The sequence below is a fragment of the Lentzea kristufekii genome (assembly GCF_033949925.1).
Taxonomy (GTDB): Bacteria; Actinomycetota; Actinomycetes; order Mycobacteriales; family Pseudonocardiaceae; genus Lentzea; species Lentzea kristufekii.
This window is the reverse complement of record NZ_JAXAVV010000015.1, coordinates 55,899-169,470: the sequence shown is the minus strand read 5'-3', so window position 1 is coordinate 169,470 and position 113,572 is coordinate 55,899. Positions and strand designations below refer to the sequence as shown.

The following is a 113,572-nucleotide window of genomic DNA, read 5'->3' as shown; positions in this document are numbered from 1 at the left end:
GAGGACCTGATCCAGCGAGTGGTCGGCGCCCGCCACGCGGTCGTGCTGTCGGCGGACGGACTCCTGCTCGGCCGGTCGGCCGGGCTGTCCCGCGACGACTCGGAGCACCTGTCCGCGATGGCGTCGGCGTTCCAGTCGCTCGCCCGCGGCACCGGACGGCACTTCGGCGGTGGCGCCGTCCGGCAGACCATCGTGGAGATGGAACACGCGTACCTGTTCGTGACCGCCGCCGGTCATGGGGCTTGCCTGGCCGTGCTGGGCGAGGAAGATGCAGACATGGGCATGATTGCGTACGAGATGAACATGCTGGTGAAGCGTGTCGGCACGTACCTCTCGTCGGCTCCGCGCGCGGAGACCGCGACTGTGCCCTCGGCGCGTGAGTCGCGCTGATGACCTCGCGCGAGGACTGGTGGTACGACGAGGCCGCGGGGCCGCTGGTGCGGCCCTACGCGATGGTGCGCGGCCGCACCCGGCCGAACGCGCCTGACCTACACCTCGTGACGCAGGTCCGAGCCTCCTCGTTCATGTCCGACCAGACGTCGCTGACCGTCGAACATCGCGAGATCATGGCCCTGTGCGCACGCCCGCTCTCGGTCGCCGAGGTCGCCGCCTACCTCGACGTGCCGCTCATCGTGGTGAAGGTCCTGCTGTCGGACCTCATCGAGCGTGGTGACGTGCTCGTGCAGAACTCGTCCCCCAAGATTCCGGACAGGAATCTCCTGCAGGCCGTACTGGATGGTGTTCGTGGGATCTGATGGCCAGCTGACCGTGCCGACCGCGGTCAAGATCGTCATCGCGGGCGGGTTCGGCACCGGCAAGACCACGATGGTCGCGTCGGTGTCCGAGATCCCGCCGCTCCGGACCGAGGAACTGCTCACCGAGGCCGGTGTGCACGTCGACGACCTCGCCGGCATCGAGGGCAAGGACACGACCACCGTCGCCCTCGACTTCGGTCGCATCACCATCAACACGAAGGTGGTGCTGTACCTGTTCGGCACGCCCGGCCAGAACCGGTTCTGGTTCATGTGGGACGAACTGGCGACCGGCGCGATCGGCGCAGTGGTCCTGGTGGACACGCGCCGGCTCGACTCGTCGTTCCCCTCGATCGACTTCTTCGAGCACCGGGCGATCCCGTTCATCGTCGCCGTGAACTGCTTCGACGGGTCGCAGCTGTACACGGTGGACGAGGTGCGGCACGCGCTCGACCTGGACGAGGCGATCCCGGTGGTGCTGTGCGACGCGCGGGACCGGGAGTCGTCGAAGGCGGTGCTGGTCGAGCTGATCCAGCACTCGATGAACCGGCTGGCCGCGGTCTAGCGATCGCTCACGTGGTGCGCGTCCGCGGGCCAGGAGGCTTCGCGGACGATGTGCTCGCCGGGGTCGCCCTCTTCGTCGAGCAGCATCACCATGGCGCGTTCGGTGTTCGTGACGAACGAGAGCAGCCGACCGGACGTGCTGGTCGGCCAGCCGGTCGTAGTCGTTCCTCACCCCAGGCATGTGATCAATACGAGCAGAAGGCCCGCTCGTGGGAGCGGGCCTTCGCGTCAGATCACTTGGCGTAGTTGTGGAAACCGCGGCCCGACTTCTTGCCCAGCAGGCCCGCGTCCACCATGCGCAGCAGCAACGGCGGCGGCGAGTACAGCGGCTCCTTGAACTCGTCGTACATCGACTCGGCGATGGCCTTCGTGGTGTCGAGGCCGATCAGGTCGGTGAGGCGCAGCGGGCCCATCGGGTGCGCGCAGCCGAGCACCATGCCGTTGTCGATGTCGTCGGCCGAGGCGAAGCCGGACTCCAGCATGCGGATCGACGAGAGCAGGTAGGGGATCAGCAGCGCGTTGACCACGAAGCCGGCGCGGTCCTGGGAGCGGATGACCTCCTTGTGCAGGGTCTCGCGCACGAACTGCTCCGCGCGGTCCTGCGTGGCGGCGCCGGTCAGCAGTGACGGCACGATCTCCACGAGCTTGAGCACCGGCACCGGGTTGAAGAAGTGCACGCCGATGACCTGCTCCGGGCGACCGGTGGCCATGCCGAGCTTCATGATCGGGATGGACGACGTGTTGGACGCGAAGATGGCGTCGTCGTCCTTCACGACCTTGTCGAGCGCGGTGAAGACGTCGGTTTTGATCTGCTCGTTCTCGGCGACTGCCTCGACCACGAACTGCCGGTCGGCGAACTCGCCGATGTCGGTGGTGAACCGGATGCGCTGCAGAGCGGCGTCCCGGTCCTCCTCGCTGAGCTTGCCGGACTTGACGCCCCTGGCGAGCGAGGTGGCGATCCGCCCCTGCGCTGCCTCGGTCGCGGCCGCGTTGACTTCGACGACGATGACGTCGAGGCCGGCGCGGGCGCTCACTTCGGCGATTCCGGAGCCCATGAGGCCGGAACCGACGACTCCCACACGTTGAATGTCACTCACGTGACCGATCCTGCCACGAGCTGCTCGAAACGAGGTCGCGGAGCGTCTCCTGCACGGTGAGGGCGTAGTCGCCTACCGGGCGGTAGCCGAGTGCGAGTGCCGCCGAGGTGTCCAGGACGAAGCCCCGGCGCCACGGGTGGCGGCCCGCCTCGTCGTGGTCCAGCAGGATCTCGTGCCAGCGGTGCCCGAGCGAGCCCGCGATGATCCGGGAGATCTGCAGGCCGTTCGGGGCGTCCGGGTCGGCGGCGTTCAGCACACGCGCGCCGGGGTGCTCCCCAGCGGTCTCGATCAGCGCGGCCAGGTTCGCGGCGGCGGTCGGGTGGTCGACGCCCTCGCCGCGCGACGCGAGCAGGACGATCCGGTGTCCGGCGAGGATCCGGTCGACGAAGTAGGACTCCGGTGGTCGCCTGTTGCCGGGACCGTGCACTTTGGACGGTCGCAGCACGGTGACCGGCAGACCGCTGTCGAGCAGCGTCCGCTCCGCCGCCACCTTGTTCGGCCCGTACCCCTCGCGGGTGAACGGGTCCGAGTCGAGCGGCGCGAGCGTCGGCTGGTCCTCGGTGACCGGGCCGTCGAAGCGGGGAGGCTCGTCCGAGTTGACGTGGCGCCCGAGAGAGTCCGCGTAGACCGCCTTGGCCGAGATCATCACGACCGACCGGGCCTTGCGCGCCGGCGGGAGCAACGTCCTCGCGTCCGCGGCGGAGTAGCAGAGGCAGTCGACCAGCAGGTCGGCACCGTCGCCCATCGCGGAAGCCAGCGCGCGGGGGTCGGAACGGTCCACCTCGCTGCCGACCGCGTCCACGGTCCAGCCCGACGCCCGCAGACGCCGAGCGGCGGCACGGCCGATGAGGCCCGTGCCGCCGAGGATCAACGCTCGTCTGCTCACCCGGGCAATCAGATCAGAGGCCGAGGCCTTCGGTCAGGCCGCCGACGCCGTCGAGCAGGTCGAGGTCGGTGACCCCGCCGAGCACGTCGCCACCGAGCACGTTGCCGACGGTGCCGTCGACGGCGCCGTGGACGGTGTCGTGCACGCCGCTGACCGGCGCGACGTCCGGGACGACCTCGTGGACGACGTCGGTGACGGTCGTGACGTCGGTGGTGACGGCGCCGAGCACGCCGGGCACGCCGTCGACGGAGACGACGTCGGTCACGCCGGTGACGGTGCCGAGGACGCCGTCGACGTCCGCCACCCCGGTCACCGTGCCGAGGACGTCGCCGGTGCCGGCGAGACCCGTGACACCGGACAGGTCGGTGATGTTGCCGAGGTCCGCGACGCCGCCCAGGCCGGCCACGTCGCCGACGCCGGGGACGACGCCGGTGACGCCGTCGAGGGTGCCCGACACGTCGCAGTGGCCGGACAGGTCGCCGGCGAAGCCGTTGGCGGCGTCGAGGTTCGCGAGGCCCGGGAGGGCGTTGTAGGACGAGAGACCGTCGACGTCCGCGATCGAGGCGGCGTCGAGCACCAGCGGGAGGATCTCCTGGACGTCACCGGGGGTGATGTCGCTCAGACCGCAGGAGCTGAGGACGCCTTCGGGGTCGAGGTCGAACGCAGACAGGGCCGCCGGGTCGTTCAGGAGGCTCAGGGCGAACTCCTGCAGCGTGGCCGGCTGGGCCTCCTGCGGCACGGCCACAGGGGTGGCCGGAGCGGTCGCCTCGGGCGCGGCGGGCTGAACGGGCTGCTGCGGGGTGGCCGGCTGAATGTCCTGCTGCATCATGGAAGTGGAGCTCCTACGGCGGGTCGGGGGATGTCACCAGGAACCGTATTGAGATCAACATCCCCTGGCATCGGGTGTGATCCCCGTACTTCGGGCGGCCGAACTCCTTAGGGGCCGAAGGTCACCCGTTAGGGGGATGCCGCGCCTCGTTAGGGGCCTCGCAGACGGCGAACGGCGGCACGGCCGACGAGGCCCGTGCCGCCGTTCGGTGCTCGCTCGCTCAGTCGAGCTCGGCCTCCGCCTTCGCGATCGCCGCGAACTCCTCCTCCGGAGCGTTCGCGACCAGGTGATGGCGACTGTAGAACCAGTAGTAGGCGACAGCGATCAACACGATTCCCGCTGTCACAGCAGCAGCGATCTCGTCCACGAAGAACGTCGCGATAACGGCTGCGACGGCCAGAACCAGCGCCACGCTCGTGGTCACCACACCACCAGGAGTCCGGTACGGGCGAGGCAGGTCCGGTGCCGTCTTTCGCAGAACGATGTGCGACACCATCATCAGCACGTAGGACAGGGCCGCGCCGAACACCGCGATGTTGATGAGCCGTGCGCCACCCGTCACCGGGTCGACCGACTTCATCACCGTCGCCAGCACGAACCCGATGGTGCCGGGCACGATCAGGGCGAGGTACGGCGTCTTGCGCTTGCCGGTCTTCGACAGCCAGCGCGGCAGGTATCCCGCGCGCGACAACGCGAACAGCTGCCGCGAGTACGCGTAGATGATCGAGAAGAACGACGCGACCAGACCCGCGAGGCCGACGTAGTTGACCAGCTGCGCCAGGAACGTGTCGCCGCCGTAGGCCGCGCGCACCGCCTCGGGCAACGGGTTTCCGGACGCCTCCAGCACCTTCGAGCCCGCACCGCCGGGCGCGACGAGCAGGATCGCCGCCGCGAACACCAGCAGCACCACCATCGCGCCGATGATGCCGCGAGGCATGTCCCGCTTGGGATCCCGCGCTTCCTCGGCGGCCAGCGGCACGCCCTCCACCGCGAGGAAGAACCAGATTGCGAACACGATCGCGCCCCACGCCCCTGTCACGCCCATCGGCAGGAACGAGCCGTCACCGATGTCGAACAGCTTCGCGGAGTCGAACTTCGGGATCATGCCCGCCACGAACGCGACCAGGGCCACGACCGCGACACCGGTGATCACGAACATCACCCGCAGCGCCTCGCCGACGCCGTAGAGGTGGATGCCGACGAACACGATGTAGCACGCCAGGTACACCGGCCAGGTGGCGTCCAGCAGACCGAGCGCCTTGACGTAGTCGCCGATGAACACCGAGATCGCCGCGGGAGCGATGGCGTACTCGATGAGAATGGCGATACCTGTGGCGTACCCGCCCAACGGGCCGAGCGCGCGCCTCGCGAAACCGTAGCCCGCGCCCGCCACAGGGAGCGCTGAGGCCAGTTCGGCGAGACCGAACACCATGCACGTGTACATCGTCGCCATCAGGATCGTGGCGACCAGCATCCCGCCCCAGCCGCCCTGGGCGAGGCCGAAGTTCCACCCGGCGAAGTCGCCGGAGATCACGTACGAGACTCCCAGCCCGGCCAGCAGGACCCACCCCGCCGCGCCTCTTTTGAGCTGTCGGTGCTCCAGGTAGTCGCTGCTCACCTTCTCGTACTCGACGTGCTTGGCCATATGGACTCCTAATAGTCCTTTAAGCGGTGGTTGAGGGTGGCGCCAGTCACCCGGTGGTGTCAAGATGGTGCGGCCAATGGCTCGCAGACATACCTTTGGAGGAACGCGGAGATGCTGACCGTCGAGGAGTTGCGCGATGCCGTGGACGCCGGTGAGATCGACACCGTCCTGGTCGCGATCGTGGACATGCAGGGCCGCCTGCAGGGCAAGCGGTGCGCGGCGCGGTACTTCCTCGACGAGGTTCTCGGGCACTCCGCGGAGGGCTGCAACTACCTGCTCGCCGTCGACGTCGAGATGAACCCGGTCAGCGGGTTCGAGATGTCGAGCTGGGAGCGCGGGTACGGCGACTTCGTGATGAAGCCGGACATCGGGACGCTCCGGCGCGTGCCGTGGCAGGAGGGCACCGCCCTCGTCATGTGCGACGTCGTCTGGGAGAACGGCGACCCCGTCGTCGCGTCGCCGCGGCAGGTCCTGCGCAAGCAGCTCGACCGGCTCGACGCGCTCGGCCTGGACTGCTACGTCGGCACCGAGCTGGAGTTCATCCTCTTCGACGACTCCTACGAGCAGGCGTGGAACGCCGGCTACCGCGACCTCACGCCGTCCAACCAGTACAACGTCGACTACTCGTTGCTCGGCACCGCGCGCGTGGAACCGTTGCTGCGGGCCATCCGCAACGGCATGACGGGCGCCGGCATGGTCGTCGAGTCGGCCAAGGGCGAGTGCAACCCCGGTCAGCACGAGATCGCGTTCAAGTACACGACGGCGCTGCGCACGTGCGACCAGCACGCGATCTACAAGAACGGTTCCAAGGAGATCGCGTCCCAGCAGGGCAAAGCGCTCACGTTCATGGCGAAGTACAACGAACGCGAGGGCAACTCCTGCCACATTCACCTTTCCCTGCGCTCCAAGGACGGTGAGCCGGTCTTCGCCGAGGGCCACGGGATGTCCCCGCTGATGAAGCACTTCCTCGCGGGCCAGCTGGCCGGGCTGCGGGAGCTCACCTACTTCCTCGCCCCGAACATCAACTCCTACAAGCGTTTCGTGAAGGGCTCGTTCGCGCCGACCGCGGTGGCGTGGGGACGCGACAACCGCACGTGCGCGCTGCGGGTCGTCGGCCACGGCCACGGGTTGCGGTTCGAGAACCGGGTTCCCGGCGGTGACGTGAACCCGTACCTCGCGGTGGCGGCGCTCATCGCGGCCGGCCTGCACGGCGTCGAGCAGAAGCTGGAGCTGGAGGACGAGTTCGTGGGCAACGCCTACGCGTCCGACCGGCCGACGGTGCCGACGACGCTCAAGGAGTCGGCGGAACTGCTGGCGGGCAGCACGATCGCGCGCGAGGCGTTCGGCGAGGACGTCGTCGACCACTACCTGAACGCGGCCAAGGTCGAGCTGACCGCGTTCGAGGCGGCGGTCACGGACTGGGAGAAGGTGCGCGGTTTTGAGCGCCTGTAAGCCGCTCATCGGCATCAGCACGTACCTGGAGCGCACGCGCTTCGGGCTGTGGGACGTGGAGGCCGCGGTGCTCTACCGCGGTTACCTCGACTGCGTGGTCGAGGCCGGGGGCAACCCCGTCATGCTGCCACCGGTCGGCACCTGGAACGCCGAGACCATCGGGTTCCTGGACGGCCTGGTGATCGCGGGCGGCGCCGACATCGACCCCGCCGCCTACGGCGCCGAGAGGCACGAGAAGACCGGCGAACCGAGCCGGGCGCGCGACGACGCCGAGTTCGCGCTCGTCGAGGCCGCGCTGAAGCTCGACCTGCCGGTGCTCGGCGTGTGCCGGGGCATGCAGGTGCTCAACGTGGCGCTGGGCGGCACGCTGCACCAGCACGTCGAGGGCCACAACGAGGCGCCCGGCGTGTTCGGGACCACCGAGATCGAGGTCGTGCGGGACACGCACCTCTACACGATCATCGGCCCGGAGACGACCGTGCAGTGCCATCACCACCAGTCGCTCGACCGCGTGGCGGACGGGCTGCGCGTCACCGCGAAGGCGCCCGACGGGACCGTCGAAGCCGTTGAGCTGGAAGGCGCGCGGTTCGTCGTCGGCGTGCAGTCGCACCCGGAGCAGGACATCGAAGACCTGAGGCTTTTCGAAGCTCTCGTGGATGCCGCAAGGAGCAAAGCGTCGTGACCTTTGACGTCATCAACCCCGCCACCGAGAAGATCGTGCGGTCCGTGCCGCACACCACCCTCGGTGACACGGACGCGGCGATCGGCCGGGCGCAGAAGGCGTTCGAGAGCTGGCGCAACGTCGCCCCCGGTGATCGCGCGAGGCTGCTGCGGAAGTTCGCGGAGGTCGTCGACGCGCACGTCGAGGAGCTGGCGCGGCTGGAGGTCGAGAACTCCGGCCACACCATCGGCAACGCGCGGTGGGAGGCCGGCAACGTCCGCGACGTGCTGCAGTACTACTCGGCCGCCCCGGAACGCCTGTTCGGCAAGCAGATCCCGGTCGCGGGCGGGCTCGACGTCACGTTCCACGAACCGCTCGGCGTCGTCGGCGTGATCGTCCCCTGGAACTTCCCGATGCCCATCGCGGGCTGGGGGTTCGCGCCCGCGCTGGCCGCCGGCAACACGGTCGTGCTCAAGCCCGCCGAGGTCACGCCCCTGACCGCGATCCGCCTCGGCGAGCTCGCGCTGGAGGCGGGCCTGCCGGAGGGCGTGTTCCAGGTGCTGCCGGGCAAGGGCAGCGTCGTCGGTAACCGGTTCGTCACGCATCCGTTGGTGCGCAAGGTCGTCTTCACCGGCTCGACCGAGGTCGGCAAGCAGATCATGGCGGGCTGCGCGAACCAGGTGAAGCGGGTGACGCTGGAACTGGGCGGCAAGTCGGCGAACATCGTCTTCGCGGACTCCGACCTGGAGAAGGCGGCCGCCACGGCGCCGTACGGGGTGTTCGACAACGCGGGGCAGGACTGCTGCGCCCGTTCGCGCATCCTCGTGCAGGCCAGCGTCTACGACAGGTTCATGGAACTGCTGGAGCCCGCGGTCCAGGGCGTGAAGGTCGGCGAACCCGGCGACGAGGCGACCGAGATGGGGCCGCTCATCAGCGCGTCGCACCTGAGCAAGGTCGCGTCTTACGTCCCAGACGACGCCTCCGTCGCGTTCCGGGGCAGCGCGCCGGACGGACCCGGTTTCTGGTTCCCGCCGACGGTGCTCACGCCCGCCTACGACCACCCCGCGGTCACCGAGGAGATCTTCGGGCCGGTCGTCGTCGTGCTGCCGTTCACCGACGAGGCCGACGCGATCCGGATCGCGAACGACTCGGAGTACGGCCTGTCCGGGTCGATCTGGACGAACGACGTCGGCCGCGCGATCAGGGTGTCCCGCGCCGTCGAGGCCGGGAACCTCTCGGTGAACTCGCATTCGTCCGTCCGCTACTGGACGCCGTTCGGCGGCGTGAAGCAGTCCGGGCTCGGCCGCGAGCTCGGCCCGGACGCGCTCGACGCCTTCACCGAGCTCAAGAACGTCTTCATCGCTACCTGATTCCGGTCCGACTGATTCCGGTCCAACTGATTCTGGCAACCTGAGGAGAACAAGAGATGGTGCAGCGACTCGAGGGCCGCGTGGCCGTCGTGACGGGTGGCGGCAGCGGGATCGGACTCGCGACCGTGCGCAGGTTCGCGAGCGAGGGCGCGAAGGTCGTCGTCGCCGATCTCGACCCGGCCACCGGCAAGGCCGCCGCGGACGAGGCGGGCGGGCTGTTCGTCCAGGTCGACGTGACCGACGAGGAACAGGTCAAAGCGCTCTTCCAGACCACTGTGGACACTTACGGCAAGCTGGACATCGCGTTCAACAACGCCGGTATTTCCCCACCCGACGACGACTCGATCCTCACCACGGGCATCGAGGCGTGGGAGCGCGTCCAGAAGGTGAACCTCACGTCGGTTTATTTGTGTTGCAAGTACGCCATCCCGCACATGCAGGCAGGCGGCAAGGGTTCGATCATCAACACCGCGTCGTTCGTGGCGACGATGGGCGCGGCGACGTCGCAGATCTCCTACACGGCGTCGAAGGGCGGCGTGCTGGCGATGTCGCGCGAACTCGGTGTGCAGTTCGCGCGCGAGGGCATCCGCGTCAACGCCCTGTCGCCCGGCCCGGTCAACACTCCGCTGCTGCAGGAGCTGTTCGCGAAGGACCCGGAGCGGGCCGCGCGGCGCCTCGTGCACGTACCGCTCGGTCGGTTCGCCGAACCCGAGGAGATCGCCGCGGCCGTCGCGTTCCTGGCGTCCGACGACTCGTCGTTCATGACGGCGTCGAACTTCCTCGTGGACGGCGGCATCGCCGGCGCGTACGTGACACCGCTCTAGTCGTGGTGGAACACGCGCAGGAGGCGTTGTTCCGCCCGGTGCGGGCGGGCAACGCCTTCGAGGAGACCGTCGAACGGCTCATGCAGTCCATCCGGCTCGGCGTCGTCGCGCCGGGTGAGCGGCTGCCGTCCGAACGGGAACTGGCCACCCGGCTCGGCGTGAGCCGGGTGACCGTGCGCGAGGCCATCAGGTCGTTGCAGGAGAACCATTACGTCGAGTCCCGAAGGGGGCGGTACGGCGGCACGTTCGTCAACGACGTGCTGCCGAAGTCCGCCCCCGCCAGGGACTTCGGCGACCTCCACGACGTGCTGACGCTGCGGAAGGTGCTGGAGACCGGCGCGGCCGAGACGGCGGCGGGACGGTCGCTGGGCCCTGCCGAACGACGAGGGCTGCGCGCCCGTCTGGAAGAGGCTTCCACCTCGACGCTCGCGGAATACCGCCGCAAGGACTCGCGGCTGCACCTGGCGATCGCCGAGGCCACCGGATCGGCCGCGCTGACCGCCGCCGTCGCCGAGTCGCGGATGCGCGCCAACGAGCTGCTGGACCACATCCCGCTGCTCGAACCGAACCTCGCGCACTCCAACGCCCAGCACGAGCGCGTCATCACCTCCATTTTGGACGGAGACCCCGTCGCCGCGCGGCAGGCCATGGCCGAACACCTCGACGGCACGGCGTCGTTGCTGCGCGGCTTCCTGGTCTGAGCGGTCAGACCCCTCCGGAGCCGGTGGGGATGGTCACGGTTGGGAAAGCAGGCCGCTGTAAACGTTTGCAGGGTAGAATGTCGTGTTGTCATGCACATTCCGCATGGAACAACCCTTGGCGTGAGCCTTGCGGACAGTTACCGTCCGAACACCTCGGGGACTTGCAGCGCGAGGAGCTGTTGATGCCAGGGTTGCGCAAGGTGTTTCGCGACGCCATGGGCCGGGTGCACTCACTCCGCGTCTTGTCCGCCGCGGGCATGGTGAGTCTCACGAACTTCAAGATGTCCATGCAGGCCCTGCAAGAGGTCAAGGTCTGGGGGCCGAACGTCACGGCGCTGCGCCGTTCCGTCCGGCTGAACCCGGACGGCATCGCCGTCGTCGACGAACGAGGATCCGTCACCTACCGCCAGCTCGACAGGCGTTCCAACGCCATCGCGCAGGGCTTGCGCGCCCTGGGCGTGCAGCACACCCACATCGTCGCGGTGATGTGCCGCAACCACCGCGGCATGGTCGAGTCGCTGCTGGCGTGCGCGAAACTCGGTGTGCGCGTGCTCCTGGTCAACACCGGGTTCGGCGCCCCGGTCGTCCTGGACCTCCTGCAACGTGAACGCGCGTCCCTCGTCATTCACGACGAGGAGTTCACGCCGCTGTTCCACCAGCTGCCCCCGTCGATCCCGCGCTGGCTCGCGTGGTCGCGGGACGGACTGGACCGTCGCACACCGACCCTGGACCAGCTGGTGGCCAAGGCACCGCGCGGCGAGCTCGAACCGCCGCGCGAACCGGGCGTCGTGATCCAGCTGACGTCCGGCACGACCGGGACGCCCAAGGGCACCGCTCGCGAGATCAAGTCGGTGCTCACCGCGTCGGACTTCCTCGACCGCATCCCGATGACCTCGGGCGAGTCGACCTTCATCGCCGCGCCGATCTTCCACTCCGTCGGCTACTCGCACCTGACACTCGCGATGTCGCTGGGTTCGCGCGCGGTGCTGCACCGCCGTTTCGACCCGCGCAAGACGCTCTGGTCGGTGCAGGGCCAGCGCTGCACGACGCTCGTCCTCGTGCCGACGATGTTGCAGCGGATCATGGAACTCGAACGGCACGTGATCGACTCGTACGACCTCTCACACCTGAAGGTCGTGTTCTCCTCAGGCGCGCCGATCACACCGGACCTCGTCGAACGCACCCAGGCCGTGCTGGGTCCGGTGCTCTACAACCTCTACGGCTCAACGGAAGTCGCCGTCGCCACGGTCGCCACCCCCGATGACCTCGCGGCCGCGCCGTCCAGCGTCGGCCTGCCACCGCACAACTGCGTCGTGCGCATCTACGACGCCGAGGGCAACCGAATCACGCGGTCGTTCGTGACGGGCAAGATCTACGTGCGCGGCTCGCTGACCGTCGACCTGTACACGGACGGCACGCAGAAGGAGTCCATCGACGGGCTCGTCGCGACCGGCGACCTCGGCCACTTCGACCCCAGCGGCCGGCTGTACTTCGACGGCCGCGAGGACGACATGATCGTCTCCGGCGGCGAGAACGTGTACCCGGTCGAGGTCGAGAACCTGCTGATGACGCACTACCGCGTACGGGACGCGGCGGTGCTCGGCGTGCCGGATCCCGAGTACGGGCAACGGTTGCGCGCGTTCGTGGTGCCGGTCGCCGGGGCGCGGATCGACGTGCGGGAGCTGCGCGAGTTCGTGCGCACCCGGCTCGCGCGGCACAAGGTCCCGCGCGAGGTCGTCGTGGTGCCGCAGCTGCCGCGCAACGCGACCGGGAAGGTGCTGCGGCGTCAGCTGCTGGCGATCAGGCTCGGGCCGCAGCCCCACTAGTAGAGCGTCGCGGCTAAGTTGTGCTCCGTTGAGCAGGGCAGAGGGCTGCGCGGTGTGGTCGCTCGTTACCGAAAGCCCCGGATGGTCGCGCTCTCACGCACATTTGCCGCCGAGTTGGCGGCAGAAAACTGCCGGCGCAATCGTTTGCTGATCACCTCAAGCACCGCCAACCGTGCAGGTGACAGCCATGAGAGCGCGATCTTCATGATCGAAGCCCGGCCACCTGCCGGCGTCCCTCCCGCTCGTCACTAATCGAAGAGATAGCTGCGACACGCTACTAGGCATGTGGGCGGAACGCACGCCACCGCAGAACGAGGGGACTAATCCGGCGGGGGCGCGCGTTCCTGGTTTTGGGGAGCGCACGCCCAGCGCCGTCGGGGAATCGGTTGTTCGCTGGGCGTGCGCTCGGTCGGTCACCGCTCGAAGCGGTCGCCGGACCGGCCCTCACCGAAGGGGCCGCGCTGGTCGAAGCGGTCTCCGCCGCGGTCGGGCCCGCGCTCTCCGCGCTCGTGCATCCGCACCTTGCCCGGACCGCCGCGGTGGTCGGAGCGCTCGGAGGCGACCGCTCCCACGATGCCGCCGCCGAGGACGAGACCCAGCAGGCCCACGGCGACCAGCTGCGTGGCGCGGTGGCGTACGAAACGCCGTCCCCGGCCAGGGCCCGTGGGCACGGCGGCCACAGGCGGCGCCACCGGAGGGGGAGGCGGTGCTTCCGCTGCCGTGGCCGCGGCCGGTGCGGGTTGCTCAGCCGCGGCCGGTGCGGGTTGCTCTGCCGCCGGCGTGGCGGGCTGCTGGGCCGGCAGTTCGGCGGTCGGGTGCTGACCAGGCGTGGCCGGTGCGTCGGCCGGCAGCGGGGTCGTTGCCTGGTCCGGTGCGGGCCGGCTGGCCTGCGGCTCGTTCTTGGACGGCTCCCGCGGTGGAGGCGTCTGTCCCTGCTCGCTCATGTCCTCAACGATGCGCCGTTCTGCTGAGCTGGGGCTGACAGCCACCTGTTCGTTTCCTGAAGTCCTTCAGGATCGCGCAGCGAGTTCATGACAGGCCTGGAACCAGCGAAAACGTGCCGCTGGTCGGCGTAGGTCGCGCCGAATAGCTCGTCGTCCAGGACGCCGGTCCACAGGAAGTGCAACGTCGTGCGGGTGCCGTTGCGGGCGTCGCGGCGGGCGTAGTGGTCGCGCAGATCGGCGTAGAGCAGGCGCAGTTCGTCCCGGTTGGACTCGGTGAGGCGGACCGGGCATTCGACGACCAGGTCGGACATGATCGATGCTCCATTCGGCGGGCCGGGAGACAACAGCGTGCTCGTCCCGGGTGCTCGGCCGCATCCGAAAAACCACTCAGAAGCGCGTACGTAGGTATCGCGGCCGGAATCCGCTTGCGCGCACCGGCTTCAATCGGTGCATGGAACTCGTACCCCTGCGCAAGGAGTTCGCCGCCGAGATGGCCGCGACCCGGCCGAACGACGACGAGGTCAACCGGCTGACCGGTACTCACGCGACGTTCACGCTGGAGGATTACGAGGCGTACATCGAGCGGACGCTGAACGATCCGGACCGCTACACCCGCGCGATCACCGAGGACGGGAAGTTCCTCGGCGAGGTCGTTCTCACCATCAATCCGCACAACCGCTCGGCGGGCATGCGGATCGCGTTGTGGGACGGCTTCGGCAAGGGGTACGGCTCGATCGCGATCAAGCACGTCCTCGACCACGCGTTTCATGAGCGCGGGCTGCACCGGGTCGATCTGGAGGTGTACGACTTCAACGAGCGGGCCATCCACGTCTACGAGAAGCTCGGCTTCCGCGAGGAGGGCCGGTTGAGGGACGCCCTGCTCTGGGACGGCGTCTTCCACGACGCGATCGTCATGTCCGTCTTGAGCACCGATAACATCTGATCCGAACACCCCATTACATCGAACGTAGGAGTCACCGTGTCCGAGTCGCGCCCAGCAGTCGCCCAGAACCCGCCGCGCGTGGTGGTTCCGGCTGGGACGACGGCGGGCACGGCCGTGCGCGAAGCCGGTCTGCCGGGCAAGGGCTCCGACGCGATCGTCGTCGTGAAGGACGCCGAGGGCCACCTGCGCGACCTGTCGTGGACCCCGCAGGTCGACGTCGAGGTCGAGGCCGTCGCCGCGGACACCGAGGACGGCCGCAGCGTCATCCGCCACTCCGCCGCGCACGTGCTGGCGCAGGCCGTGCAGCAGCAGTTCCCCGAGGCCAAGCTCGGCATCGGCCCGCCCGTGAAGGACGGCTTCTACTACGACTTCCAGGTCGAGAAGCCCTTCACGCCCGAGGACCTGCAGGCGCTCGAGAAGCGCATGAAGCAGATCATCAAGTCCTCGCAGCGGTTCTCGCGCCGCGTCGTCGAGTCGATCGACTCCGCCAAGGCCGAGCTGGCGTCCGAGCCGTTCAAGCTGGAGCTCGTCGACATCAAGAGCGACGTCGACACCAGCGAGATCATGGAGGTCGGCGGCGGCGAGCTGACGATCTACGACAACCTCGACCCGCGCTCCGGTGAGCAGGTCTGGGGCGACCTGTGCCGCGGTCCGCACGTGCCGACCACCAAGCACATCCCGGCGTTCAAGCTGACCCGCGTGGCCGCCGCGTACTGGCGCGGCAACGAGAACAACCCGCAGCTTCAGCGCATCTACGGCACCGCGTGGGAGTCGCAGGAGGCCCAGGACCTCTACCTGGAACGCCTGGCCGAGGCCGAGCGCCGCGACCACCGCAAGCTCGGTGTCGAGCTCGACCTGTTCTCGTTCCCGGACGAGATCGGCTCCGGCCTCGTGGTGTTCCACCCCAAGGGCGGCATCATCCGCAAGGCGATGGAGGATTACTCCCGCCAGCGCCACACCGAGGCGGGCTACGAGTTCGTCTACTCGCCGCACATCACCAAGGGCAAGCTGTTCGAGGTCTCCGGTCACCTGGACTGGTACAAGGACGGCATGTACCCGGCGATGCACCTCGACGCCGAGTTCAACGAGGACGGCACGGTTCGCAAGCCCGGCCAGGACTACTACCTCAAGCCGATGAACTGCCCGTTCCACGACCTGATCTTCAAGGCGCGCGGCCGGTCCTACCGCGAGCTGCCGCTGCGCATGTTCGAGTTCGGCTCGGTCTACCGCTACGAGAAGTCCGGCGTGGTGCACGGCCTGACCAGGGTGCGCGGCATGACGCAGGACGACGCGCACATCTTCTGCTCGCGCGACCAGGTCCGCGACGAGCTGAAGTCGCTGCTGAACTTCGTGCTGGACCTGCTGCGCGACTACGGTCTGGACGACTTCTACCTGGAGCTTTCGACCAAGAACCCGGAGAAGTTCGTCGGCCCGGACGACATCTGGGAGGAGGCGACCGCGACGCTCGCCTCGGTCGCCGAGGAGTCCGGTCTCGAGCTCGTGCCCGACCCCGGTGGCGCCGCGTTCTACGGCCCGAAGATCTCCGTGCAGGCGCGGGACGCGCTCGGCCGCACCTGGCAGATGTCGACCATCCAGCTCGACTTCATGCTGCCCGAGAAGTTCGAACTGGAGTACACCGGCCCGGACGGCTCGCGCCAGCGCCCGGTCATGATCCACCGCGCGCTGTTCGGCTCGGTCGAGCGCTTCTTCGGCGTGCTGACCGAGCACTACGCGGGCGCGTTCCCGGCGTGGCTCGCGCCGGTGCAGGTCATGGGCATCCCGGTGACGTCCGAGAACGCCGACCACCTGTTCGCGGTGCGCGACGTGCTGCGCAAGGCCGGCATCCGGGTCGACGTGGACGCCTCGGACGACCGCATGCAGAAGAAGATCCGCAACCACACCATGCAGAAGGTGCCGTTCATGCTCCTGGCCGGTGCCAAGGACGTGGAGGCGAACGCGGTGTCGTTCCGGTTCCGCGACGGCACGCAGATCAACGGCGTGCCGGTGGAGCGGGCGGTCGAGCAGATCGTCGAGTGGGTCGGCCGTCGCGAGAACGCGTCGCCCACGGCGGAACTGCTCTCGTGACGCCTGAGTTCTCCGAGCAGGCCGGTGTGGGGGTCCACGACGCGTTGCAGCGTCTGTGGACCCCGCACCGCCTGTCGTACGTGCAGGGCGCGGGCAAGGCCGAGGGCGATGAGCCCGCGGGCTGCCCGTTCTGCCGCGTGGTGGAACTGTCCGACGAGGACGGTCTGATCATCGCGCGCGGGGCCGAGGTCTTCGCGTTGCTGAACCTGTACCCGTACAACCCCGGTCACCTGATGGTGCTGCCGTACCGGCACGTGGCGGACTACTCGGAGCTGACGGTCACGGAGACCGCCGAGCTCGCCGCGTTCACGCAGAAGGCCATGACGGTCGCGCGGCACGTGGCGGCGCCGCACGGGTTCAACATCGGCATGAACCAGGGCGTCGTCGCCGGGGCCGGGATCGCCGCCCACCTGCACCAGCACGTGGTGCCGCGGTGGGGCGGGGACGCGAACTTCATGCCGGTCATCGGGCACACCAAGGTGCTCCCGCAGCTGCTGGGGGAGACCCGTCAGCTGCTGGCGGACGGCTGGAAGGCAGTCGACTGATCGTTTCGCGGTGCTTATCTGTTGACTTTCGATAGATCACGCGCGATAGTCGATCTATGCCTCGACTGTTGCTGCCTCTGGTGGGCTGCGTCCTGCTGGTCGCGCTCGGCGTCAGCGCGCTCATGTACGCCCAGTACGACGACGCTCCGGGCCTCGGGCTCATCGCGTTCGTACTGATTTTCGGCGGCATCGGCCTTGGTGTTCGCGCGGTATTGCGGGCTAAACGGGGCGTTTAGTCAGCGTGTCCGTGATTGAAAGCCGTACTAATTCTTGGACAAAAGAGTGACAAAAACCACTCATGTTGTCCGCACTGGACAATCGAAGCTGTTTCCACGCGCAACGGAATAGGTTTCGGTTACAACTTTCGGGTGTTTTTCTCCAGTCGATCGAGACGTAACACCAGCACAAAGCGATTCCAGGTAGGTGAGATCACCCACCTGGAGGTGTCAACTGCGAGTCAAGTCCCCGCCTATGGCCGATCGTCTCACCGTGTGCGAATGGTTACGGTGCGAACATGACCGCACCTGAGCGTTCGCGATTAGCGAGAGAGCGGCTTTCGCGTGAACTACGCCGGTTGCGCACCGAGGCGAAGATGACCGGCACGGCCACCGCCCGTGCCACCGGGATGAGCCAGTCCAAGCTGTCGAAGATCGAGAACGGCATGCTGCTCCCGTCCGTGACGGATGTGGAGCGTCTCGTGGCGGAACTGGCCGCCGCGAGAGAGACGCGCATCGAACTGGTCGAACTCGCCAGGTCGCTGCACGCGGAGGCGGAAACCCGCCGCGTCGTGCTGCACCGAGGAGCGCACCGCCACCAGCAGACGATCAGCCGTGTGGAGGCGCGGGCGGCGACATCGAGGTTCTTCCAGGTCAACCTGGTGCCCTCGCTGCTGCAGTCCGAGTCCTACCTGCGGATCGTGCTGGGGACGATGCCGCATTCGGAACAGGAGGCCGCGGTGGCCGCCCTGCGCACCCGCCGTTCCCGGATGGACGACCTGGCGAAGCAGTTCGTGTTCGTGCTCTCCGAAAGCGCGCTGCGCTGGCGGATGGGCTCGGCGGAGCTGATGGCGGAACAGGTGGAGCACCTGGCCGCGATCCAGCGCCGACCGAACGTCCGGCTCGGCGTCGTGCCGTGGTCCGCGGACGCGAACGTGGTCGCTTTGCACGGTTTCCACATCTACGACGAGCGCGTCGTCACGGTCAGCGTGCTGACCGGCAACGCCACCATCACCGACCCGCTGGACGTGCGCGAGTACCTCGCGTTGTTCGGGCGGCTCGAACGGCTGGCGGTGCGAGGGGAGGAGTTGCAGGGATTGCTGAAGCGCATCGCGGAGGACCACCGCCGGCTCGGCTAGGCCGGCTCGGCTGGAGATTTCTCGCCGGACGATTCCGGCTGGACGGTCTCCGGCCGGAAGGATTTCCACGAGGGGGTCAGGCGGGTTGTTCACGGGTGCTGTCGCTGTGACGGCGGCGCTCGTCGGCCCGCCTCCCGTGTTCGCGGCGAAGGGCGGGGGTCTCGTCCTCACCCGCGAGCGGTGCGTTTCACCAGTCCAGCTAGGCTTCGACCTGCCATGCTGAACATCTTCGCTCGCGCGTCCGTCTCGCGCGTCACCGATCCGATCGGGGCGTGGCTGCTGGCGCGTGGCCTCACGCCCAACGCCGTGACCGTCGTCGGCACGATCGGCGCCGTCGCGAGCGCGCTGTGGTTCATCCCCAGCGGTCAGCTGTTCCTGGGCTGCGCGCTGGTGGCGTTCTTCGTGCTGCTCGACCTGATCGACGGTGCCATGGCCCGCGCGCAGGGGCCCACGAAGTTCGGTGCCGTGCTCGACGCCACCTGTGACCGCATCGCGGACGGGGCGTTGTTCGCGGCGCTCACCTGGTACGCGTTCGACACCGGCGACCGGTGGACGGCCGCGGCCGGGTTCATCTGCCTGGTGGCCTCGCAGGTCATCTCGTACGTCAAGGCGCGCGCCGACGCGACCGGGCTCTCCGCCGACGGCGGGCTCGCCGAGCGGGCCGAGCGGTTCATCATCGCGCTGATCGGCGCCGGGGTGCAGGGGCTGGGCGTGCCGCACCTGATGGCCGTCTCGCTGTGGCTGCTCGCGGCGATGACGGTCGCGACGGTGCTGCAGCGGATCTTCGCGGTCGCGAAGTCGGCGCGGGAGGCCGCGTGAACCTCGCGACCCTCGGGTACACCGCCGGGTGGCGGCTGGTCCGCCTGCTGCCGGAGTCGTGGGCGCGCGGGGTGTTCCGCGCGGGCGCCGACTACGCGGCTCGTCGCGGTGGCGCGAGCGTCGAGCAGCTGCGCCGGAACCTGAGCCGGGTCGTGCCGCAGGCGGGCGAGGACGAGCTCGACGGCCTGGTGCGCGACTCGCTGCGCTCGTACGCGCGCTACTGGTGCGAGGCGTTCCGGCTGCCGTCGATGGACCTGCGCGCCGCCCACGAGAAGCACCGGTTCCAGGTGTCCGGCCAGGAGAACCTCGACGCGGCGCTGGCCAACGGCACCGGTGCGATCGCCGCCCTGCCGCACAGCGGCAACTGGGACATGGCGGGCGTCTGGCTCGTCGGCCACTCCGGCACGTTCACGACGGTGGCCGAACGGCTGAAGCCCGAGTCGCTGTACCGCAAGTTCGTGGAGTTCCGCGAGACGCTGGGCTTCGAGGTGCTGCCGCTGAACGGCGGCGACCGTCCACCCGCGACGGTGCTGGCGGAACGCCTGCGCGCCAACAAGGTCGTGTGCCTGCTGGCGGACCGCGACCTGACGTCGACCGGCGTGCCCGTGACGTTCTTCGGCGAGCAGACCCTGATGCCCGCGGGGCCGGCGCACCTGGCCTCGACGACGGGCGCCGCGCTGCTGCCGGTCGGGTGCTGGTTCACCGAGGACGGCTGGCACTTCCGCATCCACCCGCCGATCAAGGTCAGCACCGTCCAGGCCGCCACGCAGGCCGTCGCGGACGTGTTCGCCGCCGACATCGCCGCGCACCCGGCCGACTGGCACATGCTGCAGCAGCTCTGGCTCGCCGACCTGCCCGAGAAGCGTCGCGCCGCCCTCGCTCGGAGGCTTTCGCGGTGAAGGTCGGCATCGTCTGCCCGTACTCCTTGGACGTGCCCGGAGGAGTGCAGGCGCACGTCGTCGATCTCGCGCGCGCCCTGATCGGCCTCGGGCACGAGGTGAACGTCCTCGCGCCCGCCGACGACGACCAGGCGCTGCCGCCGTTCGTCACGTCCGCCGGCCGCGCGGTCGGCATCCCGTACAACGGTTCCGTGGCACGTCTCAGCTTCGGTCCCGTCTCGTACGCGCGGGTCCGCCGCTGGATCGATGAGCACGAGTTCGACGTCCTGCACCTGCACGAGCCCACCGCGCCGTCGCTGTCGTTCCTGGCGCTGGTGGTCGCGGACGGCCCGATCGTCGCCACCTTCCACACCTCGACGCCGCGCTCCAAGATGCTGTCGGCGTTCCAGGGCGTGCTGCAGCCGTTCCTGGAGAAGGTCACCGCCCGCATCGCCGTCTCGGCGCTGGCCCGCCGCGTGCAGGTCGAGCACCTCGGCGGCGACGCGGTGGAGATCCCGAACGGCGTCGACGTCGACTTCTTCGCCTCCGCGTCCACTTTGGACGGCTATCCGCGCGCCGGTGGCACGCTCGGTTTCGTCGGCCGCTACGACGAACCGCGCAAGGGCATGCAGATCCTGTGGGAGGCGTTCGGCCTGATCGCCGACGAGTTCCCGGACCTGCGCCTGCTCGTCGTGGGCCGCGGCGAGAACCCGTTCGACGGCCCCTTCTCCGACCGGGTCGACCTGCTGGGCCAGGTCAGCGACGAGGACAAGGCCCGGATGCTGCGTTCCGTGGACGTCTACGTCGCCCCGAACACGGGCGGCGAGTCGTTCGGCATCATCCTGACCGAGGCCATGTCGGCCGGCACCGCGGTCGTGGCCTCGGACCTCGACGCGTTCCGGCGCGTGCTGGACGACGGCAAGGCGGGCGTGCTGTTCCCGGTGGGCGACGCGCACGCGCTGGCCGACGCGCTGCGCCCGGTGCTGCGGGACTCGGCACTGCGCGCCGAGTACGTCGACATCGCCTCCCAGCGGGTGCAGGCCTTCGACTGGTCCGTCGTCGCCTCGCAGGTGCTGCGCGTCTACGAGACGGCCATCGCCGCCGACCCGCGCCGGGTGAGCGAGGCATGACCACCGCACTCGTCATCGTCCTGGTGACCCTGCTGCTTGCCGCATGGATCCTCCGCGTCGCGAACCGCCTCGACCGCCTGCACGTCCGCACCGACGCCGCCTGGGCCGCCGTCGACGCCGCCCTGGCCCGCCGGGCGGTCGTGGTGCGCGCGCTGCTGGACCCCGAACTCTCCGCCGCCGCGTCCAGGGCCGAGGCCGCCTCCCGCGCCGACCGCGAACTCCTCGAGAACGAACTCTCCGCCCTGCTGGGCGCCCTGGACCGGTCCGCTCTTCCCGCCGCGCTGGCCGCCGAACTGTCCGACGCCGAGGAACGCGTCATGCTCGCCCGCCGCGTGCACAACGACGCCGTGCGCGACACGTTGTTGCTACGCCGCCGCCGCGTCGTCCGCTGGCTGCGCCTGGCCGGCACGGCGCCGCAGCCGTCGTACTTCGAGATCGCCGAGCCGCCCGCCCCGTCGGACGCCGTGCTGCTCACGCCCCGGCCGTCCGCGCGCGTGGTCCTCACGGACGCCCAAGGCCGTGTGCTGCTCTTCCACGGCTTCGACCCCGGCCGCCCCCAGGAGCTCTTCTGGTTCACCGTCGGCGGTGGTGTCGAGAAGGGCGAGGAACTGCGGGACGCGGCCGTGCGCGAGGCCTTCGAGGAGACGGGCCTCAAGCTCGCGCCGGAGCAGCTGACCGGCCCGATCTGGCGCCGTCGTGCGGTGTTCAGCTTCGACGGCGAGACGTTCGACGCCGAGGAGTGGTTCTTCCACGCCTCCGTCGACGGCGACCTGACCGTCGACACCTCGGGCTTCAACGACGTCGAGGAGACCAGCATCTCCGGCTACCGCTGGTGGAGCGCCGAGGAGCTGGAGTCCACAGAGGACACCGTGTACCCGGTGCAGCTGGCCGAACTGCTGCCCGAGCTCACCCGGGACTGGGACGGCCGTACTCGCCCGGTTCGCTGACTTCGCGCCATTGCTCCAGCTTCTCGCGGGTCGCGCGGAGGTCGGGGTGGTGCTCACCGAGCACCCTGATCTGGTGCTCGAGCAGCTCCTCGAACTCCTCCACCGCGCCGGCCGGATCACCGGTCAGCCCCCGCCACTGGGCGAGGCTCCACCGGGTCGACATCGTGCGCGGGTGGTCCGCGCCCAGTACGCGGAGCTGGTCTTCCAGGAGGTCCTCCAGTTCGTCGGCCGCGTCGTCCAGGTCTCCGGCCTCGGCCAGGGCGGCGGCGAGCCCGGAGCGCGCCTCCAGAGCACGGGGATCGTCCGGGCCCGCGGTGCGCTCCAGATCCCGCACCAGCGACTCGAACGACTCCACCGCGCGGCCGGGGTTCCCTGACTTCGCCTGCGCGAACGCGAGGTTGTGGCGGGTGGTCAACGTCATCGAGTGGTCCGGGCCGAGCACCCGCATCTGGTCGAAGAACAGGTCCCGGAACGCTGTGACCGCTCCGGCCCTGTCGCCCGAGTTGCCGAGCCAGTGGGCGTGGTTGTTGCGGACTCTCAGCGTCTCGACGTGGTCCGGCCCGAACAGCCGTGTCACGTCGGCGAGCAGGTCCCGCAGCCCCTCGACCGCTCCGGCCGCGTCGCCTCCGCTGCCGCGCCACCCGGCGGCGTTGAAGCGGCAGAGCAGGGTGTCGAGGTGATCAGGACCCAGGTACCCGGCGGCGGTGGCTTGGAGATCGTCGAAGTAGCGGACGGCGTCCGCGTGGTACCCGGCCGCCCCGAGGCTCCTGCCCGCGAGGAACAGCAGGAAATGACCTTCGGGGCGCCACAGGTGAACGCCACCCGCATCGGCGAGTGCCGCGGCGTTGGCCCGCAACACCTGACCCAGCAACGGATCCGTCACGACGTCCGGCCACACCTGCTCCAGCGCGTCCGCGGCGGCCCTGACCACCACCCCGGCCCGCTCGTCGGACCACGCCGCGCGGGTGGCGCGCTGCACGAGCGAGTGCACCCGCACCTCGCGTGACACCGACCCCTCGCTGAAGGTGACGAGACTCAGCCGGTGCAGGCACCCGAGCCCGTCCCGCGCATCGGCCTCGTCCACGCCGAGGAAGTCGAGCATCGCCCGCGTCGTGAAGACCGCCACCGGAATCCCGTTGGCGTCCAGCACACTCGCCACGTCGAGCAGGGGCCGCACCACCCCGGTGCGCGCGAGCCGATCGGCCTGCTCGACCGCCAGCGACCAGGTCGCCGCACTCGGATCGAGCCGTTCCGGCAGGCGAGCGCGGTACTCCGCGCACGACAGGTGGTGGTCCAGCATGTTCGCCGCGGCCTGGGCCAGCGCCACCGGCAACCCGCCGAGCTCGCGCACCAGCCCGTCGTCGTCGAGCAACGCGGGCTGATCGGCCAACGCCGAACGCAGATAGGCGATTCCCTCGTCCTCGGTGAACGCCTCGACGGTGACCAGCCGCCGCTCGTGCCCGCGCAGCACGGCGTCCCGGCGCAGCGTCGTCACCACGACCTGGCCACCGGCCGGCGGCCACAGCCCGTCGAGGTCGGCAGGAGTGCGCAGATCGTCCAGCACCACGAGCCACGGCTCGTGCGTGCCCGCCAGCCACTCCAGCAACGTGCGCGCGCCCCGCTCCGGATCGGGGTCGTTGACGCCGAGGAGTTTCGCGGCCACGTCGGCGAAGCTGGAGACGATCGACTCGCGCGAGGTCGCCGTGACCCACACCAGCAGGTCGACCTCACCGGTGGCCCACAGCCGTTCGGCGTGGCCGGCGGCCAGCTGGCTCTTGCCCACCCCCGGAAGTCCGGACAGCACCGTCACCGGAGCTTCGAGGTCGACGTACCGCTCCTGGAACGCGGCCGCGCGGGGTGGCACCAGGCCGCACCGCAGCGGGAGGGCGGCCCGAGCCGGACCGGGGTGCTGGTGGTGGTGGAAGTCGCCGGTGACCGCGCCGACCTGCAGGACCATCCCGTGCACGTCTCCGTACACGGTGTTCTCCACGGACTGGGTGGGCGGCTCGTCAGGCATCAAGACCATTATCCCCGCGCAACGCGTACCGGACGTGCCCGCCGCGGGATTCGGGCACGTCCGGTACGCCGCTACACAGCTGGGATGACCGCCGATCCGTACGCGTCGCGCGTCTTGTCCTTCTCGTCGTGCATCAGGTACAGCGCGAAGTTGTCGACACCGATCTCCTTGAGCTCCTGCAACCGCTCGACGTGCGCCGACTCCGGGCCGACGAGGCAGAAGCGGTCCACGATCGCGTCCGGCACGAAGTCGGTGGAACGGTTGCCCGCCTTGCCGTGGTGGGAGTAGTCGTAACCCTCGCGGTCCTTGATGTAGTCGGTCAGGGCCTTGGGCACGACGCCCGAATCCCCGTACCGCGTCACGAGGTCCGCGACGTGGTTGCCCACCATGCCGCCGAACCACCGCAGCTGGTCGCGCTGGTGGGCGAGGTCCGTGCCCACGTAGGCCGGTGCCGCCACGCACATCGTGATCGCCGACGGGTCACGTCCGGCGGCCGCCGCGGCCTCGCGGACCGACCCGATCGTCCAGCGGGCGATGTCCGGGTCGGCGGTCTGCAGGATGAAGCCGTCGGCCTGCTCGCCGACCATCTTCAACGCGAGCGGACCGTACGCGGCCATCCAGATCTCGAGCTTTCCGTTGCGCACCCACGGGATCTGCACCGGTGTGCCGTGGTGCTCGACCTCCCGTCCCTCCGCCAGCTCCTTGATCACGTGCATCGCGTCGCCCAGTGTCGCGAGCGTGGCGGGCTTCTGGCCGATCACGCGGCGGGCCGAGTCGCCGCGGCCGATGCCGCAGACCGTGCGGTTGCCGAACATGTCGTTCAGCGTCGCGAACAGCGAGGCGGTCACCGACCAGTCGCGGGTCGACGGGTTGGTGACCATCGGCCCGACGACGAGGTCGCGGGTGGCCGCCAGCACCTGCGAGTAGATGACGAACGGTTCCTGCCACAGCACGCAGGAGTCGAACGTCCAGCCGTAGCGGAAGCCGCAGTCCTCGGCCGCGCGGAGGCCTTCCACCACGTCCCGCGCCGGCGGGTCGGTCTGCAGCACTACACCGAAGTCCACGGGTGACCGCCTTTCTCAGACGAGGTACTGGTTGAGGTCGCGGGAGACGAAGCGGCCGTGGCCCGTCGAGCCGTGGTACGCGCCGTCCGCGATCACCTTGCGGCCGCGGGAGAACACGGTGTCGACCTTGCCGGTGACCTCGAAGCCCTCGTAGGCCGAGTAGTCCACGGCCATGTGGTGGGTGTCGGCGGAGATCGTCTGGGAGGCCTTGGGGTCGTAGACCACCACGTCCGCGTCGGCTCCCGGTGCGATCACGCCCTTGCGCGGGTACATGCCGAACATGCGCGCGGGAGTGGTGGAGACGATCTCGACCCAGCGTTCGCGGGTGATCTCGCCCTTCACGACGCCCTGGTGCAGCAGGTCGACGCGGTGCTCGACGCCGGGCATGCCGTTGGGGATCTTGGAGAAGTCGCCGACGCCCAGCTGCTTCTGGTCCTTGAAGCAGAACGGGCAGTGGTCGGTGCTCACCACCGAGAGGTCGTTGGTGCGCAGCCCGCGCCACAGCGACGACTGGTGCTCCTTGGGCCGCAACGGAGGCGACGCCACGTACTTCGCGCCCTCGAAGCCCGGCCGGGCCAGGTCCTCCAGCGACAGGTACAGGTACTGCGGGCACGTCTCGGCGAACACGTTCTGGCCGGTGTCCCGCGCCGCCGTCACGGCGTCGAGTGCCTGCGAGGCCGACAGGTGCACGATGTACAGCGGGGAACCGGTCACCTTCGCGAGCTGGATCGCGCGTGAGGTGGCCTCGCCCTCCAGCTCCGGCGGCCGGGTCAGGCCGTGCTGCACCGGGTCGCCGAGTCCCGAGGCCAGCGCCTGCGCGACGAGCTGGTCGATCGCGATGCCGTTCTCCGCGTGCATCATGATCGTGGCGCCGGTCTCGCGCGCCTTCTGCATGGCGCGCAGGATCTCGCCGTCCGTCGCGTAGAAGACGCCGGGATAGGCCATGAACATCTTGAAGCTGTTCACACCCGCCGCGATGCACGACTCCATCTCCTTGAGCGACTCGTCGGTCACGTCGGAGATGATCATGTGGAAGCCGTAGTCGACCGCGCAGTTGCCGTCCGCCTTGCTGTGCCACTTGTCCAACGTGGACAGCAGGCTGCTTCCCTTGGGCTGCACGGCGAAGTCGACGATCGTGGTGGTGCCGCCCCACGCCGCCGCGGTCGTGCCGGTCTCGAAGGTGTCCGCGGACTGGGTGCCGCCGAACGGCATCTCCATGTGCGTGTGCGCGTCGATGCCACCGGGGATGACGTACTTCCCGGCCGCGTCGATCACCTCGTCGGCTTGAACGGAGAATCCGGGCGTGACGAGCGCGGCGATGTGCTCGCCGTCGATCAGCACGTCGGCGGCGTGCGAGCCCGTCGCGTTGATGACCAGGCCGTTGCGGATCAGAGTGCTCACGGGGTCACCAGGCCCTCGTAGGTGTCGGGGCGGCGGTCGCGGTAGAACGCCCACGTGTCCCTGACCTCGGTCAGCAGGTCCAGGTCGAGGTCGCGCACCACGAGCTCTTCCTCGGTGTCGGACGCCGCGTCGCCGATGAGCTGGCCGCGCGGCGAGACGAAGTACGTCTGACCGTAGAACTCGTTGTCGCCCAACGGTTCCACGCCCACCCGGTTGATCGCGCCGACGAAGTACTCGTTCGCGACGGCCGCGGCGGGCTGCTCCAGCCTCCACAGGTACTCGCTCAGCGAGCGCGAGGTCGCGGACGGGTTGAACACGATCTTCGCGCCCGCGAGCCCGAGAGCACGCCAGCCCTCGGGGAAGTGGCGTTCGTAGCAGATGTAGACGCCGATCCGCCCGACCGCCGTGTCGAACACGGGATAACCGAGGTTGCCCGGCTTGAAGTAGAACTTCTCCCAGAAGCCCTTGACCTGCGGGATGTGGTTCTTGCGGTACTTGCCGAGGTACGTGCCGTCCGCGTCGATCACGGCTGCGGTGTTGTAGTAGACGCCCGGCTGTTCCACCTCGTACATCGGCACGATCAGCACGATGTTGTTCTGCGCGGCGACCTCCTGCATGAGCTGGGTCGTCGGGCCGTCCGGGATCGACTCGGTGTAGGAGTAGAAGTCCGCGTCCTGGACCTGGCAGAAGTACGGGCCGTAGAAGAGCTCCTGCAGGCACAGCACCTGCGCGCCCTGGGAGGCGGCAGCGCGGATGTGCTCGACCGCGTTCGCGATCATCGACTCCTTGTCGCCCGTCCACTTCTGCTGGACGAGCGCCGCCCGGATGATGTTGCTCACCTGGTCGTCTCCTTTGCCGTGTTGTCCTTCAGAGCGAGGAAGACCAGGAAGCCGGCCGCGAAGCCGACGACCCAGTTGTAGTCGTAGAGCGGCTTGAGGAACGGGATCAGCCCGTCCGCCGGGAACGGCCCGCCGTGGGCGCCGCCGACCGCGAGCACCGAGCCCACGAGCGTCGCCAGCACGGCACGCCAGTTCCAGCCGCCGTTGAACCAGTACGCGCCCCTGCCGTCGAGGTAGAGGTCGGTGAGTTCCAGGTGCGTCTTCTTGATCACCCAGTACCCGGCGACGAACACACCGGCCACCGAGGCCAGCAAGCCGCCGTAGAAGCCGAGCCACGCGAAGATGTAGATGTTCGGGTCGGAGATGAGCCGCCACGGCTGGATCACGATGCCGATGACACCGGTGATCAGGCCGCCGATCGCGAACGTGATCTTGCGCGGGAAGGCGTTCGAGAAGTCGTACGACGGGCTGACGACGTTCGCCGCGAGGTTCGCCGAGATCGTGGCCAGCACCAGCGACACCAGCGCGATGATCACCAGGAACGTGTTGTCGAAGCGGGACGCGAGGTCGGCCGGGTCCCAGATCGCCTCACCGTAGAGGGCCTGCGCGCCCGACGTCGTCAGGATCGCGACGATGGCGATGAACGACATGGTGGTCGGCAGGCCGAGGATCTGCCCGACCGCCTGCTTGCGCTGGGAACCACCGAACCGCGTGAAGTCCGGCATGTTCAGCGACAGCGTCGACCAGAACGCGATCATGCCCATCAGCGCGGGGAAGAAGACCTTCCAGAAGTCCGGGCCCCAGCCGAGCTTGCTGGGCGTCTCGAGGATCGGCCCGAAGCCGCCCGCCTTCACCAGCACGTAGCCCAGCAGGATCAGGAACCCGATGCTGACCAGCGGCGCCGTCCAGTTCTCGAACCGCCGGATCGCCTCCATGCCGCGCCAGATCACCAGCATCTGCACGACCCAGAAACCGAAGAAGCACAACCACAACGTCCACGGCTGCCCGCCGATCTGCGACGCCTTCGTCCAGCCGTCGCCGGTCAGCCGCCCGATGATCACGTGCAGCGCCTTGCCGCCGACCCACGTCTGGATGCCGAACCAGGCGCAGGCGATGAACGCGCGCAGCAACGCCACCAGGTTCGCGCCGCGGATGCCGTAGAAGGCGCGGGCGAACACGGGGAACGGGATTCCGTACTTCGTGCCCGCGTGACTGTTGAGCAGCATGGGGACCAGCACGATCAGGTTGCCGAGGGTGATCGTGACGAAGGCCTGCACCCAGTCCATGCCGATCGCGATCAACGACGCCGCGAGCGTGTAACTGGGGATGTTGTGCGCCATGCCCATCCACAGCGCGAAGAAGTTGTACGTCGTCCACGTCCGCTGCTCGACGGGCACGGGGGCGAGTTCGGGGTTGAAGAACCTGCTGTCCTTGATGGGACCTGCGTCGCTCAGTTCGACTCGGCCATCAGGTGTGACCTGGGGCGGTGAGGACTCGACTGCCATCGTTCAACCCCCTGTTACGCTGCTGAAACAACGCCAACCCGGTCGGATTCCATCCCGGAATCCTGGGTCCGCCGCCGCAGGTGTGGCAGTGTCAGAGTGTCCACGCTTGTCATGATCGGCGCACATTGTGTTCCACTGGCGGGCATGGGGATCTCTCGGCGAGCCGTCCTGCTCGGCGGCGCGGGCCTGGTGGGAGCAGCCGGGACGTACGGCGCGCTGACCCCGCGGGGCCGCCGCCTGCTCGGCTGGACGGGCCCCGACGGCGTGGTGCCGTCCGTCGAACCTGTACCCGTTCAGCCCATGCCGTGGGGTGCGTGGACGGGTGCGGCCGGACCGGTGGTGCTCGTGCTGCACGGCCGCGGCCGCGGCGGCAGCGTCGCGTGGTGGGAGGAGCTCGGGCTGCCCCGGTTCCTGCACGGGTGCGGGTTCCGGTGCGCGGTGGTCAACGGCGGCGAGGACTACTGGGTGGACTTCGACCCGCCGGTGCCGTTCGAGGCCGCTCTCGGCGTGTCGATGGGCGGGTTCGGGGTGCTCGACATCGCGTCCCGCCGGCCGTTGAAGGCCGTGGCGGCGATCAGTCCCGCGTTGTTCCCGAGCTGGGAGGACGCTCAGCGGATCGGCGGGTTCGCGTCGCGTGAGGTGTGGGAGGCGCACGAACCGTTGCGGCACAAGGCAGGGATCACGTCACCGGTCGGCGTGTGGTGCGGGCGGGAGGATCCGTTCCACGACCCCGCGCGGGAGCTGGCGGACGGTGTGGGCGCCGTGGGGTCGTTCGAGCACGGCGAGCACGACGTCGGTTATTGGCGTCGCGTGCTGCCGGACGCGTTGAAGTTCATCGGGCAGCGACTTTGAGCCGCACCACGGCCGTGCCCGCCTTGCGGTCGTGCCAGGTCCGCGTGCCGCGGAGGTCGAGCGCCTCCACCACCGACAGCACCAGCAGCACGAACCCGCCCACCAGCAGCAACGACGAGAGCAAACCCGCCGACCCCGAGCCGACGTGCTCGCCGACGACGACCCACGGCTGCTGCCAGCCGAGGCCCGCCATCAACGCCGGCTCCCGCCAGCCCAGACCAGTCAGCACGAGCACCACGCCCGTGCCCGGCAGCGCGGTCGTGACGAGCGTGCGGGCCAGCACCCGTCTGAGGCTCAGACCGGACGCCGGGCCCACCACCCGCAGCCCCGTGAGGGCCTTGCCGAGGGTGTTCAGCCGGAGCAGCAGAGCGTCGTACACCGCCGCGCAGAGCACCACCAGCACGGGTTCGTGGACCAACGGCCAGGCCACGACCAGCACCAGGAGCCAGTCGAGCAGGCGGGCGATCAGCCGACGAACGAGCATGATTCACGCTAAGCGGCGGAGGTCCGTCATAAGTGGTCAGTTCATGGCCAGTTGCCGCACGAACTCCGCGACCCACCTGCCGTTGTCGCGCCTGATGGAACGCGCCGTCAGACCGTCGCCCGCGAACGCCTCGATCTCCGCGGGCGTGAGCGGCCACGGCGGACCGTCCGGCTCGGGACCCTCGTCACGTGCCACTGCGAGGACCAGCAGCGTCGAGCCGGTCAGCGACGAGACCCGCCCGGCCGCCTCGGCGTGCAGGGCGACGGGCAGTGCCTGGACCGTCATGTTCTCCACGACGAGGTCGAACGCGTGGTGCCACTCGGCGGGCGGGTCCAGCAGGTCGGCGACCACGTAGGAGACGGAGGTCGACGGGTAGCGCTTCCGGACCGCGGCCACGGCGGTGGGGGAGATGTCGAACGCGGTCACCTCGAAGCCCAGCGAGGCCAGGAACTCCGAGTCGCGGCCGTAGCCGCAGCCCACCACGAGTGCGCGGCGGCCGGTGCCGTCCACACCGCCGGCCCACTCGACGAGGTGCGGTTGTGGGTTCGGGACGTCCCACGGGACGGAGGCCGTGCCGGCTTCGGCCTCCGCGTAGAGATCTTCGAACCACCCGGTCGGGTTGGCGGCTTGCAGGCGTCGGTCGTCGGGAAGCATGACCCACTTCTACCGAACTACCTCGCGGCGCGCGCCCTGGTCACGTACTCCACCAGACCGTCGTCGGCGGGCCAGCCGACCTGCGAGCTGATCGTCGCCTTGTTCTCCTCCCACGACCGCCGCGCCGCAGCCTGGACCGCCGGGTCGCCGCCGGTGAACTTCGCGCCGAGCTCGTCCCACCGCCGCGCCAGCTCGACGACGCGCGGGTCGGACGGGGGAGTGTCGTCGGCCATGTGCTGACGCAGTTGCCGCACGAGCTCCAGCCAGGAGGCCTTCAGCGCCTCCACGGCCTCGGGGCCCATCGCGGCGGCGCGGGCCCGCAGGTCGCCCAGCTGGGCGACGGTGAAGTAGCTCTCGTGCACGGACATCATCTCCAAAGTGGACAGCAGGGACTCGGTGGTGTGCCCGTCGAGGAGCGCGGTGAGCCGCGACCGCAGTGCCTCCACCTGTTGTGCTTGCGCGGTCAAGGAAGCCGGCTGAGCCTCGAAAAGAGGTCGCAGCGAGTCCGAACGGGACAGTGCCGATCGGACTTCCTCCAGGGACAGGCCGAGCTGACGCAGCGATCTCACCTGATAGAGGAGTCGGACGTCGTCCGGCGTGTACCGACGGTGACCGGATGGTGTGCGCTCGGAGGCGACGACCAGTCCGATCTCGTCGTGGTGGTGCAGCGTGCGGACGGTCAGTCCGCTCGCTTTGGCCAGGTCACCGATGCTCCAACGGGTCACATCGAGACCGTAGGACCTCTCGTGGCGTGAGGTTCAAGCCCTGAACACCCGATCGAGCGGGTTAATTCGCGAACCGAACGCGCCGATGAAATCGAAGATCGGTCCCCAATCCAGATTGAGGAAAACTGTGTCTCGTACCGGACTGTTCCGTGCCGCCGCCCTGCTCGCCGCCAGCGCCGCCCCGCTCCTCGCGGGTTCTGCCAGCGCCGCCGAGCTGCCGCAGCTGAACACCGGCGTCCCCGAGGTCGGCGCTGACAAGCTGGTCAGCGGCGCCACCCAGCTCGCCAACCCGCTCGACGCCGCCAGCGCGGTGCAGCTGCCGCACGTCGGCGCGCCCGTGGCCTCCGACCTGCCGGTTCCCGCCCTCCCCGCCGTCGCGCAGGAGCGCTCGGTTCCCCACCCCATCGCGGCTGAGGTCGGCGAGGTCGCCGGGCTGCCGGACCCGCGCGACCTGCCGGGCACCGCGAACATCGGCAACCTGCCGTCGCCGTCGCTGTCCGACCTGCCGACGAACAACGTCGTGCCGAACCCGACCGTTCTCTCGGGCACCCTCCCGACGATCAACGGCTGAGTTCACACGTCGAAAATGGGCCCGTGCGCGCTCACGGGCCCATTTCGTGCACCAGTAGGGCGACGTACAGCGACAGCACGGACTCCGGGTCCTCCAGCGAGACGCCGAGAACCTGCTCGATCCGTGCCAGCTGCTGGTAGTACGCCGTCCGGGACAGGTGGGCCGCCGCCGCGGCCGCCGACTTGTTGCCGCCGTTCTCGCACAGGCACCGCAGCAGCTCCACGAGCCGGGAGCCCTGCGTGGAGTCCCGTGCCAGCAACGGTCCGAGCTCGCGGTCCGCGAACGCCCGGACGCGCTCGTCCTCGCGCAGCAGGTGCAGGAGCCCGCGCAGCCGCACGTCGTCGAGCCGGTGGTAGAGCTGGGATCCCGGCGCTCGCAGCGCGGCCCCGGCCACGTGCGCGGCCTCGCCGAGAGAGCGGCGAACGTCCGTTGTGGACGTCACCGTCGTGCCGACGGCGATGACGACGGAGGACGCCGCCGTCCGGTGGATCTCGCGCGCGACCTTGCGCAGAACCCCTTCCACGCCGATGGTCAGCGGCACCGACAGCAGCGCGCGCACCGAGGTGTCGTCCACGACGCCGACCAGCGCCGCGACCGTGACCCGCCGTGCCGCCAGCGCCGTCGCCTCCGCGAGATCGCGCAGGACCTCCTGCGTGGCCAGCGTCTGCCCCTGCAGCACGGACACCGGCCGCACCGCGACGCCGATCAGCTGCCGTCGTTCCAGCGGCACCCCCAGCGCCGCCGCCCGCGCGCCCAGGTCCGGTGACTGCGGTGCCTGGCCGAGCAGCTGGGCCAGCAACGTCCGGTGCGTCTGCCGTTCCAGCGACTCCCGGTCGCGCGCCACGAGCCGATGCACCGCCAACGCGGACGCGGCGCGTTCGGCGACCACGACGTGCCGGTGCGGTGGGGGTTCGGGCGAGACCATCACGAGCCGGCCCCAGTCCGCGCCGCGCGCCCCGACGATCGTGATCAACCAGCCGGACTCGGTGTCGTAGGCGGTCCGCTCGGTCACCGTGACGGCCCGCGAGCGCGCCGCCCAGTCGTCCAGCAGCGTCACGGGGTCGTGCCCGGCGGCGTCGTAGGCGAGCACGTCGTGGCCGAGCGTCTCCAGCACGACCGCCAGCCCGGACGTCCGCGCCACCTCGCGCAGCACCTCGGAGGGTTCGGCACCGGCGACCGTCAGCGCCGTGAACGTCTCGTGCACCTGCTCCGCGGCCCGCAGCTCGGCCAGCTGGGCGTCCACGATCAACCCCACGACGGCCTCGGTCACGGCCACGTACTTGGTCTCCTCGGTCAGCGTGACCAGCGGCAACCCGTGCCGTTCCGCCGCTGTGACGAGCGCGCCCGGCACGTCGTCGCGCCACCGCCGCCCCAGCTCGACGACGAGGCCCGCGCACCCGACGGCGGCCAGTTCCTCGACGTAGCGGGCGAGGCCGGAGTCGGGCAGCATCACGCCGGTCGTGAGCACCAGCTCACCGCCGCGCAGCAGCGGCGCGATGTCTGCGATCTCCGCCACATGCACCCACCGCACGCGACGGCCGAGGCCGGCAGATCCGGCCACCAGACGCGGCTTTCCCTGCCGGATCACCGGCAGAGCGACGACTTCGGCGACCGTCGGGTACATGGACACAACGTAATGCCAACCAGCCGATCCGGGTACAGGTTGTGCATGGCGGCGCACCCGGCGCGCCAGCAGACTCCGAGGCAGGCGTCAGACCCCTGGAGGACGAGATGGCCCACAAGGAGCTGCTGGCACGACACCGCGCGGTCATGCCGAAGTGGCTGGCCCTCTACTACGACGAGCCCATCGAGATCGCGAGCGCCGCCGGGCGCCGGGTGACCGACCGCGAGGGCACGACCTACCTGGACTTCTTCGCCGGCATCCTGACCAACGCCATCGGCTACGACGTCGCGGAGATCAGCGACGCGATCCGGTCGCAGCTCGACACCGGCGTCCTGCACAGCTCCACGCTCTACCTGATCAGGTCGCAGGTCGAGCTGGCCGAGAAGATCGCGGAACTGAGCGGCATCCCGGACGCCAAGGTGTTCTTCACCAACTCCGGCACCGAGGCCAACGAGACCGCGCTGATGCTCGCCACCCAGGCGCGCCGCAGCGAGCAGGTCCTGGCGCTGCGCAACAGCTACCACGGCCGTGCGTTCGCCACGGTCGCCATCACGGGCAACCGCGGCTGGTCGGCGTCCGCGCTGTCGCCGATCAAGGTCAGCTGGGTGCACGGCGGCTACCGCTACCGCTCACCGTTCAAGGCGATGGACGACAAGGACTACATCAAGGCCTGCGTCGACGACCTGCGCGAGATCATCGAGACCACCACCTCCGGCGACGTCGCGTGCATGATCGCCGAGCCGATCCAGGGCGTCGGCGGCTTCACGTCCCCGCCCGACGGCCTGTTCCGCGCGTTCAAGGACGTGCTGGACGAGTACGGGATCCTGTTCATCTCCGACGAGGTGCAGACCGGCTGGGGCCGCACCGGCGAGCACTTCTGGGGCATCCAGGCGCACGACGTGGTGCCGGACGCGATGACGTTCGCCAAGGGCCTCGGCAACGGCCTGGCGATCGGCGGCGTCGTCGCCCGCGGCGACCTGATGGACACGATCAACGCCAACTCGATCTCCACGTTCGGCGGCAACCCGGTCTCCACGGCCGGCGCGCTCGCCACCGTCGACTACCTGCTGAGCCACGACCTGCAGGCCAACGCGGCCAAGCTCGGCTCGCGGCTGCTCGGCGGCCTGCGCGAACTGGCCGAGAAGCACCCGGTGATCGGTGACGTGCGCGGCAAGGGCCTGATGGTCGGCGTCGAGTTCGTCGGACCCGAGGGTGAACCGAACGCCGCTGCCGCCGGTGTCGTCCTGGCGGAGGCGAAGGCACGTGGGCTGCTCGTCGGCAAGGGCGGCCTGTACGGCAACGTGATCCGCCTGGCCCCGCCGATGACCCTGACCGAGGACGAGTTGGAAGAAGCTCTCGGCATTCTGGCGCAGGCGGTGGAGCGGGCGTGATCAAACACTGGATCAGCGGCAGGTCCTGGGACGGCGCTCCGGAACGGCTCGGCGACGTCTACGACCCGACGACCGGCAAGGTGGCCCAGCAGGTCGCCTACGCCTCGGTGTCCGAAGTGGACGCTGCGGTCGACGCGGCCGCGGAAGCGTTTGCGTCCTGGCGCAACGCGTCCCTGGCGCAACGCTCGACGGTGATGTTCAAGTTCCGCGAGCTGCTGAACGACCGCAAGGGCGACCTCGCGCAGATCGTCTCGGCGGAGCACGGCAAGGTCGTGTCCGACGCGGGCGGCGAGATCCAGCGGGCGCTGGAGTCCGTCGAGTACGCGTGCGGCATCCCGACCCTGCTGAAGGGCGGGTTCAGCGAGAACGCGTCGACCCGCGTAGACGTCTACTCGATCCAGCAGCCCGTCGGCGTGGTCGGCGTGATCTCGCCGTTCAACTTCCCGGCGATGGTCCCGCTGTGGTTCGTGCCGACCGCAATCGCTTGCGGCAACACCGTGGTGCTGAAACCGTCCGAAAAGGACCCGTCGGCGGCGAACTTCATCGCCGAGATGTTCGCCGAGGCAGGGCTCCCGGACGGCGTCCTGAACGTCGTGCACGGCGACAAGGTGGCCGTCGACAGGCTGCTCGAACATCCGACGGTGAAGGCGATCTCGTTCGTCGGCTCCACCCCGATCGCCCGCTACGTCTACGAGACCGGCACCGCGCACGGCAAGCGCGTGCAGGCGCTCGGCGGCGCCAAGAACCACATGGTCGTCCTGCCCGACGCCGACCTCGACCTGGCCGCGGACGCCGCCGTCTCCGCCGGCTTCGGCTCGGCCGGCGAGCGGTGCATGGCGATCTCGGTCGTGGTGGCCGTCGGCGAGGTGGGTGACTCGCTGGTCGACAGGATCAAGTCGCGGATCGCCGACGTGAAGGTCGGTTCCGGGACCTCGTGCGAGATGGGGCCGCTGGTCACCGGCGTGCATCGGGACAAGGTGACGTCCTATTTGGACGCCGGTGTCTCCCAGGGCGCCGTGCTCGCGGTCGACGGCCGCGACCACCCGATCGACGGTGACGAGGGCGGGTTCTGGCTCGGCCCGACGCTGTTCGACCACGTCGGCACGGACATGACGATCTACACCGACGAGATCTTCGGCCCGGTCCTCTCGGTCGTCCGCTGCGACACCTACGAGGAAGCCGTCGAGATGGTGAACTCGAACCGGTACGGCAACGGCACGGCGATCTTCACCAACGACGGTGGCGCGGCCCGCCGGTTCCAGAACGAGATCGAGGTCGGCATGGTCGGCGTGAACGTGCCGATCCCCGTGCCGGTGGCCTACTACTCGTTCGGTGGCTGGAAGGAATCGCTGTTCGGCGACGCACACGCGTACGGCCCGCACGGCGTGCACTTCTTCACGCGCTCGAAGGTGGTCACCTCGCGCTGGCTCGACCCGTCGCACGGTGGCGTGAACCTGGGCTTCCCGCAGAACACCTAGCTGTACCGGCGTCTGCAAGTACCACCGACTCCGAGTCGGTGGTACTTGCAGACGCCCCGACTACCTGCCCGAGCGCGCCGCCAAGGCTTCCGGCAGCGGGTCGTAGCGGGAGAAGCGGCGGGTGAACGTGCCGGTCCCGGACGTCAGCGACCGCAGCTCGATCGCGTACCTCAGCAACTCGGACGACGGCACCTCGGCGCGGATCACCGTGCGCCCGCCCTCGTCCGCCTCGGTTCCGAGCACCCGCCCGCGCCGTCCGGACAGGTCGCCCAGCACGGTGCCCAGGTGTTCGTCTGGCAGCCGGATCGTGACCTCGTCCATCGGCTCCAGCAGCTGGGTGCGCGCGGCGGACGCGGCCTCCTTCAACGCGAGCGCGCCCGCAGTCTGGAAGGCCGCGTCCGACGAGTCGACCGAATGCGCCTTGCCGTCCACGAGAGTCACCCGGACGTCGACGACAGGGGTGCCGTCGTGCAGGCCTCGCTCCAGCTGTGCGCGCACCCCCTTCTCGACGGAGGGGATGAACTGGTGGGGGACCGAACCGCCGACGATCTTGTCGACGAACTCGAAGCCGGCGCCGCGGGGGAGCGGTTCGACCACGATGTCGCACACCGCGTACTGGCCATGACCTCCAGATTGCTTCACGTGCCGGCCATGACCTTTCGCAGGCCCGGCAAAGGTTTCGCGGAACGCGACGCGCACCGGTTCGGTGTCGATCTCCGCGCCGCCGGCGCGCAGCCTGGCCAGCACGACGTCGGCGTGCGCCTCGCCCATGCACCACAGGACCATCTGGTGCGTCTCGGCGTTGCGGTCCAGGCGCAGTGTCGGATCGCTCGCGACGAGGCGGCTCATGTTGCGGGCCAGGTTGTCCTCGTCGCTGCGGGTGCGCGGCACGACAGCGATGGGCAGCAGCGGTTCCGGCATGTTCCACGGCGTCATGAGCAGCGGCTGTTCGGGCGCGGACACGGTGTCACCGGTCTCGGCGGTGGTCAGCTTCGTCAACGCGCACAGGTCGCCGGCGACGCAGTAGGGGACCTCGCGCAGTGACGAGCCCAGCGGCGAGTAGATGTGGGCCACGCGTTCGTCGGCGTCGTGGTCCTCGTGGCCTCGGTCGGCCATGCCGTGGCCGGAGACGTGCACGGGGCGTTCGGGGCGCAGGGTGCCGGAGAAGACGCGGACCAGCGACACACGGCCGACGTAGGAGTCCACAGCGGTGCGGACCACCTCGGCGACGAGCGGCCCGTCCGGGTCGGCGGCCATGCGGGGCTGCGGGATGCCGTCCACCGACGTCACGGACGGAAGCTCGTGCTCCAGCGGTGAAGGGAACGCGCGCGCGATGCCGTCCATCAGCTCCACCAGGCCCATGCCGGTTGAGGCGCACACGGGCATCACGGGGTGGAACGAGCCGCGCGAGACGGCGGTCTCCAGATCGGCGATCAGCGTGTCCTGGTCGATCTCCTCGCCCGCCAGGTAGCGGTCCATGAGGGTCTCGTCCTCGCTCTCGGCGATGATTCCCTCGATCAACGCCGCGCGCTCGTCCGGGTAGTTCTCACCGGACGTCAGCAGCCCGACGAGTGCGTCGCCCTCCTGCATGTACAACGGCACGACGCCCGCGCCGAAGGCAGCCTGGCACTCGATGACCGCGTTGCCGAAGTTCGCACGGTGGTGGTCGGTGCGTGTGATGACGACGGCGCGAGGCATGCCGACGAGAGCGCACTCCTCCCACAGCGAGATGGTGGCCGCGTCGACGCCTTCGAAAGCGTTGACAACAAAAAGGGCCGCGTCCGCGGCCCGAAGTCCTGCCCTGAGCTCACCCACGAAGTCGACGTATCCGGGGGTGTCGATCAGGTTGATCTTGATGTCCCCGTGCTGGATCGGAGCCACGGCGAGGCCTACCGATCGTTGTTGTCGCACGGCCGCCGGGTCGTGGTCGCAGACCGTGGTGCCCTCGGTGACCGATCCCGCGCGGGTCAGGACGCCGGTGGCGGCGAGCAGGGCTTCGGTGAGCGTCGTCTTGCCCGCCCCGGAGGGCCCCACGAGCACGACGTTGCGGACCTTGGCCGGGTCGTCCACAGCGACCGCGCCTGCCGATGTGCCGTTGTCGGAGTGCTTGCTTCCCATGGCGACCTCCGTCAAGTCGTAGTGTTCGATCTCACACCCGTTGCAGTCCTGGTACAAGTGGTAAACCCGGACCGGAGGCGCGCGGCCGGGTGACGGGCATGCCACGATTCGCGAGGTCGCGTCGGTCGTCCGGCCAACCGCTCGCGCCGAATTCGGCGAAGCCCAATTCGGCGCGAGCGATTCGGCCGGACGGCCGACTTTCCGGCGACCGAGCCGCCATCTCCGGAGGAGTGGCCATGAACACAGCCTCACGACCTGCGGTTGATCGGAAAGTGGCCTTCTAGTTCGGGGCTCCAGTGGCTTGGTCTAAGGGGCCACAGCGGACGTACGGTGAGTTCACCAAGACTTCCCCTCGTGAAAGGTTGCCCCGGTGAGCACTGATCAGGTCACGGGTACCGCCCGCGTCAAGCGCGGCATGGCCGAGATGCTCAAGGGCGGCGTCATCATGGACGTGGTCGACGCCACCCAGGCGAAGATCGCGGAGGACGCGGGCGCCGTCGCCGTCATGGCCCTCGAGCGCGTGCCCGCCGACATCCGCGCCCAGGGCGGCGTCGCGCGCATGAGCGACCCCGACCTGATCGACGGGATCATCAACGCCGTCTCGATCCCGGTCATGGCGAAGGCCCGCATCGGCCACTTCGTCGAGGCCCAGGTCCTCGCGTCGCTCGGTGTCGACTACATCGACGAGTCCGAGGTGCTGACCCCCGCCGACTACGCCAACCACATCGACAAGTGGGCGTTCACCGTTCCCTTCGTCTGCGGTGCGACGAACCTGGGTGAGGCCCTGCGCCGCATCACCGAGGGCGCGGCCATGATCCGCTCCAAGGGCGAGGCCGGCACCGGTGACGTCTCGAACGCCACCACGCACATGCGCAAGATCCGTCAGGAGATCCGCCGCCTGCAGAACCTCCCCGAGGACGAGCTGTACGTCGCCGCCAAGGAGCTCCAGGCGCCGTACGAGCTGGTCAAGGAGATCGCGCAGAACGGCAAGCTGCCCGTCGTGCTGTTCACCGCGGGCGGCATCGCGACCCCGGCCGACGCCGCGATGATGATGCAGCTCGGTGCCGAGGGCGTGTTCGTCGGTTCCGGCATCTTCAAGTCCGGCAACCCGGCCCAGCGCGCCGAGGCCATCGTGAAGGCCACCACCTTCCACGACGACCCCGACGTCATCGCCAAGGTCTCGCGCGGCCTGGGTGAGGCCATGGTCGGCATCAACGTCGAGGACGTCCCGGAGCCGCACCGCCTCGCCGAGCGCGGCTGGTAAGTCTCAGGAACCGACGAATGCCCCTGCCGCGCGGCAGGGGCATTCGTCGTCTCAGCGGCCGTACTTGTAGGTGTCCGTGAAGCAGTACGTCGTCTTGATGTCCGGGTACGCGAGCGCCAGCGCGGGCGACGCGCCGCACGCCGCTTTGTCCACGGTGTTCGCGAGCACCTTCACCTGCACGACCTGAAGACCGCCACACGGCGCCGTCTGGAACTCGGCGTTCAGCGAGAGGGTCGTGAAGCTGTAGCACTGGCCGTCGGCGAACACCGGGATCAGGCACAGGTTCACGCTCTTGCGGCCCGCGTACCCGTGGTACTTCATGTACGAGCCGGGGTCGTCGCCGCACTTCTCACTCCGGTCGGCCAGCACCTTGACCACGGTGTAGTTGTGCAGCTGCCCTTCGCAGGACACCTCGTCGTACTTGATGTTGAACGACGCGCCCGACATCTTCACGCAGTCACCGACCTCCGCGGCCGGCAAGGGCGACGACGTGGAGGTGGGCGGGTTCGACGTGGTGCCGGGACCGGCGAGGCGGCTGAGGCCGTCGCTCTTCGCGAACCAGATGCCGACCCCGGCCACCAGCGTGAGCAGCAGTACGCCGAGCACGCCGACGATCACCAGTCCGACCCGGGACGTCCGGTGCGGCGGCACCCCGGCGGCCGATGGGGCCGGGGGAACCGGGAACGGAGTCTGCGGAGCGGGCGAGCCCGAGGGCGCCGCCCACACGTTGCCCGGTTCGTCCGGTGGAGTGGGCGGGATGGGCGGAGTCGTCATGAAAAGCCCCCAGTGCGGCTCGGACGCGAATGCGATCGTCTGGCCGACGCGAGCAGTCCCCCCAGACTTCCGCCCATCCTAGGGTGGTGCGGATCTTTCCCGGACCGCCTGTCGGGTCATGTGCGCACCGTCTCAGTGAGCCCGGACAACGCGGCCGGCAGCGGGTCGTGGTGCAGCACGCCGAGCCGTTGCGTGGCACGGGTCAGCGCCACGTAGAGCTCCGCCGCACCGCGCGGCCCGCCGGCCAGGATCCGTTCCGGCGCAACGACGAGCACCGAGTCGTACTCCAGGCCCTTGGTCTCCGAGGCGGGCACCGTGCCGGGCACGCCGGGCGGCCCGATCACCACGCTCGTTCCCTCGAACTCCGCCTCCTGCTTGGCGAACTCCTCGATGGCGGCCGGCAGTTCCTCGGCGGTCACCTGCCGCGACCACGGCTGAACACCGTTGGCGCGCACCGAGTCCGGCGCCTTCACGTCCGGCGCGAACTCGGCCAGCACCTGGGCCGCGACGGCCATGATCTCCGCCGGCGTGCGGTAGTTGACCGTCAGCGACCGGTACTCCCAGCGCCCCGGCACGTACGGGTCGAGCATCTGGCCCCACGACGTGGCACCGGCCGCCGCACGACGTTGCGCCAGGTCGCCCACCACCGTGAAGGAACGGCCGGGGCAGCGGCGCATCAGCACCCGCCAGTCCATTTCGGACAGTTCCTGCGCCTCGTCCACGACCACGTGCCGGTAGGTCCAGGCGCGGTCCGCGAGCGCGCGTTCCGCGAGCGTGCGCTGGTCGTGGTCCTCGAAGCGCTCGGCCAGGTCCTCGGCGAACAACATGTCCGACGCGAAGAGGTGGTCCTCGTCGTCCATGTGGTCGAAGCGGCCGACCATGCTGTCGAGCACCTCGGCCGCGTACCGGGCCTCGGCGCGGCGTTCCGCCGTCGCGGCCTGGTCGACGGCCTGCTCGGTGCCGTCCTTGCCCAGCAGGTCGTGCAGCTCGTCGAGCAGCGGCACGTCCGAGACCGTCCACGGCTCGCCCTCGGCGCGCAGGAGCGACGGGTCCGCGCCCGCAGCCGCGAGTTCCTCCGGCGACGAGTACAGCGAGCCCAGCAGTTCGAACGGCGTCATGATCGGCCACAGGAAGTCCAGCGCCGCGATGAAGCTCTCGTCGTCGGCGAGGTCCTTGACCAGGCCGGACCGCATGTCCTCCCAGGCCTGCTTGTCCGACCGGGACATCCAGCCCTTCCCGATCCGGCCGATCGCCCGTTCGGTGAGGACGTACGTGACGATCTCGCGGAACACCGCGCGGGCCTCGTTGTGCGGCAGGCCGCTGTCGCGCGCCTCCTGCCGCGCCCACTCGGCGACGTCCGCGCCGATCTGGACCACGACGTCCTTCATGCCGATCGGGATCGGCTCCTCGGGAACGCGCTGCCGGGCCGCGACGGCCGCCTTCAGCACGTCGACCATCGCGCGCGACCCCTTGATGCGCGCGACGTCCGGAGCGTCCTCGGCGGTCGCGAGCAGACCGGGCAGCAGGCTGCCGACGGTCGAGAACACGACGTCCGACTCGCCCAGCGACGGCAGCACGCGGCCGATGTGGTCGAGGAACGCGGGGTTCGGGCCCACGACGAGCACGCCGTGCCGTTCCATGCGCTCCCGTTGCGTGTACATCAGGTACGCGACGCGGTGCAGCGCCACGACCGTCTTGCCGGTGCCGGGACCGCCCTCGATCACCAGCACGCCGGGGTGGTCGAGCCGGATGATGGCGTCCTGTTCGGACTGGATGGTCGCGACGATGTCGCGCATCCCCGCGCCGCGCGGCGCGTTCAACGCCTCCAGCAGGGCCACGTCGCCCCGCTCCTCGCCGAGCTTGCCGAACACCTCGTCGGTGAAACCGGCCACGGTGCGGCGGCGGGTGAGGAACTGACGGCGCCGGAGCATGCCCTCGGGCGTCGCGCCGGTGGCGGTGTAGAACGGCCGCGCCGCCGGTGCCCGCCAGTCGAGCAGCGCCGGCTCGAACTCGTTCTCCTCGTCGAACAGACCGATGCGGCCGATGTAGGAGCGGTCGCCGTCGACGCTGTCCAGCCGGCCGAAGCACAGGCCGTAGTCGGCCACGTTCAGGCGCTTCATCTCGCGGTGCCGGGCGCGCACTTCGTTGTCACGTTCCATCGCGGTCCCGCCGGTGCCACCCAGCGCTGACTGGTACGCGGCCTTCACGCGCGCGCGTTCCCCGTCGAGCCGTGCGTAGAGGTCGGCCACGTATTCACGCTCGGACTGCAGTTCTTCTTCGTAACCCACGTGCTCCCCAGTGCGCCTGTGTTCTGGCTGAGGCGATGAGTGTGAACGATGCACGGGGCCTTGTGGCAAGGCCCCCTGTCTGCTATACGGTTAAGTGGGAAGAATCGCACCCACGAGAACTCGTTGGCGTGGAAATTACCCGCTCGTCATGATGGCCGGATGACCGTGCCGTTTCGCTGGGACCTCGTGACGCCCGACCGGCTCGGGTCGCTGCTCGACGACGTCACGGTTCCCGAGATGGGCTACCTCGGCGAGCTGTGCCGGTGCGCGGGCAAGGTGCTCGCCCGCGGCGGCAACGGCGACCTGGTCTTCGTCGGGCGCTCGCTCGACTCGATGTTCGACCTGCTCGGCGGCGCGCTGGAGGGCACGGACCACCGGCTCGCCCGGCTGCCGCTGTCGTTCCAGCGCCCCGAAGACCACACCCGGCCGCGGGTTCTGCGGGCCCGGGAGATCCTCACGGACCTCGGCATCACACCCGCGTCACTGGCCCGCCGCACCCGGCCGGTGACGTTCGTCGACGTGGTGTCCTCCGGCCGGACGTTCCGGAGCCTCTTCACGCTGCTGGACGACTGGATCGCGGAGGAACGCGAGCCGTGGCCCGTGATCCGTCTCAAGATCCGGTTCGTCGGCGTGACGCGCCGGACGGCGACCAGTCCGAACGCCGTCCGGTGGAAGGACTACGCCGACTGGCCGCGCAGGTTGCCCGCCGCGTCCGTCGTGAACGTCTCGCTAGACGCGATGACGTGGTCCCACTTCGGCAACTGGCAGCAGAAGCTGACGAGGTGGTTCCCGCCCCACAGGTGGGTGAGCGGTGCCGCGGAGACCCAGCGCGACGACAGGACCCGCAAGGCGCTGGCCGAAGCCGTGCGGCTCGTGGAACTGGGGCGCACCAGGGAGGTCCGGCAGATGATCGCGCGCGCCATCGACGGTGAACCCGCGCTCGCCGAACCCTGGCTGCGCGCGCTGCGGAGCCGGCTCGCCTAGACGGTGTGCTCCATGACCATCATCGCGGTCGTGCCCGGTTCCAGCGCCTTGCAGATGTGCGGCAGGTCGCCGGGATAGACGATGTAGTCGCCCGGTCCGAGTTCGACCGGGTCGTCGGCGAGGCCCGCCAGGCAGCGGCCGGTCGCCACGATCATGTGCTCGACGCTGCCCGGCACGTGGGGCAGCGACTCGCGGGCGCCGCCGGGTTCGAGGGCCAGCCAGTAGATGTCGTGCTTGGTGCCCGGACGGCAGGCCGCCAGCAGTGTCGCCGAGTAGTGCGCCTGTTCGGAGTGGATGACCGGGCCCTCGCCCGCGCGGATCACCTGCACACGCGGCACGGCCGGTTCGACCAGCCGGCTGAACGGGACGCCCAGCGCCACGCCCAGTGCCCACAGGGTCTCCACGCTGGGGTTTCCGGCGCCGGACTCCAGCTGGGAGAGCGTCGACTTCGCGACGCCGGCCTTCTTGGCGACCTCGCTCAGCGACATGCCGGTGCGGTCGCGCTCGCGCCGGAGGTTGGCCGCGATGAGGTCGAGTGGTGCGTTCGACACAGAAGTCCATCCGTTCGTCTTGACGAACACCGAGCCCAGGTGTTCATCTTAATGGGTGGTCCGTTCGATCTGGCGAACTCTTGATGCTGTGCTCCTGCGTGACGTGGCCGCAGTCGCACTCGGTGCCGCGGTGACCGGTGCGTCGTTCGGTGCGATCTCGGTGGGTTCCGGCCTGCCGTGGTGGATGCCGGTGCTGATGTCGCTGCTGATCTTCGCGGGCGGCTCGCAGTTCATGGCCGTGGGCATTGTCGCCGCTGGTGGCAGCCCTGCCGCGGCGGTGCTGGCCGGGCTGGTGCTCAACGCGCGGCACCTGCCGTTCGGACTGGCGATCGGGGACGTGCTGGGCAGGAGTCCGCTCGCCCGGATCGTCGGCAGCCACCTGTTGATCGACGAGTCGACGGCCTTCGCGATGGCGCAGAAGGACCCCGCGAGAGCGCGTGCGGCTTACTGGGCGTGTGGCGTGGCGTTGTTCTTCAGCTGGAACACGGGCGTGCTCATCGGTGCGCTCGTGGGGCAGGCGATCGGCGACCCGATGACGTTCGGGCTGGACGCGGCGTTCCCGGCGGCCCTGCTGGCGCTCACGCTGCCGGCGCTCAAGGACGCGGCGACGCGCAACGCGGCACTCGTGGGTGCGGCGATCGCGCTCGCGACGACGCCGTTCCTGCCCGCCGGTGTGCCCGTGCTGCTCGCGTTGGCCGGACTGTTCGCGTTCCGCACCACGAAGAAGAAAGAGGAGCCGTGCCCGTCACCGCAGTCCTGATCCTGGCCGCCGGCACCTTCGCGATCCGTTTCGCCGGGCCGTTGCTGCGCGACCGCGTGACGCTTCCGGAACGGGTGCGCGAACTCATGTCGGCGTCCGCGACGGTGTTGTTGCTGGCGCTGGTGGCGGTCTCGGCATTGACGAACGGCAAGCAGTTCGGTGGCTGGGCGCTCGCCATCGGAGTCGCGGTCGGGGGTCTGGCGGCGTGGCGGAAACTGCCATTCGTCGCCGTCATCGTGCTGGCCGCGGTGACCACCGCGGGACTAAGGCTCGTCGGCGTGGCCTGAAGAATCGATCAATGCTTCCTGACGTGCGAGAAAAGCAGGTTCGTATGAACCTCTGTCACCTCTCGGCGGCTCGTGAACTTGTCGAGCACGAGTCGCTGGAGATGACCGACGTCCGATACCGCGACGTGCACCAGGAAATCCTCTGGACCTGTCACGTGTGACAGCGCGAGCGTTTCGGGGAGCGACAGCACGTAAGCCATGAACGGGTCGACGATCTCCTTGGTGTGCGGCCGGATCTTCACCGCGAGCATCGCCTGGACGTGCTGCCCGATCGCGTTCGGATCGATCTCGGCGTGGTAGCCGGTGATCACGCCGCGCTCCCGCAGGGCCCGGTGCCGGACCACCGCCGTGGACTGCGCCACGTTGACGCGTTCGGCCAGGTCCTTGTTCTGCAGCCGCGCGTCCTTCCGCAGCTCCCGCACGATGGCCTCGTCGATCGAATCAAGCACGGCTCTTCTCCGTTCCACCGAATCGCCTGCGGTGTTGTGTCCATCCTGCCGAGGAAGTCTCCACCATTCGGGCCATGACGCGCATCGAGACCATCGCAGTGCACGGCGGCCGCGACGACCTCGCGGAGCTCGGCGTGCACGCTCCCCCCATCGACCTGTCCACCACCTACCCCGTGCCTGACCAGGCGCTCGGCGGGGAAGCACTGGGTGAGTGGGCCACCGGTGCCGCACGGGCAGCCTCGCCCGTCTACGCGCGGCTGCACAACCCGACCGTGGCCCGGTTCGAGCAGGCGCTCGCGGCTCTCGAACGCACCGAGACGTCCGTGGCGTTCGGAAGTGGCATGGCCGCGGTGACCGCCGTGATCCAGGCCGCCTGCGTGATGGCGGGAAAGCCGCACGTCGTAGCCGTGCGGCCGTTGTACGGCGGCACCGACCACCTGCTGTCGTCCGGTCTCCTGGGCGTCACGACGACCTACGTCGAAGCGGGCCTGGTGTCCTCCGCGATCCGGCCGGACACCGGGCTCGTGGTCGTCGAGACCCCGGCCAACCCCAACCTGGACCTCGTCGACATCGAGCACGTCGTGCGCCAGGCCGGCTCCGTGCCGGTGATGGTCGACAACACCTTCGCGACGCCGATCCTGCAGAACCCGGCGCTGCACGGCGCCTCCTACGTGCTGCACTCCGGCACCAAGTACCTCGGCGGGCACGGTGACGTGCTCGGCGGCGTCGTGGCCTGCTCGGAGTCGCTCGCGGCGGCGTTGAGGCAGGTCAGGATCATCACGGGTGCCGTCCTGCACCCCCTGGGCGGCTACCTGCTGCACCGCGGGCTGGCCACTCTGCCGTTGCGCGTCGAGGCGGCTTCGCGGTCAGCTGCTCTGCTGGCCTCGCGGCTGGCCGAGCACGACGCCGTGGAGTTCGTGCGCTACCCGTCGACGTCACGGCAGATGCGCGGAACGGGCGCGATGATCGCGTTCGGAGTGCACGGCGATCCGGTCGAGGTGGTGCGGAGGCTCGAGCTCATCACGCCGGCCGTCTCATTGGGTTCGGTGGACACCCTGATCGAGCACCCCTCGGCTTTGACCCATCGACTGGTGCCCGGCGAAGAACTGCGTGCTTCTGGCGTTCCGGACAATTTGCTGCGCATTTCCGTGGGCCTCGAGCACGTCGAGGACATTTGGTCGGATCTGAACGCGGCACTCTGTGACGTCGCTTACGTTAAGTCTTCCCCAACTGATTTCTTGGTGATGACGGCCACTCGCTAGGGTTCCCCGAATCAGCGCGTCGGGGCGCGGGAGGTTCCGACGCGAGCATTTTTCCGTTTCGGAAGGAACCTCCTCGTGAGTTCTGTGGAAACTGATGCGGACGGCTACACCAAGGCGTTGAGCAAGCGCCAGGTGCAGATGATCGCTATCGGTGGCGCGATCGGCGTCGGCCTTTTCCTGGGTGCGGGCGGGCGCCTCGCCACGGCGGGGCCGTCGCTGATCCTGTCTTACGCGGTGTGCGGCCTCGCGGCGTTCTTCGTCATGCGCGCGCTGGGCGAGCTCGTGCTCCACCGGCCCGTGTCCGGCAGCTTCGTCGAGTACGCCCGCGAGTTCATCGGCCCGTGGGCGGGCTTCACCTCGGGCTGGCTGTACTGGCTGAACTGGGCCATGACGGGCATCGCCGAGATCACCGCCGTGGCGATCTACATGCACAAGTGGTTCCCGGACCTGCCGCAGTGGATCACCGCGCTGGTGGCGCTGTTCGTGCTCGTCGCGATCAACATGCTGTCGGTCAAGCTCTTCGGCGAGCTGGAGTTCTGGTTCTCCGTCATCAAGGTGACCGCCATCGTGGTCTTCCTGGTCGTGGGCGCCGGCCTCGTCATCGGCAACGCGGACATCGGCGGCACCACGGCGTCGGTCTCGAACACCCTGGGCCACGGCGGCCTGTTCCCGGCGGGCTTCGGCATCGCGCTGATGACGCTGCAGGCCGTGGTGTTCGCCTACTCGGCCATCGAGCTCGTCGGCATCGCCGCGGGCGAGACCAAGGACCCCGAGAAGATCATGCCGCGCGCCATCAACGGCGTGGTCTACCGCATCGCGATCTTCTACGTCGGTTCGGTGCTGCTGCTGACGATGTTGTTGCCGTGGGACCACTTCACCGGTACCGAGTCGCCGTTCGTGACCGTGTTCTCGGCGCTGGGCGTCCCGGTGGTCGGCGACATCATGAACGCCGTGGTGCTGACGGCCGCGTTGTCCTCGTGCAACTCGGGCCTGTACTCCACCGGCCGCATCCTGCGATCGCTGGCGCAGAAGGGTGAGGCCCCGGCCGTCACCGCGAAGATGAACTCCCGGCACGTGCCGTACGGGGGCATCCTGTTCACCGGGGTCGCCTACCTGTTCGGCGTGGTGCTCAACTACACCGTGCCGAAGGAGGCCTTCGACATCGCGATCGCCGTCGCGTCGCTGGGTGTCGTGTCGACCTGGGCCACGTTGATCATCTGCCAGCTCCGCCTGCGCAAGAAGGCTTTGGCGGGCGAGATCACGCGGCCTTCCTATCGGATGCCGGGTGCGCCCTACACCTCGTACGGCACGTTGGCGTTCCTCGCGCTGGTGATCGGGCAGATGGCCTTCGCCGGGACCGCCGAGAAGATCGCGTTCTGGTCGATCCCGGTGGTCGCGCTGGTCCTGTTCCTCGGGTGGCGCTTCGTGAAGTCGCGCGAGGCGCAGGCGAAGGAACTCGTCACCGTCGACTGACCTGGCGTCGCCCGGAGGGCTGCGCAGCGAGGTCGTGGACCTCGAATATGCTGGTGAGCATGGTTGCAGCCCCACCCGTCATCGGCGTGCTAGCCCTCCAGGGCGACGTCCAGGAACACCTCGTGTCGCTCGCGAAGTGCGATGTCACCGCGCGCCCCGTCCGCCGGGCCGAGGAGTTGGACGAGCTCGACGGCATCGTCATCCCCGGCGGCGAGTCGACGACCATGAGCAAGCTCCTGGTGAACTTCGAGCTGCTGGAGCCGCTGCGCGCCAAGATCAAGGCCGGTTTCCCCGCCTACGGGTCGTGCGCGGGCATGATCCTGCTGGCCGAGAAGGTGCTGGACGGCAGGGAGGACCAGGAGCAGCTCGGCGGCCTGGCCGTCACGGTCCGGCGCAACGCCTTCGGCCGGCAGATCGACTCGTTCGAGACCGACCTCGACCTGGCCGGGGAGACGGTTCACGCCGTGTTCATCCGCGCACCTTGGGTGGAGGCGGTGAGCGGGGAGGTCGAGGTTCTCGCTACGGTGCCTGTTACGGCTGAGGCGGGAGACGCCGCCGGTAGGATCGTCGCGGTCAGGCAGGGCAACGTGCTGGCGACGGCGTTCCACCCGGAGCTCACGGGTGACGAGCGTGTTCACCGACTGTTCGTTGACATGGTTCGCGGTTCGACGGAGGAGAAATGAGCGGCCACTCCAAGTGGGCGACCACCAAGCACAAGAAGGCCGCCATTGACGCCAAGCGCGGCAAGCTCTTCGCGCGGCTGATCAAGAACATCGAGGTCGCGGCTCGCACAGGTGGCGGCGACCCCGACGGCAACCCGACGCTGTACGACGCGATCCAGAAGGCCCGCAAGAACTCGGTGCCGCTGGACAACATCGAGCGCGCCCGCAAGCGCGGCGGCGGCGAGGAAGCCGGCGGCGCCGACTGGCAGACGATCATGTACGAGGGCTACGGCCCCAACGGCGTCGCGGTGCTCATCGAGTGCCTCACGGACAACCGCAACCGCGCCGCCACCGAGGTCCGCACGGCCATGACCCGCAACGGCGGTTCGATGGCCGACCCCGGCTCGGTGTCGTACATGTTCAGCCGCAAGGGCGTCGTGATCGTGCCGAAGGCGGGCACGAACGAGGACGACGTCATGCTGGCCGTGCTGGAAGCCGGTGCCGAGGAGGTCAACGACCTCGGCGAGGCCTTCGAGGTCGTGTCCGAGGCGGGCGACCTGATCCCGGTCCGCAAGGCGCTGCAGGACGCGGGCATCGACTACGAGTCGGCCGAGTCGAGCTTCATGCCGTCGGTGTCGGTGCAGCTCGAGGCCGAGGGCGCCAAGAAGATCTTCAAGCTGATCGACGCGCTGGAGGACTGCGACGACGTGCAGAACGTCTTCGCGAACTTCGACGTGTCGGACGAGGTCATGGCCGAGGTCGGCTGACCACCATCAGCAGCACGAACGCCGGTCACGCAGCAGCGTGGCCGGCGTTTTTGCATCACCGCGCCCGAACGACCTTCAAGAACGCCGTCCAGGCTTCGGAGGAGAGGGTGATGTGCGTGGCCGGCGCCTTGCTGTCGCGGATGCCGACGCCGTGGCCGACCTCGACGCAGTTGTTGCCATCGCCGGTGTAGGTGCTCTTGCGCCACACGGTCATTGGAGGCCCTCCAAGATGCTGTTGATCACCGCCCTCGATTCTTCCTCATCCAGGGCGACGGCAGCGAGGTCCTTCAGGATGTTCTCGTAGACCTCGACGGTGTCCTTGTCATCGAAGAACAGGCCACATTTGACGCTCTCGATGTAGACGACTGGCGGGTACTTCGGGAACTTCATGATCCGGAAGTCGCCTGCCGCGCCCGCGTGCATGCCGATGGACCGCGGGACGATCCGGATGGTGATGTACTTCCGCACTGACATCCGCAGAAGGTGAGCGAGCTGTTCGCGCCACACCTCCTCGCCGCCGACCGGAAGCCACAGCGCCTGCTCGTGCAGGTAAAAGGTGAAGGTCCGGACATATTCGAGGATCTCTGCTCGGGCGACCCTCGCAGCCACCGTCGCCGGGATGTTCTCGGGCGGAACCGTCCGTGCTTTGGCCGTGACAGCCTCGATGTACTCCCGAATCTGGAGTAGGCCGGACACCAGGATCATCGACCAGTCGATGATCTCGTTGGCCTCCCTCTCCTGGTTGATCAAGGTGCGGGCCTGGTCGGGCAAGCCGTCCTCAGGGATCTGCACGTAGAAGCTGCCGGACTCGCGGAAGAGTGCTAGCAGGCGTTCGCGCTCATCGAGCGGTGTACGGCAGTAGGCGAGCAGAGTGGCGACCTCCAGCTCGTTCACTCCGCCCTTGCCGGCGAGCATGTCGGACAACTTCGCCTCTTGCCAGCCGAGCGCCTCGGCGAGCTGGCGCTGGGTCAGGCCGGTGCTCTCGATGGCGGCCCGGACGCCGTTGCCGAACTCGCGGCCCACCACGCTGGACGATCTCTTGGGCATGGACGGACGGTAGGGGCACCGACCGCGAAAGCTCTATCGTTTCGCGCCAAATCTGCCTGAAGGTGGGAGCGTTGGAACAGCTCCAAGCAGGCATAAGGCGCCGGGGAGGTGCCGTAGGCTGGGTGTCGTGCTTTCCGACGAAGACATCGAGCTGCGCGCCCGCCTGCTCTCCGCGGCCGACCGGTTCGGCCACACCAACATCGTCGTGAACCCGGACGCCGAGGGGCCGGGCTACGTGTTCTCCGTGGGGGCCTGGCGCCGGTTCGGCGTGGCCGAGGCGGTGGTGATCGGGCTGCCGCAGGGCATGGGCGAGATGCTGATCAACCTGTACGTCAAGCGGGCCAGCGAGGGCGAGCGGTTCCAGCCCGGCAGGCTCTACGACGACTTCTTCGAAGGGGTGCCCGTCGCGTTCGAGCGGGTCTACAAGGGCTTCTACCCCGAGTTCTTCGGGAGCGCGTACCTGCTCTACGACGGGTCGGACTTCGCGGCGCTGCAGATCATCGTGCCCACGCCGCAGGGGCAGTGGCCGTGGCAACCGGACGCGCCGGAGGGGTTCCACGACCACCAGATCATCCTCACCGAGAGCGGTCTGCCGGAGAGCTGGACGCCGGGGGTCACCGGGCCGTGAACGTCCACATCGGACCGTTGACGCGCGAGCACGCCGGTGAGGTCATGACGATCCAGCGCGCCGCGTACCTCGCGGAAGCCAGGCGGTACGGGGCGTGGGACCTGCCGCCGCTCGTCGAGACGCTCGACGAGATCCGGCACCACCTCGGGGACGGCACGCCGGCGTTCGGCGCGTTCGACGGGGCGCGGCTCGTCGGGTCGGTGCGCAGCCGGGTCGACGGCGAACGGATGGAGGTCGCCCGGCTGGCCGTCGCACCGGACGTGCAGGGCGGCGGGGTCGGGCGCAGGCTCCTCGAAGCGATCAGCGAGCGGGCGCCCGCGGACGTGAAGGTCGTCTGGTTGTTCACCGGTGCGGAGAGCGACGGGAACATCAGGTTCTACGAGAGCGCCGGGTTCGTCCGGGTCAGCGAGCACCTCGACGCCGTCGGGATCAGGTGCGTCACGCTGGAGCAGAAGGTCGTCTGACGTCCGGCGTCGTGCCGCGGGGGAGACCGAACCGTTGTCCGGAGGTCGTTGTCCGCTTTCTCAGCGCCGACACCGGACAACGATCTACCTGTAGAAATGCGGTGCGATCGACGGTCCGGGGGGATCCGGGGTCGCGTCGGGGGAGGAGCGCCCCGCACCGCGGGAGGCACAGGGGGATGCGGTGCGGGGCGCTTCGGAAAAGAACCTAGGGCTTGCGTCCCAGGAGCCCGATCAGTCGTGTCTGGTCGTCCGCGTCCGGTGCCACCGGAACGGGCGAGTCGAACATCGACGACCCGCTCCACTCGTCGATGTTGCGCTCGACGTACTTCAGCACGGCCGAGGCGAGACCGGGATCGATGCGTTCGTCGGCACCGATCGAACGCGCCAGGTCCCACGCGTGGACGGCGAGATCCGCGGTCATCTGCCAGCAGTACTCCTCGGCGTCCAGCTTCCCCGACGACACGGTCACGGGTTTCGCCAGCGCGAACGGCCCGAGCCACGCCTCGCGCGCCGCCGCGGCCGCCACGACCCAGGACACGAGCGGGTCGTCGCCCAGGTTGTCGTGGTCGAACCGGTCGCCCACCTGCGCCGCCGTGCACCCGGCCAGCAGTTCGGGCGCCCAGAGCTGCTCGTAGACGAGATGACCGACGAGATCTCTGACCGACCACTCCCGGCAGGGGGTGCCGAGCGACCACTGGTCCGGTGCGATCTGCCGGACCCTGCGGTCGAACTCCGTCATCGCCATGCCGTGCGCCTGGATCAAGTCCATCCCAGCAGTGCATCAAATCTCGGCCAACTGCGCACCCTGACGTGAGAGTTCGGCCACTTGGACGCAACCTCGATTTCAAACCGTACGAGCGTTCGGCGTAATCTCGACCAGATCCGCCGTGACAGAAGTTGACACGAGAGGGCGATGACTGTGAGCGCTCCTAGCGCCGGCATCTCCGCGCAGGACAAGGGATTCTTCGGGCACCCCCGAGGCCTGTCCACGCTGTTCTTCACCGAACTCTGGGAACGGTTCTCGTTCTACGGGATGAAGGCCATCCTCGGCCTCTACCTGTGGACAGCCGTGACAGAGGGAGGCCTCGGCGTCGACAAGGCGCTCGCCCTGTCCGTCGTGGCCATCTACGGCACCGCGGTCTACATGTCCGGTGTCGCGGGCGGCTGGCTGGCCGACCGCGTCTGGGGTGGCCAGCGCTCGGTGTTCTACGGCGGCATCCTGATCATGCTCGGCCACATCTCGCTGGCCCTGCCGATCGGCCTCGCGGGCGTCTACACCGGCCTGGTCTTCATCGTGCTCGGCACGGGCCTGCTCAAGCCGAACATCTCGACCGTCGTCGGCGGCCTCTACGAGCAGCACGACACCCGTCGCGACGCGGGCTTCACGATCTTCTACATGGCCATCAACATCGGTGGCTTCATCTCGCCGTTGATCACCGGCGCGCTCGCGGACGGCCTCGGCTTCCACTGGGGCTTCAGCGTGGCCGCGGTCGGCATGGCGCTCGGCCTGATCCAGTACCGGTATGGCCGCAAGAACCTGCGCGGCTCGGCCGCCGTGGCGCCGAACCCGTTGCCCGCACAGGAGAAGGGCCGCATCTACGGCCTGATCGGCCTCATCGCCGCGGCGATCGTCGGCCTGGGCGTGCTGGCGTTCTTCCTCGGCGGTGTCGAGGGCGTCATCCTGATGATCAGCATCATGTCCGTCGTGCTGCCGATCGGCTACTTCACCGTCATGCTGCGCAGCAAGAAGACGCTGCCGCACGAGCGTCCGCGGGTCATCGCCTACATCCCGCTGTTCATCGCGGCCGCGATGTTCTGGCTGATCTTCGAGCAGAGCGCGTCGGTCATCGCGGAGTTCGCCGACTCGAATGTGGACAACCACGTGTTCGGCTGGGAGTTCCCGGTCGCCTGGTTCCAGTCGATCAACCCGATCATGATCATCGTGCTGGCGCCGGTGTTCGCGCTGCTGTGGGTGAAGCTCGCGAACCGCGCGCCGTCCACGCCGCGCAAGTTCGCGGGTGCGCTGGTGCTCGTCGGCCTGTCGTTCGTGCTCATGTACTTCGCGAGCAACTCGGCCGCAGACGGCAAGGTGACGCCGCTCTGGCTCGTGGTGATGTTCCTGATCATGACCGCCGGTGAGCTCATGCTCTCGCCGGTCGGCCTGTCCGTCACGACGAAGCTGGCGCCCAGGGCGTTCGCCTCGCAGACGATGGGTCTGTGGTTCCTGGCGAGCTCGGCCGGGTCCGGTGTGGCCGCGCAGCTCGTGAAGTTCTACACGACGAGCCCGTCGGCGTACTTCCTCACGCTCGGCGGCGCTGCCGTCGTTCTGGGCGCCGGCCTGGCCGTGGCGGCCCCGGCGATCAAGAAGCTGATGTCCGGCGTGGAATAGGGCTTTCGACAAAGGTGAGAGGGAGGCCCGTCGCGGCGGCGGTGCGGCGGGTCTCCCTCTCACTTCTAAGAATGCACTACGCAGATGTGTCATTGGGGCACGAACATTGCTCCAGCCGGGTGAAGTCGAGCACTCGCCGCAACGAAATTAGCCCCAGGTCAGCATTAGTTCACCGTCAGTGATCGGCTGCTTTCGTTGGCCCGCACCGGAAGTCGCAACGCGCCGCGGATGAGCTTCGAGCGCCTGCGCGTCACCGGGCCGTCCGCCGCGAGCTTCGGGAAGCGCTTGAAGAGCTCGTGCAACGCCAGCGTGCCCTCGATGCGGCTCAGACCAGCGCCGATGCAGTAGTGGATGCCCGCGCTGAACGCGAGGTGCTCGCGCGCGTTGGACCGCGTCGGGTCGAACTTGAGCGGGTCGGAGAACACCCGCGGGTCGCGGTTCGCGGCCGCCAGCATCAGCATCACCGGCATGCCCTTCGGCAGCGACACCCCGGCCAGTTCGAGGCGTTCCCCAGGCCAGCGGATCGTGTACTGCACGGGCGGGTCGAGCCGCAGCACCTCTTCGACGAACCCCTCGGCGTACTCGGGGCTCTGGCCCAGCGGCGCCACCGTGTGCGGGTTCTCGAACGCCTTCAGCACGCCGTTGCTGATCAGGTTGACCGTCGTCTCGAAGCCCGCGAAGAGCAGCAACCCCGTGGTGGCGACGAGATCCTCGCGGCTGAGGTCCTCGTGCCGCGTCACCAGGTGGCTGACGATGTCGTCCTGGGGGTTGCGGCGCCGTTCCTCGATCAGGACGTCGATGAAGTCGTTGTACTCGATGATCGTGGCGTGCAGGTTCTTCAGCTGCTGGTGCGACCACACGCCGTCGAGCGTCTCCGCCAGGGCGCTGCCCCAGCGGGCGAAGAGGTCCTTGTGGTCGTCGGGCACGCCCAGCAGGTCGGCGATGACCTGGATCGGCACCTGCGAGGCGAACTCGGTGACGACGTCGAAGCGGTCGCCCAGCCGGTCGAGGTGGTCGGTCACGATCTTCTGGATGGACGCCGTGCGGTCCTTCAGCGCCCGTGGCGTGAAGAACGGCTGCACGAGCTTGCGCAGGCGGGTGTGGTCCGGCGGGTTCTTCATCAGGAACGAGTCCTGCACCGGGTTGACGATCTTCTCGCCGTCCTTGAACAACGTGATCGGCACCATCGACGCCTCGTCGAAGGTCGCGGTGATGAACCTGTTGTCGCGCAGCACCGAATCGCAGATCTCGCGGCTCGGTGTGACGTAGGCGCCCATGCGGCTGCGCACCATGTCGCCCTTGGCGCGCACCTTCTCGTACATCGCGTACGGGTCGCGGTCCGGCGGCGAGGCCATGACGCCCGCGTACGGGTCACCGATCAGGGCGTAGCCGCGGACGAGCGTGCGCAGCGCGAAGAACTGGGCGGTGGTCTTCAGCGTGGACATGTGTCCACACTGAGGTTTACGCGAAGAACCTTCAAGAGTTGCGGCGGTGTCGCCGCACGGTTTCTTCCACCAGATCGAGCACGGGTTCCATGTCGTCGGCCGGGAGTCCCATCGCGAGGTGCGAGACGAGACCTTCCAGCACCAGTTCCAGGAAGCTCGTCAGCACCGTGACGTCGACGTCGTCGCGCAGGTTGCCGGCCTCGCGCTGGCGGATGAGGCGCTGACGGGTGGCGGCGGTGAGCTGCTCGCTGCGTTCGGCCCACCGCGCCCGGAAGTCCGGGTCGGTGCGGAGCCGGCGGGAGACCTCGAGGCGCGTGCCGAGCCAGTCGGCGGCGTGCTCCTCGGTCCGCTTCTCCGGCTCGTCGAGGAGGTCGCGCATGACCTGGACGAGACCCTGTTCGGCGACGACGTCCGCCATCCGCAGCGCGTCGTCCTCGGCCAGTGCGAGGAAGAGCGACTCCTTGTCGCGGAAGTGGTGGAAGATCGCGCCGCGAGAGAGGCTCGTCGCTTCTTCCAGACGGCGTACCGTGGCACCCTCGTAGCCGTGTCGCGCGAAACAGGCACGCGCACCGTCGAGGATCTGACGGCGGCGGGCGTCGAGGTGGTCCTGGCTCACCCTGGGCACCGGTAGATGGTCGCAGGGAGACGGTGGGAAATCCAATCCGTACGTACGGATTGAACAGGTCCATCTGTGTGATCTTGCCCCGTGATCCCTTTCGTGTGGATCATCGGCCAGGCCTGCGCGAACGGGCGGCGCGGTGCCCATATCCTCTGCCGCCATGGACACCCAGGAGATCATCAAGCTGTCGACGCTCGCCGAGCGCCTGGGCTGGCAGCGGCGTGAGTCCACAGGCGTCCACCTGATCGATCTGCTGCTCAGCCGGCCCGTCTCGGACCTGATCGCCGCCCTCGCCGAGAACCGGGACGGGTAACGGGTTTCTGGTAAGCGCTTTCCAGCATGTCCGGGACGGGGTTGACTCAGCGGCCGCGCGGTGGTGTGATCTGCGCGATAGTCAAGAAAGTTTCCTGTCTAAAACTGAATCCGCCGCCGCTCCGTCGTGATCCCCCGACCCGTCTTGTGGGAGGCACAACAGTGGCACCGAGTAGAAGCCGGACGTTTCGCGCGTTCGGCGCGATGGGTGTTGCCTGTACAACAGCCGTCGCGGTGATGTCGGTACCGGAGCCGGCCCTCGCGGCGCCGGTGCGGTACGAAGCGGAGAACGCGACGATCTCGCAGGGCGTGGTGGAGTCGAACCACGCCGGGTTCTCCGGGGCCGGGTTCGTGAACGTCGACAACGTCGCGGGGAGCTCGGTCGAGTTCACCGTCACCGCGTCGAAGGCGGGCCAGGCCAAGCTCGTCTTCCGCTACGCCAACGGAACCGCGGACAACCGGCCCGTCGACGTGAGCGTCAACGGCGGCCTCGCCGTCGACGACCGCGCGTTCGCTGGCACCGGGGCGTGGACGACGTGGGTGTCGGCCGAGAACACGGTGAACCTGAACGCGGGCTCGAACAAGATCAAGCTCACGTCCACCGGTGCCACGGGTGGTCCCAACCTCGACTACCTGGAGGTCGAGGAGGCCGCGTCCGTTCCCGCGCTGGAGCAGGAGGCGGAGGACGCCACGATCAGCCAGGGCGTCGTCGAGTCGAACTGGGCGGGCTTCTCCGGCCGCGGGTTCGTCAACTACGACAACGTCATCGGCTCGTCGGTCGAGTACGTGATCAACGCCGAGTCCGGCGGCGAACACGACCTGACGTTCCGCTACGCCAACGGAACGACGACCGACCGCCCGGTCTCGGTGACCGTGGACGGCGCCGCCGCGCAGACCGTCTCGTTCCCCGGCACGGGCGCGTGGACGACGTGGCAGACGCGGACCCTGAAGGTCGTGCTGCACGCCGGTGCGAACAGGATCAAGGCGACCGCGACGACCGCGAACGGCGGCCCGAACGCGGACAAGCTGACCGCGGTGCTGGTCGGCCCGCCGGACAACGAGGCGCCGACGCCGCCGCGCAACCTGCAGTTCGTCGGCTCCACCCACAACTCCGTGTCGCTGAAGTGGGAGGCGGCCACCGACAACGTGGGCGTCACCGGCTACGACGTCTACCAGCACGGCCAGCTCGTCACGAGCGTCGGCAACGTCCTGGAGGCGACCGCGACCGGCCTGCGCGCCGACACCGAGTACGACTGGACCGTGTTCGCGAAGGACCGCGCGGGCAACGTCTCGCAGGCCTCGAACAACGTTCCGGGCCGCACCAAGCCCGCGCCCGTGGACAACCAGGCCCCCACCACTCCGGGCACCCTGCGGTCCACCGGCGCCACCTCGACCAGCGTCGCCATCGCGTGGGGCGCTTCGAGCGACAACGTGGGCGTCACCGGCTACGAGATCCACTTCGACGGAGCCCTGAAGCAGACCGCGGACGGTTCGGCCACGTCGGCGACCGTCGCCGGCCTGGTGACCGGCCAGACGTACGCGGTGAAGGTGCGGGCCAAGGACGCGGCGGGCAACTTGTCGGCGTTCTCGAACGAGATCTCCGTCAAGCCCGCGGCGGGCGGCGGCACCGGTGTGCCGAACCCCGGCGCGGTGAAGCAGATCGCCGGCGGGGTCGACGTGGCCTGGGGCCTCGCGTTCCTGCCCGACGGCTCTGCGCTGGTGACCGAGCGCGAGACGTTCAACGTCCTGCGCGTGACCGAGGCCGGCGCCAAGACCGTCATCGGCAAGGTGCCCGGCGCCATGGGCACCAGCGGCGAGGGCGGCGCGCTCGGCATCGAGGTCTCGCCGAACTTCGCCTCCGACCGGTTCGTGTACGTCTACCACACCTACAGCGGCGGAAACCGACTGGTCAGGGCGCAGTTCGACGGTGCTGCGCTGACCGGCTGGACCACGTTGCTCGACGGTGTGCCGAAGAGCCGCTACCACAACGGCGGGCGTCTGCGGTTCAGTCCGGACGGCCGCTACCTGTTCATCTCGACCGGTGACGCGCAGAACGGCAACAACGCGCAGAACCTCAACACCAACGCCGGCAAGATCCTGCGCGTCCACCCGGACGGCTCCATCCCGTCCGACAACCCGTTCCCCGGCAAGGCGATCTGGAGCTACGGCCACCGCAACGTGCAGGGCCTCGACTTCGACTCGAAGGGCCGCCTGTGGGCCTCGGAGTTCGGCAACTCGCAGCAGGACGAGGTCAACCTGATCACCAAGGGCGGCAACTACGGCTGGGAGCCCTGCGAGGGCACGATCGGCAACTGCGCCGGCACCGTCGCGCCGAAGAAGACCTGGTCGACCTCGCAGGCCTCACCCTCGGGCCTGACGATCATCAACGACCACGTCTTCGTCGCCACCACCGTCGGCCAGCGCATCTACCGGATGCGCATCGACGCGAGCGGCAACCTCGTCGACCAGCAGATCTACTTCCAGGGCACCTACAGCCGCCTGCGCACGGTCGAGGTGGACCAGGAGGGCGACATCTGGCTGACGACGACGACCGACAAGGACGGGTCGGCCGGCAACGACCGGATCCTGCACATCGACATCGTCTACGAAGGTGGCGGTGGTGCGTTCAAGCTGACGTCCCCGGCGTTCGCGGACGACGCGATGATCCCGGCCAAGCACACCTGCGCCGGTGACGGTGTCGCGGGCCAGGACCCGTCGCCGGCGTTCGCGTGGGTTAAGTCCGCCGGGGCGCAGGCCTACGCCATCGTGTTCGCGGACCGCGTGAACAACGGCAACAAGCTCCATTGGGCGATCTGGGACATTCCGGGTGCCACCCGCTCGCTGCCGGAGAACCTGGGGTCCGGGTTCGCCGTGCCGGGCCAGGGCTCGGCGAAGCAGAAGGCGATGGGATCCGGTGCCAACGCCCTGAAGTACTTCGGGCCCTGTCCTGGCGGCTCGACCAACCCGTACACGTTCACGTTGTACGCGTTGAACACCACGACGGTGCCCGGCATCACCTCCGGTTCGTCGATGGCGCAGATCGAGACGGCCATCAAGAACGCGTCAACCGCCAGCACGGTGCTGCGCGGCCGTTCGAATGCCAGGACGTAGATCCAGCCAGTGGGACAGGCGCCCGTGTGCACGCGTGCACACGGGCGCTTCACTTGGTTCGTAAGGATTTGAGGGCTGCGAGTGTCAGACCCCGCGTGTAGCGTCGAACGGGCCAGACGATCACGGGGAGTGTGGCAGCGTGACTGCGTTGCGTAATCAACCGGCGCCGGCGAGGTTCGCCGACCGCGCCGAGGCCGAGGCTTATGTGGCCTCGGTCTGTTTCAAACACGGGCCTCCGAGGCTTTTCGGCGTGGAGCTCGAATGGACCGTCCACCACGCCGAAGACCCTGCTCAGGTCCTCGATCGGCACCGGCTCGCCGCCGCTCTCGGCGAACACGCACCACCCACTCTCGTTCCGGACAGCCCGCAGAGGCCGCTTCCCAGCGGCACCCCGCTGACCGTCGAACCGGGCGGGCAGGTCGAGATCTCCACTCCTCCCTGCGCCAGCCTCCCGGACCTCTTCTCCACAGTCGCCCAGGACATCTCCCACCTCACCGCCATGCTCGCCGACCACGGTCTCGTGCTCGGCGACAAGGGCGCTGACCTGCACAGACGTCCCACTCGCCTGCTGCAGGTGCCTCGGTACGCCGCGATGGAGCACGCGTTCGGCGGGCTCGGCGCCGACGGCATCTCGATGATGTGCAACACCGCGGGCCTGCAGGTGTGCCTCGACTTCGGCGAGCAGAAGCACCTGCAGGACAGGTGGGCCGCCGTGCACCAGCTCGGGCCGGTGATGATCGCGCTGTTCGCGAACTCGCCGAGCATCGGTGGCATGCACCAGAACTGGGCGTCCGCGCGCATGCGGGCGCTCTACGGCTGTGATCCCGTGCGCACCAGACCCAGTGCTGTGTGCGCCGATCCGGCTCAGGCCTATGCGCGAAGAGTCGTCGACACCCCCGTCATCGTGGTGCGCGGGCCGGGTCCCAACTGGATCCCGGCGCGCAGGTTCACGTTCGCGGAGTGGGTGGACGGGGCGCACGACCGCGTCCCCACGAGCGACGACCTGGACTACCACATGTCGTTGATGTTCCCGCCGGTGCGGCCGCGCGGGTACATCGAGATCAGATACCTCGACACACCCGCGCCGGGCGGGTGGATCGCGCCGAGTGCGCTGCTCGTGGCGCTGTTCAGCGATCCGTCCGTTGTGGACGGTGTGCTGGCGGCGACCGAACGGGCGGCCGGGCGGTGGCTCGTCGCCGCCCGGCGCGGACTGGCGGACGAACGCATCGCGCGTGCCGCGAAAGACGTTGTGGCGCTGGGCATCGAGGCGTTGCCCCGCACCGGACTCTCCCACGACCAGATCGGCATCATCAGCCGGGAGCTTGAGGGGAAGCTGTGACCGAAGAACTCCGCGAGCAGGTGGCGGGGGAACTGTTGCGCTCGCGCGCGCGTTCCACCGCCCTGACCGACGCCGTCGACGAGCACGACCTCGTGCGGCAGCATTCGAAACTGATGTCGCCGCTGGTCTGGGACCTGGCGCACATCGGCAACCAGGAAGAGCTGTGGCTCGTTCGCGACGTCGGCGGACGCGAGCCGGTGCGCAGCGACATCGACGAGTACTACGACGCGTTCAAGTTCTCCCGCAGCGTGCGGCCCGAGTTGCCGCTGCTGAACCCTCGTGAAGCCCGCCAGTACGTCGGCGACGTGCGCGGCAAGGTGTTCGACGTGCTGGAGAAGGTGCCGCTGCAGGGGCGCCGGCTCGTCGAGAACGGCTTCGCGTTCGGCATGATCGTGCAGCACGAGCAGCAGCACGACGAGACGATGCTCGCGACGCACCAGTTGCGCAAGGGTGAACCGGTGCTGCACGCACCGTTGCCGCCCGGTGGAAACCTGGTGCCCGCAACGGAAGCGTTCATTCCGGGCGGCCCGTTCGAGATGGGCACGTCGGACGAACCGTGGGCGCTCGACAACGAACGTCCGGCGCACGCCGTCCACGTCGACTCGTTCTTCATCGACACGACGCCGGTCACGAACGGCGAGTACGCCGAGTTCGTCCTGGCGGGCGGCTACGACGACCGTCGCCTGTGGACGGACGAGGGCTGGGAGCACCGGACCAGCGCCAAGCTCGTGGCGCCGAGGTTCTGGCAGCGCGAGGAGAACTCGTTCGTGCGCACGGCGTTCGGCGTGACGGAGCCGATCGTGCCGGACGAACCCGTGGTGCACGTGTGCTTCCACGAGGCCCAGGCGTACGCGACCTGGGTGAAGAAGCGCCTGCCCACCGAGGCCGAGTGGGAGAAGGCGGCCCGGTTCGACACGGCGACCGGCAAGACCCGGCGTTACCCGTGGGGCGACGAGGAACCGACGGAGCAGCACGCGAACCTCAACCAGCGCCACCTGCGCCCGGCCCCGGTCGGCGCGTACCCGGCGGGGGCGTCCCCCGCGGGTGTGCACCAGCTGATCGGCGACGTGTGGGAGTGGACGTCGAGCGACTTCGGGCCCTATCCGGGCTTCGAGGTGTTCCCGTACCGCGAGTACTCCGAGGTCTTCTTCGGCCCGGACTACAAGGTGCTGCGCGGAGGCTCGTTCGGCACCGACAAGTCGGCGATCCGCGCGACGTTCCGCAACTGGGACTACCCGATCAGACGGCAGATCTTCGCCGGCTTCCGCTGCGCCAGGGACGCCTAGCCGGATGTGCCGCCACCTGGCTTACCTGGGCACCGCCGTGCCCGTCGGCAGCCTGCTCTACGAGGCACCGCACTCGTTGGAGCACCAGTCCTACGCGCCCGGCGACATGCGGGCGGGGGGAACGGTCAACGTCGACGGGTACGGCGTCGGCTGGTTCCCCGGCCCGATGCGCTACCGGCGGGCCGGCACCCTGTGGAGCGACCCGAACCTGCGTCAGCTGGCGGGCACGGAGTCGACGGCCTTCCTGGCCGCGGTCCGGTCCGCGACCACCGGGATGCCGGTGGCGGACGCGGCGTGCGCGCCGTTCACCGACGGCACGTGGTTGTTCAGCCACAACGGACGCGTCGACGGCTGGCCGCACACCGTCGCCGGGCTCGCGAAGACCCTCGACGTGACCGACCTGCTCACGATGGACGCGCCGACCGACTCCGCGCTGTTGTGGACGGTCCTCAGACGTCGTCTGGAGACCGGGAAGAACCCGGCCCAGGCGCTGGTTGAACTCGTGCGGGAGGTGGCGGACGCGGCACCGAGGTCGCGCCTGAACTTCCTGCTGACCAACGGAGAAGTGCTCGTGGGGACGACGTGGACACACGCCCTGTGGGTGCTGCAGAAAGGTGAGGGCGTGACGCTCGCGTCCGAGCCGCTCGACGACGACCCGGACTGGCGGGAGATCCCCGACCGGCACGTGGTCACCGCCGTTCCATCCACTGTGGAGGTTCGACCTTTTTGACTTCCTCCCCCTCGTGAACGAGGGGGATTCCTACGGCTCGCGCCGCAGGGTTTTCTGTTTCGTCGCCGACTGCCCGCCTGGAGTGTTCCGTTGAGGTCTTACACCGGCTCCACAGACCGACGCCGCCAGCCCGGCGGCCAGGATGTTGCGTGCCGCGTTCACGTCCCGGTCATGGGTCGCGCCGCAGCCACAGGTCCAGGTGCGCAGATGCAGCGGCATCGCTGCCGCGAGTGCGCCGCAGACCGAACACAGCTTGGACGACGGGAACCAGCGATCCACGGTGATCACGCCCCGCCCGTACCAGCTCGCTTTGTACTCCAGCAGTTGCCGGAACTGCCGCCATCCCGCATCACCGATCGCACGGGCCAAGCGCCGGTTGCCGACCATGTTCGACACGGCCAAATCCTCGATCACGAACGTTTGGGTATCACGCACGAGCCGGGTAGTGACCTTGTGCAGGAAGTCCGCGCGCCGATCAGTGATCCGGGCGTGGACACGGGCGGCCTTGACGCGGGCCTTGTCCCTGTTGCTGCTGCCCTTCTGCTTGCGGCACAAGGAGCGCTGTGCCTTCGCGAGCGCCGTCCGGTCGCGGCGCTCGTGCCGGGGATTGCCGATCTTCTCCCCGGTCGACAGGACCAGCAGGTGATCGAGACCGACGTCGATCCCCACCACCGCATCTGTGGCGGGCAACGGCCGCACGCCGGGATCCTCACACAGCATGGAGACGAACCACCGCCCGGCCGCGTCCCGCGACACAGTCACCGTCGAGGGCACCACGTCCTCGGGCAGGGGTCGCGACCAGCGGATGTCCAGTGGCTCGGCCATCTTCGCCAGCATCAGCTCGCCGTCACGCCACCGGAACGCCGAACGCGTGTACTCGGCGCTGGCGCGCGACTTCTTGCGCGACTTGAATCGTGGATACCGGGCCCGCTTGGCGAAGAAGTTTGTGAACCCGGTCTGCAGATGCCGCAACGCCTGCTGCAGCGGCACTGCGGACACGTCCCCCAGGAACGCGAGTTCCTCGGTGCGTTTCCAGGCGGTCAGCAGCGCCGACGTGGCGATGTAGCCGACCCGTTCTCCGCGTTGCGTCCACGCTTCCGTTCGGGCCTGCAGTGCCAGGTTGTAGACCTTGCGGACGCAACCGAACGTGCGCGACAGCTCCGCCGCCTGTGCCTCGGTCGGATAGAAGCGGTACCGGAATGCCCGCTTCACATGCCGATTCACAGTTCCCAAATTACTAAATCGCTGTGTGGCTCCAGGTGGGTGGGTCCTGTCCAGGTCCTGCTCCGCAGGGGCCCGACTTCTCCCCGCCCGGACGGACGGGGTCTCCTCGGAGGACATCCAAATGACCGAGCCGGTGCTGGACGTTCATCTCAAGCCGGAGGACGCCGCACACGCGCTACGTGCCGACGTGCGGGCCGGACTGACCGCGGACCCGAAGTGGGTCTCGCCGAAGTGGTTCTACGACGCCGTGGGCAGTGCGCTGTTCGAGGACATCACGCGGTTGCCCGAGTACTACCCGACCCGCGCCGAACGGGAGGTGCTCGCGGAGCGCGCGGGCGAGATCGCGGCGACGACGGGCGCGCATTCGCTGGTGGAGCTGGGTTCCGGCTCGTCGGAGAAGACGCGGCTGCTGCTCAGCGCGTTGCGCGAGCACGGGACGCTGCGGGAGTTCGTGCCGCAGGACGTGTCGGTGTCGGCGCTCACCGAGGCCGCGCACGCGATCATGGCGGACTACCCGGGCCTGCGGGTGCACGGTGTGGTCGGTGACTTCACGCAGCACCTGTCGCTCCTGCCCGGCGAGTCGCCGCGCCTGGTCGCGTTCCTGGGCGGCACGATCGGCAACCTCATCCCGGAGGAGCGCGAGAAGTTCCTCCGCACGGTCCGCGACGTGCTGGATCCGGGGGAGTGGCTGCTCCTCGGCACGGACCTCGTCAAGGATCCGGGCACGCTGGTGCGCGCGTACGACGACGCGCAGGGCGTGACGGCGGAGTTCAACCGCAACGTGCTGAACGTGCTGAACCGCGAGGTCGGTGGAGACTTCGACGTCGAGGCGTTCGAGCACGTGGCGTTGTGGAACGCAGAGCAGGAGTGGATCGAGATGCGCCTGCGCGCCAAGCGGGCCATGCGCGTGACGATCGCCGGGCTCGGCCTGGTCGTGGAGTTCCGCGAGGGCGAGGAACTGCGCACGGAGGTGTCGGCCAAGTTCCGCGAGGAGGGCGTGCGGCAGGAGCTGGAGGACGCCGGATTCTCGCTGCACCGCTGGTGGACCGACGCCGAGGGCAGGTTCGCGGTATCGCTGGCCCAAGCGGTGTAACCCAGGTCACAACCCGACGATAGGCGGGTTCACGCGATGCGCGCTCGGTGATGGGCTGCATCGATGACTCCTGCATCAACGCGTGCCGTGCGCGTGGCGCTCGTCAGTGCGCTCGCGCTCGGCACCGTCATCACCGGCCTGGGCAGTGCGTCAGCCCAGCCAGAAGCCACCTCCGCCGTCAGACCCGCCGCGTGGGGACCGTGCGGGGCGGACGTGCTCGCCGAGATCCCCGCCGCCGAACGCACGAAGGTCAGCTGTGCGGTCCAGACGGTGCCGGTCGACCACTCGCGTCCGCGCGGTGACTCGACCGGCGTCGTCATGATGAAGCGCCCCGCCGGAGACCCCGCGAAGAAGATCGGCTCGCTGTTCATCAACCCCGGCGGCCCCGGTGGCGCCGGCCTGATCTACAGCGCCTACGGCTCCAGTTTCTTCACGCCGGAGATCCTCGAGAAGTTCGACCTCATCGGCTTCGACCCGCGTGGCGTCGGCCGCAGCGCGCCGCTGCGCTGCTTCCGCACGCAGGAAGAGGCCGAGGCGGTGAACGAGGGCTGGTACGCGCTGCCGATCACCAAGGACGAGATCGCCAGCTCGATCCGGTAGTCCAAGGTCTACACGGACTACTGCAAGATCAACGCCGGTCCGCTGCTCAACCACATGTCGACGGAGGCGGTCGCACGCGACCTCGACGTGATGCGCGAAGCCGTGGGGGACAGGCAGCTCACGTACGTCGGCTTCTCGTACGGCACGCTGCTCGGCGCGACCTACGCGAACATCTTCCCGCACCGGTCCCGTGCCCTGGTGCTGGACGGCAACGTCGACCCGCAGCTGCGCCTGACCAACGGCGCGCAGTACGACCGCGAGCGCGCTCGTGGTTTCGAGATCGCGTTGGACGCGATGCTGAAGCGTTGCGACTCCGTCGGTGCCGAGAGGTGCGCGTTTGCCGGTGACGCGCGCAAGAAGTTCGACAACATCCGCGAGTCGCTGCGCAAGGGCTCCACGACGTTGCCCGGCGGCACCCAGGTGACGCTGACCGGCCTCGTCGGCCGCACGGCGAGCAACCTGTACAGCCCGACCACGTTCAAGGCGCTGACGGCGTGGCTGCAGTCGATCCACGCGGCCCAGAACCCCTCGGCCGCGTCGGCCGTCCAGTCCGTTGTGGACGTTCCGGTGCTGAACAACCTCGGCGGCAGGGCCGACGTCCGGGTGCTGCCGGAGACGCCGTACACGAGCGACGACTCGTACTACGCCGTCAACTGCATCGACAAGCCGTTCTCCCGCTCGAACCGCAACTGGGCCCAGACCGCGGACAGGTGGGAGAGGGAGTCGAGGACGTTCGGCCGCTACCAGGCCGCGTCCGACCTCCTGACCTGCCCGACGTGGCCCGCCCGCAACCCGGACCGCTGGATCGGCCCGTGGAACCGCCACACCAAGAACCCGATCGTCGTGGTGGGCAACTACTACGACCCGGCGACGCAGTACCTGTTCTCGGAGCGCATGGCCAAGCAGCTCGGCAACGCGCGGCTGATCAGCGTCGACGCGTTCGGTCACTGCATCCTCGGTGACTCGGCCGGCGCCGACGCGGCGGTGACGAGGTACCTCGTCGACCTCACCGCTCCCGCGAACGGCCAGGTGTTCCAGCCGAACGCGCAACCGTTCTAGTTCGTCGATGCCCGCCTGTCGTCGGACAACCCGACGATAGGCGGGTACAAACGGTGCACGGTCGGTGATGGGGTGCATCCGTGAAGTCATCCTCCGCATCAGCGCGTGTCGTGATCGCGAGTGCGCTCGTGCTCGGCACCGTCGTTTCCGGCCTGGGCGTGGCGAGCGCCCAGCCCGAGGTCTCGTCGAACGTCAGACCCGCTGCCTGGGGGCAGTGCGCGGCCGACGTCCTCGCCGGCCTTCCCGCCTCCGTGACGCCCGAGGAGCGCGCGAAGCTCACCTGCGCCGTCCAGGAAGTGCCCGTCGACCACTCGCGCCCGCGCGGTGAGAAGACCGGCATCGCCATGATGAAGCGCCCCGCGAACGACCCGTCGCGCAAGATCGGCTCGATCTTCCTCAACCCCGGCGGCCCCGGTGGTTCCGGCCTGCTGCGCGGCGCCGTCGCGAAGAACTACTTCCAGCCGTCCGTGCTGGACCGGTTCGACGTCATCGGCTTCGACCCGCGCGGCGTGGCCCGCAGCGCGCCGATGCGCTGCTTCCGCACCCAGGAAGAGGCCGACGCGGTCAACGAGGGCTGGTACGCCCTGCCCATCACCAAGGCCGAGATCGCGAGCACGATCAAGCAGTCCAAGACCTACACGGACTACTGCAAGATCAACGCCGGTCCGCTGCTGAACCACATGTCGACGGAAGCGGTCGCACGCGACCTCGACGTCATGCGCGAGGCCGTGGGCGACCAGCAGCTCAACTTCGTCGGCTTCTCGTACGGCACGCTGATCGGCTCCACGTACGCGAACATCTTCCCGCAGCGCACGCGGGCGATGGTGATCGACGGCAACGTCGACCCGCGGCTGCGTCTGACCAACGGCGCGGAGTACGACCGCCAGCGCGCCGACGGTTTCGAGATCGCCCTCGACGCCATGCTGAAGCGCTGCGATGCCGTCGGCGCCGCCAAGTGCGCGTTCGCCGGTGACGCCCGAGGCAAGTTCGAGGCGATGAAGACCGCGCTGGGCAAGGCCCCCGCGACGTTGCCGGACGGCACCAAGGTCACGCTGTCCGACGTGGTCGGCCGCGTTGCCGGCGACCTGTACTCGATCGCCCGGATCTCGACTCTGGCCGCCTGGCTGCAGAGCGTCCACGTTGCGCTGAACCCGTCCGCCGCCACTCTGGGCATACAGTCCACGGTGGAGCTGGCCGCGCCGCTGAACAACGCCGGTGGCCGCATGGACGTCGACCCGCTGCCCGACACCCCGTACACCGCGGACGACTCGTACTTCGGCGTCAACTGCACCGACAAGCCGTTCGCCCGCACGAACCGCAACTGGGAGAGGACCGCGGCGAAGTGGGAGGCGGAGTCCCCGACGTTCGGCCGCTACCAGGCTGCGGCGGACCTGCTGACCTGTGCCACGTGGCCGACGCGCAACCCGGACCGCTGGATCGGCCCGTGGAACCGCAAGACGAAGAACCCGATCGTCGTCGTGGGCAACTACTACGACCCGGCCACGCAGTACCTGTTCTCGCAGCGCATGGCCAAGCAGCTCGGCAACGCGCGGCTGATCAGCGTCGACGCGTTCGGCCACTGCATCCTGGGCCGCTCGGCCGACACGGACGCGGCCGTCGCGAAGTACCTGGTGGATCTCGTCGCACCCGCCGACGGCCAGGTGTTCCAGCCGAACGTTCAGCCGTTCGCCTGATCGGTTCGCCTGAAGCGGTGGCGGTGCTCGTGCAGCACCGCCACCGCGGCGGCGACGATCAACAGGTACGCGGAGTACGTGGGCCACAGCCACACCGCGAGCCCGAAGAGCGCGGCCGTGGCGAACGTCGCCCAGCCGCGCCGCACGACCGCCCACACCAGCAGTGCGGCGGCCACCAGCCACAGCAGGCTGTAGTCGTAGAGGGCTTCGTCGATTCGACGGCTCATCTCGATGCCGCGCAGTGTCTCGTAGGTCTCCTCGCCGGTGTACCAGTCCGGCTGACTGCCGCAGCGCGCGCCGGGTTGCGCGCACAGGTCGCCCATGTCGCGCACAGGCGCGTTCACGATCAGCGTCAGCGCCGCGAGTGCGCCGATTCCGAGCACGGCCCACGTGGGGATCTTCACGACAGCAGGCTCCTCACGATCAGCACGACGGCACTCGCCCCCGCCACGACCAGGGTGGGAGTACGGACGCCCTTCGCGTCGAACTTGGCGCGCAACGGCCCCGAGAGCAGGAATCCGGCGACCAGGAACGGGATCAGCAGCACGCCGCTCCACAGCTGGTGCGCGGTGACGTTGCCGGTGACGGTCAGGCCGACGATCGAGACGGCCGAACCCAGCGTGAAGAACGCCGCCAGTGTCGCCCGCACCTCCGGCCCGGCCTGGTTCTGGTAGAGCAACGCGACCATCGGGCCGCCGATCGACGTGGCCGTGCCGAACGAGCCGCTCGCCACGCCCGCGGTGACCAGGGACGGCGGAGTGGGCTGCGGGCGCCAGGACGTGATCGACAGCAGGACGCACGCCAGCACCGCGGCACCGACGACCACGCCGAAGCTCTTCGGGTCCAGCGAGTCGACGATCCAGATGCCGACGACCGTGCCCGGCAGGCGGCCGAGCATCGCCCAGCCGACACCGCGCCAGTCCACGTGACCGAACTCCCTGGCCAATGACATGACCGCGTGCGCGCAGGCGATGACCAGGACCGGCACCGGGACCAGCGCCGGGTCCAGCAACGCGAGCAGCGGCACGGCGACCAGGGCCAGCCCGAAACCGATCAGGCCCTGCAGCAACCCTCCACAAGCGACGACCACGCCGGCGACCGCCAGCAACCCCCAAGACATAGTTCGCGATGCTATCGACCATTGTTCGCCTGCCGTTGGCCCAGCGCACCTACGCTCCGCGCCATGACCGCGTCCCGTCGTTCCTTCCTGCTCGGCACCGGTGCGACCGCCGCCGCTGCCGCCCTGGTCACGCCTGGTTCCGCCGCTGCTGACAACGTTGTCGGCGGCCGCCCCGACCCCGAGGCGCGGCGGTTCACGCTCGCCGTGATCCCGGACACGCAGTACATGTTCGACCTCGACCGCGGCGACTCGGCGCCGTTGAAGGCCACGCTGCAGTACCTGATCGACCGCCAGAGGTCCGAGAACATCGTCTTCATCAGCCACCTCGGCGACCTGGTCGAGAACGCGCGGCAGAGCGAGATCGACGACATCAGCGAGCGGTTCGAGGTGCTCGACCGCCGCCGGATCGGGTACAGCGTGCTCGCGGGCAACCACGACGTGCCGGACTCGCGGCTGGACGACCAGCGCGGGCGCACGCCGTACCTCGACAGGTTCGGGCCGCGGCGGTTCCGGTCGTCGCCGACGTTCCGCGGTGCGAGCGCCGACGGCTACAACACGTTCCACGTCTTTCGCGCCGCCGGCAAGGAGTGGCTGGTGCTCGCGCTGGACTGGCGCATGTCCGCCAAGGGGTTCGAGTGGGCGCGCTCGGTGCTGAAGCAGCACGCCAAGCTGCCGGTCATCCTCACCACGCACGAACTGGTCTACGACGGCGGTGACGGCACCGCCGCGATGTCCGACTACGGCCGCAGGCTGTGGAACGAGCTGATCAAGGACAACGACCAGATCTTCCTGACGCTGAACGGGCACTTCTGGCCGCCCGCCCGGACGACGATGCGCAACACCGCCGGCAACGACGTGCACGTGCACATCGCGAACTACCAGGACCGCTACTACGGCGGCGGCGCGATGATCCGGTTCTACCACTTCGACCTGGACCGCGGTGTGATCGACGTCCGCACCCTGTCGCCGTGGCTGCTCGGCAAGAAGTCGCTCAACCCGCTGGAGCGCAAGGAGACCGAGCTGACCGGCCCTGCCGACCGGTTCAGCGTGCCGATCGACTTCGAGCAGCGGTTCGCCCGCTTCGACCCGCCGGTGCTGCCCGCGCCGCAGCCCGCCCGTGACGTGCTGGTGCGGGGCACGGTCGCGTACTGGCGCCTGGGCGAGGGCCTGAAGGACCTGTCGGGCAACGGGAACGACCTGCGGCAGACCGGCACGCTGACCGCCTCGGACGACCACAGCCGGCTCGCGCCGTCGCACCGTTCGCTGTACTTCGGCAAGGACGGCTATCTGTCCACCGTGGACTCGGCGCCGGTGAACAGGGAGACGTTCGAGCGCGGCTACACCATCGAGGTGTTCCTCAAGCTGCCCGAGGACTTCGACCACCCGTGGTGCGGCCTGTTCACGAAGCTCGCGCCCGGTTCCGCGGCAGGCAAGACCGGGGACGACCCGAGCGAGCCGATCGCGACCCTGAACGTCGCCGGTGGCGGTCAGCTGCAGTGGGCGGTGTTCCCGCGCAACCTGCCGGGCATCTCCACGAACTGGGGCCACGAGATGGACTACGAGACGTGGTGGCACATCGCCGTGGTCAACGACGGCGTGCACACCACGCTGTACGTCGACGGCTCTCCGTTGCTGCGCAACCCTTCCACGCCCGCGCGCGGCATCTCGACCGCCGGTGACCCGTGGCTCGTCGGCGCCTACGCGTACGACAAGGTCGTCGAGAAGTCGTTGCACGGCTGGATCGGCGACATGCGGATCGTGAACCGGCCGCTGGACCGTGCCGAGTTCATGCGGTCGAAGGCAGCCCGAACCGCGGGAACAGACTGAGGTCGAAGAACGACGAGACGTGCGTGATCCGGCCGCCGCGAACCTCCAGCACCTGGAGGTTGAACGGCCGGAACACGCCGTCCTCGCCTCGCAGGTAGAGCCCGAACGCGGGCTGGCCGTTCGCTTCGGTGGCGATCATCCTGGCGCCGTGCGGGACTGCCGGGCACTGGTTCGTGAGGTGCCACGCGACCATGTCCGGGCCCCGGTAGAACTGCGGGTACGGCGGCATCTCCCAGACGACGTCGTGCGCGAACATGCCGATGATCGCCGGGATGTCCTTGGCCTCGAAGGCTTCCACCCACCGGTCGAGCAGCTGCTTCGCCTCCGCGGGCTCCACCACCTCGTCCTCGCTGAGGTCCTTGAGCTGCGCGTGCGCCCGTTGCAGAGCGCTGTTGACGGCCGCGACCGTCATCTCCAGCTCGTCCGCGGTCTCGGCGGCGCTGAGCTTCAGCACGTCCCGCAGGATCAGCACCGCGCGTTGCCTCGGCGGGAGGTGTTGCAGGGCCGCGACGAACGCCAGCCGGGTGGACTCGCGTTCGGTGACGATCGCGGCCGGATCGGTCGGGAACGGCTCCAGCCACGGGATCTCGTGGTCCTCGGTGAGCGGGTCGGTCTCGGTGGCCGCCTGGTTGCCGAGCCCGAACGGCAGCGGGCGTCTCGTGCGGCCGTCCAGGGCGGTGAGGCAGACGTTCGTCGCGATCCGGTACAGCCACGTGCGGACCGACGAGCGGCCCTCGAACTGGCCGTACGCCTTCCACGCGCGCAGGTACGTCTCCTGCACCAGGTCCTCGGCGTCGTGCAGCGAGCCGAGCATCCGGTAGCAGTGCGCGAGAAGCTCCCGTCTGAACGGGTCGGCGGCGGTCGCGAAGTCCACTGTCACCATCGCCTCCGGTGGAGGCGGTCCTGCGTCGTGGTCGTCATGGTTCTCCCGGTAGGTTGTGGTTCGTGCGAACGGCGTACAAGTGCCGGGCTTACCCGACCTCTGATCAGGCTGTGGTGTTGAATCGCACGTTCGGGTGTGTGCGTCTGGTGTGGAACAGGACTTTGAGTGAGCGGAATCTCCGCTACCGTGCCGAGGGTGTGCGCACGTCGTATCGGCAGACCGATTCGGCGCTGACGGAGTGGAAACGCACCGGGGAACTCGCGTTTCTGTCGGAGGTGTCCTCTGTCCCGCTGCAGCAGACGCTTCGCCATCAGCACACCGCGTTCAGTAACTTCTTCGCCGGGCGGGCTCGCTATCCGAGGTTCAAGTCCCGTACCGGGCGGCAGAGCGCGCATTACACCCGTTCGGCGTTCCGGATGCGTGAGGGTGTGCTGACGCTGGCCAAGACCAGTGTGCCGCTGCGGTTCGTGTGGTCTTTCGGCGAGGTGGACCTGGCCTCGTTGGACCCGACGATGGTGGTGGTGTCCCGCGAGCCGGACGGCCGCTGGTACGTGGCGTTCGCCATCGACACCACCGACACCACCGAGCCCGCCCCGGCTGAGCCCGCAGGGCACGCGATCGGCGTCGACCTCGGCCTCACAGACCTGGTGGTGACCAGTGACGGTGAGCGGATCGCGAACCCGCGGCACCTTGCCCGCAAGGCCTGCAACCTGGCCCGCTACCAACGACGGATGGCCCGCTGCCAGCGCGGCAGCCGCAACCGCTGCAAGGCCAGGGCCAAGGTCGCCCGCGCGCATCGCAAGGTCCGCGCCGCCCGGCAGGACTTCCTGCACCGCACCACCACGGCTCTGGTGCGTTCGGCCGACGTGATCGCGATCGAAGAACTGTCGGTCAAGAACATGGTGCGCAACCGCCATCTCGCCCGTGCCATCTCCGACGCGGGCTGGGGCGAGTTCCGCAGGCAGCTGGAGTACAAGTGCGACCGGGCCGGCCGCACGCTGGTCGTGATCGACCGCTGGTTCCCGTCGAGCAAGACTTGTTCGGTCTGCGGGCACGTGCTCGCGCAGCTTGCTTTGTCCGCCCGGCACTGGACGTGTCCGGGCTGCCGCACCCGGCACGACCGGGATCTCAACGCGGCCAAGAACATCCTTGCGGCTGGTCGAGCCGTAACCCGAAGCGATTCGGGTGATGCCTGCGGAGCTGATGTCAGACGGCAAGGGCCCTCCCTTCCGCGATCGGCAGTGAAACAGGAACCCCGTGCCGTGAGGCACAGCGCGTGAGCGCTACCCGCCGCACGGCGGGTGGGAATCCCTGTCCTTCAGAACAGGGACAAGTCAATCCCGCACTCTAATCGCGTTCCGCAGTCTGCCGACGAGAATCTCGATGTAGTCCTTGAGTTCCACCGGTTCGTGCACGTCGAACTCGAAGCCCAGGAACAGCAGATGCCACACGATCCGTTCGAGCGCGTCGGCGCCCGTGCGCATCAGGCACGAGTTCTCGTCGATCGGTTCCAACGCAGCGGACATCGGTGTGGTGCGTTCCGCGACTGCCTGCATGGGTGCGTGGATCGTGAGCACCGCCTGGTGGGTGTAGACGTTGGAGGCGACCTGCCTCGACACGAACTCGCCCAGGGACGGCGCGGGCGGTTCGCGGGGCGTGAACCTCGCCGCGAGCGTGGGCTGCTCGGTGATGCGGTCCACCCGGAACGTTCGCCAGTCCTGTTTGGACACGTCCCACGCGACCAGGTACCACCGGCGGCCGGTGTGGACGAGACCTTGCGGTTCCGCGAGCCGTTTCGCGGGCTCGCCCTGCGTCGGGGCGTAGGTGAAGCGCAGCTGCTGGTGGTCGCGGCAGGCGGCGGCGATGATCGTGAGCGTCTCCGGGTCGACCGTCGGGCCGGTGGCCGGCAGGGCGGTGGTGTGCGCCTGGAGTGCCTGCACGCGCCGCCGCAACCTCGTCGGCAGCACCTGTTCGAGCTTGGTGAGGGCGCGGATCGACGTCTCCTCGATGCCCGCGACGGAGCCGTTCGCCGCCGTCCTCAGTCCGACCGCGACTGCGACCGCCTCGTCGTCGTCGAGCAGGAGCGGCGGGAGTTCCGCGCCCGCCCCGAGCTGGTAGCCACCGGCCGCGCCGGGCAGTGACGTGACGGGGTAACCGAGGCTGCGCAACTTGTCCACGTCGCGGCGGATCGTGCGCACGTCGACGCTGAGCCGGTCCGCGAGCTCCGGGCCCGTCCAGTCACGCCGCACCTGCAACAGGGACAGGAGCTTCAGCAGCCGTGCGGACGTCTCCAGCATGTGACGATCCTAGATTCCGTTGCGGACAACGGCCTGCGGTGGTTAGGGTTCTCGTCATGACTGCCGGGTCGGCCTTGTGCCGTGAGCGGAACGGTTGCCCGGCCCTGACTTGATCAGGGCCCCTCCATCCCCGCGCACATCCGTTTCTGTGGATGCGCGCACGGGAGAGGAGGTGATGCGCAATGCTTCCCAACGTTGGTGATGTCTTTTCGGGGAAGGTCGTCTCGACCGTTCCCTTCGGTTCGTTCATCGAGCACCCCGCCGGTGCACACGGGCTCCTGCACGGCCAGCAGGCCGAGGTCGGTGCCTCCGTGCAGGTGAAGGTGCTCGCTGTGGACGCCGTGCAGCAGCGGTTCAGCCTGGAGCTGGCGTGAGTTGAGTGCCCGGGCAGAGGCGCCCTGCCCGGGCTTTCTCACGGTCTCCGGTAGTCCGCGCACTCGCCGGTCAGGCGGTCGTGCAGGGTCTTGCGGTGCCCCTCTTCCTCGGGTGCCGGACCGAGCGCGTCCGCTGGGCTGGTGATGTCGTGCAGCAGCCGGTACAACACGACATCCGTTGCGGTGTAAAGCCAATCGTCCGCCTTGCCGGGCGGCGCGGCGGGTCCGAGCATGTTCTCGAACCACGCCGGGAACAGCAGATCCCGTGCCACCGCGTCCTCGATGCGCGCGCGGATCAGCTGCCGCACGTGCGCGATGGCCTCGTTGCCGGCCGACTTGGCAACGGTGTCCTTGGCGTGCGTGTCGTCGTCCGGGGCTTCGGGGCGTTCCCGGTCCGTGATGGACCGCCACTGCTGGTAGTTCTTGCGCCACAACGCTTCCGCCGTGGACGGGAGGTGCGTCAGGGCCTCGGCGGCCTCGATCGCCTCCAGGGCCGACCGGTCGTACTCGGCGATGGCCTTGCGCGTGTCCTTGGCTTCCTGCGGGGTGAAAACCCTGCGGGCGTAGGCTTCCTGACCTTTGAGGATCTTGGCGAGCTGTGCCTCGCCGATCTCGGGCCAGTCGTCGAAGTCCGCCTTCTGGGTCTCGCTCGCCCGCACCTTCCGGTTCAGCGCCACCAGGAGGCGTTCCAGGCGGTGGACGCTCTCCGCGAGCTCGGTGACGCGGTCGTCGGTCCTGGTGAGCTTGCGGGTGTTGTCCTTGAGCTGGTTCGCCTGGCTGAGCTGGTGGTGCGCCGCGTCGGTCTGGGCGTGGTCGATGCGGGTCTCCAGCGACTTCAGTTCCTTCTTGAGCCGCTCGACCTTGCCGTCCAGTGCCTTGACCGGATCGATGTTCACTTCAGCGTCCTCCAGGCCCACCAGGCGATGCCCGCCGCGGTGATCAGTGTCGCCCAGCCACTGGCCAGCGGGGTCAGGAGGGTGGCCACGAGGGCCGCGCTGATCGCGGTGGTCCTGGCCCGCGGCTCGAAGATCCGCCGGCCCGCCGGATCCACCAGGACCGACGCGGCCGTGGCCACCGCCACCAGCAGCGAGAGCAGCGACCAGGCGTCGAACCAGCCCACGGCGACGACCAGGGCCGCGGCGGTGGTGGCGATGGCGATCACGCGGTTCGGGGTGGTCAGCCTGGCCGCCTCGACGTCCCTGCGGGCCTGCATGACCGCTTCCACCTCGGCGTTCGTGGTGGCGAGGAGGGGCTGGAAGTCCGGGCTGCCAGGGCCCGCGGCCTGGAGGGCTCGCAAGGCTGTTCGCAGGGACTGCTGGCGGTCGGCCAGGCGGGCGAACGGATCGGCTGCCATGCCCCGAAATCGTGATCAAGCGCGGTGGGCGGGGCTAGGCCTGTGAGGGGAGTTGGTCCGGTTGCCGACGAACTTCCCTCACTCGGCCTAGTCTCCCTCAAGATTTCCTGCGCGCCTCGTCCGGCCAGACGACCTCGATCGGCACACCGGACGCGCGTGCCTGCTCCACCACGTCCGCCGTACCGCCCTTGCCCTGGGCCGGGACGCCGTCCCACACCGCCACCAGGACCTCGACGGAGGCGAGCATGCGTTCGTTGGCCGCCACGTACGCCAGCCGCCCGCTCGACATGTGCGGGAGGACGCTGACGACCGTTGCGGCCGCGCGCAGCTCGTCGTAGTCGGCCACCTGGTGCGGCTTCAGGCGGTCGCGGTAGTCCAAAGCGGGCAGGACCACCTCCACCTCACCGCCCAGCGCCAGCACCGCCCTGGCGAAGACCTGGTCGGCTCCCGGAGCCAGGCAGGTCACGCCGACCAGGTTGGTGCCCAGCCTTTCCAGCACCTCCGTGATGGCGGCCTGGACGGCGGGGACGCACTCCGGGACCAGGTTGCTGTGGCCGGTGATGCCGACGCGCATCAAGCGGTCCGGATCGCTCTGATCGCGTCTCGGGTGTCCTGCACGGCGGGGATGTGGCGGTGCCGTGCCGCTTCCTTGGCGAAGTCCTCCAGCTTGCGCAGGACCCGGCCCGAGGAGAGCTTCGCCGCTGTCGGCAGGACCTCGTTGATCAACCCGCACGCTGCCTCCGGGTCTCCCGCGACCATTTTGGTGCGCGCCAGTCCGATCACGTCGAAGGCGCGGTTGCGCACCTTCGACGGGTCCCGCAACGCCAGGGCCCGCCGGATGTGTTGTTCGGCGAACACGGCCTGGGACGGGTCGTGCATCGCGAGGTCGCGGCAGCGGGCGCCGATGACGCCCTCGAGCTCGGCCTCGTCGAAGCTGTGCAGGTAGCGCGGCTCGTTGTCCGCGTCCCGCTGGGCGAAGCTGTCCTGCGCCATGCCCACGGCCTGGTGGAACTCGCGGGTCTTGCCCATGCTCGCGTAGGCCCAGGCCTCGCGGGTGAGCAGGAGCGCCTTGAGCGTGGGCGTGCCGGTGCGGCGGGTGCCGTACTGGCCCAGCTGGACCAGCTCCAGACCGTCCTCGGGACGGCCCAGGTCGAACATCTGCCTCGCCATGGCCGCCAGGCACAGCGCCGCGAAGCCGTCGTTGTGGCCGGCCTTGGCCATGCGGACGGCCAGCACGTAGTAGCGCTGGGCCGCGTTGTGCAGGCCGGCGTCGAACGACATGCTCGCCGCCACCTTCGACAGCTCCGCGCCGATGAAGAACGCGCGTTCCGTCGTCGGGCCGGACGGTGCCCGGCCCAGGCGTTCGGCCAGCTCGTCGAGCTGACCCAGGACGGCCTTGCGGGCCAGTCCGTAGCCGCCCCGGCCGCCCCAGCCGCGCAGCCCGTCCGCCACGCGCTGCAACGCGAAGAGCTCCTCCTCGCTGATCGCCGAGTGCGACGACCACTTCGACAGGTTCTGCAGGGGGTGCAACCACCGCTGCAGCGGCTCGACCAGTGCGGACCCCACCGTCACCGCGGCGGCTCCGGTGAGCGCCGCTCGTCTGCTGATCGCCAAGTCGCTCCTCGCCGTCTCCTCGACCGAACGGGCAATGCTCGTCGCCTCCCAGGGGGCGGCGAGCACGTCTGGCGGGCCGGTGTCAGGGGAGCCCACCTGAGCTGGGATGACGACGCGGTCGAACCACAGTCGTTCGCCCGGTACACCGAGCACCAGCGCGAAGTGGCGCAGCCGGTCGAGGCGGTCGATCTGGTTCTCGCCCGACTCGTAACGCGAGAGCTGCGCCTGGCTGATGCCGAGCCACGCCGCCATGCGGTCCTGCGTGACCCGGCTGAGGTGCCGGGGGTGGTGCCGGTACGCGGAGATCAGCGCACCCATGTCGCGGTCGGTGCATGCGGCGACGATCGCGGGGTGGTCCCAGAAGTCGTTCGGGACCTCAGGTGGTCCGTGCACGTCCGCACGAGCGTTGCGGCGGCACCGGTGACACAGCCGATCGGAGTTGTCGGCGGCGATGAACGCCCCACACGGGCAAGCGCGTCTGGATCTGGGTCTCGCTGCATCCATCGGCCTCGCCCCCGTCACTGAGCGTTTCCCCAGTGTACGGACGTGTGATCGTCAGTCCATCCATCTCATGCATAAGACGTAATGGGTTCGCGTGTCGCAGTCCTGGTGCCTCCACCCGGCGGATGAGCTTCATACGCCTGCTGCATGGGGTCCATGCAGCAGGCGAGTGGTGTTGGCGGGAAGTGAGAAGGACCCTGCACAACGTCAGGCTGCGGGTGGATCCCCGTGGCCGTGACCAGTGCCTGACCCACCAACGGGGAGGACAACCGCCGATGAGCCTCACGACCGCGGAGACCGGCACGGCCGGGATCCCACAGAACAGGGGACACGCACGGGCGATCGGGGAGGCCGTAGCCGGCTACCGGTTGCTCGGCTGGCAGGTGACCGTCACCGAGCAGGGTGTGTTCCTGCCCCTGGGCCCCGCCACGACAGCCTTGGCGATGCCGGCGCGGATCGGGTCGCGAGTCCTGGCCGACCTGAAGTCGCGGATGCTCGCCGGACCGGTCACGGTGATCCCCGGCCCCCGCGAACACTGGATCTTCCTGGCCGAGCTGGTGGCGTTGCTGCCCACGCACCTCAAGGCGCCGCCGGAGGTCCAGTTCGTGCGATCGCCGCACCGGATCGCGCTCCCGCCGACGATGACCAGGTACGGATCGCTGCGCTGGGCGAACCCGCCGTCGCACTCGCGGCACTGGTTCCCGCCGTTCACCGCCGTGCTGGCACTGGCCCGGCAGGCCGCCGCGGAGGACCAGCGCCGATAATCGGTGCTCGTGGATCGTCGTTCAGTGTTGTTGTGTGGGCTCGCCGCCGCTTTGAGCGCCTGTGGCGAGCCCGCTCCTCGCAAGACGGGCGGTGCCGGCACCGCCCGGCCGGGAGACCGCGTCGTCGCCGTCTCCTCGGTGCCCGACGGCTCCGGTGTGCTGGTGGACATGCCCGGCAACGCCCAGCTGTTGGTCGTACAACCTCGATCGGGTGAATTCCGTGCGTTCAACCCGGCGTGCCCGCACGTGGGTTCGATGGTCAACCCGCCTGCCCGTGGCGTGATCACCTGCCCGTTGCACGGGAGCGCTTTCGACGCCTCGACCGGGGCAGTCCGCAAAGGACCTGCGGAATCGGGTCTCGTCGAGGTCGCGGTCGTTCGCTCCGGAGATGATTTGGTGCTCGGCTGAGACCTGTGCGTTTGCTGTGCATCGGGCTTCTCGCTGAACTCTCGCCGACCTGTTCGCGTAATGCTGTGGTGTGACCCCGAACACCCACCACCACGGAGGATCGGTCGTGAACACCGAAAGCCTGGTCAGCAGGCGCGCGGCGCTGTGCGGAATCGCGGTTGCCCTGGCCGTGCCCAGCGGACTCGTGACGGCGTGCAGTTCGACCCCGACCGGTTCTGGAAGCGCCCCCACCCAGGGCGGTTCGACTCCGACGGGATCCGCCGGGACCAGCGGCACCGCGCTCGTCGCGCTGGCGGACGTACCCGAGGGCGGCGGCGCCGTCGTCGACGCCCCGGGCGGCAAGAAGATCGTCGTCGCGCGCATCTCCGCCACCGAGGTGAAGGCCTTCGACGCGACGTGCCCGCATCAGGGTTCGATGGTCGCGGAGCCGTCCGGCGGCACCATCACCTGTCCCTCGCACGGCAGCCAGTTCGGTGCTTCCGACGGTGCCGTGAAGAAGGGGCCGGCGACGACCGGCCTGCGCGCGGTCTCGGTCAAGGTCGACGGCGACCAGGTCGTCCTGACCTGACCCTTTCTGTTTTTGTCGGACCGCGTCGATAGTCTGGACGGCGTGGCAGATCCCTCGACGTATCGCCCTGCAGTGGGCACGATTCCTGAGGCTCCCGGCGTCTACAAGTTCCGCGACGCCGGTGGCCGGGTCGTGTACGTCGGCAAGGCGAAGAGCTTGCGCAGCAGGCTGAACTCGTACTTCGCGGATCTGGCCGGGCTGCACCCGCGCACGCGCCAGATGGTGACGACGGCGGCCTCCGTCGAGTGGACGGTCGTCTCCACCGAGGTCGAGGCGCTGCAGCTCGAATACAACTGGATCAAGGAGTTCGACCCGCGCTTCAACGTCCGGTACCGCGACGACAAGTCGTACCCGGTGCTGGCCGTCACGCTGCACGAGGACTACCCGCGTCTGCACGTGTACCGCGGCCCGCGCAAGAAGGGCGTGCGCTACTTCGGCCCGTTCGCCCACGCCTGGGCCATCCGCGAGACGCTCGACCTGCTGCTGCGCGTGTTCCCCGCGCGCACGTGCTCGGCGGGCGTTTTCAAGCGGCACAACCAGATCGGCCGCCCCTGCCTGCTCGGGTACATCGACAAGTGCTCGGCGCCGTGCGTGGGCAAGGTGTCGGCCGACGAGCACCGCGACATCGTGCTCGACTTCTGCGACTTCCTGGCGGGCAAGACGGACAACATGGTCCGCCGCCTGGAACGCGAGATGCTGCAGGCGTCGGAAGAGCTGGAGTTCGAACGCGCCGCCCGCCTGCGCGACGACCTGGGCGCGCTGCGCCGCGCGATGGAGAAGCAGGCCGTCGTGCTGGGCGATGGCACGGACGCCGACGTGATGGCGTTCGCACAGGACGAGCTGGAGGTCTCGGTCCAGGTCTTCCACGTCCGCGGCGGCCGTGTCCGCGGCCAGCGCGGCTGGGTGCTCGACAAGGTCGAAGCTCTCGACGACGGCGGCCTCGTCGACCAGTTCATCATGCAGTTCTACGGCGACAACACCGAGAGCACCCCGCGCGAGGTGCTGGTCCCGGTGCTGCCGGACGACGCCCCGGCCCTGGAAGACCTGCTGTCCGAGCAACGGGGCTCGCGAGTCGTCCTGCGCGTCCCGCAACGAGGCGACAAGCGGGCCCTCATGGAAACGGTGGCGCGCAACGCCTCCGAAGCCTTCGCCCAGCACAAGCTCCGCCGCGCCGGCGACCTCACCGCCCGCTCCGCCGCACTGCAGGAGATCCAGGACGCCCTGTCGCTCGACACCGCGCCGCTGCGCATCGAGTGCATCGACATCAGCCACGTCCAAGGCACCGACGTGGTGGCGTCCCTGGTGGTGTTCGAGGACGGCCTGGCCCGCAAGTCCGAATACCGCCGCTTCGCCATCCGCGAGGCAGCCACCGAGGGCGACGTGGCCTCGATAGCCGAGGTGGTCCGCCGCCGCTTCCAGGCCATGCTCCGCGAAACCGCCTCCGGCGGCCCCAACCCGGGCATAGACCCGGACACCGGCAAACCCCGCAAGTTCGCCTACCCGCCCAACCTCCTGGTGGTCGACGGCGCAGGCCCCCAAGCCGCAGCGGCCTCCGACGTCCTGGCCGAACTGGGCATCACCGACGTGGCAGTCGTAGGCCTGGCCAAACGCCTGGAGGAGGTCTGGGTCCCAGGCGAACAGGACCCGGTGATCCTCCCGCGCACCAGCGACGCCCTGTACCTGCTCCAACGAGTCCGCGACGAGGCCCACCGCTTCGCCATCGCCTACCACCGCCAGAAGCGCTCGAAGCGCATGACCACCTCGGCCCTCGACGAGGTACCAGGCCTCGGCGAGACCCGCAAAGCCGCACTGCTCAAGCACTTCGGCTCGGTGCGGAAGCTGCGACAGGCCACAGTGGACGAGATCAGCGACGTGCCGGGGGTGGGCCGCCGCACCGCGGAGGCCGTGGTGGCGACCTTGGCTTCGTCGGGCGGGAACTCCTGATGGGTCGGGAGCCGGCGGGTGCCGGCTCTTCGTTGCCCTGCAACGGTGTGATGGGAGAAGGTTCGTCGCCATCGCCCTCGCTGCCATCGCCCTCGCTGCCACCGCCGTCGACGCCACCGTTACCGCCACCACCGACGTCGCCGTTACCGCCGCCGCCACCCACGTCGTCGTTACCGCCACCGCCGTTACCGCCACCGCCGTTGCCGCCACCGCCGTTGCCGTCGCCTGACGACGGTCCGTCGTCGGTTCGGCGTGCTGCGGTTCGCGAGAACCAGTCGCCGCCGCACCGAGCCATGACAGAGCCCGTGCCGCTGCGGCCGTTACCCGCGCCCGTCGAGGAGTTGCTGATCGAGCTGCACGCTTCGCCGCGCCTGGTCGCGCACCTGCGGGCTGTGCACGACGTCGCCTGCGAACTCGTCGAATGGGTCGAGCGGCATCACCCGTCGGTCACTATCGACCGGGACGCGGTGCTGTACGGCGCGGCCACGCACGACATCGGGAAGGTGTTGCACCCCAACGAGTTGTCCGGTCCAGGCTCGGCGCACGAGCCGGCGGGCCACGAGCTGCTGCGAGAGCGCGGGGTCGACGAACGACTGGCTCGGTTCGCACGGACGCACGCCTCGTGGACCGCGCCGGGCATCAGCCTGGAGGAGTTGCTGGTCAGCCTGGCGGACAAGGTGTGGAAGGCCAAGCGCGTCCCGGACCTGGAGCAGCTGGTGACCGAACGGCTGGCGAGAGCCGCGGGCCAGGAGGCGTGGGAGGTGTTCATGGCGCTGGACGACGAGCTTGACCGGATCGCGTCGGGCGCCGATGCGCGGCTGGCGTTCCAGTCGAGCTGGCCGGTTGCGGTGTGAGGCTGGAATTGTGAGATGTGGGGCTGGTGTTGAGGTAGGTGTGGCTGGCGTTGTGAGACGAGGTGCTCGACCCGCGTGCTCCCTCCTTCTGTCGCGGCGAAGATGACCATGGTTTCGTGACATCCACTAGACGGTGTCAGGCGTGGATCAGGACGAGGTTCACTCGTCCGGGTGGCGAAACCGGCCGCGCCACGTAGCGTCTCAACTGTCGAACCTGCCGCACGCGAGGGCCGTTCCAGTGGAGACTCTCCAAGTGCGCGCCCGGTCGCGGCCTGGCCCGACGTCGAGCTCGCCCGAACCGGAGCTCGCGCAGAACCAGAGCTCGCCCGAACCAGAGCTCGCGGACAACGAGAGCTCGCCCAGAACCAGAGCTCCCCGGCAACGAGAGCTCGCCCAGTACGAGAGCATGCCCAAACGAGAGCGGCACAGTCGCGCTCATGAACAGGTAACGGAGTCGTAGTCGTGAACGCGGAGAAGTCCGGCATCGAAGTCGCCGTGGTGACCGGGCTGTCCGGTGCGGGCCGCAGCACCGCGGCCAAGTGCCTGGAGGACCTCGGCTGGTTCGTCGTGGACAACCTGCCCCCGGAACTCATCGCCACCATGGTCGAGCTCGGCGCGCAGGCGCGCGGGGCGATCACCAGGGTCGCGGTCGTCATGGACGTGCGCAGCCGCGCGTTCACCGAGGACCTGGCCTCCATCATCAAGGACCTCGACGCGCGTGGGTACAAGCCGCGCGTGTTGTTCCTCGAGGCCACCGACGCCGTGCTGATCCGGCGCTTCGAGGCGGTGCGGCGCGGTCACCCCATGCAGGGGGACGGGCGGTTGCAGGACGGCATCGAGGCCGAGCGGATCCTGCTGACGCCGCTCAAGCAGGAAGCCGACCTCGTGGTCGACACGTCGGCGTTGAGCATTCATCAGCTGCGGGCCAAGATCGAGGACACGTTCGGCAGCGAGGCGGCCAGCCGGACCAGGGTCACGGTGCTGAGCTTCGGGTACAAGTACGGGCTGCCGATGGACGCCGACCTCGTCATGGACGTGCGGTTCCTGCCGAACCCGTTCTGGATCCCGGAGCTCAGGGAACAGACGGGACTCGATGGTGAGGTGCGCAACTACGTGCTGTCCCAGGAGGGCGCGGACGAGTTCCTTGATCGGTACCACGAGTTGCTCAGGCTCATCGGTGCCGGCTACCGGCGTGAGGGCAAGCGCTACCTGACGCTCGCGATCGGGTGCACCGGTGGCAAGCACCGCAGTGTCGCCCTGAGCGAAGAGCTGGCCGGGCGGCTGGCCAGCGAGGACGGCACGGCCGTGAAGGTCGTGCACAGGGATCTGGGACGTGAGTGACGAAGTTGAAAGCTGTTGCTTTGGGTGGCGGCCACGGGCTGCACGCGACGCTGAGTGCGTTGAGGCAGGTCACCGACGACGTGACGGCCGTGGTGACGGTCGCGGACGACGGAGGGTCTTCGGGGCGGCTCCGGCGTGAGCTCTCCGACCTGCTGCCGCCCGGCGATCTGCGCAAGGCCATGGCGGCGCTGGCGGGGGACGACGAGGCCAGCCGGCGGTGGACGTCGCTGTTCAAGCACCGCTTCGGCGGCACCGGGGCGCTCGCGGGGCACGCGGTCGGCAACCTGGTGATCGCCGGGCTGCTCGAGCAGCTCGGCGACCCCGTGGCGGTGCTCGACCTCACCAGCAGGCTGCTCGGCGTCAAGGGCCGGGTGCTGCCCATGTCGAACGATCCGCTCGACATCGAGGCGGACGTCGTGGGGCTGGACGAGGACGAGACGGACGTGCGGCGGATCCGGGGGCAGGTCGCCATCGCGACCACGCCCGGACTGGTGCAGCGCATCCGGTTGACCGCCCCGAACGGGCGACCTGCCGGCTGTCCGGAAGCAGTACAGGCTGTACTTGAAGCCGATGTCGTGGTATTGGGGCCCGGATCGTGGTTCACCAGCGTCTTGCCGCATCTGCTGGTGCCCGAACTGCACGACGCGCTCGTGCACACGCGGGCCAAGAAGGTGCTCGTGCTCAATCTCGTCCCCCAACCGGGTGAAACCGCTGGTTTCTCTCCGGAGCGGCATTTGGACGTAGTCTGCGAACACGCACCCGAGCTGAAGGTGGACGCGGTGATCGCCGACGTCGACTCGGTCCCCACCCCGGACCGGTTGACGCGAGCCGCCTCGGCACTGGGTGCGCGTACGCATCTGGCCAAGATCGCCGCACCGGACGCCGCAGAGCGGCATGATCCGGAGGCACTTGCCGGTTGCCTGAGGCAAGTGGTCGTGGAGACCGGAGTGGGAGGGACTGGCCAGTGGCGATGACGTCGGCGGTCAAGGACGAGCTGAGCAGGCTCGCGGTATCCAAGACCTGTTGCCGCCGCGCGGAGGTGTCCTCCCTGCTCAGGTTCGCCGGCGGCCTGCACATCGTGTCCGGCCGGGTCGTCGTCGAGGCCGAGCTCGACCTGGGTTCCGCGGCCCGCAGGCTGCTCAAGGAGATCCAGGCGCTCTACGGCCACCACGCCGAGGTCTTCACGATCCAGTCGAACGGCCTGCGCAAGGGCACCCGGTACGTCGTCCGCGTGGTCAAGGACGGCGAGGGCCTCGCGAGGCAGACCGGTCTGCTCGACCCGCGCGGCCGCCCGGTGCGCGGCCTGCCCGCGCCGGTCGTGTCCGGTGGTGTGTGCGACGCCGAAGCCGCGTGGCGCGGTGCGTTCCTGGCGCACGGCTCGCTGACCGAACCCGGTCGCAGCTCGTCGCTGGAGATCACCTGCCCCGGTCCCGAGGCGGCGCTCGCGTTGGTCGGCGCGGCGCGCAGGATGGGCATCTCGTCCAAGTCGCGCGAGGTCCGCGGGGCCGAACGCGTGGTGATAAGGGATGGCGACGCCATCGGGGCGATGCTGACCAAGCTCGGCGCGCACGACAGCGTGATGGCGTGGGAAGAGCGCCGGATGCGGCGTGAGGTCCGCGCGACCGCGAACAGGCTGGCGAACTTCGACGACGCGAACCTGCGCCGTTCGGCCCGTGCGGCCGTCGCGGCGGCCGCACGGGTGGCGCGGGCGTTGGAGATCCTCGGCCCGGAGGCACCGGACCACCTGGCCGCCGCCGGGCAGCTGCGCCTCGCGCACCGCCAGGCGTCGCTGGAGGAGCTGGGCCAGCTGTCGGACCCGCAGATGACCAAGGACGCGGTGGCAGGCCGTATAAGGCGTCTGCTGGCCATGGCGGACAAGCGGGCCAAGGACCTGGGACTGCCGGACACCGAGTCCGCGGTCACGGCGGAGATGCTCGAAGCAGAGGTCTGACACACCGCTCTCGGCCGGCTCGGGGTCAGACCATCCCGAGCCGGCCGAGCAGCGGCGTGGCGAGCGTGCGCGAGTACAGGTTCGTCACGTGGTTGTTGCGGTACACCACGACGTTGCCGACGACGGCCGGGCAGACGTCGTCACGGCAGTACCACGGCGTCAGGTCGACGATCTTGGCGCGGGGGAACCCGGCCGCCGCCTCCACGAGCGGGTCTCCGGCACCGGCGAACGCCTCGGCGCGAGGAGTTCCGCAGGCGGCCACATCACGGCGCTTGCGTTCGAGACAGCGCAGGACCTGGCCGTCCGGTCGGGGCAGGTCCTTGACCACCGCGATCGGGACGTCCGCCGAGGTGAGCGCGGCCAGCATCTCCCGGTAGCCGCGCAGCATGTCCTCGCGGGTGTTCCAGGTCCACTTGAGGTCGCTCTCGTAGGCCTCGCGGCTCATGCCCGACAACACCACGAGGTCCGGCTTGAGCGCCTTCACGCGCTCCAGCACCCCGAGGTTCTGCTCGGAGCAGACGGTGAACGGCCGGCCCGCCTCGGACGGCGGCACCGTGGTGAACGGGCAGCCGTTGCGGGTCATGGCCTTGACCTGCCACCGCCCGCGGCCGGGACCTTCGGCGAAGTCGATCAGCGGGGTGCTGTACTGCGCCGCGTGGGAGTCGCCGAGCAGCACCACGGTCTTCTGCGCGGAGCTCTCACCCCACGAACACGCGTCGGCGGGGTGGGTCAGCAGGAAGACGTGGCATTCGGCGTCGCCGCGGCCGCTGTAGGGGCCGTCCTCGTTCGCCACGGCCGGGTCGGGGACGAGCGGCACGCGCGCGGGGGCGCGCAGCGGGTCGCGGGGGTCGAGCGCCATGGCGCCGGGGTGGTCGGCGTCCAGCACCGAGACGCTCGCGAGGCGCTCCAGCTCGCGCGCGGCGGCGTACCAGGGGACCGAGGCAGCGACCACGGCGACGACCACGAGCGCCGCGCCGAACACGTAGGTGCCACGGCGGCGACCGAACCTGTTGCGGCGGAACGGGTCCTCGACGAACCGCTTGGACACCGCGGCGAGCGCGAGGCTCAGCACCGCGGCGACGAGCATCTCCTTCTTGGACAGCTGCTCGTTGTCGCTCAGTTCGAGCATCACCACGATGACCGGCCAGTGCCACAGGTAGAGGCTGTAGGAGATGTCGCCGACGTAGCGCACGGGCCGGATGCCCAGCAGGCGTCCGAGCAGCGTGTCCGTGGCGATCAGCATGGCCGCCGTGCCGAGCACCGGCACCGCCGCGACCCAGCCCGGGAACTGCAGGTCGGTCGTGTAGTGGACGGCGCTGAACGCCACGGCGGCGAAACCCAGCCAGCCGAGCAGCTCCCGCGCCGCGCGGCCGAGCGACACGCGGTGCAGCACCATCGCGGCCAGTCCGCCGATGCCGAGCTCCCACATGCGGGTCGGCGTCACGAAGTACGCGGCGCCGTGGTCGATGCGGGTGTAGACGACCGAGAACACGAACGACGCGACGGTCACCACGGCGATGACCACCGCCGCGTACCGCACCGTTCGTCCGTCGAACCGGCGGGCGAGTGCGGCGGTCGCGATCAGCAGCAGGGGGATGACCAGGTAGAACTGCTCCTCGACCGCGAGCGACCAGTAGTGCTGGACCGGCGAGGCACCCGCGGTGGCGTGCCCGTAGTCGTTGGACAGCACCGCCAGCAGCCAGTTCTGCGCGTTCAGCGCGGATGCGACGACCTCGCGCATGAACGCGGGCCAGCGCGACTCGGGCAGGAGCAGCACGACCGCGGCGACGACCGCGAGCAGCGTCGCGGTCGCGGCGGGCAGCAGGCGGCGGATGCGGCGCGCGTAGAAGTCGCGCAGACTCACGGTGCCGGAGCGGCGCACCTCGCCGGTCAGCGTGCCGATGATCAGGAAGCCCGAGATGACGAAGAAGACGTCGACGCCGACGAAGCCGCCCGGCAGCCACGACGGCCGCAGGTGGTAGAGCAGCACGATGCCGACGGCGAGGGCGCGCAGGCCCTGGATGTCGCCTCTCAGCGCGTGCTGAGGGCGTCGTGCCGCATCAAGCGCCGGGACTGGCCGCTCGGCGGACATCGTCGCCACAGGTGACTCCTCGTGGAGAGTGCTGCGGAACGGTTCCGCGTTCGAGGCGGGGATGCTAACCCGATCGGTGCAACTGAAGCCCCAGTTGATGACCTATTGTGACCGAGGTGACCTGACCTGCGGTTTTAGTCGATCATGTGGCCTGGCGGCCTGCCCACACGGCGAGCTGGGCCCGCGACCGCAGCCCCAGCTTGGATCGCGCCCGGGTGACGTGCCGGGCGACGGTGTGCGGTGAGATGCCGAGCCGCTGGCCGATCTGCCGGTTCGTCAGCCCCTCCGCCACCAGCGTCGCCACGTGCAGCTCGCGGGCGGAGACCAGTCCGTCGTCCTCGGCGTGCGGGTGCGCGGTCAGGGCGTACGAAATGGCCTGCGCCAACGACATCCGCTCGCCCGTCGACTCGGCGGCGCGCAGCCGCCCGGCCGTGATCCGTTCGCGGCAGACCGCGCGCGCCTCGTCCAGCATGGCCTGCCAGTACGGCTCGGCGCGGAAGTCGTAGCGGGTGCGGACTGCCGAGGCCGACACGAGCAGGGAAAGGGCGCGTTCGTCGTCGGAACCCGCGCCGACCAGGCCCAGCGCGAGCCCCTCCAGGTCGTAGTACTGGTCCATCGGGTGTTCGGAGCCCACTTCGAGGCTCTCGCGGAACAGGTCGACGGCCTCGGTGTGGTTCCTGTGCGCCAGCGCGATCGCGCCCGCGGTGTGCAGGACCGGGTTCAGCATGTGCGGCAGGCCGATCAGGCGGGTCAGCGTCACCGCCTCGCGGACCAGCGGGGCCGCCCGGTCCGCGAAGCCGTGCTGCACCAACGTCCAGCCGTAGGAGTTCAGCAGGATGGCGCGCGCGAGCTTGTCGTCCGATTCGTGCAGGAGCGCGGCGGCCTCGTCGAAGAGTTGCCAGGCCAGTTGCGGGTTGCCGGTGTGGGCCTCGGCGGACGCGAGCACCTCCAGGGCGCGGGCCGTCGTGCCGGGACGGCGCGCGTCGGCGCGTTCGATCGCCAGCGACTCCTCGGCGAACCGGCGGGTCACGTGCCAGCCGCCGCGCACCCGGTGGTGCATCGCCGCCAGCACCGCGAGAACGCTGCGGTACGCCTGCGGCATCGGCCGGGACAGCGCCTGGTGCAGCAGTTCGGTGGGGGCGCCGCGAGGGCCGCGCGGGGTCGAGGTCCAGGCCGTCGCGACGATCGCGAGCGCGTGCCGCGACCAGTCGCCGGTCTGCGCGGTGCGGGTCACGGCCAGGTCGAGCAGGCCGACGTTGCGGTCCAGGCGCAGCACGACGGGCGGCGACGGGAAGAACGACGAGATCTCCGGCTCGACGACCGAACACACCCACTCGACGACACGGTCGGCCACGAGAGAGAGTTCTGCGTACGCGACAGCGCGCTCGTAGCAGTAGAGACGGACCGATTCGAGTTGGCGGAACGTCGTGTGGCCACCGACCCGGTCGACCACCAGCAGCGACTTCTGCTCGAGACCGGTCAGCAGTTCCAGGGCGTCGGGAACACCGCAGACCGCGCTCGCCACCCCGAGGTCGAACGGCACACCCAGCACGGCGAGCCGGCGCGACGCCGCCTGCTCCTCCTCGGACAGCAGGTCGTAGCTCCAGCCGATCGCGGTCCGCAACGTGCGGTGCCGGTCCTCGGCGGCGCGCGGCCCCGCGGTCAGCAACGCGAGGCGGTCGCCCAGCCGGGCGAGGACGTCGGCGGGGGAGAGCACCGTGATGCGCCGCGCGGCCAGTTCGATCGCCAGCGGCATGCCGTCGAGGGCGCGGCACACGGCGACGACGTCGGCGACGTTCGTGGCGTCCACCTCGAACGAGCGGTCCACCGAGACCGCACGGTCGCGGAAGAGGACCACCGCGTCGTAACGCAGGGCCTCGGCCACGTCGGCCTCGACCGGTGGCAGCTCCAGCTCGCCGACCGCGAAGACCTGCTCCCCGGCCAGGCGAAGAGGCTCCCGCGACGTCACCAGGACGCGCAGCCGCGGGCAGCACGCCAGCAGCTCCGACACCACGTCGGCGACGTCCGCCAGCAGGTGCTCGCAGTTGTCCAGCACGAGCAACGGGCGCCGGTGCCGCTCGATCTCGGCGATCACCGCGTCGCGCACCGAGCGGTTCGGCAACGGGTGCGCGCCGACCGCGGTGTAGATCGCCTGGACGGCGTCGGACACCGGCGCCAGCGCCGCCCACCACGTCTGGTCAGCGCGTCTGCTCACGTGCTGGACGGCCAGCCTGGTCTTGCCCGCACCCGCCGGGCCGACCAGCGAGACGAGACGTCTCGTCTCGGTGCGTGCCAGTGAGGCCAGCTCCTCGCGGCGGCCCACGAAGGTGTCCAGCGGCGCAGGGAGAGCAGAGCCGGGCGGAGAGTCGTCGCGTGCGGAGCTGCGTTCGCGGTAGGCGCGCTGACGGCAGGCGTTGGAGCAGTAGCGTCGGCCCGCGACCGCCTCGGGAAGCGGGTTTCCACATGTCACGCAGGCGGCGTTGGCCGTCATGACCATTGACCGTACCGGCGCGTAACGGTCCGTAACACCCGCTGTTTCGGGGTATTGAACGGTCCTTCCGGGCGTCGCCAGGATCGGTCCATGACAGCGCAGAGCAGACCGGCAGACCCGGCGGCGTCGCTCGTGCCGCCCCAGGACCGCCCCGTCGTGGACGAGTGGCTCGCCCGGATCACGGCCGTGGTCGGCAGGGACGCGGAGGAGACCGGTCCGGAGGCTTGCCGCACCGCCGCGGAGGCTGCGGAGGAGCTGAGCGCGTACCTCTGGATGCTCCGCGCGCTGCGCCGCCGAACGGCCTAGTCGGAGCAGGTTTTTCTGGTTCGATCCAGAGATACTCACTATCCCTGTGACCAGGGACGCAGTTCGGCAGATAGGGTGGGCTTGTTCCTACCAAGCTGAACGCAAGGAGTCAGTCGTGACGGTTCGTGTAGGTGTCAACGGTTTCGGTCGCATCGGGCGCAATTTCTTCCGCGCCGTGAGGGCCGGCGGCCACGACATCGAGATCGTCGCGTTCAACGACCTCGGTGACGTCGCCACGATGGCGCACCTGCTGAAGTACGACAGCATCCTCGGTCGTCTGGACGCCGACGTGCAGGTCACCGACGAGGGAATCTCCGTCGACGGCAAGGTCATCAAGGCCCTCGCCGAGCGCAACCCGGGCGCTCTGCCGTGGAAGGACCTCGGCGTCGACGTCGTGGTCGAGTCGACCGGTTTCTTCACCGACGCCACCAAGGCCCGTGCGCACGTGGACGAGGGCGGCGCCAAGAAGGTCATCATCTCCGCGCCGGCCAAGAACGAGGACCTCACCGTCGTCATCGGCGCGAACGAGGAGAAGCTCGACGGTTCGCAGACGATCATCTCGAACGCGTCCTGCACCACGAACTGCCTCGCGCCGCTGGCCAAGGTGCTGAACGACAGCTTCGGCATCGAGCAGGGCCTCATGACCACGATCCACGCGTACACGCAGGACCAGAACCTGCAGGACGCGCCGCACAGCGACCTCCGCCGTGCCCGCGCCGCCGCGCTGAACATCGTCCCGACCTCCACGGGCGCCGCGAAGGCCATCGGCCTGGTGCTGCCGGAGCTCAAGGGCAAGCTCGACGGCTACGCGCTGCGCGTGCCGATCCCCACGGGCTCGGCCACCGACCTGACCGTCACGCTCAAGCGCGAGGCCACCGTCGACGAGATCAACGCCGCGTACAAGGCCGCCGCCGAGGGCCCCCTGGCCGGCATCCTCAAGTACTCGACGGACCCGATCGTGTCGGCCGACATCGTCACCGACCCGCACTCGTGCATCTACGACGCGCCGCTGACCAAGGTCATCGGCAACCAGGTCAAGGTCGTCGGCTGGTACGACAACGAGTGGGGCTACTCCAACCGCCTCGCGGACCTGGTCAAGCTCGTCGCCTCGAAGATCTGAGCAGGGACGGGAAGTCAGTGAAGACTCTCAGCGACCTGCTCGCCGAGGGTGTCGCGGGTCGGCGCGTCCTGGTGCGCGCCGACCTGAACGTCCCCCTCGACGGAGACAAGATCACCGATGACGGCCGCGTGCGCGCGTCGGTGCCGACGATCAAGGCACTCGCCGACGCGGGTGCCCGCGTGATCGTCACCGCTCACCTCGGCCGCCCCAAGGGCGAGCCGGACCCGAAGTTCTCCCTGGCCCCGGCCGCCGCTCGCCTCGGTGAGCTGCTCGGCACCGAGGTCGCGCTCGCGAGCGACCTGGTCGGCCCGTCCGCCACGTCCGTGGTCGGCGCGCTCACCGACGGTGGCGTCGTGATGCTGGAGAACGTCCGCTTCGACGCCCGCGAGACCTCGAAGGACGACGCGGAGCGTGCGGCACTGGCGGACGAGCTCGCGGCCTTCGCGGACGCGTTCGTGTCCGACGGCTTCGGTGTCGTGCACCGCAAGCAGGCCTCGGTCTACGACGTGGCGCAGAAGCTGCCCGCGTACGTCGGCGGTCTCGTCGAGGCCGAGCTCAAGGTCCTCAAGAAGCTCACCGACGACCTGGAGCGCCCGTACGTCGTGGTGCTCGGCGGCGCGAAGGTGTCCGACAAGCTCGGCGTCATCGCGAACCTGCTGGCCAAGGTCGACCGGCTGCTCATCGGCGGCGGCATGGCGTACACGTTCCTCAAGGCCCAGGGCCACGAGGTCGGCACGTCGCTGCTGCAGGAGGACCAGCTCGACCAGGTGAAGGGCTTCCTCACCGAGGCCGAGAAGCGCGGCGTCGAGCTCGTGCTGCCGGTCGACGTGCTGGTCACGGCCGAGTTCGGCAACGTCGAGCACGACGTCGTCGGCACCGACTCGATCCCCGCGGACAAGATGGGCCTCGACATCGGCCCGAAGTCGCGCGAGCTGTTCGCGTCGAAGCTCGCCGACGCCAGGACCGTGTTCTGGAACGGCCCGATGGGCGTCTTCGAGATCGAGACCTACGCCGGCGGCACCCGTGCCGTCGCCGAGGCGCTCGTGAAGTCCGACGCGTTCACCGTCGTCGGTGGCGGCGACTCGGCTGCCGCGGTGCGTGCGCTGGGCCTGCCCGAGGACGGCTTCTCGCACATCTCCACCGGTGGTGGCGCGTCCCTGGAGTTCCTTGAAGGCAAGGAACTCCCCGGCATCAGCGTTTTGGAGTCCTGATGGCAGCCCGTCTCCCGCTCATTGCGGGCAACTGGAAGATGAACCTCAACCACCTCGAGGCCATCGGCCTCGTGCAGAAGATCGCTTTCTCCCTCCCGGAGAAGTACTTCGCCAAGGTCGAGGTCGCCGTTCTTCCCCCGTTCGTCGACATCCGCAGCATCCAGACGCTGGTCGACGGCGACAAGCTGCTGCTCAAGTACGGCGCGCAGGACATCTCGCAGCACGACTCGGGCGCCTACACCGGTGAGGTGTCGGGCCCGATGCTCGCGAAGCTCGGCTGCGACTACGTCGTCGTCGGGCACTCCGAGCGGCGCGAGTACCACGGCGAGACGGACGCCATCGTCAACGCCAAGGTCAAGGCCGCGCTGAAGGTCGAGGTCACCCCGATCTTCTGCTTCGGTGAGAAGCTCGACGTCCGCGAGGCCAAGGGTCACCTGGAGCTGGTGCGCCAGCAGCTGGAGGGCGGCCTGAAGGGCTTCACGGCCGAGCAGGTCGCCAAGATCGTGTTCGCCTACGAGCCCGTGTGGGCCATCGGCACCGGTCGCACCGCGTCGTCCGCAGACGCGCAGGAGGTGTGCTCGCTGGTCCGCTCGTTCGTGGCGGAGAAGTACGGCGAGGAGACCGCGGCGGTCGTCCGGGTGCTCTACGGCGGTTCGGTCAAGTCGTCGAACATCAGTGAGCTCATCGGGCAGAAGGACATCGACGGCGCCCTTGTGGGCGGTGCCAGCCTTCAGGCCGACGAATTCACCAAGCTGTGCGCATTGGCTGCCGGCGGGCCTCTACCCTAAGTTGATCTGGATAAACCACTAACCCCACTGGTTGCACACGTTCGGCAGTCGAACAGGTACTCTGTGGCGTCGGCTGCCTGACAGCGAGGAAGAAATGATCCTGTTCCTGCAGATCCTGTTGATCGTCTCCAGCGTGCTCCTGGTGCTGCTCGTGCTCTTGCACCGCGGCCGTGGTGGCGGCCTTTCTTCGCTGTTCGGCGGCGGTATGCAGTCGAGTCTGTCCGGTTCCTCCGTCGTCGAGAAGAACCTCGACCGCCTGACGCTCTTCGTCGGCGCGGTCTGGGTCATCGCCATCGTGGGCATCGGGCTGCTGATCAAGCTCCCCGGAGCCTGATCAACCGTTCAGCGGCAGAAGCCTTCAGGGGCTTGGGGTAACCACTTGGTGGGGGTGTAACGGTCGATGTCCGGTGGTAACGCGATTCGCGGTACCCGCGTCGGCGCAGGCCCGATGGGCGAATCGGAGCGCGGCGAGTCCGCGCCTCGTCGTCGGGTGTCGTACTGGTGCGCGAACGGTCACGAGTCCCGGCCTTCCTTCGCGGTCGACGCGGAGGTTCCGGAGAACTGGGACTGCCCGCGCTGCGGCCTGCCGGCAGGTCGTGACGAGCAGACGCCACCCGCGCCTCCGCGCAACGAGCCGTACAAGACGCACCTTGCGTACGTGAAGGAGCGGCGCTCCGACGCGGACGGTGAGGCGATCCTCGAAGAGGCTCTCGCCAAGCTGCGCCGCCAGCGCGAAGAGCCGTAGGGCTCAGATCTTCGGTGATCACGCGAAAGGCCTCCTCTACTGCGGAGAGGGGGCCTTTCGCGTTCCCCGGTTATCGCCTCAGGCCGGAGAACTGACGGCGCAGCATCGCGGCACCCACGAGCAGGAAGAACAACAGCACCACGAGCGTGCTGGTCGTGCCTTGGGACGAGCTCGACAGCGTCACGTCCACGTTGCCCACGAGCACGATGCCGCACTCCGCGCGCACCTTGTGGCGGCCGGGCTCGATGTTCGCGAACCTCACCGGCGAGCGGAACTCGCCGTTCTCGTCGGCCGTGGTCCTGCCGACGTCCTGGCCCAGCGACTTCAGCGTCACGCTCGCGCCCTTGGGGCAGCCGGTGCCGGTCGCGGTCAGGTCGTCACCGGGCTGGATGTTGTCCTTGTCGAGGACGAGGACGCCGTCACCGGGGTTGGTCAGCGCGTCGGTCGTGGAGGAGGACGACGGGGTCGACGAGTCCGTGGTGGTGGTGGTCGTCGTCGTGGTCGTCACCGGGGGAGTCGTGGTGGTCGTGATGACCGGGGGACGGGTCGTCACGGGCGGGTTGGTGACCGGCGGGTTCGTCACCGGGGGCCTGGTGGTGACGGGCGGCTGAGTCGTTGTGGTGGTCGGCGGGACGCGGACGGTGAACGTCGTGGTCGCCGCGCCGGCCTGGCACGAGGTCGCCTGGACGGTCACCCGGTGACCACCGGCTGTGGCGTTCGCCGGAACCGTTGCCGAACCGGAACCCGTCCCGCGACCACCACCGGTACCGCTGCCCACTACGGTCTTGCCGTCCCAGAGGACGCGCATTGCGAAGTTCGTGCAGTCCGGATCGAAGTAGATCCCGGTCCACGCGACCTTGAAAGCCGTACCTGGGGCGCCGACGCTCGGGTTCGCCGAGAGCACCGGCGGCTGCTGGGCCACGGCCGGTGTGGTGCTCAGCACCGTAACACCGGCCATGATGGCCACGAGTAAGCCTAAAGACCGCATTCCCTCTCCCCGGATCAGAACCTAAGGTGCGCTAGTGAGACGTCGCATGGCCGGTGCAGGTTTACTGCTGTGGTGCGGAATTATGCTGCTTCCCTCGGCGGCCTTCGCACAGGACGGGTCTGTGATCCTCGAGGCCGATGTGGACGGTAGGCCGGTTGGAGTAGGGAACCTGGTGCTGGACCCGTCGCAGACCGCCAAGGTCTCGGTCACGGTCCGCAACAACACGGACACCCTCCAGCGCGTGAAGACCGTCCGGATCAGCGGCACCGCGCTGGCGTTGACCTTCTTCGCTTACGACACAACGGTTCCGTTCGACGTGCCGGCGAGGTCCTCGGAGACCCGGTCGTTCCCGCTGGAGCCGACCGATCTCGGCTCGCAGGCGATCGGTCTCCTTCCGGTCACGGTCGAGGTCATCGACGTCCAGCGGGAGAGCATCGCGTCCGTCGAGACGACCGGGGACGTCAGGGGCTCGCTCTGGTCGGTCTACGGGGCGTTCGGGCTGGGCGTGCTCGTGCTGACGGCGTTGTCGTGGGCGGGCGCCCTGATCGCACTGGCGCGCAGGCGGCTGCCCGCGAACCGGTGGCAGCGGGCCATGCGGTTCCTGCCCGCCGGCATCGGGACCGGGCTGATCGCGGTGATCTCGCTGTCGGTGCTGCGGCTGGTGGCGCCGTCGCCCACCGCCGAGATCCCGTTCATCGTCGGCGCCGCGGCGGCCGCGTTCGTTCTTGGCTACGTGACACCGCATCCGGGCGAGAAGCCACCGTCCTCAATGGATGCGGATACCGTGAGGATCCAACGGTGACTCTGTCCAGTGTGGTCGCCGCCCTGCCGCAGTACGCCGTCGGCGACCAGATCGGCGAGGGCGGCATGGGTGTCGTCTACGGCGGTGTGCACCGTCAGCTGGGGCGTCCCGTGGCGATCAAACGGCTGCCGCACGCCGTGGCCGAAGACCCGCGGATGAGCGAGCGCTTCGAGCACGAGGCGCGGTTGCTGGCGCGCCTCGACCACCCGCACATCGTCCCGGTCTACGACTACGTCCGGCAGCAGGGCGAGCACCTGCTGGTGATGGAGCGCCTCGACGGCGGCACGGTCTGGTCGCGGTTCTCCGGTGACGGCCTGACCGCGCAGCAGTCGTGCGGCATCGTGCTGGCGGCGCTGTCCGGGCTGCACGCGGCGCACGAGGCCGGCGTGCTGCACCTCGACGTGAAGCCGAAGAACCTGCTCTTCACCTCGAACGGCGTGGTGAAGGTGGCCGACTTCGGCATCTCGCAGGTGGTGTCGGAGGGCGCGACGCTCGTGACGCACGGTGGCGCGGTGCTCGGCACGCCCGCCTACATCGCCCCGGAACAGGCGATGGGCAACGCCCTGTCGCCCGCGGCCGACGTCTACGCGACCGGCACGATGCTGTACGAACTGCTCTGCGGCGACCTGCCGTTCGAACGCGGTGGCGGCCCGATCGCGATGATCCAGAAGCGGGTGTTCCAGGACCCGCGGCCGTTGCCGAACGTGCCGGAACCCCTGGCCGGCGTGGTGATGCGCAGCATCGCGCGGGAGCCCGACGCGCGCTACCGCAACGCCGAGACGTTCGCGATCGACCTCGCTGGTGCGGCGGGCCACCTGTTCGGTCCCGACTGGCTCGTGCGCCTGGGCATCCCCGTGCACCTCGCACCGCAGGTGTCGGCGTCGTCCACCCGTCCGTCGCTGCGGCCCGTGCCGGAACGCGAGACGGTCACGCTCACGGGACAGCGGATCCGGGCCACGCTGGTCGACCCGATCCCCGCCGCGCGCCTCAGCGGCAGCAGCACGCTGGTGCCGGCCTCGCAGGTGATCAAGCCGCCGTCGACGCCGTGGGCGTTGTGGCTGGTGGCCGCCCTCGCGTTGATCGCGATGGCCGTGGTGCCGTTCGTGGCGACCGGCACCCCGCCCGCGACGACCGTCACGATGGACCTCGCGGACCCCGTGAACGTCGAAGGCACTCATCTCGTCGTGACGGCGGCCGGGGTTCCGCTCGCGGACGTGCCGCAGCGCGGGCCCGAGGGCTTCGTGCTGCCGGGCGCGGCGAGGTGGATCATCGGGGGCGTCGTGACGGCCCAGGTCGACGAGCAGCCGCCGTTCCTGCTGGAGTCCAGCCAGACGCCGTGGCTGAGCCTCATGGGCACCGGCTCGGCGTTGCTGCTGCTGTTCACGTTCGCGTACCTGGAGTCGAACCTGCGGGCGTTGCGGCGGCGGCAGACCGGCATGGCCGCGGTGATCGCGTCCGTGCCGCTCGGTCTCGGTCTCGGGCTGTCCGTGTGGCTGCTGGTGTCGGTGTTGCTCAAGCACGAGCCGACGATGTCCATCGCGCTCACCTGCGGTGTGCTCGGCGCGGCGGCGGCGTTGAGCGCGTCACTGGCCTCCAAGCGGGCCTGACCGCGTTCGAACGCGACAATCCGACCCCTGGCGGGCGTTCTCGAAGAAGCAGTGCTTCTGGTCGAGCAACCAGTCAGGGGGAACGATGATCAGTCGGAAGGTGTTGCTGAAGGCCGCCGCCGGTGCCGCGGCGCTGGCGAGCATCGGGGGCGGCACGGCGGCAGCGGCGCCGCGCAAGCGTGGCGGCGTCTGCTACGACACCGGCGTGCTGCACGCGGCAGGGGAACCGCTGAGCCGGGTGCGCTGGAGCCGTCCGCAGCTGGAACGGGAGATCCGGCTGATCGCGGACGACCTGCGCTGCCCCTCGATCACCGCGTTCGGCAGCGACCTCGGCCGCCTCGCCGAGACGACGGACGCGGCGGTGCGCCGCGGCATGAGGGTCTTCGTGCAGCCGAGGCTCTACGACCACCCCCAGGAGCAGGTCCTGGAGCACCTGGCGGAGGCCGCACGCACGGCGGAGCGGAAGCGGCACGGCGACGACATCACGTTCGTCACCGGCTGCGAGCACTTCCTCTTCACGCCGGGCATCATCCCCGGCGACACGTTCCTCGACCGGATCGCGCACATGCCGTCGATCACGGACTGGCCCGCGGTCGTCCGGCGCTTCCGCGAGTTCGTGGTGAAGGCCGTCGAGGTGGCGCGCCGGGAGTTCCGGGGCCGCATCACCTACGGCGCGGCGGCGGGCGCGGACGCGGAGTGGACCGACTGGTCGTTGTTCGACCTCGTCGGTCTGGACTACTACACGCACTTCGACACCGATGCCGAGTACGCCGCTGACCTGGGCAGATATCGGCGCTGGGGCAAGCCGCTGATGATCCTGGAACACGGCTGCTGCACCTTCACGGGCGCGGCGAAGGCCGGCGGGATGGGCTGGGACGTCGTCGACCACGAGGCCGACCCGCCCGTGATCAAGCCCGGCTTCGAGCGGAACGAACGCGAGCAGGCCGACCACATCGCCCGGATGCTGCGCGTGTTCGGCGCACAGCCCGATGTCGAGGGATCACACCTGTACTCGGTCATCTCACCGGACTCGCCGCACAACCCGACGTGCCGCGACCGTGACTACGACATGGCCTCGTACAGCCTGTTGCGCACGATCCGTGAGCGGTTCGACGACGAGAACTCGCCCTACCGCCTGGAGCCCAAGAAGTCGTTCCACGCTTTCCAGCGCTTCAATCGGTGATGACGCGTTCCCTCGGGAACGTCGCCGACACCAGGAAGCCGCCGTCCTCGGTCGGTCCCGCCGAGAACTCGCCACCGAGCAACGTGGCGCGCTCGCGCAGGCCGACCAGGCCGTGACCTCCGCTGGGCAGCGTCGACGACGGGCTGGACGCGGCGGTGTTGCGCACCTCGACCAGCACGTTGTCGTCGTACTGGGCGTCGATGAACACCGTCGCGCTCGCGCCCACGGCGTGCTTGCGGATGTTCGTCAGGGCCTCCTGCACCGTCCGGTAGACGGCGCCGGACACCGGTGCGGAGAGGTCCTCGACGGGGCCCTTGAGCTGGATGGTGACCTCGAAGCCCGCGTCGGCGGCCAGTTCCGGCAGCTCGTCGAGGCTCGGCTGGTTGTCGTCCGTGGTGCGCAGGACGGACACGAGCTGACGCAGTTCGTCGAGCGTGCGCGTCGACAACATGCGGATGGTGCTGGCGACCTGCTTGTGCTCGACGTCGGCCACGGCCATGCGGAGCGCGCCTGCCTGCATCGCGATGAGACTGACCTGGTGCGACACGACGTCGTGCATCTCGCGGGCGAGCTTTGCCCGTTCGTCGGCACGGATGGCGTGCGCGTGGAGCACGCGCTCTCTCTCGCGTGACTCGGCCAGTTCGGAGATGCGGTCGGAGAGTTCCTGACGCGCGTGCACCAGCAGGCCGATCGCGATCGGCAGGCCCGCCACCAGGAAGCCGTAGATCGCCGAGTGGAAGTGTCCTGACGCGGGCCGTTCGATCAGCTCCTCGAACGGCCAGGCGACGAACCGGCAGAGCCACACCAGCGCGGCCGCGAGGCCCGTCTGCCAGCCGCCGATGTAGCGGCGGGCGACCGTGTAGAGGGCGATCATCGCGGCGAGCTGTGACCAGCCGACGAAGAAGCCGGGGATGGTCAGGACCAGCGTGAGGAACGGGAACCGGCGGCGCAGGACCAGCGCGCCGACGGCGAGCCAGTTCAGCCACAGCTGGTAGTTCTCGATCGGCGGGAGGTCCGTGATCGGGTCGGCTTCGAGCCACAACCCGTACAGCCAGACGTCGAGCGCGGCGAAGAAGAGCAACGCGAGGTCGGCGAGGACCTGACGGTAGTCACCGCTGAGCGGCCAGCGCGAACCGGCCGCGGTCGTCGCCGGCCGTCTGGCCGGGAGCAGTGTCGTGGTCAGTATCCGACCTCCCCTGTGAGCCTTGCGATCCTCACCGTACTGCGCGTATGCGGCGGATGGCATTGGCTGCCCCTTTACCCCGACCTGCCCCGTCATGGGGGTAAGACGTCGTCACACGCGAATCTGTACGGCTGTCGGCTCACATATGTGCTACCGCACACGCTCGTGCGAGCGCGTGCGGTAGTCACAGCACTACTAGGGGCATGTCTTCCAGCTGAATCGGTAGGTCGTGTCGATGGCACCGTCCGTGGAGTCCATCGACGCGAAGCTGGTCGTCGTGGCCGTGTTGGACGAGCCGGGGTAGACGCGGAGCTCGGTGTTGATGTTGAAGTTCCGCTTCTCGCCGCACGGGGAGTAGACGATCGCGGCGAGCTCGGTCTGGTCGGTGGCCTGCCAGTCGTCGCTGTGCGGACCGTTGTACCGGTGTGAGGCCGAGTCGTTCTGCGACATGCCCTGGAAGTAGTAGTTGGCCTTCTGGATGGCGTACGCCCCGCGTTCCAGGTGGGCGAACCCTCTGTAGTCGGCCTGGGCGATGCCGTAGGTGAAGCCCTGCGGGACGTTGACTCTCAGGTTGAGCTGGCAGTTCTTGCGGAAGTCGGTCGGCCGTGCGCCGACGCCGACCTGGGCCAGGTAGTCGCTGTAGGTGACGGTGAACGCCTTGTTGTCCTCGGACACCGCGACGGCAGCCGTGCCCGCCGGGCAACCCGAGCCGTTGACCGTGACGATGTCGATGGTGATGTGGTCGGGCGGCGGCGTCTCGTTGGGCGCGCCGGGCGGGATGATGATGGCCGAGGTCAGCAGGGCAGCGGCAACCGCGTTGAGCATGAGGCACCTTTCCGAACGCATCTCGCGGGGAGGGTGGCGGCGGTTGGACTTCGGTGGCGGCGGCCTTTTTCAGAAAATCAGCAGCGCTTCCACGAGAAGTGGTGCAGGGTGCGCACTTCTCCGCGCTGGTAGTCCATCGTCATCAAACTGTTCCCATTGGTGTCCGAGGTACCCTTGTCGACCCGCAGGGCGCTGTTGACGTTGAGATTCTTCTTCTCGCCGCAGGGTGCCCAGACGATCTCGGAGAACTCGGTTCGATGAGTGATCGACCAGTTGTCGTCGAACGGCCCGTTGAACGTGTGCTTCCACGTGGTGGTGGCCGATTGACCTTGGAAGTAGTAATTCACCGACTGGTACCCGATGGCGCCGGGCTTGATGTGCCCGTAGCCGCCGTAGGTCGCTTCCGCGATGCCGTACGAGAAGCCTTGCGGGACGTTGACCTGCAGCGTCAGTTGGCAGTTCTTCCGGAAGTCGGTCGCACCGGCACCCTTGCCCGCCTGGGCGAGGTAGTCGCTGTAGATCACCCAGAACGAGGTGTTGTCCGGTGAGACGATCACTTCGGCGGTGCCGTGCTTGCACCCGGAACCGTTCACCGTCACGACGTCGATCGTCACGCGCTCCGAGGGAATCGTCGAGGCGTGTGCGGGTGCTGACGACAATGTGAACAGCACGGCCAGAGCGGCTGCTGCCGTCGCTTTACGCATGAAGTTGGCCTTTCCTGGTGCCTCTTTCTCAGCGTGGAGCGGCAGCGGTGCCGCGAAGGTTAGCGCAGAGCCTCAACCAATGGTGTGATCCAAATGGCCCAGGTCACACTGATGGAGCAGTTCGTGAAGAATTGCCGAAAACAGACGGCGACCTGGTGCTGAGCACACGAATAGTTTCCGGCATACTTGCCCGCATGTCGCTGGCTGGGCTGGTGCTCGTCGTCGAGGACGAGGACGCCGTGCGTAGGTACACCGTGAGCCTGCTCGAGGAGCTGGGCTTCACCGTTCTGCAGGCCATCGACGGCATCGAGGCGATCGAGGTCCTGCGCGGGCGGTCCACCGAGATCGACGTGATGCTGCTCGACCACAGCATGCCGGGCCTGTCCGGCGAGGAGGTGCTCGCGGAGCTGAAGCGCGAGGGCCTGACCGTGCCGGTGGTGCTGACCAGCGGCTACGACCGCACATCGCTGGAGCGGCGGTTCGTGGGGCACGAGATCGCCGGCTACCTGCAGAAGCCGTTCCGGCTGGAGACGCTCGACGAGACGATCCGCGCCGTGCTCGCCGACCGCGCTCAGGCTTCCTGAAGCACCTCGCGGACGCGTTCGAGCAGCACGGACTCCACGTACGGCTTGGTGATCAGCACCTCGTCGTCGAGGACCTCGTCGGTCGTGTAGCCCGACATGTAGATCACGGCGGGCGCGGCACCGGTCGAGCGCAGCAGCCGGACGAGCTCGGGGCCGCCCATCTTCGGCATCACGACGTCGGTGAGCACGAGGTCGATGGTGCTGCGGTGCGCGGTGGCGAGCTGCAGCGCCTCCTGGCCGTCGCCCGCCTCGATCACCGCGTAACCCGCGATCTCCAGCGAGCGCCGGGTCATGACCCGCACCTGCGCGTCGTCCTCCACGAGCAGCACGGTGCCGGCACCCTGGTGCGCCGTGGGGCGGCGCGCACACGGCGCTTCGGGCCTGCCGTCGCGTTCGTGCGGCACGGGCAGATAGACCTCCACGGTCGTGCCCTCGCCCAGTGCGCTCTTCAGTTCGATCTGCCCGCCGGACTGCTGCACGATGCCGAACACCGTGGACAGGCCGAGACCCGTGCCCTTGCCGACCGGCTTGGTGGTGAAGTACGGCTCGAACACCTGCGCCTGCACGTCCGGGGCCATGCCGGCACCGGTGTCCTGGACGCGCATGACGACGTACTCGCCGGGCCGCACGCCGACGATCCGGCCGGTGTCACCGCTGCCGAGCGTCCTGCTCGCGATCGAGATCTTCAGCGTGCCGCCGTCGGGCATGGCGTCGCGGGAGTTGACCGCGAGGTTGAACAGGATCTGCTCCACCTGGCCCGCGTCCGCCCACACCTGGGCGACGCCGTCGGGCAGGTGCATCTCCAGTTCGATGTGGTCGCCGACGAGGGTGCGCAGCATCGAGTGGACCTGGGTGAGGTTGTGCTTGAGGTCCAGGGACTCCGGGTGCAGGACCTGCTGGCGGGTGAACGCGAGCAGCTGCCTCGTCAGGTTCGCGGCCCGTTCACCGGCGTGCCTGATGTCCTCGATCGCCGTGCGCCTCGGATCGTCCTGAAGGGTGCGCCGCAGCAGCATCTCGCTGTTGCCGTTCACGACCGTGAGGATGTTGTTGAAGTCGTGCGCGATGCCACCGGTCAACCGGCCGATGGCCTCCATCTTCTGTGCGTGCCGCAACTGCGCCTCGGTCTCGCCGACGCGTTCTTCGAGCCGTGCGCGTGCGTCCTTCAGCTCCTGCATCAGCCTGATGCTGCGCAACGCGCTGCTGAGCTGCTGCTGCACGGCCTCGTAGATCCAGCCGGGCTCCGGGCCCTCCTCGAAGAGCACGTACCCGAGGTGGTCCTCGTCGGTGTGGAGCGGGGCGATCAGGGCGTTGAACGGGGTGTTCCGCCGGAACTGGTACGGCGTCAGGTTGATGGTGGGGAACGGGGTGTCCGGCGGGATCCTGAGTTCACCGTGCTCATAGCGGACGAGCGCGCGCGCCGTGCCTGGAGTGTCGTACGCCATGATGTGGCAGCCGGGGATGCCGAGACGGGGGAGTTCTTCGGCCAGCGCGGTCGTCAGCTCGTCCACGTCCCGTGACGCGATGAGCCGTTGCCCTGCTTCACGCACCGTCTGGTCGTGACGCTCGTGCGACAGGTACTTGAACCGTGCGTCCGCGGCGAACGCATCGCCCAGAAGCAACTGCACGCGCAGCCACAGGTCGTTGATGATCGTCGCGTCGCTGATGCGGGCCGTCACGAACCGATGCAGGTCGAACAGCGGTGGCCACCACTGCGCCGGTTCGCACCCGGCGCGCGCACTCCCGCGGATGTACTCCGCCAGCAGTTTCAGGAACTCCGCGCCCTCGACCTCGCCGCGGCCTGCCGCCATGAGCTCGACGACCAACTGCTCGGCCCACCCGTCCGGGAGCGTCGCGGCGGACTGCCCGAGCGAGTCGCGCAGGTGGTCGGCCACGGTGGCCGCGGTCGCGGACTCGTTGATGCTCAGCCGGTCGTGCGCGGGCGCGTGGTCGCCGAGCCCGGACGGCAGGCAGCCGCACGACCGGCGCACGATCAGCTCGGTCGGCATGGTCTGCCGCTGGCGCGTGGGCTCGCCCTTCACCAGTGCCACCGCGAGTTCGGCCGCCCGGAACCCCATCTCGTGGAACGGCGCCCTGACGGTGGTGAACGCGGGCGTCGCCGCGTCGGCGTGCAGCTCGCGCCGCACCCTCGACGCCAGGCTTCCCGCGCTGTGACCGAGGTCGTGCGTGCGGACGTTCGTGTGGTTGCCGTACCCGACGACGGCGACGTCCTCCGGTGTGCGGAAACCCAGCTCCTCCAGCGCGGACACGACCCCGATCGCGTAGTCGTCGTTCGCGGCGGCGATGGCGTCCGGTGGTTCCTCGATCCGCGCGAGCAGCTTGCGCACGGCCTCGGCGGCGCGGTTGGGTTCCCAGATGAACGAACCCGGCATCGTGACCAGTGCGGGATCGAACGGGATTCCGTGGTTGCGCAACGAATCCGCGTAGCCCAGGAACCGCTCTCGGGCGCCCACATGCGTTTGCGGCCCTCGGACGAACGCGATCCTGCGCTTGCCGTGCACCTCGATGAGGTGGTCGACGGCCTGCTTCATGCCGTCACGGTTGTCCATCAGAATCGTTGGCCACTGGGCAAGGCTTGTCTCGACACTCACGATGGGCATGGGCGCGTACCGCTTCACGTACTCCTGCATGCCCTCGGAGCCGATGAGCTGTCCCACGCGCGTAGTCCACACCACGAGCGCATCGATGCGGTTCGGCGAAATGAGGTCGTAAACCGTGTTCGCACGACGCTTGAGCGGATCCGGATGATCCAGTTCACTGCCCACGAAGCACACGAGGTCGCACCCGAGCCGCTGGGCCCCGTCGCTGACACCACGCCACTGCTCGCCCGCGAGCTCGATGAGCGGGCCAGCGGTGATCATCCCGATGGTGGGACGTCGCTTCGCACTGCCGTTTGCCACAAAACCCCCGCTACTCAACGCGATTGGGGATGATACGCGTTGTCGGGGGGAATGCCTGCCGTGTTACCAGGGAGATTGGTGAACGCTGTACTGGAGGGCCTGGCGTCGAACCCCGCGCTGCCCCGGCCTCTGCTCGACCGCCTGGTCACCCGCCCCGGCCTGGCCGCCGAACTGGCCGATCGCGCAGATCTGACCGCGGAACACGTGCGCGCGCTGCTCGCGCACGGCGACTCCTCAGCCGTGTACCGGCTGCTGGAGAACGGGATGGTCGATCCGGCGGACGTACCGATCGTGGACGAATCGGTGGCCCTGGTGCTGACCGGACGGGCCGACGCCGATCCCGCGCTGGCCCGCGCCCTCGCGTTCCACCCGGACCCCTCCGTCCGCGCGAGTCTGCCCGAACGGGCCTGTTCCCTGCCCGCCGACGTGGTCGCCCTCCTGGCCCGCGACCCCGATCCGGAGGTGGTCGCCGAACTGGTGCTGTTCCACGCGCTGCCGCCCGCCCTGGCCACGTCGCTGAGCCGCCACCCGAGCCCCGGCGTGCTGCGCGCACTGGCTTCCAGCCCGCACACACCCGCGTCGGTGCTGGTGCGGCTCCAGCCCGACGGCCTGGTCCGCGAACTGGCGGCCAACCCCGCGACCCCGCCCGGCGTGGCGGCGAACCTGTTGCCGCACCACGCGTCCCGCTACTTCCTGGCCGGACGCCCCGACCTGCCACCCGGCGTCTACGAACAGCTCGCCTCGGAACTCGAACCCGGCATCCTGTCGCAACTCGCCGAGAACCCCGCCGTCCCCGTCCCGGTCCTGCGCCAGCTCACCGGAACCCGTGCCCTGCGCCGCGTGCTCCTGCGCAACCCGGCGATCCCGCTGGACCTCCTGGAGGAACTGGCCCCGGCCGCGCGCATCGGCCCCGATCCGGTGCCCCGCATCGCTTCCGCTTCCCCCGAGGAACTCCGGGCCTTGGCCGCGTCGCCCGTCATGCAGGTGCGCATGATGGTGGCGGCGCGTGCCGACCTGCCGCCGGACCTCTTCGCCGGCCTGGTGCGGGCCGACGATCCGGGCGTCGCCGCCGCCGTGGCCGTCCATCCCCTGGTGACGGTGCCGCAGCTGTGGGAACTGGCTTCGCGGCACGGGCCCCGCCTGTACCCGCGGATCGCGCGCAATCCGTTGTGCCCCGCGGAGTTGTTGCACCACATGGCTTTGCGGGCTGCTTCCGTGGCGAAGACCTGGCGGGCCGTCGCCCGGCACCCGCACGCTTCGGGGGAGACCTTGTTGCTGTGCTTGGAGTACGCCCAGGCCCGGCACTTCGCGGCCGCTCATCCGCACCTGCCGGTGCCGATGATCCTGGAGTTGCTGGGGAGTGAGTTCACGGCCGGGGCCGCGGCGGCGAACCCGTCGTTGCCGGTGCGGGTGATGGAGGAACTCGTGGACGGGAGCGGGGAGTGAGCGGCTACCACCACTTGATCGGGTCGGTCTGCTCCTTGCGCACCGCGTACCCGTTGGTCGCGTAGAGCTCCCGCGCGTGCAGCGGTGCGCCGCGGTCTTCAGCAGTGAATGCAGGCAGACGCAGGGCAGGGCCCCGCCCTCCGCGCCGAGATCAGAACCTCAAGGTCTCGCGGTTGACCTGCCAGGGTGCCGGTGCGTCTTCCGTTGCCACCTCACAGATGTACGACTCGGCCCTCTCGCCGTGAGTCGTCCGGCGAACCACACTGGGCAGGACGGGCGACTCGGCTGGACACAAACGGGATCCCGCTGCAAACCTGGGGCGGCGAGGTGATGCCGGTGCACCGGGCTCGACGACGCTTCGACCTGTCCGCCGTGGCCGAGCTGCTGCTCGGGGTCCCCACGGTGCTGAGCAGCCTGCTGATCGTCGGCCTCGTCGGCAAGGCGCTGACACCGGGGACGCTGTGGCTGTTGCCGGTGGTGTGGCTGGTGTCCGGGGTGATCGTGTTCGTGCCGGCCACCGACAAGGTGCTGGCGGTCGTGGCCCATCGGCTGCGCAGGCCGACGCCGACCGAGAGCGACCTGCTGAAGCCGTTGCTGGACGAGGTGTGCGGTGCGGCCGGGGTGGATCCGCGGAGGTTCTGGCTGCGGATCCAGAACTCCAGGGAGATCAACGCGATGGCGGTCGGCGGGCACGTCGTCGGGGTCTCGACGGCGGCGCTGCGGTTGCCAGGGCCTCAGCTCGAAGCGGTGCTGGCGCACGAGGTCGGGCACCACCTGGCCGGGCACACGAAGATCTCGTTGCTGCGGTGGTGGTACGAGCTGCCGGCGCGGTGGACCGTGTGGCTGGTCGTCATGGCCGGTGTGGTCATCCACGCGGTGGGGAGTGCGATCGGCACTTCGGGGGCCAGGGCCATCAGCATCGCGCTCGTCGTGGTTCTCGCGGCGGCGGCGCTCGTGGTGAGTCCGTGGCTGGTGCTGGTGCCGGTGGTCGCGCCGTTGCTGGCGCTGTCGAGCCGGCGGGCGGAGCTGCACGCGGACCGGGTCGCGGCCGAGCTCGGGTACGGGCCGTTGCTGCTGGAGGTGTTGCAGCGGTGGGTGAAGGAGGGGCACGACGAGCAACGGGCCAGGGCCGGCCTGCGGTCGCGGATGCTGGCCTCGCACCCGTCGTGCGCGCACCGCATCAGCAGGCTGCACAACAAAAAATAGCCCCCAGGCCGAAGCCTGGGGGCCGGAACATCAGGCCAGTGGTGGCTTGAACAGGGCCGGCACCGCTGAGGCGGCCGCCGAGTCCAGCAGCCACAACGTCCGGCGGCGACCGGTGGCACCGGCGGCGGGCAGGCGCACCTCGCCGGCACCGCTCAGCGCCATGGCCACCGCGGCGGCCTTGGCCTCACCGGTGGTCATCAGCCAGACCTCCTGCGCGGACCGCACCGACGCCAGCGTCAGCGACACGCGCGTGGGCGGCGGCTTCGGGCAGTTGCGCACCGCGACGACCGAACGCTCCTTCTCGTGCACAGCGGGAGAGTCCGGGAACACCGACGCCACGTGCCCCTCCTCGCCGACGCCCAGCATGCAGACGTCGAACGCGGGCACGTCACCGTGGTCCTCCGGCCGGGCCACCGACGCCAGCAGAGCGGCGTAGGCCTCGGCGGCCGCCTCGGGGTCGTCGCCGAACTTGCCGTCCGACGCCTCCATCACGTGCACCCGCGACGGGTCCACCGGAACGTGGTCCAGCAGCGCGGCACGTGCCTGGGTCTCGTTGCGGTCCGCGTGCCCGGAGGGCAGGAACCGCTCGTCGCCCCAGTACAGGTCGACGCGGGACCAGTCCACCGCGTCACGCGCGGCGTTGCGGTTCAGGTGTTCCAGGACGGCGGTGCCGGTGCGGCCGCCGGTCAGCACGACGGACGCGTAGCCGCGCGCGGCCTGGGCGTCGACCATGCGGGTGACCAGGCGGGCCGCCGCGGCGGCGGCCAGGAGGTCGCCGTCGCGGTGCACCACGACTTGCGGGTTGCTCACGAACCGGCCTTCGCCTTCGACTTCTTGGGAGCCGCACCGTTGGTGGCCTCCGCCGGGGCGGCGGCGGGAGCCTCGTCCTTCGGCGACGGTGTGCGGCCCTTCACGACCTTCGCGAGCGACCTGAGCGCCGCCGCGTAGACCTCGTCCGGGTCGAGCCGGCGCAGCTCCTCGGCGAGGCAGTCGCGCACCGAACGACGCTGCAGCGCCACCCGGCGGGAAGGCTGGCCCGGCTGGGTCAGCGTGCCGACCTTGCCGTCCGGGCGCAGCAGGTCGACGGCGCCGGAGGGACGGCCGAGCCGCACCTCCACGATGCCTTCACCCGACGTCGCCTTGTACCGCTTGGCCGGAACCTTCAGCCGGTCCGTCAGCCACGCGGCGAGCAGATCGGTGGACGGTGAGTCGGCCTCGCCGGTCACCTCGGCGTCCACGACCTTCTCGTACGGCGGCAGGTCCAGCGACGAGGCGAGCATGGCGCGCCACAACGTCAGCCGCGTCCACGCCAGGTCCGTGTCGCCCGGCGCGTAGTGCGCCCGCCGGGACTCCAGGGCCTTGATCGGGTTCTTCTCGGCCGCGGCGTCGGTGATGCGGCGCTGCGCGAGCTGGCCGATCGGGTCCTTCGACGGCGAGACCGGGGCGTCGAACGGCCACCACGCCACGACCGGGGTGTCCGGCAGCAGCAGCGGCATGACGCACGAGGCGCCTTCCTTGGCCAGTTCTCCGTACAGACGGAGAACCACGACCTCGGACGCTCCGGCGTCGCCGCCGACGCGGATCTGCGCGTCCAGGCGAGGTGCCGCCTGACGAGCGCCGCGCGCCACGACGATCACGCGACACGGGTGCTCACGCGAAGCGTCGTTCGCCGCGTCGATCGCGGCGTCGGTGCGCTGGCCGTCCTCGGTCACGATCACGAGGGTCAGCACGCGCCCGAGGGTCGTCGCACCGCCTTCGTCCCGCAGCCGGACCAGCCGCGAGTTGATCTGGGAGGTGGTGGTCGAGGGCAGGTCGATGATCACGGACGCCTCCACTGCCTTCCGGTCCTGGCGGTCATCGTCTCCGCCGACGGCGGGCCCCAGGTTCCGGCCTTGTACTTCTCGAGAGCGGGTTCGTCCTTGCGCGCCCAGAAGTCGAGGATCGGGTCGAGGATCTCCCAGGAGAGCTCGACCTCGTCGTTCTTCGGGAACAGCGACGGCTCGCCGAGCAGGACGTCCAGCAGCAGCCGCTCGTAGGCCTCCGGCGACGACTCGGTGAACGAGTGGCCGTAACCGAAGTCCATCGTGACGTCGCGGACCTCCATCGTGTTGCCCGGCACCTTCGACCCGAAGCGGATCGTCACGCCCTCGTCCGGCTGAACCCGGACGACCAGGGCGTTCTGGCCCAGTTCCTCGGTCGCCGTGTCGTCGAACGGAAGGTGCGGCGCCCGCTTGAACACGACGGCCACCTCGGTGACGCGACGGCCCAGGCGCTTGCCGGTGCGCAGGTAGAACGGCACCCCGGCCCAGCGGCGGGTGTTGACCTCGCAGGTGATGGCGCCGAACGTCTCGGTCTTCGACTCGGGCGAGAAACCGCCCTCCTCCAAGAGCCCGGGGACCTTCTGCCCGCCCTGCCAGCCACCGGTGTACTGACCGCGCGCGGTGGTCTCCTCGAACGGCTCCGCGGGACGCGTCGCCGAGAGGATCTTCACCTTCTCCGCCCGCAGGTCGGACGGCTTGAAGGAGACCGGCTCCTCCATCGCGATCAGCGCGAGCAGCTGCAGCAGGTGGTTCTGGATGACGTCGCGCGTCGCGCCGATGCCGTCGTAGTAGCCCGCGCGGCCACCGAGACCGATGTCCTCGGCCATGGTGATCTGCACGTGGTCGACGTAGTTCGAGTTCCAGATGGGTTCGTACAGCTGGTTCGCGAACCGCAGCGCCAGGATGTTCTGCACGGTCTCCTTGCCGAGGTAGTGGTCGATGCGGAACACCGACTCCTCGGGGAAGACCTCGTTGACCGTGCGGTTCAGTTCCTTGGCGGACTTCAGGTCGTGGCCGAACGGCTTCTCGATGACGACGCGGCGCCACTGGTCCGGTGCCGTCTGGGCGAGACCCGCGCGCTTGAGCTGGTTGACCACCGTCGGGAACGCGCCCGGCGGGATCGACAGGTAGAACGCGTGGTTGCCGCCCGTGCCGCGCTCGGCGTCCAGAGCCGCGAGGCACGACGCGAGGTTGTCGAACGACGCGTCGTCGTCGAACGTGCCCTGCACGAACCGGATGCCTTCGGCGAGCTGTGCCCAGACCGCCTCGTTGAACGGCGTCCGCGCGTGCTCCTTCACCGCGTCGTGCACGACCTTCATGAAGTCCTGGTCGGCCCAGTCGCGGCGGGCGAAGCCGACGAGACCGAAGCCCGGCGGCAGCAGACCCCGGTTCGCGAGGTCGTAGATCGCGGGCATCAGCTTCTTGCGCGACAGGTCACCGGTGACACCGAAGATGACCAGCGCGCTCGGGCCCGCGATGCGGGGCATGCGCTTGTCGCGCGGGTCCCGCAGCGGGTTGTGCCACTTGGCGGATGTGGTCACGAGCCGTCCTCCTGGACTGCCTCGACGAGCTGGGCCAAGCCGGCGATGCGGTCTTCGAGGTGAAGACGCAGCACCGGGCGACCGTGTTCGGCCAGGACCTGACCGTCGCCGAGCGCCTGCGCGAGCTGCAGCTGCGCCAGCGTGTAGGGACGGCCGGGCACCTCCAGGTCGTCACCGGACTCGCCGGTGATCTGGATGAACACGCCGTTCTGATGACCGCCCTTGTGGTACTGGCCGGTCGAGTGCAGGAAGCGCGGACCCCAGCCGAACGTGGTCTGCAGGTGCGTCCTCTTCGCGATCTCCGCACGGAGCAGCTCGAACGACGCGTCGTCGATCCTGTCCAAGTACGCCTGAACCGAGATGTAGCCGTGGTCGGGCGCCACTTCAACGATCGCCGCCAGCGCTTCCGCGACGGTGTGGACCTTCCGCGGCGCCCAGTCGGTGCCGTGACCCTGGACCGGACCGTCCACGAAGGACGGGACGGTGGCGGCGACGGCCGGCGCGTCGAGCAGTGCGCGGGAGGCCTTCTTCGCGGCCTCGACGTCGGGCTGGTCGAACGGGTTGATGCCGAGCACCTGGCCGACGAGCGCGGTCGCGTACTCCCACAGCAGGAACTGCGCGCCCAGCTTGCCCTCGACCGCGATGTTCGCCGACCCGGTGGCCGGTCCGATCGCGA

The 113,572-nt window shown here is 69.2% G+C and carries 110 protein-coding genes (2 of these 110 only partly in view); 65 read left to right on the top strand and 45 right to left on the bottom strand.

Annotated features, from left to right (window positions below; translation table 11 throughout):
• The 3 genes in view from SK571_RS28935 to SK571_RS28925 are tightly spaced (each overlapping or abutting the next) and all read left to right on the top strand, a layout consistent with a single transcriptional unit that may run on beyond the window.
• Window positions 1-390: the 3' portion of a roadblock/LC7 domain-containing protein gene (locus SK571_RS28935; RefSeq protein WP_090066952.1), read on the top strand. 45 nt of this gene lie to the left of the window's left edge; the window shows 390 of its 435 coding nt (coding positions 46-435); the start codon falls outside the window, past its left edge; its stop codon occupies window positions 388-390.
• Window positions 390-755 carry a DUF742 domain-containing protein gene (locus SK571_RS28930; protein WP_319987232.1) on the top strand — a complete coding sequence of 122 codons (366 nt, stop codon included), beginning with the start codon at window positions 390-392 and terminating at the stop codon, window positions 753-755. The genes SK571_RS28935 and SK571_RS28930 overlap by 1 nt, the downstream gene beginning before the upstream one ends.
• Window positions 736-1,317: a GTP-binding protein gene (locus SK571_RS28925; protein WP_319987231.1), complete on the top strand. Its 582-nt coding sequence runs from the start codon at window positions 736-738 to the stop codon at window positions 1,315-1,317. The genes SK571_RS28930 and SK571_RS28925 overlap by 20 nt, the downstream gene beginning before the upstream one ends.
• A 232-nt stretch (window positions 1,318-1,549) precedes the next feature.
• On the opposite strand, the gene SK571_RS28920 is transcribed toward SK571_RS28925, so the two are convergent.
• The 4 genes from SK571_RS28920 to eat all read right to left on the bottom strand — a co-directional run bounded on the left by SK571_RS28920 (window position 1,550) and on the right by eat (window position 5,773).
• Window positions 1,550-2,413 carry a 3-hydroxybutyryl-CoA dehydrogenase gene (locus tag SK571_RS28920; protein ID WP_319987230.1) on the bottom strand — a complete coding sequence of 288 codons (864 nt, stop codon included), beginning with the start codon at window positions 2,411-2,413 and terminating at the stop codon, window positions 1,550-1,552.
• Window positions 2,406-3,299, bottom strand: a complete 894-nt coding sequence (locus tag SK571_RS28915) for an NAD-dependent epimerase/dehydratase family protein (protein ID WP_319987229.1) — start codon at window positions 3,297-3,299, stop codon at window positions 2,406-2,408. Before SK571_RS28915 ends, SK571_RS28920 begins: the two co-directional genes overlap by 8 nt.
• Window positions 3,300-3,312: 13 nt before the next feature.
• A complete protein-coding gene (locus SK571_RS28910; RefSeq protein WP_319987228.1) occupies window positions 3,313-4,125 on the bottom strand; it encodes an IniB N-terminal domain-containing protein in 813 nt (270 codons plus the stop codon).
• A 223-nt stretch (window positions 4,126-4,348) separates the two neighbouring features.
• Window positions 4,349-5,773 (bottom strand): ethanolamine permease, encoded by a 1,425-nt coding sequence (gene eat / locus SK571_RS28905; protein WP_319987227.1) that lies wholly within the window; start codon window positions 5,771-5,773, stop codon window positions 4,349-4,351.
• Between the two features lie 111 nt (window positions 5,774-5,884).
• On the opposite strand from eat, the gene SK571_RS28900 reads away from it, so the two are divergent.
• The 6 genes from SK571_RS28900 to SK571_RS28875 all read left to right on the top strand — a co-directional run bounded on the left by SK571_RS28900 (window position 5,885) and on the right by SK571_RS28875 (window position 12,607).
• Window positions 5,885-7,225 carry a glutamine synthetase family protein gene (locus tag SK571_RS28900; protein WP_319987226.1) on the top strand — a complete coding sequence of 447 codons (1,341 nt, stop codon included), beginning with the start codon at window positions 5,885-5,887 and terminating at the stop codon, window positions 7,223-7,225.
• The gene (locus SK571_RS28895) at window positions 7,212-7,907 is read left to right on the top strand and encodes a gamma-glutamyl-gamma-aminobutyrate hydrolase family protein (RefSeq protein ID WP_319987225.1); all 696 of its coding nucleotides are present in this window, start codon (window positions 7,212-7,214) and stop codon (window positions 7,905-7,907) included. Before SK571_RS28900 ends, SK571_RS28895 begins: the two co-directional genes overlap by 14 nt.
• Window positions 7,904-9,256: an aldehyde dehydrogenase family protein gene (locus tag SK571_RS28890; protein ID WP_319987224.1), complete on the top strand. Its 1,353-nt coding sequence runs from the start codon at window positions 7,904-7,906 to the stop codon at window positions 9,254-9,256. Before SK571_RS28895 ends, SK571_RS28890 begins: the two co-directional genes overlap by 4 nt.
• A 56-nt stretch (window positions 9,257-9,312) precedes the next feature.
• Window positions 9,313-10,080, top strand: coding sequence for a 3-oxoacyl-ACP reductase (locus tag SK571_RS28885; RefSeq protein ID WP_319987223.1), 768 nt, complete (start codon window positions 9,313-9,315; stop codon window positions 10,078-10,080).
• Between the two features lie 2 nt (window positions 10,081-10,082).
• On the top strand, window positions 10,083-10,781 hold the full coding sequence (locus tag SK571_RS28880) for a FadR/GntR family transcriptional regulator (RefSeq protein WP_406602046.1): 699 nt from the start codon (window positions 10,083-10,085) through the stop codon (window positions 10,779-10,781).
• A gap of 182 nt (window positions 10,782-10,963) precedes the next feature.
• Complete coding sequence (locus SK571_RS28875) at window positions 10,964-12,607, top strand: AMP-binding protein (RefSeq protein WP_319987222.1); 1,644 nt, start codon at window positions 10,964-10,966, stop codon at window positions 12,605-12,607.
• Window positions 12,608-13,020: 413 nt separating this feature from the next.
• Here the strand turns inward: SK571_RS28875 and SK571_RS28870 are convergent, their stop codons facing one another.
• Together SK571_RS28870 and SK571_RS28865 are read right to left on the bottom strand one after the other, a co-directional pair.
• Window positions 13,021-13,551, bottom strand: a complete 531-nt coding sequence (locus SK571_RS28870; protein WP_319987221.1) for a hypothetical protein — start codon at window positions 13,549-13,551, stop codon at window positions 13,021-13,023.
• Window positions 13,548-13,862, bottom strand: coding sequence for a hypothetical protein (locus SK571_RS28865; RefSeq protein WP_319987220.1), 315 nt, complete (start codon window positions 13,860-13,862; stop codon window positions 13,548-13,550). Before SK571_RS28865 ends, SK571_RS28870 begins: the two co-directional genes overlap by 4 nt.
• A gap of 140 nt (window positions 13,863-14,002) precedes the next feature.
• Here SK571_RS28865 and SK571_RS28860 point away from each other — a divergent pair, with 140 nt between their 5' ends.
• From SK571_RS28860 to SK571_RS28820, 9 genes are all read left to right on the top strand, one after another.
• The gene (locus SK571_RS28860; protein ID WP_319987219.1) at window positions 14,003-14,494 is read left to right on the top strand and encodes a GNAT family N-acetyltransferase; all 492 of its coding nucleotides are present in this window, start codon (window positions 14,003-14,005) and stop codon (window positions 14,492-14,494) included.
• Window positions 14,495-14,572: 78 nt separating this feature from the next.
• Window positions 14,573-16,579 carry a threonine--tRNA ligase gene (thrS, locus tag SK571_RS28855; protein ID WP_319987292.1) on the top strand — a complete coding sequence of 669 codons (2,007 nt, stop codon included), beginning with the start codon at window positions 14,573-14,575 and terminating at the stop codon, window positions 16,577-16,579.
• The gene (locus SK571_RS28850; protein ID WP_319987218.1) at window positions 16,576-17,124 is read left to right on the top strand and encodes an HIT family protein; all 549 of its coding nucleotides are present in this window, start codon (window positions 16,576-16,578) and stop codon (window positions 17,122-17,124) included. Before thrS ends, SK571_RS28850 begins: the two co-directional genes overlap by 4 nt.
• A gap of 56 nt (window positions 17,125-17,180) precedes the next feature.
• Window positions 17,181-17,360 carry a hypothetical protein gene (locus SK571_RS28845; protein ID WP_090066965.1) on the top strand — a complete coding sequence of 60 codons (180 nt, stop codon included), beginning with the start codon at window positions 17,181-17,183 and terminating at the stop codon, window positions 17,358-17,360.
• Window positions 17,361-17,638: 278 nt separating this feature from the next.
• Window positions 17,639-18,478, top strand: a complete 840-nt coding sequence (locus tag SK571_RS28840) for a helix-turn-helix domain-containing protein (protein WP_319987217.1) — start codon at window positions 17,639-17,641, stop codon at window positions 18,476-18,478.
• 216 nt (window positions 18,479-18,694) lie between these two features.
• Window positions 18,695-19,297 carry a phosphatidylinositol phosphate synthase gene (gene pgsA, locus SK571_RS28835; protein ID WP_319987216.1) on the top strand — a complete coding sequence of 201 codons (603 nt, stop codon included), beginning with the start codon at window positions 18,695-18,697 and terminating at the stop codon, window positions 19,295-19,297.
• Window positions 19,294-20,196 carry a phosphatidylinositol mannoside acyltransferase gene (locus SK571_RS28830; RefSeq protein ID WP_319987215.1) on the top strand — a complete coding sequence of 301 codons (903 nt, stop codon included), beginning with the start codon at window positions 19,294-19,296 and terminating at the stop codon, window positions 20,194-20,196. Before pgsA ends, SK571_RS28830 begins: the two co-directional genes overlap by 4 nt.
• Window positions 20,193-21,305, top strand: coding sequence for a glycosyltransferase family 4 protein (locus SK571_RS28825; RefSeq protein ID WP_319987214.1), 1,113 nt, complete (start codon window positions 20,193-20,195; stop codon window positions 21,303-21,305). The genes SK571_RS28830 and SK571_RS28825 overlap by 4 nt, the downstream gene beginning before the upstream one ends.
• Window positions 21,302-22,252, top strand: a complete 951-nt coding sequence (locus tag SK571_RS28820) for an NUDIX hydrolase (protein WP_319987213.1) — start codon at window positions 21,302-21,304, stop codon at window positions 22,250-22,252. The genes SK571_RS28825 and SK571_RS28820 overlap by 4 nt, the downstream gene beginning before the upstream one ends.
• On the opposite strand, the gene SK571_RS28815 is transcribed toward SK571_RS28820, so the two are convergent.
• The 5 genes from SK571_RS28815 to SK571_RS28795 form a co-directional block, all read right to left on the bottom strand.
• A complete protein-coding gene (locus tag SK571_RS28815; protein ID WP_319987212.1) occupies window positions 22,212-24,269 on the bottom strand; it encodes a tetratricopeptide repeat protein in 2,058 nt (685 codons plus the stop codon). The two genes, SK571_RS28820 and SK571_RS28815, sit on opposite strands and share 41 nt — an antisense overlap.
• A 71-nt stretch (window positions 24,270-24,340) precedes the next feature.
• Window positions 24,341-25,333, bottom strand: a complete 993-nt coding sequence (locus tag SK571_RS28810; protein WP_319987211.1) for a TIGR03842 family LLM class F420-dependent oxidoreductase — start codon at window positions 25,331-25,333, stop codon at window positions 24,341-24,343.
• Between the two features lie 15 nt (window positions 25,334-25,348).
• Window positions 25,349-26,734, bottom strand: a complete 1,386-nt coding sequence (hydA, locus tag SK571_RS28805) for a dihydropyrimidinase (protein WP_319987210.1) — start codon at window positions 26,732-26,734, stop codon at window positions 25,349-25,351.
• On the bottom strand, window positions 26,731-27,573 hold the full coding sequence (locus SK571_RS28800) for a nitrilase-related carbon-nitrogen hydrolase (protein WP_319987209.1): 843 nt from the start codon (window positions 27,571-27,573) through the stop codon (window positions 26,731-26,733). The genes hydA and SK571_RS28800 overlap by 4 nt, the downstream gene beginning before the upstream one ends.
• Entirely contained in the window at window positions 27,570-29,078 is a 1,509-nt protein-coding gene (locus tag SK571_RS28795; protein WP_319987208.1) for an NCS1 family nucleobase:cation symporter-1, read from the bottom strand. The genes SK571_RS28800 and SK571_RS28795 overlap by 4 nt, the downstream gene beginning before the upstream one ends.
• A 144-nt stretch (window positions 29,079-29,222) precedes the next feature.
• Here SK571_RS28795 and SK571_RS28790 point away from each other — a divergent pair, with 144 nt between their 5' ends.
• Window positions 29,223-29,930, top strand: coding sequence for a hypothetical protein (locus SK571_RS28790; RefSeq protein WP_319987207.1), 708 nt, complete (start codon window positions 29,223-29,225; stop codon window positions 29,928-29,930).
• On the opposite strand, the gene SK571_RS28785 is transcribed toward SK571_RS28790, so the two are convergent.
• Genes SK571_RS28785 through SK571_RS28775 form a run of 3 tightly spaced genes read right to left on the bottom strand, consistent with a single transcriptional unit; the run spans window position 29,911 to window position 31,793 of the window.
• A complete protein-coding gene (locus SK571_RS28785; RefSeq protein WP_319987206.1) occupies window positions 29,911-30,414 on the bottom strand; it encodes an RDD family protein in 504 nt (167 codons plus the stop codon). The two genes, SK571_RS28790 and SK571_RS28785, sit on opposite strands and share 20 nt — an antisense overlap.
• Before the next feature lie 36 nt (window positions 30,415-30,450).
• On the bottom strand, window positions 30,451-31,068 hold the full coding sequence (locus SK571_RS28780) for a class I SAM-dependent methyltransferase (protein WP_319987205.1): 618 nt from the start codon (window positions 31,066-31,068) through the stop codon (window positions 30,451-30,453).
• 17 nt (window positions 31,069-31,085) lie between these two features.
• Window positions 31,086-31,793 (bottom strand): MerR family transcriptional regulator, encoded by a 708-nt coding sequence (locus tag SK571_RS28775; protein ID WP_319987204.1) that lies wholly within the window; start codon window positions 31,791-31,793, stop codon window positions 31,086-31,088.
• 127 nt (window positions 31,794-31,920) lie between these two features.
• On the opposite strand from SK571_RS28775, the gene SK571_RS28770 reads away from it, so the two are divergent.
• Window positions 31,921-32,364, top strand: a complete 444-nt coding sequence (locus SK571_RS28770; RefSeq protein ID WP_319987203.1) for a hypothetical protein — start codon at window positions 31,921-31,923, stop codon at window positions 32,362-32,364.
• A gap of 31 nt (window positions 32,365-32,395) precedes the next feature.
• On the opposite strand, the gene SK571_RS28765 is transcribed toward SK571_RS28770, so the two are convergent.
• A complete protein-coding gene (locus SK571_RS28765; protein WP_319987202.1) occupies window positions 32,396-33,988 on the bottom strand; it encodes a PucR family transcriptional regulator in 1,593 nt (530 codons plus the stop codon).
• Window positions 33,989-34,095: 107 nt separating this feature from the next.
• On the opposite strand from SK571_RS28765, the gene SK571_RS28760 reads away from it, so the two are divergent.
• Together SK571_RS28760 and SK571_RS28755 are read left to right on the top strand one after the other, a co-directional pair.
• Window positions 34,096-35,379 carry an aspartate aminotransferase family protein gene (locus SK571_RS28760; RefSeq protein ID WP_319987201.1) on the top strand — a complete coding sequence of 428 codons (1,284 nt, stop codon included), beginning with the start codon at window positions 34,096-34,098 and terminating at the stop codon, window positions 35,377-35,379.
• A complete protein-coding gene (locus tag SK571_RS28755; RefSeq protein WP_319987200.1) occupies window positions 35,376-36,857 on the top strand; it encodes a CoA-acylating methylmalonate-semialdehyde dehydrogenase in 1,482 nt (493 codons plus the stop codon). The genes SK571_RS28760 and SK571_RS28755 overlap by 4 nt, the downstream gene beginning before the upstream one ends.
• A gap of 60 nt (window positions 36,858-36,917) precedes the next feature.
• Here the strand turns inward: SK571_RS28755 and SK571_RS28750 are convergent, their stop codons facing one another.
• Window positions 36,918-38,975 (bottom strand): elongation factor G-like protein EF-G2, encoded by a 2,058-nt coding sequence (locus SK571_RS28750; RefSeq protein ID WP_319987199.1) that lies wholly within the window; start codon window positions 38,973-38,975, stop codon window positions 36,918-36,920.
• Between the two features lie 370 nt (window positions 38,976-39,345).
• On the opposite strand from SK571_RS28750, the gene pdxS reads away from it, so the two are divergent.
• Entirely contained in the window at window positions 39,346-40,239 is an 894-nt protein-coding gene (pdxS, locus tag SK571_RS28745) for a pyridoxal 5'-phosphate synthase lyase subunit PdxS (RefSeq protein ID WP_266041383.1), read from the top strand.
• Window positions 40,240-40,290: 51 nt separating this feature from the next.
• Here the strand turns inward: pdxS and SK571_RS28740 are convergent, their stop codons facing one another.
• Together SK571_RS28740 and helR are read right to left on the bottom strand one after the other, a co-directional pair.
• Window positions 40,291-41,013, bottom strand: a complete 723-nt coding sequence (locus tag SK571_RS28740; protein ID WP_319987198.1) for an LppU/SCO3897 family protein — start codon at window positions 41,011-41,013, stop codon at window positions 40,291-40,293.
• A 116-nt stretch (window positions 41,014-41,129) separates the two neighbouring features.
• Window positions 41,130-43,301 (bottom strand): RNA polymerase recycling motor ATPase HelR, encoded by a 2,172-nt coding sequence (gene helR / locus SK571_RS28735; protein ID WP_319987197.1) that lies wholly within the window; start codon window positions 43,299-43,301, stop codon window positions 41,130-41,132.
• Between the two features lie 159 nt (window positions 43,302-43,460).
• Between helR and SK571_RS28730 the strand changes: the two genes are divergently transcribed.
• Complete coding sequence (locus tag SK571_RS28730; protein WP_319987196.1) at window positions 43,461-44,285, top strand: PIN domain-containing protein; 825 nt, start codon at window positions 43,461-43,463, stop codon at window positions 44,283-44,285.
• Here SK571_RS28730 and SK571_RS28725 read toward each other — a convergent pair.
• The gene (locus tag SK571_RS28725; RefSeq protein ID WP_319987195.1) at window positions 44,282-44,836 is read right to left on the bottom strand and encodes a helix-turn-helix domain-containing protein; all 555 of its coding nucleotides are present in this window, start codon (window positions 44,834-44,836) and stop codon (window positions 44,282-44,284) included. The genes SK571_RS28730 and SK571_RS28725 overlap by 4 nt on opposite strands.
• Window positions 44,837-44,924: 88 nt before the next feature.
• Here SK571_RS28725 and SK571_RS28720 point away from each other — a divergent pair, with 88 nt between their 5' ends.
• Both SK571_RS28720 and SK571_RS28715 read left to right on the top strand, forming a co-directional pair.
• Window positions 44,925-45,596: an AzlC family ABC transporter permease gene (locus SK571_RS28720; protein WP_319987194.1), complete on the top strand. Its 672-nt coding sequence runs from the start codon at window positions 44,925-44,927 to the stop codon at window positions 45,594-45,596.
• A complete protein-coding gene (locus tag SK571_RS28715) occupies window positions 45,575-45,883 on the top strand; it encodes an AzlD domain-containing protein (RefSeq protein ID WP_319987193.1) in 309 nt (102 codons plus the stop codon). Before SK571_RS28720 ends, SK571_RS28715 begins: the two co-directional genes overlap by 22 nt.
• An 8-nt stretch (window positions 45,884-45,891) precedes the next feature.
• Here SK571_RS28715 and SK571_RS28710 read toward each other — a convergent pair whose 3' ends face one another.
• Window positions 45,892-46,332 carry an Lrp/AsnC family transcriptional regulator gene (locus tag SK571_RS28710; protein ID WP_086667810.1) on the bottom strand — a complete coding sequence of 147 codons (441 nt, stop codon included), beginning with the start codon at window positions 46,330-46,332 and terminating at the stop codon, window positions 45,892-45,894.
• 74 nt (window positions 46,333-46,406) lie between these two features.
• Here SK571_RS28710 and SK571_RS28705 point away from each other — a divergent pair, with 74 nt between their 5' ends.
• The 4 genes from SK571_RS28705 (at window position 46,407) to SK571_RS28690 (ending at window position 50,496) form a co-directional block, all read left to right on the top strand.
• On the top strand, window positions 46,407-47,594 hold the full coding sequence (locus SK571_RS28705; protein ID WP_319987192.1) for a trans-sulfuration enzyme family protein: 1,188 nt from the start codon (window positions 46,407-46,409) through the stop codon (window positions 47,592-47,594).
• Window positions 47,595-47,732: 138 nt separating this feature from the next.
• Window positions 47,733-49,067, top strand: coding sequence for an amino acid permease (locus tag SK571_RS28700; RefSeq protein ID WP_406602051.1), 1,335 nt, complete (start codon window positions 47,733-47,735; stop codon window positions 49,065-49,067).
• A 59-nt stretch (window positions 49,068-49,126) separates the two neighbouring features.
• The gene (gene pdxT / locus SK571_RS28695) at window positions 49,127-49,750 is read left to right on the top strand and encodes a pyridoxal 5'-phosphate synthase glutaminase subunit PdxT (RefSeq protein ID WP_319987190.1); all 624 of its coding nucleotides are present in this window, start codon (window positions 49,127-49,129) and stop codon (window positions 49,748-49,750) included.
• Complete coding sequence (locus SK571_RS28690; protein ID WP_319987189.1) at window positions 49,747-50,496, top strand: YebC/PmpR family DNA-binding transcriptional regulator; 750 nt, start codon at window positions 49,747-49,749, stop codon at window positions 50,494-50,496. Before pdxT ends, SK571_RS28690 begins: the two co-directional genes overlap by 4 nt.
• A 55-nt stretch (window positions 50,497-50,551) precedes the next feature.
• Here the strand turns inward: SK571_RS28690 and SK571_RS28685 are convergent, their stop codons facing one another.
• The gene (locus SK571_RS28685; protein WP_319987188.1) at window positions 50,552-50,710 is read right to left on the bottom strand and encodes a DUF397 domain-containing protein; all 159 of its coding nucleotides are present in this window, start codon (window positions 50,708-50,710) and stop codon (window positions 50,552-50,554) included.
• A complete protein-coding gene (locus SK571_RS28680; protein WP_319987187.1) occupies window positions 50,707-51,519 on the bottom strand; it encodes a helix-turn-helix domain-containing protein in 813 nt (270 codons plus the stop codon). Before SK571_RS28680 ends, SK571_RS28685 begins: the two co-directional genes overlap by 4 nt.
• A gap of 151 nt (window positions 51,520-51,670) precedes the next feature.
• Here SK571_RS28680 and SK571_RS28675 point away from each other — a divergent pair, with 151 nt between their 5' ends.
• Both SK571_RS28675 and SK571_RS28670 read left to right on the top strand, forming a co-directional pair.
• Window positions 51,671-52,171, top strand: a complete 501-nt coding sequence (locus tag SK571_RS28675; RefSeq protein ID WP_319987186.1) for a DUF4262 domain-containing protein — start codon at window positions 51,671-51,673, stop codon at window positions 52,169-52,171.
• Window positions 52,168-52,635 carry a GNAT family N-acetyltransferase gene (locus SK571_RS28670; protein ID WP_319987185.1) on the top strand — a complete coding sequence of 156 codons (468 nt, stop codon included), beginning with the start codon at window positions 52,168-52,170 and terminating at the stop codon, window positions 52,633-52,635. The genes SK571_RS28675 and SK571_RS28670 overlap by 4 nt, the downstream gene beginning before the upstream one ends.
• A 205-nt stretch (window positions 52,636-52,840) precedes the next feature.
• On the opposite strand, the gene SK571_RS28665 is transcribed toward SK571_RS28670, so the two are convergent.
• The gene (locus SK571_RS28665; protein ID WP_319987184.1) at window positions 52,841-53,404 is read right to left on the bottom strand and encodes a TIGR03086 family metal-binding protein; all 564 of its coding nucleotides are present in this window, start codon (window positions 53,402-53,404) and stop codon (window positions 52,841-52,843) included.
• A 144-nt stretch (window positions 53,405-53,548) separates the two neighbouring features.
• Here SK571_RS28665 and SK571_RS28660 point away from each other — a divergent pair, with 144 nt between their 5' ends.
• Window positions 53,549-55,024 carry a peptide MFS transporter gene (locus SK571_RS28660; RefSeq protein WP_406602045.1) on the top strand — a complete coding sequence of 492 codons (1,476 nt, stop codon included), beginning with the start codon at window positions 53,549-53,551 and terminating at the stop codon, window positions 55,022-55,024.
• A gap of 164 nt (window positions 55,025-55,188) precedes the next feature.
• On the opposite strand, the gene SK571_RS28655 is transcribed toward SK571_RS28660, so the two are convergent.
• Window positions 55,189-56,469 carry a cytochrome P450 gene (locus SK571_RS28655; protein WP_319987182.1) on the bottom strand — a complete coding sequence of 427 codons (1,281 nt, stop codon included), beginning with the start codon at window positions 56,467-56,469 and terminating at the stop codon, window positions 55,189-55,191.
• 31 nt (window positions 56,470-56,500) lie between these two features.
• Complete coding sequence (locus SK571_RS28650; protein WP_090066997.1) at window positions 56,501-57,094, bottom strand: TetR/AcrR family transcriptional regulator; 594 nt, start codon at window positions 57,092-57,094, stop codon at window positions 56,501-56,503.
• Between the two features lie 154 nt (window positions 57,095-57,248).
• Between SK571_RS28650 and SK571_RS28645 the strand changes: the two genes are divergently transcribed.
• The 5 genes from SK571_RS28645 (at window position 57,249) to egtC (ending at window position 63,866) form a co-directional block, all read left to right on the top strand.
• Window positions 57,249-57,401, top strand: coding sequence for a hypothetical protein (locus tag SK571_RS28645; RefSeq protein WP_319987181.1), 153 nt, complete (start codon window positions 57,249-57,251; stop codon window positions 57,399-57,401).
• A gap of 236 nt (window positions 57,402-57,637) precedes the next feature.
• Window positions 57,638-60,511 carry a PQQ-dependent sugar dehydrogenase gene (locus tag SK571_RS28640; RefSeq protein ID WP_319987180.1) on the top strand — a complete coding sequence of 958 codons (2,874 nt, stop codon included), beginning with the start codon at window positions 57,638-57,640 and terminating at the stop codon, window positions 60,509-60,511.
• Window positions 60,512-60,761: 250 nt separating this feature from the next.
• Window positions 60,762-61,850: a glutamate-cysteine ligase family protein gene (locus tag SK571_RS28635; RefSeq protein WP_319987179.1), complete on the top strand. Its 1,089-nt coding sequence runs from the start codon at window positions 60,762-60,764 to the stop codon at window positions 61,848-61,850.
• The gene (egtB, locus tag SK571_RS28630; protein ID WP_319987178.1) at window positions 61,847-63,136 is read left to right on the top strand and encodes an ergothioneine biosynthesis protein EgtB; all 1,290 of its coding nucleotides are present in this window, start codon (window positions 61,847-61,849) and stop codon (window positions 63,134-63,136) included. Before SK571_RS28635 ends, egtB begins: the two co-directional genes overlap by 4 nt.
• A 4-nt stretch (window positions 63,137-63,140) precedes the next feature.
• On the top strand, window positions 63,141-63,866 hold the full coding sequence (gene egtC / locus SK571_RS28625; RefSeq protein WP_319987177.1) for an ergothioneine biosynthesis protein EgtC: 726 nt from the start codon (window positions 63,141-63,143) through the stop codon (window positions 63,864-63,866).
• A 30-nt stretch (window positions 63,867-63,896) separates the two neighbouring features.
• Here the strand turns inward: egtC and SK571_RS28620 are convergent, their stop codons facing one another.
• Entirely contained in the window at window positions 63,897-65,207 is a 1,311-nt protein-coding gene (locus SK571_RS28620; protein ID WP_319987176.1) for an RNA-guided endonuclease InsQ/TnpB family protein, read from the bottom strand.
• 4 nt (window positions 65,208-65,211) lie between these two features.
• On the opposite strand from SK571_RS28620, the gene egtD reads away from it, so the two are divergent.
• The 4 genes from egtD (at window position 65,212) to SK571_RS28600 (ending at window position 69,536) form a co-directional block, all read left to right on the top strand.
• Window positions 65,212-66,183, top strand: a complete 972-nt coding sequence (gene egtD / locus SK571_RS28615; protein WP_319987175.1) for an L-histidine N(alpha)-methyltransferase — start codon at window positions 65,212-65,214, stop codon at window positions 66,181-66,183.
• 63 nt (window positions 66,184-66,246) lie between these two features.
• A complete protein-coding gene (locus tag SK571_RS28610; protein WP_319987174.1) occupies window positions 66,247-66,783 on the top strand; it encodes a hypothetical protein in 537 nt (178 codons plus the stop codon).
• Window positions 66,784-66,837: 54 nt separating this feature from the next.
• Window positions 66,838-67,842: an alpha/beta hydrolase gene (locus tag SK571_RS28605; protein WP_319987173.1), complete on the top strand. Its 1,005-nt coding sequence runs from the start codon at window positions 66,838-66,840 to the stop codon at window positions 67,840-67,842.
• Between the two features lie 80 nt (window positions 67,843-67,922).
• Complete coding sequence (locus SK571_RS28600; protein WP_319987172.1) at window positions 67,923-69,536, top strand: alpha/beta hydrolase; 1,614 nt, start codon at window positions 67,923-67,925, stop codon at window positions 69,534-69,536.
• Here the strand turns inward: SK571_RS28600 and SK571_RS28595 are convergent.
• Complete coding sequence (locus SK571_RS28595) at window positions 69,521-69,940, bottom strand: hypothetical protein (RefSeq protein WP_319987171.1); 420 nt, start codon at window positions 69,938-69,940, stop codon at window positions 69,521-69,523. The two genes, SK571_RS28600 and SK571_RS28595, sit on opposite strands and share 16 nt — an antisense overlap.
• The gene (locus SK571_RS28590; RefSeq protein WP_319987170.1) at window positions 69,937-70,656 is read right to left on the bottom strand and encodes a sulfite exporter TauE/SafE family protein; all 720 of its coding nucleotides are present in this window, start codon (window positions 70,654-70,656) and stop codon (window positions 69,937-69,939) included. Before SK571_RS28590 ends, SK571_RS28595 begins: the two co-directional genes overlap by 4 nt.
• A 63-nt stretch (window positions 70,657-70,719) precedes the next feature.
• On the opposite strand from SK571_RS28590, the gene SK571_RS28585 reads away from it, so the two are divergent.
• Window positions 70,720-72,483, top strand: a complete 1,764-nt coding sequence (locus SK571_RS28585) for a LamG-like jellyroll fold domain-containing protein (RefSeq protein ID WP_319987169.1) — start codon at window positions 70,720-70,722, stop codon at window positions 72,481-72,483.
• Here the strand turns inward: SK571_RS28585 and SK571_RS28580 are convergent.
• Window positions 72,443-73,366 (bottom strand): sigma-70 family RNA polymerase sigma factor, encoded by a 924-nt coding sequence (locus SK571_RS28580; protein ID WP_406602044.1) that lies wholly within the window; start codon window positions 73,364-73,366, stop codon window positions 72,443-72,445. The two genes, SK571_RS28585 and SK571_RS28580, sit on opposite strands and share 41 nt — an antisense overlap.
• Window positions 73,367-73,374: 8 nt before the next feature.
• Between SK571_RS28580 and SK571_RS28575 the strand changes: the two genes are divergently transcribed.
• Window positions 73,375-74,646: an RNA-guided endonuclease InsQ/TnpB family protein gene (locus SK571_RS28575; RefSeq protein WP_319987167.1), complete on the top strand. Its 1,272-nt coding sequence runs from the start codon at window positions 73,375-73,377 to the stop codon at window positions 74,644-74,646.
• Window positions 74,647-74,700: 54 nt separating this feature from the next.
• Here the strand turns inward: SK571_RS28575 and SK571_RS28570 are convergent, their stop codons facing one another.
• On the bottom strand, window positions 74,701-75,663 hold the full coding sequence (locus tag SK571_RS28570) for a helix-turn-helix transcriptional regulator (protein WP_319987165.1): 963 nt from the start codon (window positions 75,661-75,663) through the stop codon (window positions 74,701-74,703).
• A gap of 182 nt (window positions 75,664-75,845) precedes the next feature.
• On the opposite strand from SK571_RS28570, the gene SK571_RS28565 reads away from it, so the two are divergent.
• Window positions 75,846-76,037: a S1 RNA-binding domain-containing protein gene (locus SK571_RS28565; RefSeq protein WP_090067010.1), complete on the top strand. Its 192-nt coding sequence runs from the start codon at window positions 75,846-75,848 to the stop codon at window positions 76,035-76,037.
• A gap of 38 nt (window positions 76,038-76,075) precedes the next feature.
• On the opposite strand, the gene SK571_RS28560 is transcribed toward SK571_RS28565, so the two are convergent.
• The 4 genes from SK571_RS28560 to SK571_RS28545 all read right to left on the bottom strand — a co-directional run bounded on the left by SK571_RS28560 (window position 76,076) and on the right by SK571_RS28545 (window position 79,398).
• Window positions 76,076-76,933 (bottom strand): hypothetical protein, encoded by an 858-nt coding sequence (locus SK571_RS28560; RefSeq protein WP_319987164.1) that lies wholly within the window; start codon window positions 76,931-76,933, stop codon window positions 76,076-76,078.
• On the bottom strand, window positions 76,930-77,391 hold the full coding sequence (locus SK571_RS28555) for a hypothetical protein (RefSeq protein WP_319987163.1): 462 nt from the start codon (window positions 77,389-77,391) through the stop codon (window positions 76,930-76,932). The genes SK571_RS28560 and SK571_RS28555 overlap by 4 nt, the downstream gene beginning before the upstream one ends.
• Window positions 77,392-77,488: 97 nt before the next feature.
• The gene (locus tag SK571_RS28550) at window positions 77,489-77,965 is read right to left on the bottom strand and encodes a hypothetical protein (RefSeq protein WP_319987162.1); all 477 of its coding nucleotides are present in this window, start codon (window positions 77,963-77,965) and stop codon (window positions 77,489-77,491) included.
• Window positions 77,965-79,398, bottom strand: a complete 1,434-nt coding sequence (locus SK571_RS28545) for a helix-turn-helix domain-containing protein (RefSeq protein WP_319987161.1) — start codon at window positions 79,396-79,398, stop codon at window positions 77,965-77,967. The genes SK571_RS28550 and SK571_RS28545 overlap by 1 nt, the downstream gene beginning before the upstream one ends.
• A gap of 383 nt (window positions 79,399-79,781) precedes the next feature.
• Here SK571_RS28545 and SK571_RS28540 point away from each other — a divergent pair, with 383 nt between their 5' ends.
• The 8 genes from SK571_RS28540 (at window position 79,782) to whiA (ending at window position 87,336) form a co-directional block, all read left to right on the top strand.
• A complete protein-coding gene (locus tag SK571_RS28540) occupies window positions 79,782-80,270 on the top strand; it encodes a hypothetical protein (RefSeq protein WP_090014002.1) in 489 nt (162 codons plus the stop codon).
• A gap of 9 nt (window positions 80,271-80,279) precedes the next feature.
• Window positions 80,280-80,678, top strand: a complete 399-nt coding sequence (locus SK571_RS28535; protein ID WP_319987160.1) for a Rieske (2Fe-2S) protein — start codon at window positions 80,280-80,282, stop codon at window positions 80,676-80,678.
• Between the two features lie 106 nt (window positions 80,679-80,784).
• Window positions 80,785-81,246, top strand: a complete 462-nt coding sequence (locus tag SK571_RS28530) for a Rieske (2Fe-2S) protein (protein ID WP_319987159.1) — start codon at window positions 80,785-80,787, stop codon at window positions 81,244-81,246.
• 42 nt (window positions 81,247-81,288) lie between these two features.
• On the top strand, window positions 81,289-83,190 hold the full coding sequence (gene uvrC, locus SK571_RS28525) for an excinuclease ABC subunit UvrC (RefSeq protein WP_319987158.1): 1,902 nt from the start codon (window positions 81,289-81,291) through the stop codon (window positions 83,188-83,190).
• A gap of 293 nt (window positions 83,191-83,483) precedes the next feature.
• Window positions 83,484-84,044 carry an HD domain-containing protein gene (locus tag SK571_RS28520; protein WP_319987157.1) on the top strand — a complete coding sequence of 187 codons (561 nt, stop codon included), beginning with the start codon at window positions 83,484-83,486 and terminating at the stop codon, window positions 84,042-84,044.
• A 483-nt stretch (window positions 84,045-84,527) separates the two neighbouring features.
• A complete protein-coding gene (gene rapZ / locus SK571_RS28515) occupies window positions 84,528-85,385 on the top strand; it encodes an RNase adapter RapZ (RefSeq protein ID WP_406602050.1) in 858 nt (285 codons plus the stop codon).
• Between the two features lie 5 nt (window positions 85,386-85,390).
• Window positions 85,391-86,359 carry a gluconeogenesis factor YvcK family protein gene (locus tag SK571_RS28510; protein ID WP_319987291.1) on the top strand — a complete coding sequence of 323 codons (969 nt, stop codon included), beginning with the start codon at window positions 85,391-85,393 and terminating at the stop codon, window positions 86,357-86,359.
• The gene (whiA, locus tag SK571_RS28505; protein WP_030478101.1) at window positions 86,350-87,336 is read left to right on the top strand and encodes a DNA-binding protein WhiA; all 987 of its coding nucleotides are present in this window, start codon (window positions 86,350-86,352) and stop codon (window positions 87,334-87,336) included. The genes SK571_RS28510 and whiA overlap by 10 nt, the downstream gene beginning before the upstream one ends.
• Before the next feature lie 25 nt (window positions 87,337-87,361).
• On the opposite strand, the gene SK571_RS28500 is transcribed toward whiA, so the two are convergent.
• Together SK571_RS28500 and SK571_RS28495 are read right to left on the bottom strand one after the other, a co-directional pair.
• Window positions 87,362-89,428, bottom strand: coding sequence for an acyltransferase family protein (locus tag SK571_RS28500; RefSeq protein WP_319987289.1), 2,067 nt, complete (start codon window positions 89,426-89,428; stop codon window positions 87,362-87,364).
• Between the two features lie 142 nt (window positions 89,429-89,570).
• Window positions 89,571-91,919, bottom strand: a complete 2,349-nt coding sequence (locus SK571_RS28495; protein ID WP_319987155.1) for an ATP-binding protein — start codon at window positions 91,917-91,919, stop codon at window positions 89,571-89,573.
• Window positions 91,920-92,009: 90 nt separating this feature from the next.
• Here SK571_RS28495 and SK571_RS28490 point away from each other — a divergent pair, with 90 nt between their 5' ends.
• From SK571_RS28490 to SK571_RS28465, 6 genes are all read left to right on the top strand, one after another.
• Entirely contained in the window at window positions 92,010-92,225 is a 216-nt protein-coding gene (locus SK571_RS28490; RefSeq protein ID WP_319987154.1) for a hypothetical protein, read from the top strand.
• A gap of 115 nt (window positions 92,226-92,340) precedes the next feature.
• The gene (gap, locus tag SK571_RS28485) at window positions 92,341-93,345 is read left to right on the top strand and encodes a type I glyceraldehyde-3-phosphate dehydrogenase (protein ID WP_319987153.1); all 1,005 of its coding nucleotides are present in this window, start codon (window positions 92,341-92,343) and stop codon (window positions 93,343-93,345) included.
• 17 nt (window positions 93,346-93,362) lie between these two features.
• A complete protein-coding gene (locus tag SK571_RS28480; protein WP_319987152.1) occupies window positions 93,363-94,556 on the top strand; it encodes a phosphoglycerate kinase in 1,194 nt (397 codons plus the stop codon).
• Window positions 94,556-95,344: a triose-phosphate isomerase gene (tpiA, locus tag SK571_RS28475; protein WP_319987151.1), complete on the top strand. Its 789-nt coding sequence runs from the start codon at window positions 94,556-94,558 to the stop codon at window positions 95,342-95,344. The genes SK571_RS28480 and tpiA overlap by 1 nt, the downstream gene beginning before the upstream one ends.
• A gap of 94 nt (window positions 95,345-95,438) precedes the next feature.
• On the top strand, window positions 95,439-95,678 hold the full coding sequence (gene secG / locus SK571_RS28470; protein WP_089958273.1) for a preprotein translocase subunit SecG: 240 nt from the start codon (window positions 95,439-95,441) through the stop codon (window positions 95,676-95,678).
• Between the two features lie 66 nt (window positions 95,679-95,744).
• Window positions 95,745-96,089, top strand: a complete 345-nt coding sequence (locus SK571_RS28465; RefSeq protein WP_030470277.1) for an RNA polymerase-binding protein RbpA — start codon at window positions 95,745-95,747, stop codon at window positions 96,087-96,089.
• A gap of 70 nt (window positions 96,090-96,159) precedes the next feature.
• Here SK571_RS28465 and SK571_RS28460 read toward each other — a convergent pair whose 3' ends face one another.
• Window positions 96,160-97,047, bottom strand: coding sequence for a hypothetical protein (locus SK571_RS28460; protein WP_319987150.1), 888 nt, complete (start codon window positions 97,045-97,047; stop codon window positions 96,160-96,162).
• Between the two features lie 202 nt (window positions 97,048-97,249).
• Between SK571_RS28460 and SK571_RS28455 the strand changes: the two genes are divergently transcribed.
• From SK571_RS28455 to SK571_RS28445, 3 genes are all read left to right on the top strand, one after another.
• On the top strand, window positions 97,250-97,879 hold the full coding sequence (locus SK571_RS28455) for a hypothetical protein (RefSeq protein WP_319987149.1): 630 nt from the start codon (window positions 97,250-97,252) through the stop codon (window positions 97,877-97,879).
• A complete protein-coding gene (locus tag SK571_RS28450) occupies window positions 97,876-99,486 on the top strand; it encodes a serine/threonine-protein kinase (protein ID WP_319987148.1) in 1,611 nt (536 codons plus the stop codon). The genes SK571_RS28455 and SK571_RS28450 overlap by 4 nt, the downstream gene beginning before the upstream one ends.
• A gap of 85 nt (window positions 99,487-99,571) precedes the next feature.
• The gene (locus SK571_RS28445) at window positions 99,572-100,669 is read left to right on the top strand and encodes a hypothetical protein (RefSeq protein WP_319987147.1); all 1,098 of its coding nucleotides are present in this window, start codon (window positions 99,572-99,574) and stop codon (window positions 100,667-100,669) included.
• Here the strand turns inward: SK571_RS28445 and SK571_RS28440 are convergent.
• From SK571_RS28440 to SK571_RS28430, 3 genes are all read right to left on the bottom strand, one after another.
• Complete coding sequence (locus SK571_RS28440) at window positions 100,659-101,915, bottom strand: sensor histidine kinase (protein WP_319987146.1); 1,257 nt, start codon at window positions 101,913-101,915, stop codon at window positions 100,659-100,661. The two genes, SK571_RS28445 and SK571_RS28440, sit on opposite strands and share 11 nt — an antisense overlap.
• 132 nt (window positions 101,916-102,047) lie before the next feature.
• The gene (locus SK571_RS28435) at window positions 102,048-102,677 is read right to left on the bottom strand and encodes a DUF4360 domain-containing protein (RefSeq protein ID WP_319987145.1); all 630 of its coding nucleotides are present in this window, start codon (window positions 102,675-102,677) and stop codon (window positions 102,048-102,050) included.
• A gap of 77 nt (window positions 102,678-102,754) precedes the next feature.
• Entirely contained in the window at window positions 102,755-103,381 is a 627-nt protein-coding gene (locus SK571_RS28430; RefSeq protein WP_319987144.1) for a DUF4360 domain-containing protein, read from the bottom strand.
• 194 nt (window positions 103,382-103,575) lie between these two features.
• Between SK571_RS28430 and SK571_RS28425 the strand changes: the two genes are divergently transcribed.
• Window positions 103,576-103,965, top strand: coding sequence for a response regulator (locus SK571_RS28425; RefSeq protein ID WP_319987143.1), 390 nt, complete (start codon window positions 103,576-103,578; stop codon window positions 103,963-103,965).
• On the opposite strand, the gene SK571_RS28420 is transcribed toward SK571_RS28425, so the two are convergent.
• Window positions 103,953-106,844, bottom strand: a complete 2,892-nt coding sequence (locus SK571_RS28420) for a substrate-binding domain-containing protein (RefSeq protein WP_319987142.1) — start codon at window positions 106,842-106,844, stop codon at window positions 103,953-103,955. The two genes, SK571_RS28425 and SK571_RS28420, sit on opposite strands and share 13 nt — an antisense overlap.
• A gap of 117 nt (window positions 106,845-106,961) precedes the next feature.
• Here SK571_RS28420 and SK571_RS28415 point away from each other — a divergent pair, with 117 nt between their 5' ends.
• Together SK571_RS28415 and SK571_RS28410 are read left to right on the top strand one after the other, a co-directional pair.
• Complete coding sequence (locus SK571_RS28415) at window positions 106,962-108,329, top strand: serine/threonine-protein kinase (protein ID WP_319987141.1); 1,368 nt, start codon at window positions 106,962-106,964, stop codon at window positions 108,327-108,329.
• 336 nt (window positions 108,330-108,665) lie between these two features.
• Complete coding sequence (locus SK571_RS28410; RefSeq protein WP_319987140.1) at window positions 108,666-109,535, top strand: M48 family metalloprotease; 870 nt, start codon at window positions 108,666-108,668, stop codon at window positions 109,533-109,535.
• 30 nt (window positions 109,536-109,565) lie between these two features.
• Here the strand turns inward: SK571_RS28410 and pgl are convergent, their stop codons facing one another.
• The 4 genes in view from pgl to SK571_RS28390 are tightly spaced (at most 50 nt apart) and all read right to left on the bottom strand, a layout consistent with a single transcriptional unit that may run on beyond the window.
• Window positions 109,566-110,345, bottom strand: coding sequence for a 6-phosphogluconolactonase (gene pgl, locus SK571_RS28405; protein WP_319987139.1), 780 nt, complete (start codon window positions 110,343-110,345; stop codon window positions 109,566-109,568).
• Window positions 110,342-111,358: a glucose-6-phosphate dehydrogenase assembly protein OpcA gene (gene opcA / locus SK571_RS28400; RefSeq protein ID WP_319987138.1), complete on the bottom strand. Its 1,017-nt coding sequence runs from the start codon at window positions 111,356-111,358 to the stop codon at window positions 110,342-110,344. The genes pgl and opcA overlap by 4 nt, the downstream gene beginning before the upstream one ends.
• Window positions 111,355-112,842: a glucose-6-phosphate dehydrogenase gene (gene zwf / locus SK571_RS28395; RefSeq protein ID WP_319987288.1), complete on the bottom strand. Its 1,488-nt coding sequence runs from the start codon at window positions 112,840-112,842 to the stop codon at window positions 111,355-111,357. The genes opcA and zwf overlap by 4 nt, the downstream gene beginning before the upstream one ends.
• A 50-nt stretch (window positions 112,843-112,892) precedes the next feature.
• Window positions 112,893-113,572: the end of a glucose-6-phosphate isomerase gene (locus SK571_RS28390; protein ID WP_319987137.1), read on the bottom strand. It continues 907 nt past the right edge of the window; the window shows 680 of its 1,587 coding nt (coding positions 908-1,587); its start codon lies off the right edge, out of view — the gene reads right to left on this strand; it ends in the stop codon at window positions 112,893-112,895.

Bases quoted from the DNA above. Each gene is read 5' to 3' on its own strand.
- SK571_RS28930 (WP_319987232.1), top strand. From the start codon at position 390: ATGACCTCGCGCGAGGACTGGTGGTACGACGAGGCCGCGGGGCCGCTG.
- SK571_RS28925 (WP_319987231.1), top strand. From the start codon at position 736: ATGGTGTTCGTGGGATCTGATGGCCAGCTGACCGTGCCGACCGCGGTC.
- SK571_RS28910 (WP_319987228.1), bottom strand. From the start codon at position 4,125: ATGCAGCAGGACATTCAGCCGGCCACCCCGCAGCAGCCCGTTCAGCCC.
- eat (WP_319987227.1), bottom strand. From the start codon at position 5,773: ATGGCCAAGCACGTCGAGTACGAGAAGGTGAGCAGCGACTACCTGGAG.
- SK571_RS28900 (WP_319987226.1), top strand. From the start codon at position 5,885: ATGCTGACCGTCGAGGAGTTGCGCGATGCCGTGGACGCCGGTGAGATC.
- SK571_RS28885 (WP_319987223.1), top strand. From the start codon at position 9,313: ATGGTGCAGCGACTCGAGGGCCGCGTGGCCGTCGTGACGGGTGGCGGC.
- SK571_RS28875 (WP_319987222.1), top strand. From the start codon at position 10,964: ATGCCAGGGTTGCGCAAGGTGTTTCGCGACGCCATGGGCCGGGTGCAC.
- SK571_RS28870 (WP_319987221.1), bottom strand. From the start codon at position 13,551: ATGAGCGAGCAGGGACAGACGCCTCCACCGCGGGAGCCGTCCAAGAAC.
- SK571_RS28865 (WP_319987220.1), bottom strand. From the start codon at position 13,862: ATGTCCGACCTGGTCGTCGAATGCCCGGTCCGCCTCACCGAGTCCAAC.
- SK571_RS28860 (WP_319987219.1), top strand. From the start codon at position 14,003: ATGGAACTCGTACCCCTGCGCAAGGAGTTCGCCGCCGAGATGGCCGCG.
- SK571_RS28845 (WP_090066965.1), top strand. From the start codon at position 17,181: ATGCCTCGACTGTTGCTGCCTCTGGTGGGCTGCGTCCTGCTGGTCGCG.
- SK571_RS28840 (WP_319987217.1), top strand. From the start codon at position 17,639: ATGACCGCACCTGAGCGTTCGCGATTAGCGAGAGAGCGGCTTTCGCGT.
- pgsA (WP_319987216.1), top strand. From the start codon at position 18,695: ATGCTGAACATCTTCGCTCGCGCGTCCGTCTCGCGCGTCACCGATCCG.
- SK571_RS28820 (WP_319987213.1), top strand. From the start codon at position 21,302: ATGACCACCGCACTCGTCATCGTCCTGGTGACCCTGCTGCTTGCCGCA.
- SK571_RS28815 (WP_319987212.1), bottom strand. From the start codon at position 24,269: ATGCCTGACGAGCCGCCCACCCAGTCCGTGGAGAACACCGTGTACGGA.
- SK571_RS28795 (WP_319987208.1), bottom strand. From the start codon at position 29,078: ATGGCAGTCGAGTCCTCACCGCCCCAGGTCACACCTGATGGCCGAGTC.
- SK571_RS28790 (WP_319987207.1), top strand. From the start codon at position 29,223: ATGGGGATCTCTCGGCGAGCCGTCCTGCTCGGCGGCGCGGGCCTGGTG.
- SK571_RS28785 (WP_319987206.1), bottom strand. From the start codon at position 30,414: ATGCTCGTTCGTCGGCTGATCGCCCGCCTGCTCGACTGGCTCCTGGTG.
- SK571_RS28780 (WP_319987205.1), bottom strand. From the start codon at position 31,068: ATGCTTCCCGACGACCGACGCCTGCAAGCCGCCAACCCGACCGGGTGG.
- SK571_RS28765 (WP_319987202.1), bottom strand. From the start codon at position 33,988: ATGTACCCGACGGTCGCCGAAGTCGTCGCTCTGCCGGTGATCCGGCAG.
- SK571_RS28760 (WP_319987201.1), top strand. From the start codon at position 34,096: ATGGCCCACAAGGAGCTGCTGGCACGACACCGCGCGGTCATGCCGAAG.
- SK571_RS28750 (WP_319987199.1), bottom strand. From the start codon at position 38,975: ATGGGAAGCAAGCACTCCGACAACGGCACATCGGCAGGCGCGGTCGCT.
- SK571_RS28740 (WP_319987198.1), bottom strand. From the start codon at position 41,013: ATGACGACTCCGCCCATCCCGCCCACTCCACCGGACGAACCGGGCAAC.
- SK571_RS28730 (WP_319987196.1), top strand. From the start codon at position 43,461: ATGACCGTGCCGTTTCGCTGGGACCTCGTGACGCCCGACCGGCTCGGG.
- SK571_RS28705 (WP_319987192.1), top strand. From the start codon at position 46,407: ATGACGCGCATCGAGACCATCGCAGTGCACGGCGGCCGCGACGACCTC.
- SK571_RS28700 (WP_406602051.1), top strand. From the start codon at position 47,733: ATGATCGCTATCGGTGGCGCGATCGGCGTCGGCCTTTTCCTGGGTGCG.
- pdxT (WP_319987190.1), top strand. From the start codon at position 49,127: ATGGTTGCAGCCCCACCCGTCATCGGCGTGCTAGCCCTCCAGGGCGAC.
- SK571_RS28690 (WP_319987189.1), top strand. From the start codon at position 49,747: ATGAGCGGCCACTCCAAGTGGGCGACCACCAAGCACAAGAAGGCCGCC.
- SK571_RS28685 (WP_319987188.1), bottom strand. From the start codon at position 50,710: ATGACCGTGTGGCGCAAGAGCACCTACACCGGCGATGGCAACAACTGC.
- SK571_RS28665 (WP_319987184.1), bottom strand. From the start codon at position 53,404: ATGGACTTGATCCAGGCGCACGGCATGGCGATGACGGAGTTCGACCGC.
- SK571_RS28660 (WP_406602045.1), top strand. From the start codon at position 53,549: ATGACTGTGAGCGCTCCTAGCGCCGGCATCTCCGCGCAGGACAAGGGA.
- SK571_RS28655 (WP_319987182.1), bottom strand. From the start codon at position 56,469: ATGTCCACGCTGAAGACCACCGCCCAGTTCTTCGCGCTGCGCACGCTC.
- SK571_RS28645 (WP_319987181.1), top strand. From the start codon at position 57,249: ATGGACACCCAGGAGATCATCAAGCTGTCGACGCTCGCCGAGCGCCTG.
- SK571_RS28640 (WP_319987180.1), top strand. From the start codon at position 57,638: ATGTCGGTACCGGAGCCGGCCCTCGCGGCGCCGGTGCGGTACGAAGCG.
- egtC (WP_319987177.1), top strand. From the start codon at position 63,141: ATGTGCCGCCACCTGGCTTACCTGGGCACCGCCGTGCCCGTCGGCAGC.
- SK571_RS28620 (WP_319987176.1), bottom strand. From the start codon at position 65,207: ATGTCCTCCGAGGAGACCCCGTCCGTCCGGGCGGGGAGAAGTCGGGCC.
- egtD (WP_319987175.1), top strand. From the start codon at position 65,212: ATGACCGAGCCGGTGCTGGACGTTCATCTCAAGCCGGAGGACGCCGCA.
- SK571_RS28610 (WP_319987174.1), top strand. From the start codon at position 66,247: ATGACTCCTGCATCAACGCGTGCCGTGCGCGTGGCGCTCGTCAGTGCG.
- SK571_RS28605 (WP_319987173.1), top strand. From the start codon at position 66,838: ATGTCGACGGAGGCGGTCGCACGCGACCTCGACGTGATGCGCGAAGCC.
- SK571_RS28590 (WP_319987170.1), bottom strand. From the start codon at position 70,656: ATGTCTTGGGGGTTGCTGGCGGTCGCCGGCGTGGTCGTCGCTTGTGGA.
- SK571_RS28585 (WP_319987169.1), top strand. From the start codon at position 70,720: ATGACCGCGTCCCGTCGTTCCTTCCTGCTCGGCACCGGTGCGACCGCC.
- SK571_RS28580 (WP_406602044.1), bottom strand. From the start codon at position 73,366: ATGGTGACAGTGGACTTCGCGACCGCCGCCGACCCGTTCAGACGGGAG.
- SK571_RS28570 (WP_319987165.1), bottom strand. From the start codon at position 75,663: ATGCTGGAGACGTCCGCACGGCTGCTGAAGCTCCTGTCCCTGTTGCAG.
- SK571_RS28565 (WP_090067010.1), top strand. From the start codon at position 75,846: ATGCTTCCCAACGTTGGTGATGTCTTTTCGGGGAAGGTCGTCTCGACC.
- SK571_RS28555 (WP_319987163.1), bottom strand. From the start codon at position 77,391: ATGGCAGCCGATCCGTTCGCCCGCCTGGCCGACCGCCAGCAGTCCCTG.
- SK571_RS28550 (WP_319987162.1), bottom strand. From the start codon at position 77,965: ATGCGCGTCGGCATCACCGGCCACAGCAACCTGGTCCCGGAGTGCGTC.
- SK571_RS28540 (WP_090014002.1), top strand. From the start codon at position 79,782: ATGAGCCTCACGACCGCGGAGACCGGCACGGCCGGGATCCCACAGAAC.
- SK571_RS28520 (WP_319987157.1), top strand. From the start codon at position 83,484: ATGACAGAGCCCGTGCCGCTGCGGCCGTTACCCGCGCCCGTCGAGGAG.
- SK571_RS28500 (WP_319987289.1), bottom strand. From the start codon at position 89,428: ATGTCCGCCGAGCGGCCAGTCCCGGCGCTTGATGCGGCACGACGCCCT.
- SK571_RS28495 (WP_319987155.1), bottom strand. From the start codon at position 91,919: ATGACGGCCAACGCCGCCTGCGTGACATGTGGAAACCCGCTTCCCGAG.
- SK571_RS28490 (WP_319987154.1), top strand. From the start codon at position 92,010: ATGACAGCGCAGAGCAGACCGGCAGACCCGGCGGCGTCGCTCGTGCCG.
- tpiA (WP_319987151.1), top strand. From the start codon at position 94,556: ATGGCAGCCCGTCTCCCGCTCATTGCGGGCAACTGGAAGATGAACCTC.
- secG (WP_089958273.1), top strand. From the start codon at position 95,439: ATGATCCTGTTCCTGCAGATCCTGTTGATCGTCTCCAGCGTGCTCCTG.
- SK571_RS28465 (WP_030470277.1), top strand. From the start codon at position 95,745: ATGTCCGGTGGTAACGCGATTCGCGGTACCCGCGTCGGCGCAGGCCCG.
- SK571_RS28460 (WP_319987150.1), bottom strand. From the start codon at position 97,047: ATGGCCGGTGTTACGGTGCTGAGCACCACACCGGCCGTGGCCCAGCAG.
- SK571_RS28445 (WP_319987147.1), top strand. From the start codon at position 99,572: ATGATCAGTCGGAAGGTGTTGCTGAAGGCCGCCGCCGGTGCCGCGGCG.
- SK571_RS28440 (WP_319987146.1), bottom strand. From the start codon at position 101,915: ATGCCATCCGCCGCATACGCGCAGTACGGTGAGGATCGCAAGGCTCAC.
- SK571_RS28435 (WP_319987145.1), bottom strand. From the start codon at position 102,677: ATGCTCAACGCGGTTGCCGCTGCCCTGCTGACCTCGGCCATCATCATC.
- SK571_RS28430 (WP_319987144.1), bottom strand. From the start codon at position 103,381: ATGCGTAAAGCGACGGCAGCAGCCGCTCTGGCCGTGCTGTTCACATTG.
- SK571_RS28425 (WP_319987143.1), top strand. From the start codon at position 103,576: ATGTCGCTGGCTGGGCTGGTGCTCGTCGTCGAGGACGAGGACGCCGTG.
- SK571_RS28420 (WP_319987142.1), bottom strand. From the start codon at position 106,844: ATGATCACCGCTGGCCCGCTCATCGAGCTCGCGGGCGAGCAGTGGCGT.
- zwf (WP_319987288.1), bottom strand. From the start codon at position 112,842: ATGCCCCGCATCGCGGGCCCGAGCGCGCTGGTCATCTTCGGTGTCACC.